General features: G+C 65.4%; 121 protein-coding genes and 1 tRNA gene (2 of these 122 cut by a window edge). 70 read left to right on the plus strand and 52 right to left on the minus strand.

All coding sequences use genetic code 11. The annotated features are described in order from the left end of the window. Positions 1-839: the 5' portion of a CoA transferase gene (locus tag GGC65_RS13630; RefSeq protein ID WP_192647669.1), read on the minus strand. Its footprint begins 370 nt before the window's first position; only the first 839 of its 1,209 coding nucleotides appear in the window; the start codon lies at positions 837-839; the stop codon falls past the left edge of the window. 51 nt (positions 840-890) lie between these two features. Continuing rightward, positions 891-967: transfer RNA gene (locus GGC65_RS13635), tRNA-Arg, on the minus strand. Positions 968-1,069: 102 nt separating this feature from the next. Here GGC65_RS13635 and GGC65_RS13640 point away from each other — a divergent pair. Next, on the plus strand, positions 1,070-2,131 hold the full coding sequence (locus tag GGC65_RS13640; protein WP_192647670.1) for a YeiH family protein: 1,062 nt from the start codon (positions 1,070-1,072) through the stop codon (positions 2,129-2,131). A 31-nt stretch (positions 2,132-2,162) separates the two neighbouring features. Here GGC65_RS13640 and GGC65_RS13645 read toward each other — a convergent pair whose 3' ends face one another. Further along, positions 2,163-2,930 carry a zinc-ribbon domain-containing protein gene (locus GGC65_RS13645; protein WP_192647671.1) on the minus strand — a complete coding sequence of 256 codons (768 nt, stop codon included), beginning with the start codon at positions 2,928-2,930 and terminating at the stop codon, positions 2,163-2,165. 194 nt (positions 2,931-3,124) lie between these two features. Here GGC65_RS13645 and ftsE point away from each other — a divergent pair, with 194 nt between their 5' ends. The 4 genes from ftsE to GGC65_RS13665 are packed head-to-tail and all read left to right on the plus strand — an operon-like array spanning position 3,125 to position 6,006. Continuing rightward, on the plus strand, positions 3,125-3,820 hold the full coding sequence (ftsE, locus tag GGC65_RS13650) for a cell division ATP-binding protein FtsE (RefSeq protein ID WP_225940814.1): 696 nt from the start codon (positions 3,125-3,127) through the stop codon (positions 3,818-3,820). Positions 3,821-3,830: 10 nt separating this feature from the next. Beyond that, positions 3,831-4,736: a cell division protein FtsX gene (locus GGC65_RS13655; RefSeq protein ID WP_192647673.1), complete on the plus strand. Its 906-nt coding sequence runs from the start codon at positions 3,831-3,833 to the stop codon at positions 4,734-4,736. Beyond that, the gene (locus tag GGC65_RS13660) at positions 4,733-5,263 is read left to right on the plus strand and encodes a YdcF family protein (protein ID WP_192647674.1); all 531 of its coding nucleotides are present in this window, start codon (positions 4,733-4,735) and stop codon (positions 5,261-5,263) included. The genes GGC65_RS13655 and GGC65_RS13660 overlap by 4 nt, the downstream gene beginning before the upstream one ends. Positions 5,264-5,274: 11 nt before the next feature. Then, positions 5,275-6,006: a lysophospholipid acyltransferase family protein gene (locus tag GGC65_RS13665; protein WP_192647675.1), complete on the plus strand. Its 732-nt coding sequence runs from the start codon at positions 5,275-5,277 to the stop codon at positions 6,004-6,006. A 98-nt stretch (positions 6,007-6,104) separates the two neighbouring features. Here GGC65_RS13665 and GGC65_RS13670 read toward each other — a convergent pair whose 3' ends face one another. Both GGC65_RS13670 and hisC read right to left on the minus strand, forming a co-directional pair. Continuing rightward, positions 6,105-7,010: a prephenate/arogenate dehydrogenase family protein gene (locus tag GGC65_RS13670; protein ID WP_192649535.1), complete on the minus strand. Its 906-nt coding sequence runs from the start codon at positions 7,008-7,010 to the stop codon at positions 6,105-6,107. After that, positions 7,007-8,122 carry a histidinol-phosphate transaminase gene (hisC, locus tag GGC65_RS13675; RefSeq protein WP_192647676.1) on the minus strand — a complete coding sequence of 372 codons (1,116 nt, stop codon included), beginning with the start codon at positions 8,120-8,122 and terminating at the stop codon, positions 7,007-7,009. Before hisC ends, GGC65_RS13670 begins: the two co-directional genes overlap by 4 nt. Before the next feature lie 91 nt (positions 8,123-8,213). On the opposite strand from hisC, the gene metX reads away from it, so the two are divergent. Genes metX through metW form a run of 3 tightly spaced genes read left to right on the plus strand, consistent with a single transcriptional unit; the run spans position 8,214 to position 10,353 of the window. Beyond that, the gene (gene metX / locus GGC65_RS13680; protein WP_192647677.1) at positions 8,214-9,338 is read left to right on the plus strand and encodes a homoserine O-acetyltransferase MetX; all 1,125 of its coding nucleotides are present in this window, start codon (positions 8,214-8,216) and stop codon (positions 9,336-9,338) included. After that, positions 9,335-9,766: a GNAT family N-acetyltransferase gene (locus GGC65_RS13685; protein ID WP_192647678.1), complete on the plus strand. Its 432-nt coding sequence runs from the start codon at positions 9,335-9,337 to the stop codon at positions 9,764-9,766. The genes metX and GGC65_RS13685 overlap by 4 nt, the downstream gene beginning before the upstream one ends. A gap of 2 nt (positions 9,767-9,768) precedes the next feature. Further along, complete coding sequence (gene metW, locus GGC65_RS13690; protein WP_192647679.1) at positions 9,769-10,353, plus strand: methionine biosynthesis protein MetW; 585 nt, start codon at positions 9,769-9,771, stop codon at positions 10,351-10,353. Here the strand turns inward: metW and GGC65_RS13695 are convergent. Then, entirely contained in the window at positions 10,350-10,985 is a 636-nt protein-coding gene (locus GGC65_RS13695) for a TetR/AcrR family transcriptional regulator (protein WP_192647680.1), read from the minus strand. The two genes, metW and GGC65_RS13695, sit on opposite strands and share 4 nt — an antisense overlap. 264 nt (positions 10,986-11,249) lie before the next feature. On the opposite strand from GGC65_RS13695, the gene GGC65_RS13700 reads away from it, so the two are divergent. Continuing rightward, entirely contained in the window at positions 11,250-13,583 is a 2,334-nt protein-coding gene (locus GGC65_RS13700; RefSeq protein WP_225941165.1) for a TonB-dependent receptor, read from the plus strand. 50 nt (positions 13,584-13,633) lie between these two features. Here the strand turns inward: GGC65_RS13700 and GGC65_RS13705 are convergent, their stop codons facing one another. Genes GGC65_RS13705 through hemC form a run of 5 tightly spaced genes read right to left on the minus strand, consistent with a single transcriptional unit; the run spans position 13,634 to position 18,548 of the window. Continuing rightward, a complete protein-coding gene (locus GGC65_RS13705; protein WP_192647682.1) occupies positions 13,634-14,755 on the minus strand; it encodes a CaiB/BaiF CoA transferase family protein in 1,122 nt (373 codons plus the stop codon). Next, positions 14,748-15,950, minus strand: coding sequence for an acyl-CoA dehydrogenase (locus GGC65_RS13710; RefSeq protein WP_192647683.1), 1,203 nt, complete (start codon positions 15,948-15,950; stop codon positions 14,748-14,750). Before GGC65_RS13710 ends, GGC65_RS13705 begins: the two co-directional genes overlap by 8 nt. Before the next feature lie 45 nt (positions 15,951-15,995). Further along, the gene (locus tag GGC65_RS13715) at positions 15,996-16,895 is read right to left on the minus strand and encodes a mitofilin family membrane protein (RefSeq protein WP_192647684.1); all 900 of its coding nucleotides are present in this window, start codon (positions 16,893-16,895) and stop codon (positions 15,996-15,998) included. 19 nt (positions 16,896-16,914) lie between these two features. Further along, positions 16,915-17,604, minus strand: a complete 690-nt coding sequence (locus GGC65_RS13720; RefSeq protein ID WP_192647685.1) for a uroporphyrinogen-III synthase — start codon at positions 17,602-17,604, stop codon at positions 16,915-16,917. Further along, complete coding sequence (hemC, locus tag GGC65_RS13725; RefSeq protein ID WP_192647686.1) at positions 17,601-18,548, minus strand: hydroxymethylbilane synthase; 948 nt, start codon at positions 18,546-18,548, stop codon at positions 17,601-17,603. Before hemC ends, GGC65_RS13720 begins: the two co-directional genes overlap by 4 nt. 62 nt (positions 18,549-18,610) lie before the next feature. Between hemC and tsaD the strand changes: the two genes are divergently transcribed. From tsaD to GGC65_RS13740, 3 genes are all read left to right on the plus strand, one after another. Further along, a complete protein-coding gene (gene tsaD, locus GGC65_RS13730) occupies positions 18,611-19,645 on the plus strand; it encodes a tRNA (adenosine(37)-N6)-threonylcarbamoyltransferase complex transferase subunit TsaD (protein WP_192647687.1) in 1,035 nt (344 codons plus the stop codon). Further along, positions 19,642-20,634 (plus strand): NAD(P)H-dependent glycerol-3-phosphate dehydrogenase, encoded by a 993-nt coding sequence (locus tag GGC65_RS13735; RefSeq protein ID WP_192647688.1) that lies wholly within the window; start codon positions 19,642-19,644, stop codon positions 20,632-20,634. The genes tsaD and GGC65_RS13735 overlap by 4 nt, the downstream gene beginning before the upstream one ends. 76 nt (positions 20,635-20,710) lie before the next feature. Then, positions 20,711-22,240 carry a lipopolysaccharide biosynthesis protein gene (locus GGC65_RS13740; RefSeq protein WP_192647689.1) on the plus strand — a complete coding sequence of 510 codons (1,530 nt, stop codon included), beginning with the start codon at positions 20,711-20,713 and terminating at the stop codon, positions 22,238-22,240. Between the two features lie 2 nt (positions 22,241-22,242). On the opposite strand, the gene GGC65_RS13745 is transcribed toward GGC65_RS13740, so the two are convergent. Together GGC65_RS13745 and GGC65_RS13750 are read right to left on the minus strand one after the other, a co-directional pair. Beyond that, positions 22,243-22,500 carry a hypothetical protein gene (locus GGC65_RS13745; protein WP_192647690.1) on the minus strand — a complete coding sequence of 86 codons (258 nt, stop codon included), beginning with the start codon at positions 22,498-22,500 and terminating at the stop codon, positions 22,243-22,245. Positions 22,501-22,557: 57 nt separating this feature from the next. Next, a complete protein-coding gene (locus GGC65_RS13750) occupies positions 22,558-23,556 on the minus strand; it encodes an adenosine kinase (protein WP_192647691.1) in 999 nt (332 codons plus the stop codon). A gap of 111 nt (positions 23,557-23,667) precedes the next feature. Here GGC65_RS13750 and GGC65_RS13755 point away from each other — a divergent pair, with 111 nt between their 5' ends. Both GGC65_RS13755 and GGC65_RS13760 read left to right on the plus strand, forming a co-directional pair. Beyond that, positions 23,668-24,351, plus strand: a complete 684-nt coding sequence (locus tag GGC65_RS13755; RefSeq protein WP_192647692.1) for an EI24 domain-containing protein — start codon at positions 23,668-23,670, stop codon at positions 24,349-24,351. Beyond that, a complete protein-coding gene (locus tag GGC65_RS13760; protein ID WP_192647693.1) occupies positions 24,348-24,725 on the plus strand; it encodes a hypothetical protein in 378 nt (125 codons plus the stop codon). The genes GGC65_RS13755 and GGC65_RS13760 overlap by 4 nt, the downstream gene beginning before the upstream one ends. A 2-nt stretch (positions 24,726-24,727) precedes the next feature. Here the strand turns inward: GGC65_RS13760 and queG are convergent, their stop codons facing one another. Next, positions 24,728-25,792 (minus strand): tRNA epoxyqueuosine(34) reductase QueG, encoded by a 1,065-nt coding sequence (queG, locus tag GGC65_RS13765; RefSeq protein ID WP_192647694.1) that lies wholly within the window; start codon positions 25,790-25,792, stop codon positions 24,728-24,730. A gap of 49 nt (positions 25,793-25,841) precedes the next feature. Between queG and GGC65_RS13770 the strand changes: the two genes are divergently transcribed. The 4 genes from GGC65_RS13770 (at position 25,842) to msrB (ending at position 29,954) form a co-directional block, all read left to right on the plus strand. Beyond that, entirely contained in the window at positions 25,842-26,816 is a 975-nt protein-coding gene (locus tag GGC65_RS13770; RefSeq protein ID WP_192647695.1) for an ABC transporter ATP-binding protein, read from the plus strand. After that, on the plus strand, positions 26,813-28,102 hold the full coding sequence (locus GGC65_RS13775) for an ABC transporter permease (RefSeq protein ID WP_192647696.1): 1,290 nt from the start codon (positions 26,813-26,815) through the stop codon (positions 28,100-28,102). Before GGC65_RS13770 ends, GGC65_RS13775 begins: the two co-directional genes overlap by 4 nt. Before the next feature lie 87 nt (positions 28,103-28,189). Further along, positions 28,190-29,425: a cytochrome P450 gene (locus GGC65_RS13780; protein ID WP_192647697.1), complete on the plus strand. Its 1,236-nt coding sequence runs from the start codon at positions 28,190-28,192 to the stop codon at positions 29,423-29,425. Positions 29,426-29,531: 106 nt separating this feature from the next. Then, positions 29,532-29,954: a peptide-methionine (R)-S-oxide reductase MsrB gene (gene msrB / locus GGC65_RS13785; protein WP_413052753.1), complete on the plus strand. Its 423-nt coding sequence runs from the start codon at positions 29,532-29,534 to the stop codon at positions 29,952-29,954. Between the two features lie 4 nt (positions 29,955-29,958). Here the strand turns inward: msrB and GGC65_RS13790 are convergent, their stop codons facing one another. Genes GGC65_RS13790 through GGC65_RS13800 form a run of 3 tightly spaced genes read right to left on the minus strand, consistent with a single transcriptional unit; the run spans position 29,959 to position 33,819 of the window. Continuing rightward, a complete protein-coding gene (locus tag GGC65_RS13790; RefSeq protein ID WP_192647699.1) occupies positions 29,959-31,830 on the minus strand; it encodes a hypothetical protein in 1,872 nt (623 codons plus the stop codon). Then, complete coding sequence (locus GGC65_RS13795) at positions 31,827-32,258, minus strand: GtrA family protein (protein ID WP_192647700.1); 432 nt, start codon at positions 32,256-32,258, stop codon at positions 31,827-31,829. The genes GGC65_RS13790 and GGC65_RS13795 overlap by 4 nt, the downstream gene beginning before the upstream one ends. 25 nt (positions 32,259-32,283) lie before the next feature. Beyond that, on the minus strand, positions 32,284-33,819 hold the full coding sequence (locus tag GGC65_RS13800) for an NAD(P)/FAD-dependent oxidoreductase (RefSeq protein WP_192647701.1): 1,536 nt from the start codon (positions 33,817-33,819) through the stop codon (positions 32,284-32,286). Positions 33,820-33,982: 163 nt separating this feature from the next. On the opposite strand from GGC65_RS13800, the gene GGC65_RS13805 reads away from it, so the two are divergent. Then, positions 33,983-34,945 (plus strand): patatin-like phospholipase family protein, encoded by a 963-nt coding sequence (locus GGC65_RS13805; RefSeq protein WP_192647702.1) that lies wholly within the window; start codon positions 33,983-33,985, stop codon positions 34,943-34,945. Positions 34,946-34,958: 13 nt separating this feature from the next. Here the strand turns inward: GGC65_RS13805 and GGC65_RS13810 are convergent, their stop codons facing one another. The 10 genes from GGC65_RS13810 to GGC65_RS13855 all read right to left on the minus strand — a co-directional run bounded on the left by GGC65_RS13810 (position 34,959) and on the right by GGC65_RS13855 (position 46,371). Further along, the gene (locus GGC65_RS13810; protein WP_192647703.1) at positions 34,959-35,582 is read right to left on the minus strand and encodes an HAD-IA family hydrolase; all 624 of its coding nucleotides are present in this window, start codon (positions 35,580-35,582) and stop codon (positions 34,959-34,961) included. Positions 35,583-35,709: 127 nt separating this feature from the next. Then, positions 35,710-38,496: a collagen binding domain-containing protein gene (locus GGC65_RS13815; protein WP_192647704.1), complete on the minus strand. Its 2,787-nt coding sequence runs from the start codon at positions 38,494-38,496 to the stop codon at positions 35,710-35,712. A 33-nt stretch (positions 38,497-38,529) separates the two neighbouring features. Next, a complete protein-coding gene (locus GGC65_RS13820) occupies positions 38,530-39,360 on the minus strand; it encodes a molecular chaperone (RefSeq protein WP_192647705.1) in 831 nt (276 codons plus the stop codon). A 187-nt stretch (positions 39,361-39,547) separates the two neighbouring features. Beyond that, the gene (locus GGC65_RS13825) at positions 39,548-40,030 is read right to left on the minus strand and encodes a DUF4402 domain-containing protein (RefSeq protein WP_225940815.1); all 483 of its coding nucleotides are present in this window, start codon (positions 40,028-40,030) and stop codon (positions 39,548-39,550) included. A 252-nt stretch (positions 40,031-40,282) separates the two neighbouring features. After that, on the minus strand, positions 40,283-41,245 hold the full coding sequence (locus GGC65_RS13830) for a ParB/RepB/Spo0J family partition protein (RefSeq protein ID WP_192647707.1): 963 nt from the start codon (positions 41,243-41,245) through the stop codon (positions 40,283-40,285). After that, the gene (locus GGC65_RS13835; protein ID WP_192647708.1) at positions 41,246-42,028 is read right to left on the minus strand and encodes a ParA family protein; all 783 of its coding nucleotides are present in this window, start codon (positions 42,026-42,028) and stop codon (positions 41,246-41,248) included. It abuts the gene before it with no gap. Further along, positions 42,025-42,684 carry a 16S rRNA (guanine(527)-N(7))-methyltransferase RsmG gene (rsmG, locus tag GGC65_RS13840; protein WP_192647709.1) on the minus strand — a complete coding sequence of 220 codons (660 nt, stop codon included), beginning with the start codon at positions 42,682-42,684 and terminating at the stop codon, positions 42,025-42,027. The genes GGC65_RS13835 and rsmG overlap by 4 nt, the downstream gene beginning before the upstream one ends. A gap of 129 nt (positions 42,685-42,813) precedes the next feature. After that, on the minus strand, positions 42,814-44,673 hold the full coding sequence (mnmG, locus tag GGC65_RS13845; RefSeq protein WP_192647710.1) for a tRNA uridine-5-carboxymethylaminomethyl(34) synthesis enzyme MnmG: 1,860 nt from the start codon (positions 44,671-44,673) through the stop codon (positions 42,814-42,816). A gap of 76 nt (positions 44,674-44,749) precedes the next feature. Then, a complete protein-coding gene (gene mnmE / locus GGC65_RS13850) occupies positions 44,750-46,069 on the minus strand; it encodes a tRNA uridine-5-carboxymethylaminomethyl(34) synthesis GTPase MnmE (protein ID WP_318780233.1) in 1,320 nt (439 codons plus the stop codon). A gap of 8 nt (positions 46,070-46,077) precedes the next feature. Then, positions 46,078-46,371: a DUF6489 family protein gene (locus GGC65_RS13855; RefSeq protein WP_192647712.1), complete on the minus strand. Its 294-nt coding sequence runs from the start codon at positions 46,369-46,371 to the stop codon at positions 46,078-46,080. Positions 46,372-46,475: 104 nt separating this feature from the next. On the opposite strand from GGC65_RS13855, the gene GGC65_RS13860 reads away from it, so the two are divergent. Together GGC65_RS13860 and GGC65_RS13865 are read left to right on the plus strand one after the other, a co-directional pair. Continuing rightward, positions 46,476-47,174 carry a dienelactone hydrolase family protein gene (locus tag GGC65_RS13860; RefSeq protein WP_192647713.1) on the plus strand — a complete coding sequence of 233 codons (699 nt, stop codon included), beginning with the start codon at positions 46,476-46,478 and terminating at the stop codon, positions 47,172-47,174. Next, positions 47,171-47,572 (plus strand): nuclear transport factor 2 family protein, encoded by a 402-nt coding sequence (locus GGC65_RS13865; RefSeq protein WP_192647714.1) that lies wholly within the window; start codon positions 47,171-47,173, stop codon positions 47,570-47,572. The genes GGC65_RS13860 and GGC65_RS13865 overlap by 4 nt, the downstream gene beginning before the upstream one ends. On the opposite strand, the gene GGC65_RS13870 is transcribed toward GGC65_RS13865, so the two are convergent. The 6 genes from GGC65_RS13870 to hemE all read right to left on the minus strand — a co-directional run bounded on the left by GGC65_RS13870 (position 47,569) and on the right by hemE (position 51,989). Further along, complete coding sequence (locus GGC65_RS13870; protein ID WP_225940816.1) at positions 47,569-47,955, minus strand: DUF1489 domain-containing protein; 387 nt, start codon at positions 47,953-47,955, stop codon at positions 47,569-47,571. The two genes, GGC65_RS13865 and GGC65_RS13870, sit on opposite strands and share 4 nt — an antisense overlap. 78 nt (positions 47,956-48,033) lie before the next feature. Further along, the gene (locus GGC65_RS13875) at positions 48,034-48,696 is read right to left on the minus strand and encodes a TerC family protein (protein ID WP_225941167.1); all 663 of its coding nucleotides are present in this window, start codon (positions 48,694-48,696) and stop codon (positions 48,034-48,036) included. Between the two features lie 59 nt (positions 48,697-48,755). Continuing rightward, complete coding sequence (locus tag GGC65_RS13880) at positions 48,756-49,049, minus strand: antibiotic biosynthesis monooxygenase family protein (protein WP_192647716.1); 294 nt, start codon at positions 49,047-49,049, stop codon at positions 48,756-48,758. Between the two features lie 9 nt (positions 49,050-49,058). Continuing rightward, positions 49,059-50,315 (minus strand): transcription termination factor Rho, encoded by a 1,257-nt coding sequence (gene rho, locus GGC65_RS13885; protein WP_192647717.1) that lies wholly within the window; start codon positions 50,313-50,315, stop codon positions 49,059-49,061. Between the two features lie 195 nt (positions 50,316-50,510). Further along, positions 50,511-50,957, minus strand: coding sequence for a CopD family protein (locus GGC65_RS13890; RefSeq protein ID WP_192647718.1), 447 nt, complete (start codon positions 50,955-50,957; stop codon positions 50,511-50,513). Positions 50,958-50,960: 3 nt separating this feature from the next. After that, positions 50,961-51,989 carry a uroporphyrinogen decarboxylase gene (gene hemE / locus GGC65_RS13895; RefSeq protein ID WP_192647719.1) on the minus strand — a complete coding sequence of 343 codons (1,029 nt, stop codon included), beginning with the start codon at positions 51,987-51,989 and terminating at the stop codon, positions 50,961-50,963. A gap of 337 nt (positions 51,990-52,326) precedes the next feature. Between hemE and GGC65_RS13900 the strand changes: the two genes are divergently transcribed. The 12 genes from GGC65_RS13900 to GGC65_RS13955 all read left to right on the plus strand — a co-directional run bounded on the left by GGC65_RS13900 (position 52,327) and on the right by GGC65_RS13955 (position 60,608). Continuing rightward, positions 52,327-53,139, plus strand: coding sequence for a pyruvate, water dikinase regulatory protein (locus tag GGC65_RS13900; protein WP_192647720.1), 813 nt, complete (start codon positions 52,327-52,329; stop codon positions 53,137-53,139). Continuing rightward, positions 53,136-53,732 carry a Maf family protein gene (locus tag GGC65_RS13905; protein WP_192647721.1) on the plus strand — a complete coding sequence of 199 codons (597 nt, stop codon included), beginning with the start codon at positions 53,136-53,138 and terminating at the stop codon, positions 53,730-53,732. Before GGC65_RS13900 ends, GGC65_RS13905 begins: the two co-directional genes overlap by 4 nt. After that, entirely contained in the window at positions 53,729-54,541 is an 813-nt protein-coding gene (aroE, locus tag GGC65_RS13910) for a shikimate dehydrogenase (protein ID WP_192647722.1), read from the plus strand. Before GGC65_RS13905 ends, aroE begins: the two co-directional genes overlap by 4 nt. Next, complete coding sequence (gene coaE / locus GGC65_RS13915) at positions 54,538-55,161, plus strand: dephospho-CoA kinase (RefSeq protein WP_192647723.1); 624 nt, start codon at positions 54,538-54,540, stop codon at positions 55,159-55,161. Before aroE ends, coaE begins: the two co-directional genes overlap by 4 nt. 19 nt (positions 55,162-55,180) lie before the next feature. After that, on the plus strand, positions 55,181-55,879 hold the full coding sequence (gene dnaQ / locus GGC65_RS13920; protein ID WP_192647724.1) for a DNA polymerase III subunit epsilon: 699 nt from the start codon (positions 55,181-55,183) through the stop codon (positions 55,877-55,879). Between the two features lie 46 nt (positions 55,880-55,925). Further along, entirely contained in the window at positions 55,926-56,501 is a 576-nt protein-coding gene (gene hpf, locus GGC65_RS13925; protein WP_192647725.1) for a ribosome hibernation-promoting factor, HPF/YfiA family, read from the plus strand. A 151-nt stretch (positions 56,502-56,652) separates the two neighbouring features. Next, a complete protein-coding gene (locus GGC65_RS13930) occupies positions 56,653-57,117 on the plus strand; it encodes a PTS sugar transporter subunit IIA (protein WP_192647726.1) in 465 nt (154 codons plus the stop codon). Between the two features lie 21 nt (positions 57,118-57,138). Continuing rightward, the gene (locus GGC65_RS13935; protein ID WP_192647727.1) at positions 57,139-57,477 is read left to right on the plus strand and encodes a DUF1491 family protein; all 339 of its coding nucleotides are present in this window, start codon (positions 57,139-57,141) and stop codon (positions 57,475-57,477) included. A 197-nt stretch (positions 57,478-57,674) separates the two neighbouring features. After that, positions 57,675-58,340 (plus strand): cell wall hydrolase, encoded by a 666-nt coding sequence (locus GGC65_RS13940; RefSeq protein ID WP_192647728.1) that lies wholly within the window; start codon positions 57,675-57,677, stop codon positions 58,338-58,340. A 68-nt stretch (positions 58,341-58,408) separates the two neighbouring features. Further along, on the plus strand, positions 58,409-59,029 hold the full coding sequence (locus GGC65_RS13945) for a DUF4136 domain-containing protein (protein WP_192647729.1): 621 nt from the start codon (positions 58,409-58,411) through the stop codon (positions 59,027-59,029). After that, positions 59,026-60,135, plus strand: a complete 1,110-nt coding sequence (locus tag GGC65_RS13950) for a M14-type cytosolic carboxypeptidase (RefSeq protein WP_192647730.1) — start codon at positions 59,026-59,028, stop codon at positions 60,133-60,135. Before GGC65_RS13945 ends, GGC65_RS13950 begins: the two co-directional genes overlap by 4 nt. Beyond that, positions 60,135-60,608: a GNAT family N-acetyltransferase gene (locus GGC65_RS13955; RefSeq protein WP_192647731.1), complete on the plus strand. Its 474-nt coding sequence runs from the start codon at positions 60,135-60,137 to the stop codon at positions 60,606-60,608. The genes GGC65_RS13950 and GGC65_RS13955 overlap by 1 nt, the downstream gene beginning before the upstream one ends. 64 nt (positions 60,609-60,672) lie before the next feature. Here GGC65_RS13955 and GGC65_RS13960 read toward each other — a convergent pair whose 3' ends face one another. Beyond that, entirely contained in the window at positions 60,673-61,134 is a 462-nt protein-coding gene (locus tag GGC65_RS13960; RefSeq protein WP_192647732.1) for an Hsp20 family protein, read from the minus strand. 188 nt (positions 61,135-61,322) lie between these two features. Between GGC65_RS13960 and gpmA the strand changes: the two genes are divergently transcribed. Further along, a complete protein-coding gene (gene gpmA, locus GGC65_RS13965; RefSeq protein ID WP_192647733.1) occupies positions 61,323-62,009 on the plus strand; it encodes a 2,3-diphosphoglycerate-dependent phosphoglycerate mutase in 687 nt (228 codons plus the stop codon). 45 nt (positions 62,010-62,054) lie between these two features. Here the strand turns inward: gpmA and GGC65_RS13970 are convergent, their stop codons facing one another. From GGC65_RS13970 to GGC65_RS13980, 3 genes are all read right to left on the minus strand, one after another. Further along, positions 62,055-64,145 (minus strand): TonB-dependent receptor, encoded by a 2,091-nt coding sequence (locus tag GGC65_RS13970; RefSeq protein ID WP_192647734.1) that lies wholly within the window; start codon positions 64,143-64,145, stop codon positions 62,055-62,057. 152 nt (positions 64,146-64,297) lie between these two features. Beyond that, complete coding sequence (gene dapD, locus GGC65_RS13975; RefSeq protein WP_192647735.1) at positions 64,298-65,140, minus strand: 2,3,4,5-tetrahydropyridine-2,6-dicarboxylate N-succinyltransferase; 843 nt, start codon at positions 65,138-65,140, stop codon at positions 64,298-64,300. Beyond that, positions 65,137-65,814, minus strand: coding sequence for a pyrimidine 5'-nucleotidase (locus GGC65_RS13980; protein WP_192647736.1), 678 nt, complete (start codon positions 65,812-65,814; stop codon positions 65,137-65,139). The genes dapD and GGC65_RS13980 overlap by 4 nt, the downstream gene beginning before the upstream one ends. A gap of 139 nt (positions 65,815-65,953) precedes the next feature. Here GGC65_RS13980 and GGC65_RS13985 point away from each other — a divergent pair, with 139 nt between their 5' ends. Next, the gene (locus GGC65_RS13985) at positions 65,954-68,338 is read left to right on the plus strand and encodes a S8 family peptidase (protein ID WP_192647737.1); all 2,385 of its coding nucleotides are present in this window, start codon (positions 65,954-65,956) and stop codon (positions 68,336-68,338) included. 40 nt (positions 68,339-68,378) lie between these two features. Next, on the plus strand, positions 68,379-69,680 hold the full coding sequence (locus GGC65_RS13990) for a metal-dependent hydrolase family protein (RefSeq protein WP_192647738.1): 1,302 nt from the start codon (positions 68,379-68,381) through the stop codon (positions 69,678-69,680). Here the strand turns inward: GGC65_RS13990 and GGC65_RS13995 are convergent, their stop codons facing one another. Continuing rightward, complete coding sequence (locus tag GGC65_RS13995; protein ID WP_192647739.1) at positions 69,681-70,175, minus strand: DNA-deoxyinosine glycosylase; 495 nt, start codon at positions 70,173-70,175, stop codon at positions 69,681-69,683. Between the two features lie 306 nt (positions 70,176-70,481). On the opposite strand from GGC65_RS13995, the gene rpsL reads away from it, so the two are divergent. The 28 genes from rpsL to GGC65_RS14135 all read left to right on the plus strand — a co-directional run bounded on the left by rpsL (position 70,482) and on the right by GGC65_RS14135 (position 88,009). Continuing rightward, positions 70,482-70,853 (plus strand): 30S ribosomal protein S12, encoded by a 372-nt coding sequence (rpsL, locus tag GGC65_RS14000; protein ID WP_037515637.1) that lies wholly within the window; start codon positions 70,482-70,484, stop codon positions 70,851-70,853. A gap of 73 nt (positions 70,854-70,926) precedes the next feature. Beyond that, entirely contained in the window at positions 70,927-71,397 is a 471-nt protein-coding gene (gene rpsG / locus GGC65_RS14005; protein ID WP_192647740.1) for a 30S ribosomal protein S7, read from the plus strand. A gap of 108 nt (positions 71,398-71,505) precedes the next feature. Beyond that, positions 71,506-73,599 (plus strand): elongation factor G, encoded by a 2,094-nt coding sequence (gene fusA, locus GGC65_RS14010; protein WP_192647741.1) that lies wholly within the window; start codon positions 71,506-71,508, stop codon positions 73,597-73,599. A 118-nt stretch (positions 73,600-73,717) separates the two neighbouring features. Continuing rightward, positions 73,718-74,911, plus strand: coding sequence for an elongation factor Tu (tuf, locus tag GGC65_RS14015; protein WP_039578268.1), 1,194 nt, complete (start codon positions 73,718-73,720; stop codon positions 74,909-74,911). 148 nt (positions 74,912-75,059) lie between these two features. Beyond that, entirely contained in the window at positions 75,060-75,371 is a 312-nt protein-coding gene (gene rpsJ, locus GGC65_RS14020) for a 30S ribosomal protein S10 (RefSeq protein ID WP_003042199.1), read from the plus strand. Positions 75,372-75,668: 297 nt separating this feature from the next. Next, the gene (gene rplC, locus GGC65_RS14025) at positions 75,669-76,445 is read left to right on the plus strand and encodes a 50S ribosomal protein L3 (RefSeq protein ID WP_192647742.1); all 777 of its coding nucleotides are present in this window, start codon (positions 75,669-75,671) and stop codon (positions 76,443-76,445) included. A 2-nt stretch (positions 76,446-76,447) separates the two neighbouring features. Next, positions 76,448-77,074, plus strand: a complete 627-nt coding sequence (gene rplD / locus GGC65_RS14030; RefSeq protein WP_192647743.1) for a 50S ribosomal protein L4 — start codon at positions 76,448-76,450, stop codon at positions 77,072-77,074. After that, positions 77,067-77,375, plus strand: a complete 309-nt coding sequence (locus GGC65_RS14035; RefSeq protein WP_192647744.1) for a 50S ribosomal protein L23 — start codon at positions 77,067-77,069, stop codon at positions 77,373-77,375. Before rplD ends, GGC65_RS14035 begins: the two co-directional genes overlap by 8 nt. A 21-nt stretch (positions 77,376-77,396) precedes the next feature. After that, positions 77,397-78,233 (plus strand): 50S ribosomal protein L2, encoded by an 837-nt coding sequence (gene rplB / locus GGC65_RS14040; protein WP_192647745.1) that lies wholly within the window; start codon positions 77,397-77,399, stop codon positions 78,231-78,233. A gap of 3 nt (positions 78,234-78,236) precedes the next feature. Continuing rightward, positions 78,237-78,512 (plus strand): 30S ribosomal protein S19, encoded by a 276-nt coding sequence (gene rpsS, locus GGC65_RS14045; protein ID WP_037515648.1) that lies wholly within the window; start codon positions 78,237-78,239, stop codon positions 78,510-78,512. Continuing rightward, on the plus strand, positions 78,512-78,892 hold the full coding sequence (rplV, locus tag GGC65_RS14050) for a 50S ribosomal protein L22 (RefSeq protein ID WP_037515650.1): 381 nt from the start codon (positions 78,512-78,514) through the stop codon (positions 78,890-78,892). Before rpsS ends, rplV begins: the two co-directional genes overlap by 1 nt. A gap of 1 nt (position 78,893) precedes the next feature. Then, on the plus strand, positions 78,894-79,601 hold the full coding sequence (rpsC, locus tag GGC65_RS14055) for a 30S ribosomal protein S3 (RefSeq protein WP_192647746.1): 708 nt from the start codon (positions 78,894-78,896) through the stop codon (positions 79,599-79,601). Between the two features lie 11 nt (positions 79,602-79,612). Further along, positions 79,613-80,044: a 50S ribosomal protein L16 gene (gene rplP / locus GGC65_RS14060; RefSeq protein WP_011543081.1), complete on the plus strand. Its 432-nt coding sequence runs from the start codon at positions 79,613-79,615 to the stop codon at positions 80,042-80,044. A gap of 4 nt (positions 80,045-80,048) precedes the next feature. Continuing rightward, positions 80,049-80,252, plus strand: coding sequence for a 50S ribosomal protein L29 (rpmC, locus tag GGC65_RS14065; protein WP_037515654.1), 204 nt, complete (start codon positions 80,049-80,051; stop codon positions 80,250-80,252). An 11-nt stretch (positions 80,253-80,263) separates the two neighbouring features. Beyond that, complete coding sequence (gene rpsQ / locus GGC65_RS14070; protein WP_039578283.1) at positions 80,264-80,533, plus strand: 30S ribosomal protein S17; 270 nt, start codon at positions 80,264-80,266, stop codon at positions 80,531-80,533. A gap of 60 nt (positions 80,534-80,593) precedes the next feature. Further along, entirely contained in the window at positions 80,594-80,962 is a 369-nt protein-coding gene (gene rplN, locus GGC65_RS14075; RefSeq protein ID WP_011543078.1) for a 50S ribosomal protein L14, read from the plus strand. Positions 80,963-80,964: 2 nt separating this feature from the next. Continuing rightward, on the plus strand, positions 80,965-81,282 hold the full coding sequence (gene rplX, locus GGC65_RS14080) for a 50S ribosomal protein L24 (RefSeq protein ID WP_058805189.1): 318 nt from the start codon (positions 80,965-80,967) through the stop codon (positions 81,280-81,282). Beyond that, entirely contained in the window at positions 81,275-81,853 is a 579-nt protein-coding gene (gene rplE, locus GGC65_RS14085) for a 50S ribosomal protein L5 (RefSeq protein ID WP_192647747.1), read from the plus strand. The genes rplX and rplE overlap by 8 nt, the downstream gene beginning before the upstream one ends. Positions 81,854-81,903: 50 nt before the next feature. Next, the gene (rpsN, locus tag GGC65_RS14090; protein ID WP_120217702.1) at positions 81,904-82,209 is read left to right on the plus strand and encodes a 30S ribosomal protein S14; all 306 of its coding nucleotides are present in this window, start codon (positions 81,904-81,906) and stop codon (positions 82,207-82,209) included. Positions 82,210-82,221: 12 nt separating this feature from the next. Further along, entirely contained in the window at positions 82,222-82,626 is a 405-nt protein-coding gene (rpsH, locus tag GGC65_RS14095; protein WP_039578294.1) for a 30S ribosomal protein S8, read from the plus strand. After that, positions 82,626-83,159 carry a 50S ribosomal protein L6 gene (gene rplF / locus GGC65_RS14100; protein ID WP_137892235.1) on the plus strand — a complete coding sequence of 178 codons (534 nt, stop codon included), beginning with the start codon at positions 82,626-82,628 and terminating at the stop codon, positions 83,157-83,159. The genes rpsH and rplF overlap by 1 nt, the downstream gene beginning before the upstream one ends. Positions 83,160-83,162: 3 nt before the next feature. Beyond that, positions 83,163-83,516, plus strand: coding sequence for a 50S ribosomal protein L18 (gene rplR, locus GGC65_RS14105; RefSeq protein ID WP_037515664.1), 354 nt, complete (start codon positions 83,163-83,165; stop codon positions 83,514-83,516). Between the two features lie 2 nt (positions 83,517-83,518). Beyond that, positions 83,519-84,211, plus strand: a complete 693-nt coding sequence (gene rpsE, locus GGC65_RS14110; RefSeq protein WP_093509975.1) for a 30S ribosomal protein S5 — start codon at positions 83,519-83,521, stop codon at positions 84,209-84,211. Between the two features lie 4 nt (positions 84,212-84,215). Further along, positions 84,216-84,401 carry a 50S ribosomal protein L30 gene (gene rpmD / locus GGC65_RS14115; protein WP_192647748.1) on the plus strand — a complete coding sequence of 62 codons (186 nt, stop codon included), beginning with the start codon at positions 84,216-84,218 and terminating at the stop codon, positions 84,399-84,401. Between the two features lie 55 nt (positions 84,402-84,456). Then, positions 84,457-84,981, plus strand: a complete 525-nt coding sequence (gene rplO, locus GGC65_RS14120; RefSeq protein ID WP_192647749.1) for a 50S ribosomal protein L15 — start codon at positions 84,457-84,459, stop codon at positions 84,979-84,981. Between the two features lie 206 nt (positions 84,982-85,187). Further along, positions 85,188-86,561 (plus strand): preprotein translocase subunit SecY, encoded by a 1,374-nt coding sequence (gene secY / locus GGC65_RS14125; protein WP_192647750.1) that lies wholly within the window; start codon positions 85,188-85,190, stop codon positions 86,559-86,561. A gap of 48 nt (positions 86,562-86,609) precedes the next feature. Beyond that, complete coding sequence (locus GGC65_RS14130) at positions 86,610-87,263, plus strand: adenylate kinase (protein ID WP_192647751.1); 654 nt, start codon at positions 86,610-86,612, stop codon at positions 87,261-87,263. A 53-nt stretch (positions 87,264-87,316) separates the two neighbouring features. Next, positions 87,317-88,009 (plus strand): hypothetical protein, encoded by a 693-nt coding sequence (locus tag GGC65_RS14135; protein WP_192647752.1) that lies wholly within the window; start codon positions 87,317-87,319, stop codon positions 88,007-88,009. Here GGC65_RS14135 and GGC65_RS14140 read toward each other — a convergent pair. Beyond that, positions 88,006-88,533, minus strand: coding sequence for a YceD family protein (locus tag GGC65_RS14140; RefSeq protein ID WP_192647753.1), 528 nt, complete (start codon positions 88,531-88,533; stop codon positions 88,006-88,008). The genes GGC65_RS14135 and GGC65_RS14140 overlap by 4 nt on opposite strands. Continuing rightward, positions 88,530-89,063: a ubiquinol-cytochrome C chaperone family protein gene (locus GGC65_RS14145; RefSeq protein WP_192647754.1), complete on the minus strand. Its 534-nt coding sequence runs from the start codon at positions 89,061-89,063 to the stop codon at positions 88,530-88,532. The genes GGC65_RS14140 and GGC65_RS14145 overlap by 4 nt, the downstream gene beginning before the upstream one ends. 261 nt (positions 89,064-89,324) lie before the next feature. Between GGC65_RS14145 and GGC65_RS14150 the strand changes: the two genes are divergently transcribed. Beyond that, positions 89,325-89,807: an outer membrane protein assembly factor BamE gene (locus GGC65_RS14150; RefSeq protein WP_192649537.1), complete on the plus strand. Its 483-nt coding sequence runs from the start codon at positions 89,325-89,327 to the stop codon at positions 89,805-89,807. Between the two features lie 60 nt (positions 89,808-89,867). Here the strand turns inward: GGC65_RS14150 and GGC65_RS14155 are convergent, their stop codons facing one another. Continuing rightward, a complete protein-coding gene (locus tag GGC65_RS14155; protein ID WP_192647755.1) occupies positions 89,868-92,132 on the minus strand; it encodes an NADP-dependent malic enzyme in 2,265 nt (754 codons plus the stop codon). Between the two features lie 130 nt (positions 92,133-92,262). Between GGC65_RS14155 and mutS the strand changes: the two genes are divergently transcribed. After that, the gene (gene mutS, locus GGC65_RS14160) at positions 92,263-94,926 is read left to right on the plus strand and encodes a DNA mismatch repair protein MutS (RefSeq protein WP_225940817.1); all 2,664 of its coding nucleotides are present in this window, start codon (positions 92,263-92,265) and stop codon (positions 94,924-94,926) included. Then, the gene (locus tag GGC65_RS14165) at positions 94,923-97,682 is read left to right on the plus strand and encodes a [protein-PII] uridylyltransferase (protein ID WP_192647756.1); all 2,760 of its coding nucleotides are present in this window, start codon (positions 94,923-94,925) and stop codon (positions 97,680-97,682) included. Before mutS ends, GGC65_RS14165 begins: the two co-directional genes overlap by 4 nt. On the opposite strand, the gene GGC65_RS14170 is transcribed toward GGC65_RS14165, so the two are convergent. From GGC65_RS14170 to hisN, 9 genes are all read right to left on the minus strand, one after another. Continuing rightward, positions 97,679-98,230, minus strand: a complete 552-nt coding sequence (locus tag GGC65_RS14170; protein ID WP_192647757.1) for a methylated-DNA--[protein]-cysteine S-methyltransferase — start codon at positions 98,228-98,230, stop codon at positions 97,679-97,681. The genes GGC65_RS14165 and GGC65_RS14170 overlap by 4 nt on opposite strands. 66 nt (positions 98,231-98,296) lie before the next feature. Continuing rightward, the gene (locus GGC65_RS14175; protein ID WP_192647758.1) at positions 98,297-99,256 is read right to left on the minus strand and encodes an alpha/beta hydrolase; all 960 of its coding nucleotides are present in this window, start codon (positions 99,254-99,256) and stop codon (positions 98,297-98,299) included. Between the two features lie 38 nt (positions 99,257-99,294). Then, on the minus strand, positions 99,295-101,682 hold the full coding sequence (gene pheT / locus GGC65_RS14180) for a phenylalanine--tRNA ligase subunit beta (protein WP_192647759.1): 2,388 nt from the start codon (positions 101,680-101,682) through the stop codon (positions 99,295-99,297). Next, on the minus strand, positions 101,679-102,773 hold the full coding sequence (pheS, locus tag GGC65_RS14185; RefSeq protein ID WP_192647760.1) for a phenylalanine--tRNA ligase subunit alpha: 1,095 nt from the start codon (positions 102,771-102,773) through the stop codon (positions 101,679-101,681). The genes pheT and pheS overlap by 4 nt, the downstream gene beginning before the upstream one ends. Before the next feature lie 155 nt (positions 102,774-102,928). After that, positions 102,929-103,831: a helix-turn-helix domain-containing protein gene (locus GGC65_RS14190; RefSeq protein WP_192647761.1), complete on the minus strand. Its 903-nt coding sequence runs from the start codon at positions 103,829-103,831 to the stop codon at positions 102,929-102,931. Between the two features lie 426 nt (positions 103,832-104,257). Then, on the minus strand, positions 104,258-104,623 hold the full coding sequence (rplT, locus tag GGC65_RS14195; protein WP_192647762.1) for a 50S ribosomal protein L20: 366 nt from the start codon (positions 104,621-104,623) through the stop codon (positions 104,258-104,260). A gap of 13 nt (positions 104,624-104,636) precedes the next feature. After that, complete coding sequence (rpmI, locus tag GGC65_RS14200; protein WP_037515684.1) at positions 104,637-104,840, minus strand: 50S ribosomal protein L35; 204 nt, start codon at positions 104,838-104,840, stop codon at positions 104,637-104,639. Between the two features lie 117 nt (positions 104,841-104,957). Beyond that, positions 104,958-105,308: a GFA family protein gene (locus GGC65_RS14205; protein ID WP_192647763.1), complete on the minus strand. Its 351-nt coding sequence runs from the start codon at positions 105,306-105,308 to the stop codon at positions 104,958-104,960. Positions 105,309-105,324: 16 nt separating this feature from the next. Continuing rightward, positions 105,325-106,107, minus strand: a complete 783-nt coding sequence (gene hisN, locus GGC65_RS14210; protein ID WP_192647764.1) for a histidinol-phosphatase — start codon at positions 106,105-106,107, stop codon at positions 105,325-105,327. Between the two features lie 144 nt (positions 106,108-106,251). Here hisN and GGC65_RS14215 point away from each other — a divergent pair, with 144 nt between their 5' ends. Then, entirely contained in the window at positions 106,252-106,764 is a 513-nt protein-coding gene (locus GGC65_RS14215; protein WP_225940818.1) for a TetR/AcrR family transcriptional regulator, read from the plus strand. A 13-nt stretch (positions 106,765-106,777) separates the two neighbouring features. Here GGC65_RS14215 and GGC65_RS14220 read toward each other — a convergent pair whose 3' ends face one another. Together GGC65_RS14220 and GGC65_RS14225 are read right to left on the minus strand one after the other, a co-directional pair. Then, the gene (locus tag GGC65_RS14220; RefSeq protein ID WP_037515690.1) at positions 106,778-107,713 is read right to left on the minus strand and encodes a ribose-phosphate pyrophosphokinase; all 936 of its coding nucleotides are present in this window, start codon (positions 107,711-107,713) and stop codon (positions 106,778-106,780) included. A gap of 72 nt (positions 107,714-107,785) precedes the next feature. Further along, complete coding sequence (locus GGC65_RS14225; protein ID WP_192647766.1) at positions 107,786-108,553, minus strand: LytTR family DNA-binding domain-containing protein; 768 nt, start codon at positions 108,551-108,553, stop codon at positions 107,786-107,788. A gap of 127 nt (positions 108,554-108,680) precedes the next feature. Between GGC65_RS14225 and GGC65_RS14230 the strand changes: the two genes are divergently transcribed. Next, positions 108,681-109,166 carry a DUF2306 domain-containing protein gene (locus tag GGC65_RS14230; RefSeq protein ID WP_192647767.1) on the plus strand — a complete coding sequence of 162 codons (486 nt, stop codon included), beginning with the start codon at positions 108,681-108,683 and terminating at the stop codon, positions 109,164-109,166. Positions 109,167-109,199: 33 nt separating this feature from the next. Continuing rightward, positions 109,200-109,636, plus strand: partial view of an NAD+ synthase gene (locus GGC65_RS14235; RefSeq protein ID WP_192647768.1) — the 5' portion only. It continues 1,252 nt past the right edge of the window; only the first 437 of its 1,689 coding nucleotides appear in the window; the start codon lies at positions 109,200-109,202; the stop codon falls past the right edge of the window.

Here is a 109,636-nt window from a genome sequence, read left to right on the forward strand (position 1 = left end):
TGTATGAAGCGGAGCCCATCGTCAGTCGCGAAGGACACGTCGCGTTCCATCTCGATCGCCGCGATGGCATCGCCAAGGTCCAGTGCGGCCACGAGATTGGCCCATTGGCGCGGGGTGACGACGACAATCATCGTCCGCTGGCCATCGGCGGTGACGAAATCGCGCCCGAACAGGCCGTAGACCGCGTTGCCGAGGCGCGGGCGGTTCGCGCCGGTATAGAGCATTTCGGCAACGCCACCTAGGTTGGCGACCGTGCCGATCGCGACATCGGACAGCGGCAGGCGAACCTCGCCGCCTTCCCCGGTCGCCGCGCGGCGCTGCATCGCCGCGAGCAATGCAAATGCCGCATAGGCGCCGGTGAGCAGATCCCACGCGGGCAGCACATGATTGACGGGCTCGGCGCCGGCGCCGGTGAGCATCGGATAACCGACGCTGTTATTGACCGTATAGTCGAGCGCGGGCGACCCGTCGGCCCAGCCCATCACCCGCACGGTAATCAGGTCGGTCCGCCCTCCCGCCAGCACATCATGCGACAGGAAGCCGCCCACGGGAAAGTTGGTGATGAACTGCCCCGTCGCGCGCACCAACGCCTGTAGTAGCTCGCGCCCCTCGGGCCGGCCAAGGTCGAGCGCGACCGACTTTTTCGCGCGGTTCAGATTTTCCCAATAGAGCGAATCATTGGCCTCGGTCACCGGCCAGCGGCGAAAGTCGGGGCCGCCGCCGATCTGATCGACGCGGACCACCTCGGCGCCCATTTGCGCGCAGTAAAGTCCGGCGGTCGGGGAGGCGACAAAGGACGACGCTTCGATCACCGACAGGCCGGCCAGCAGGTCGTACATCCGGCGCCTGTCTCCCGAAGTCTCCGGCTGAAACCGCCGGTTGAGGCTATCTGGCGCACCCGAAGGGATTCGAACCCCTGGCCTCTGCCTTCGGAGGGCAGCGCTCTATCCAGCTGAGCTACGGGTGCGCAGAGCGCGGCTCCTAGCAAGCCCGCGCCGCGCCAGCAATGGCCTATCGACCAAGGCGCGGCGATGTGCGAAGCGCGGCGTATGGGCAGAGGGCATATGGCGTGAAATCAACCGAACAGGGCTGGCCGATGGCTGCCGATCTTTATGGCGAGATGCAGCTAGAGGCGCATCCGCCCGCAAAACGGCGCTGGCGCGACTATTTGCCGGGTATTCTCGTCACCGGCATCGCCGCGCTCGCGGCGGCGTGGCTTGCCGACCATTATGCCGCGCCGCTGGTGCTGATGGGGCTGCTGATCGGCCTCGCGATGAGCTTCCTTTCGCAGGACAAGCGCACCCATGCGGGGCTCGACCTTATGTCGCAGACCGCGCTGCGTATCGGCATTGTGCTCGTCGGCGCGCGCATCACCGCCGAACAGCTTGTCGAACTCGGGCCTTTGCCCTTCGCGCTGCTCGTCGTCATCATGCTCGCGGTCATCCTGGTGACCGTGGCCAGCGCGCGGTTTTTCGCGCAGGACCGCCACGCCGCGCTGCTCGCAGGCGGCGCGACCGCGATCTGCGGCGCGTCGGCGGCGCTCGCGCTCTATTCGCTGATCGGCGACAAACGCGTCGATCAGGCGCGTTTCACCCTGACCCTCGTCGGGATCACCGTCGCGAGCGCGCTCGCGATGACGCTCTATCCGGTGCTCGCGGCGGAACTCGGGCTGACCGACGCACAGGCGGGATTCCTGATCGGCGCGTCGATCCACGACGTCGCGCAGGCGATCGGGGGCGGCTTTTCCTTCTCGCAGCCGGCGGGCGAAGTCGCGACGATCGTCAAGCTGACGCGCGTCGCGCTGCTGGCGCCGATGCTGATGCTCGTCGCGCTCTGGCTCGGCCGCAGCGGCGAAGGCGATGGTAAAAAACGCATTCCGCTGCGCCTGCCCTGGTTTATCCTCGGATTCCTTGGCGTCGCGGCGCTCAATTCGCTGATCGCGATCCCCAAGATAGCTCAAGATGGCGCCGCGACCGGCGCGCAGGCGCTGTTGCTGCTCGCGATCGTTGCCACTGCAATGAAAGCGCGCCTCCATCTGCTGCTCGATCAGGGATGGCGCAGTTTTGCGCCGATCATCGTCGCAACACTGACGAGTTTCCTGCTCTCGCTCGCCGCCGCGCTCAGCCTGTGACGCCCCGACGTCACCGCAACGTCTTTGAGTTTCAGCCTTTCGGCAGCGCCCAACTGACGGTCAGCTGGGTCGCACGGCGCGGGATGTCGAGCTTCGCTTCGCTGAAATTGACCTTTTCATTGGGCGGCAACATCCGCACCGGCGGCTTGATCGTCCAGCTATAGACGATCGTCCCCTGCGCATCGCGCAGTTCGGCGAGGATCGGCGGCACGCGCTGTTCGCGGTCGGTCGGGTTGATGATCACCCCCGACGCAGCGAAATAGATCGTCCCGTCGGCGAGTTCGCGATGATCCTGGTTCGGCGGCAGTTCGATCACGAGGTCGGGCTCGTCGACTCCGCCCGGCAAGCCCAGCCCCTGCGCCCAACTCGGCAGGCCGAAATACATCAGGCCCCCGGTCGCCGCGAGCATCAGCGCCGCAGCGCTCGCCGCGATGATCGTCCAGCGCTTCGCCGGATTGCGCCGTGGACGGCGGAACGGCAATGGCGCATCGTCGATGGGCGGCGCGGCGCGGCGTGCCGGTTCAGCAGCAAAACTCGACGGAACCGGCGCAGGCGCCGGGTCGGGTTCGGGATAGTCGGAATAAGTCGCGGCCGGTCTTGGCGGCGCTTCAGGCGCAGGTGCAGCGACCGGTTCCGGCGCAGTCGGAGCGGGCGCGGCTACCGCCGTCGTGGCCGCGGCGTTCGGCTCCTGGAACCAGCTATGGCGGCAATTGGCGCAGCGCACGGTGCGGCCCGTGGGTCCGATCGCCGTATCGGGAACGACATAGCGCGTGTGACAGGACGGGCATGCAAGGATCATGGGCTTCCTCTAAACACGCCGATTCGCGCGTTGCAAGCCTTGCGTCACACTCGCGCCTTGTCCTCTGTGGATAGCCGTGCGAGATGCTGCCTGATGAGCCGACCGGCGCCCCTGTTCCTTGACCCGACGCAGGCGCGACACAGCGTGCCGGTGACGCCATGACGGATAGCGCACCCGCGCGGCCCGGGGGGGCTATGGTCGAATTCGACGGCGTTGGCCTGCGCTATGGCCCCGATGCCGAGATTTTGAGCGATGTGAGCTTCAATCTCCAGCCCGGCAGCTTCTATTTTCTCACCGGCGCATCGGGCGCCGGCAAGACCTCGCTGCTCAAGATGCTGTACCTCGCGCAGCGGCCGAGCCGCGGCATCGTGCGCCTGTTCGGCGAGGATCTGGTGGCGATGCCGCGCCACCGCCTGCCCGGCTTCCGCCGCCGGATCGGCGTTGTCTTCCAGGACTTCCGCCTGATCCCGCACCTGTCGGCGCGCGACAATATCGCGCTGCCGCTGCGCATCGCGGGGGTCAGCGAAGAGGATCTGTCGGGTCCTGTGGGTGAAATGCTGAGCTGGATCGGCCTCGGCGACCGTGCCGAAGCGCGTCCCGCAACGCTGTCGGGCGGCGAGCAACAGCGCGTCGCGATCGCGCGCGCGGTGATCGCACGCCCGCAATTGCTCGTCGCCGACGAACCGACGGGCAACGTCGATCCCGAGATGGCGATGCGTCTGCTCGGACTGTTCGAGGCTTTGAACCGCCTCGGCACCACCGTTGTCGTCGCGACGCACGATATCCACCTGATCAGCCGCATCGAAAATGCGCAGATGATGCGGCTCGAAAAGGGGCGGCTTGCCGACCCCACCGGCGCGCTGCGCTATCCGCCGGCGAACCGGACGTGATGGGCCGCCCATGATCATCCCGCGCGTTCCCGTCCAGCATCGCCGCCTGCTTCCCGACCGCCGCCTGTCGGGGCCGACGCCGTGGGTGATCGCCATCCTGATGATGCTGACCTTGCTCGCCGCCGCCGCCGGCGTGGGGCTCGCGCGGTCAGCGAATGCGATCGGCGCTGCAATTGCCGGGCGCGTGACGGTGCAGATCGTCACCGCGAACCCGGTGACGCGCGCCGAGCAAGCCGCCGCACTCCGCCGCGCCGCTGCCGCCCAGCCGTTCGTCCGCTCGGCGCGTGCGGTCGAACAGGAGGAGCTGCAGGCGACACTCGGCCAATGGTTCGGTAGCGCCGAGGGCGACGATCCGGTTTTAAAATCGCTTCCGCTCCCTGCGCTCGTCGACATCGACTTCGTCGGCGAGGACCGCACCGGTCCTTTGCGCCAGTTGCGGGCGCTGGTCGCGCGCGAGGCGCCCGGTGCGCGGATCATCCCGCACGCCGAATGGCTCGGCCCGGTCGCGCGGCTGATCCGCTCGCTCGCGTGGATTGCCGGCGGCATGGTGCTGCTGATGACGCTTGCCAGCGCGGCGGTGGTGATCATGACCGCGCGCGCCGCGCTCGCGACGCATTTTCCGACGATCGAGATGCTCCACATGATCGGCGCGACCGATCGCCAGATCACGCGGCTGTTCCAGCGCCGCATCGCGATCGACACCGCTTATGGCATCGCGCTCGGCACCGCCGTCGCCGCCGCGATCCTGCTGCTCATCGGCTGGCAATGGTCGGGTGTCACATCGGGCCTCGCCGCCACCGCCTCGCTCGGGCCCGCGGGCTGGGCGCTCTTGCTGGCGCTGCCGCTATTGGCTATCGCGCTAGCCGCTCTCACGGCGCGGCAGACCCTGCTCGCCGCGCTCAAGAAGATTCTATGATCAAGCGCCTGATTTCCCTGTTGTTTCTGGCCTGGGTGCTCGGCTTTGCATGGTTCGCGCTGCTGCTGCCGCTGCCCGCGCCCGCGCAGAAGACCGACGCGATCGTCGTGCTTACCGGCGGGCCCGGACGCATCGACCGCGCACTCGAACGGCTCGAGGCCGGCGACGCCAAACGTCTGCTGATCAGCGGCGTCGCGCGCGAGGTGAAGCCGCGCGAACTCGCCGTTACCTACAAGCGCCCGATGAAGCTGTTCGACTGCTGCATCGCACTGGGGTTCGAGGCCGAGGACACGCGCTCGAACGCAACCGAGGTCGCGACCTGGGCCGAGCGCCGCAAATATAAGAGCATCCGGCTGATCACCACCGACTGGCACATGCGCCGCGCCGAATATGAAATCGGCCGCGCGGTCGGCGACAAGGTGACGATCCTGCCCGACGCGGTGCGCAGCCAGCCCAATTTCGCAACGCTGTTTCGCGAATATCATAAATATCTCGCGGGGCTGGCGGGCGGCCTCCTCGGCCTTTAAGAACCGCGCCGATGCGCTACACCATCGCCCTCGTCCGTTCGATCCTGTTCTGGCTGTTGTTCGTCTTGATGAGCAGCTTCAGTTCGATCGGCGCGGTGATCTCATTGCCGATCTCGCACAAGGCGACGATCTGGTTCGTCCGCATCTGGGCGCAATTCCACCGGCTGATCTGCCGCTTCGTGCTGGGCCAGACAATTGTCGTCGAGGGCGACATGCCCGACATTCCGGTGCTCTATGTCTTCAAGCATGAAGGCGCGTTCGAGACGATCGAACAGCCGGGATTGTTCAAGCATCCGGCCGTCTTTGCAAAGGAACAGCTGTTCAACATCCCCGTCTGGGGACAGGCGGCGCATTTCTATGGCCTGATCCCTGTCGATCGCGACGGCGGCGGCAAGGCGATGCGCGCGATGCTGATTGCCGCCAAGGCTGCACTCGCCAAGGACCGTCCGCTGGTGCTGTTCGCCGAAGGAACGCGCATTCCGCATGGCGAGGCGCCGCCGCTGCGTTCGGGTTTCGCCGGCATCTATCGCCTGCTCGGCGTACCCGTGATCCCCGTCGCGGTGAACAGCGGCATCGCCTATCCGCCGCGCCGCTGGGTCAAATGGTCGGGCACGATCACCTACAAGGTCGGCGAGACGATCCCCGCGGGTCTGCCGCGCGAGGAAGCCGAAGAACGCGTATGGCGCGCGATCAACGCGCTGAACCCGCCCGAAGCGTTGCTGAAGGCTACCCAAACCGACTAAGCCCGCTCGCATCGAGCGAAGTCGAGATGCCTGTCAGTCTTGCGCTATCCAGATGGGTGTCTCGACTTCGCTCGACACGAACGGAAATTGAGGTTCGACTAGTGTTTGCGCCCGAAGTCGGGCGCGGCATCATCCTGTCCCTGTTCGATAATCGACCGCCGGATCGCGCGCGTGCGCGTGAACCAGTCCTCGAGCTTGTCGGCGTCGCCGCGGCGGATCGCCTGCTGCAGCACGGTCAGATCCTCGTTGAAGCGCTGGAGCGTCGCGAGCACCGCATCCTTGTTGGCGAGAAACACGTCGCGCCACATCACCGGATCGCTTGCCGCAATGCGCGTGAAATCGCGGAAACCGCCTGCCGAATATTTGATCACCTCGCTCTCGGTGACCTCTTCGAGCTCGCTCGCGGTGCCGACGATCGTATAGGCGATGAGGTGCGGCAAATGGCTGGTCACCGCGAGCACCATGTCGTGGTGCGCGGCGTCCATCGTCTCGACCTTGGCGCCCAGCGCCTGCCAGAAGCCGATGAGTGCCGTCACGGCGTCTTCGGACGCGTCCGCGCCCGGGGTGACGATGCACCAGCGCCCTTCGAAAAGCGTCGAAAAGCCGGCCGCAGGGCCGCTGTTCTCGGTACCCGCGACCGGATGCGCCGGAATGACGGCATGACCGGGCAGCGCCTTCGCTAGCGCCTCGGCAACACCGGCCTTCGACGAGCCAACATCAGAAATGATCGCATCGGGCTTTAGCCCCGGCGCGATCGCGACGGCCGCATCCGCCATCCGGCCGACCGGCACCGCCAGAATCACAAGGTCTGCGTCGACTACCGCGACCGCCGGATCATCGACGACCGTATCGCAAAGCCCGAGTTCGCGGGCGATCTTGCGTACCTCGGCGCTGGCGTCATGGCCGGTCACCGCCACCTGCGGCAAGCGCTCCTTGATCGCGCGCGCGATCGACGAGCCGATCAGGCCCAATCCGATTATTGCGACGCGATCTATCGCCATCAGCCGTTGAGCGCCGCGCGGATCGCCGCCGCCAGCCCGCGCGTCTCGTCCTCGGTGCCGATCGTCATGCGCAGCGCATTGGGCAATCCCTGCCCGGGCAGCCAGCGGACGATATAGCCCGCCTCCATCAGCCGGTTGTAGACAGTCTCGGCGCTCACATCGCCCTCGAACAACACAAGCAGGAAATTGCACGCCGACGGCACGATGCGCAGACCGTGGTTGCCGAGGCTTTCAAGTTCGCCAGCCAGCCAGGCGCGCCATTTCGCATTATGCTCGCGGCTGTGGCGCACAAATTCCTCGTCGCCGAGTGCCGCGACCGCCGCCGCCTGCCCGGCGCGCGTGACGTTGAACGGCAGGCGGATGCGGTGCAGCGCCGAAATCACATCGGCGGCTGCATAGCCCCAGCCGATGCGTTCGGCGGCCAGCCCGTGGATCTTCGAGAAGGTGCGTGTGATGAAAACGTTCGGCTGCGTCTTCGCGAGTTCGAGCCCGCCGTCATCTTCGGCGTCCGACAGATATTCGCTATAGGCCTGATCAATCACGAACAGGACATTCTTCGGCAGCCCGGCGTATAACCGCGCCACCTCTTCGCGCGTCGCGAGCGTTCCCGTGGGATTGTTCGGATTGGCGAGATAGACGACGCGCGTCTTGTCGGTCACCGCCGCGAGCAGCGCATCGACGTCGGTCGCATAATCTTTGTCGTCGGCCTCGACCGGCACCGCGCCGACGCGCCGCGCCGCGATTTCGTACACCGCGAAACCGTAGCGCACGTATAATATCTCGTCGCCGGCGCCGGCATAGGTGCCCGCCGCGAGGTGAAGCAGCTCGTCCGATCCGTTACCGCAAATCACGCGCGCCGGATCGAGCCCGAACTTGGCGGCGATCGTCTCGCGCAATTCGACCGAGCCCGGATCGGGATAGCGCGACAGCGCATCGGGCGCGGCCTGCGCCGCAGCGAAGGCCGCGCGGGCCTTTTCACCGGTCCCGAGCGGGTTTTCGTTCGCGGAGAGCTTGATCAACGGACGCCCATCGGCGCCGGCCGACTTGCCGGGAACATAGGGAGCGATGCCGCTGATCCACGGCTTCGGGGTGAGAGTGGCGCTGTGATCGGTCATGCCGCGCCGTTTAACGGCTGCGCGGCCCAAGTCCAGCGTCGAGTCCAGTACGTTGACAGGGTGCGTCCGCCCGCTTAGCCCCGCGCGCACCATGGCGAGCCTTCTCCACGATATCCGTCATCACAGCGTGACCATCGCGGCGCCGCTGCCGCTCGACAGCGGCCAGGTGCTGCCTTCGGTGACGATCGCCTACCAAAGCTATGGCGCGCTCAACGCCGACAAATCGAACGCGGTGCTGATCTGCCATGCGCTCACCGGCGACCAATATGTCGCGAGCGACCATCCGGCGACGGGAAAGCCCGGCTGGTGGGCGCGCATGGTCGGCCCGGGCAAGCCGATCGACACCGACCGGTTCCACGTCATCTGCGCCAATGTGCTCGGCAGCTGCATGGGAACGAGCGGTCCCGCCTCGCCCGATGCGACAAGCGGCGCGCCGCTCGGCATGGCGTTTCCCGTCATCACGATCACCGACATGGTGCGCGCGCAGGCCATGCTGCTCGATCATCTCGGTATTTCGCGACTTCATGCCGTCGTCGGCGGGTCGATGGGCGGGATGCAGACGCTCGCCTGGGCCGCGACCTATCCCGATCGCCTCGCCTCGGCGCTCGTCATCGCGAGCGCGGCGCGGCATTCGGCACAGAATATCGCGTTCCACGAGGTCGGGCGGCAGGCGATCATGGCCGACCCCGACTGGCAGGACGGCCAATATTACGGCAGCGCGCGCGCGCCGACCAAAGGGCTCGCGGTTGCGCGCATGGCGGCGCACATCACCTATTTGTCCGAGGAAGGGCTGACCGAGAAATTCGGCCGCCGGCTGCAGGCGCGCGATATCAAGAGCTTCGGCTTCGACGCCGATTTCCAGGTCGAATCCTACCTCCGCCATCAGGGGCTCGCCTTCACCGACCGCTTCGACGCGAACGCCTATCTCTATATCACGCGCGCGATGGACTATTTCGATCTCGCCGACCCGCACGACGGACGGCTGGCAGGCGCCTTCGCCAATGCGAAGGATGTCCGCTTCACGCTCGTCAGCTTCGACACCGACTGGCTCTATCCGACCTCCGAATCGCGCCGCGTCGTGCAGGCGTTACAAAGCGTCGGCGCCGCCGCAAGTTTCGTCGAGCTGTCGGCGCCCTTCGGTCACGACAGCTTCCTCCTCGACGTCCCCGCGCTCGACCGCCTCGTCGCCGGCGCCTTGCAGGCTGACCTTCGATGACGGGCACCTATCGCCTGTCCTTCGACCCTGCGGACATGCAGGTCGACGCGATCCATGCGTTTCTGACCCGGTCCTATTGGTCCGAAAATATTGCGCGTACCGTCGTCGAACGCGCGATTGCAGGCTCGCTGTGTGTCGGCATCCTGACGCCAGGCGGCGAGCAGGTCGGCTTTGCCCGCGTCGTTACCGATCGCGCGACCTTCGCCTATCTGGCCGACGTCTATGTGCTTGAAGCGCATCGCGGGCACGGCCTCGCTGCCCGCATGGTGACGGCATTGCACGATCATCCCGAACTGCAGGGCCTGCGACGCTGGATGCTCGCGACCAGCGACGCCCACGGCCTTTATTCCGGGCTTGGCTGGACCGCGATCGACGATGGCACGCCGTTCATGCAGCGGCATTTCCCCGACGTTTACCGGCAGGCCTGACGATGAAGCTTCGCCCCGACCTCGCCATCATCGCCGACGCGGTTCCCGCGACGTCACGCGTGCTCGACGTCGGCTGCGGCGACGGCGAGCTGATGGTTGCGCTGCGGGGCAAGGGCGTCGACGCGCGGGGGCTGGAGATCGATCCCGACAATGTCACCGCCGCAATTGCGCGGGGCCAGTCGGTCGTGCAGGGCGACGCCAACCATGACCTCGCCGACTATCCCGACGATGCCTTCGACTATGCGATCCTGTCGCAGACGCTCCAGACGACCGAGCGGCCGGACAGGGTCGTCGACGAACTCCTGCGCATCGCGCCGCGCGCCTTCGTCAGCTTCCCCAATTTCGCGCACTGGCGCGTGCGGCTCGCGCTGCTGTGGGGCGGCCGCATGCCGGTCACGCGCTCGATCCCGGTCGCCTGGTACGAGACCCCGAACATCCACCATGTCACGGTCAGCGATTTCCGCGACCTCGTCCGCGCGAAGGGCATCAAGGTCGAGCGCGTCTGGCATCTCTCGGGCGACAAGCCGACCGGCGACGCCGCCGCGAGCTGGCGCGCCGAGCATGCGATCTTCCTGATTTCGCGTTAATCCTGCTTTTTCAGCCCGTTCGCGAGCAAGTCATTCGCGACGCGCGCAATCTCCGAAATATCGCTCTCGGTATCCCAGAGCCCGTAGCGCATGCCGAGAAAGACATTCATTCCGCCGATTGCCCACGCGTGGATTTCACTGACGTCATCGCGGATTTCGCCTCGCGCCGCTCCTCCTTCGAGCCGTTGCCGCACGCGCGCGACGGTCGTTTCATAATGGCGGCGATAGCTCGCATAATCGACAAATTCGGCTTCATCGATGATGCGGTAAATCTCCTTATGCTCGCGCACGAAGCCCAGATAGGATTCGAGCCCGATACGCTCGGCGCTGATCCCGTCGGGCGCCGACTGTACGAGCGGCGTGACATGATCGCGTAATTGTTCGCTCATATAGCGGACGAGCGCCCGGAAGATTTCCTCTTTCGAATCGAAATAGGTGTAGAAACTGCCGAGCGCAGTCCCCGCGCGGCGCGTGATCGCGCTGATCGATGCTTCGTGAAAGCCCCGTTCGCCGAATTCGATCGCCGCCGCGTCGAGCAGCTTGCGCAGCGTCCGGCGCCCGCGCTCGGTACGCGGCGTCTTGTCGCGCGCATCGCTCCCGGCATTGTCTGTCGCGGCTGGCGGCTGATCCATAATGATCCTCGTCTCCCCTCCGTCGCTGCCCCATTCGCTGCATCGTGGCTTTTCCGCACCACTGGCAAGCAAAAAACGACGGCCCAACATTCCAAGTTGAAACTTGGTTCATGTTTCATTATTGGATGCGGCGCGGCTTGGCAAGCACCGGCCCAAGAAAACCAGAACAAGGGTGGCGAGGGGTCACCCGCCACATGGGAGAGTATCATGCGTCCTTTCGCCCGCCCGCTGCGCCGTGCCATCCTTGCTACCAGCGCGCTTTCGATGATTGCTTTCGCCCCGCCCGCCTTCGCGCAGGAAGCGGGCACGACGGACGCCGACGATAACGAGATCATCGTGACGGCACGCCGTCGCGACGAACGCCTCATCGATGTGCCCGTAGCGATCACCGCCTATTCGGGCGAGGCGCTCGAAAAGGCCGGCGCGATCGACATTACCGAAATCGGCCAGACGACGCCGAACACGACGCTCGAAGTCTCGCGCGGCTCGAACTCGACACTCAGCGCCTTCATCCGCGGCGTCGGCCAGCAGGATCCGGTGTCGGGCTTCGAACAGGGCGTCGGCATCTATCTCGACGACGTCTACCTCAACCGCCCGCAGGCCGCGGTGCTCGATATCTACGACGTCGAACGCATCGAAATCCTGCGCGGGCCGCAGGGCACGCTCTATGGCCGCAACACGATCGGCGGCGCGGTCAAATATGTGACAAAGCCGCTGCCGCAGGATTTCTCGTTCAAGATCAAGGGCACGCTCGGCACTTATGACCAGGCCGATCTCGTCGTCACCGCCAGCGCGCCGATTGGCGACCTGCTGCGCGTCGGCGGGTCGGTCGCGCGCCTGTCGCGCGGCGGCTTCGGCGACAATCTCACCACCGGCCTCGAAAACTACAACAAGGACATCTGGGCCGGCCGCGGCACCGTCGAACTCGGCGGTTATGACGCCCCCGTCCTCATCCGCATCACCGGCGACTACAGCAAGGACAAGAGCAATCCGCGCGGCGGTCACCGCCTAATCGCCGGGCTGAAATCGGGCGCGCCGGTCCTCGACGATGTCTACGACACCCGCGGCGGGCTCAACGACCCGAAGCAGGATATCGAGGCCTATGGTCTCGCGATGAATGTCACTGCCGAGCTCAGCGACACCGTCACACTCCGTTCGATCAGCGCATGGCGCAAGGATAATTCGGCGACCCCGATCGATTTCGACGCGCTGCCCGCGGTCGACGTCGACGTCCCCGGCTATTATTTCAACGAACAGCTGAGCCAAGAATTCCAGCTCCTCTACGAAGGCGACAAGCTCAAGGGTCTGCTCGGCTTCTATTATCTCGATGCCAGTGCCGACACATTGTTCGACGTACGCATCTTCAACAATGTCGCGGGGCTCACCGCCTTTACCGAGGCCGACGTCGACACGACGACCTTCGCGGTGTTCGGCGACTTCACCTATGATTTCACCGACCAGTTCAGCCTCTCGGTCGGCGGCCGCTACACATGGGACAAGCGCGAGGCGCATATCCTGCGCCAAAATTATCTCGGCGGCGGTTCGCCCGTGTTCGGCGGCGCAGGGGTCGCCCTCGGCGCGCCGGCGACCAATTTCAACGGCAGCCGCAGCTACAACAAATTCACCCCGCGCGTCTCGCTGTCGTACAAGCCGACCCCCGACCATAATTTCTACGCGAGCTATTCGCAGGGCTTCAAGGGCGGCGGCTTCGACCCGCGCGGCGTCGGCTCGAACGCCCCCGCGGCGATCCCCGGCCAACCCACGAGCGACGAGGTCGCTGATTTCCTCGGCTTCCGCCCCGAAAAGGTCGAAAGCTATGAACTCGGCTACAAGGGCAGCCTGCTCGACGGCGCGCTCAACGTCGCGCTCGCGGGCTTCTATGCCGACTATACCGACGTCCAGATCCCCGGCTCGGTGGCCTGCGTCTCGCAAGGCCTGCCGACCTTCTGCGGCGTGGTGTCGAACGCGGGCAAGGCCAAGTTCAAGGGCCTTGAGTTTGAGGGCCGCGCACGACTGGGTCAGGATATGGCCACCCCGGGCGACCGCCTGACCTTCTCGACCGCGCTCGGCTTTATCGACGCCGACTACAAGGAATATATCGCCAATATCGCAAGCGTTCCGACCGATGTCGCCGATTTCCGCGAAGTGCAGAATACGCCGAAATGGACCGCGAGCGGCACGCTTGCCTACTCGGCCCCGGTCGGTGACGGCGACATCAGCTTCGCGACGACGGTCTCGTATCGCAGCAAGACCTATCAGTTCGAAATCCCGAACCCCTATATCGACCAGAAGGGCTTCGCCTTGTGGGACGCGAGCCTCGTCTACACCGCGCCCGACGACCGCTGGAGCATCGGCGTGTTCGGCAAGAACCTGCTCGACAAGCAGTATAAGACCTCGGGCTATACCTTCATGGTCGCCAATGCGACGACCGGCGCGCTGACGCAGACCGTCGCCCCGACACCGATCGCGGCGAGCTGCCCCGGCATGGCCCCGCTCCCGGCGGGCAGCCTGATCCCGGCACTCGGCTGCGAAGGCGTACTCACCGCCTTCTACGGCAATCCGCGGCAGGTCTTCGTCACCGGCACGGTCAAATTCTGATTTTCGGATAATAAGGGGGGAGAGGGGCGTCCACTGCGGCGCCCCTTTTTCTATGCGCCGAGCGGCGGCGCCCCCGTTCGCGCGGCCATACGCTCGCCGTCGATGACGATCGGGCTGGCGAGCCCGTCGACGCTGGCGCCTTCGGGGCGAAAACGCATCCCGCGCGCCTGAACCTGCGGATCGGCGAAGACGCTCGCAATATCGTTGATCGGCCCCGCGGGAACGCCCTCGGCCTCGAGCGCGAGCGACAGCGGCTGCGCTTCCCACGCCGCGATCTTCCCCGCGAGCAGCGGGATCAATTCGCCGCGGTTCGCCAGTCGCGCAGCGTTGCTCGCGAATCGCGCATCGTCGGCCCAGCCCGGCTCGCCCAGAATCACACATAATTTACGAAACTGGCCGTCGTTGCCGACCGCGATCACCAGCTGCCCGTCGGCGGTCGCGAACGCCTGATAGGGCACGACATTGGCATGGCCATTGCCCATCCGCCGCGGCGATACGCCGCTCGCGAGATAATTGGCGGCCTGATTGGCGAGTACCCCGACCTGGCAATCGAGCAAAGCCATATCGACATGCGCGCCCTTCCCGGTGACGTCACGCCGCCGCAGTGCCGCGAGGATCGCGACGGTCGAATACATGCCGGTGAAGATATCGGCGTAAGCTATTCCGGCCTTTTGCGGCGCGCCATCGGGCTCGCCGGTCAGCGACATCGCGCCGCCCATCGCCTGGATGATGAAATCATAGCCCGCGCGGTGCGCATAGGGCCCGGTCTGCCCGAATCCCGTGATCGAGCAAACAATGAGGCGCGGAAAGTCGGCGCGGAGTGTCGCGGGATCGAGGCCATATTTGGCGAGCCCGCCAACCTTGTAATTCTCGATCACCACATCGGCCTCGGCGATCAGCGCGCGCGCCGCCGCCTGCCCTTCCGCGCTCGCGATATCGATCGCCACACCCGTCTTGCCGCGGTTGGTGCTATGATAATAAGCGGCGCCGAGATTTGCGCCGCTCTCATCCGTGACGAACGGTGGTCCCCAGCTGCGCGTATCGTCGCCCGCCCCCGGCCGCTCGACCTTGACGACCTCGGCGCCAAGATCGGCGAGCAATTGCCCGCACCAGGGGCCCGCGAGCACCCGCGCCAGTTCGACGACGCGGATGCCTTCCAGCGGTTTATGCAAAGGCCGAAATGCCCGTGATCGCGCGCCCCAGGATCAGCGCATGGACGTCGTGCGTGCCCTCATAGGTGTTCACCGTTTCGAGATTCACCGCATGGCGAATCACATGATAATCGGCCGAAATCCCATTGCCGCCGTGCATATCGCGCGCGACGCGCGCGATATCGAGCGCCTTGCCGCAATTGTTGCGCTTCAGGAGGCTGATCGCATCGGGAATGAGCCGGCCCTCGTCGATCAACCGACCGACGCGCAGTGCGGTGTGCAGGCCCAGCGTGATTTCGGTGAGCATATTGGCGAGCTTCAGCTGGACGATCTGGTTCGCCGCGAGCGGCCGCCCGAACTGCTTGCGCTCGCCGGTATAATTGCGTGCGGCTTCATAGCAGAATTCGGCGGCGCCCATCGCGCCCCAGCCGATGCCGTAACGCGCACGGTTGAGGCAGCCGAACGGGCCCTTGAGCCCCGACACATGCGGCAACAGCGCATCCTCGCCGACCTCGACCGAATCCATCACGATTTCGCCGGTGACGGAAGCGCGCAAGGACACCTTGCCCTCGATCTTCGGCGCCGACAGGCCCTTCATGCCCTTTTCGAGCACGAAACCGCGAATCGCGCCATCGTGCGCGTCGGACTTCGCCCACACGACGAAGACGTCGGCGATCGGCGAGTTGGTGATCCACATCTTCGCGCCCTTGAGGCGATATCCGCCCTCGATCTTTTCGGCGCGGGTGCGCATCCCGCCCGGGTCGCTGCCCGCGTCGGGTTCGGTCAGGCCGAAACAGCCGACGAGTTCGCCCGAGGTCAGCCCGGGCAGATATTTCCGCTTCTGCTCCTCGCTGCCATAGGCGTTGATCGGGTGGATCACGAGCGAGCTTTGCACCGAACAGGCCGACCGATAGCCCGAATCGACGCGTTCGACTTCGCGCGCGATCAGCCCATAGCTGACGTAGTTCAGCCCCGCGCCGCCATATTCTGGGTCGATCGTCGCGCCGAGCAGCCCGAGTGCGCCCATTTCCGACATGATCTCGCGGTCGAAGCGTTCATCGAGGAACGCCGAGGTCACGCGCGGCAACAGCGCGTCGGTCGCATAGGACCGCGCGGTATCGCGGACCATCCGCTCCTCTTCGCTGAGCTCGGCGTCGAGCTGGAGGGGATCGAGCGGGTCGAGCGCTTCGATGCGCTGCGGATCGGCGAGGGCCATGGAACGGGCTTTCTCTAAAGAGCGGCAGCCCTTCCGGAATGCTCGCTATGGGGTCGGTTCGGCCGTTTTGCGGGCCATTGCGGCAGCGGGGCTGTCGCGCGGCTCCAATATCGCCGCGGTCTCGATCAGGTCAAGCGCACGCCGCGCTTCATGATAGCGCCGCGCGGCGATCAGCCAGTCGCTCGCCACATCCGATCCCGGCATCGCTTCGACTTCGGCAATCGCGAGGTCGGCCTGTCCGGCGGCGAGATAGCGCCGTGCGCGGTCGAGCCGTTCGGAAGCGCGCGGCGACTGCGTCCCCGCGGCGCGCACGACGAACAATTCGCCGAGCTCGCGGCGAAGGCCGGTCCACAGGCTGCCATTGTCGTCGCCGCCGCGTCCGACGAGCTGCGGCGCCATCGCGTCGAGTTCGGCGCGCAGCTGCTCGAGCGTCACCGGTTCGCGCGACGTATCGATGATCGTCTTCACCGCATTCGGCTGGTCGTCGCCGAAACGCAGGCGCAGCTGCGCGTCGAGATAGCCGAGCGATAACCCGCGATCGAGCGCGCGGCGCACCGCAAAGGCGACAAGCAAGCCCTCCGCGCGCGACGCGTTCCCCGACGCCGATTCGGCCTCGAGCGTGATGCGCGACAGACGCTGTTCGAGTTCGGCGACGCGCGCGGCAAGCGCGTTGGCGCCGTCGACCGGTGTCACCGCAAGCGGCTGACCCGCAGTGCCCTTGGCCGTACCGCCCGCAACCAGCGTGGGCGCCGCAGGGGCCCCGATCATCCTGGCTGGCGGCACATTTTGACCCGTCAGCCAGCGGTTCACCGCCCATCCGCCGCCGGCCACGCCGATCAGGAGCAGGAGGAAGGCACCAATGGCGATGGCGCGGAACGATAGCCCCCTCGCCGGGACCACCTCGTCCGCTGGGGGCGAGGCGGTGTCGATGCTGTCGATTGCCATGTTTCTCTTTCGAACGACCCTATTTTGCATCCTTGTGCCACAAAGCACCGGCCTCTGCCAACATTGCCGCGTCGTTTGGTTGTCCCGCGATGGCGAGATCGCGCCATCCCTCGCCCGCCGCCGCGGCGACCGACGAACTGATCGCGACGAGCGCCAGATGGCCACGCTCGTCGCCGACCAGATCCGAAATACGCCGGGCCGCCCGCGCCGAATGCGCGAGCAAGATCGCAGGCGCGGCGATCAGCGCCGACCATTCCGCCGGGGGCTGCGCCGGTTCGACCTTATAGCATGGCAGCGGGGTGATCGACGCGTCGCGCGCGTCGAATTCCGACCGATCCCGACCGCAAAGCCATAATATCGTTCGGATATTTCGTGACGCCATATCGTCAAGAAGCCGCCGGGCGTCGGCAGCCCCCGTCATCGCAACCGTCAATCCTGCGCCCTCGGCGGCGCGAGCCGTTGCAGCGCCAACAGCGTAAACCGGCAGCGACGACAGCTTGGCAAGATCCGCGCCCGCGAGCTTTGCGGCGAAGGCGCTGGTCAGCAGCAGCGCGTTGAAATTTTCGGCCGCCGGCGCGCGCCACTCTATCGGTCGCGCGGCAAAAAGCGGCATCGCGTGGGCGTCGAGTCCCAGTTTTTTTGCTTGCTCGACTGTCGCGGCATTGCCCGGTTCAGGGCGCGTGACGATCAGCGGCAAGCCAGTCGTCATGCCGCGAACAGGTGCCGGACGCTTTCGGGCGCCTCGGCGAGCAGGCGCTGCGCCAGCGCCGACGCCGCGCCCGAATCGGCGACAAGGATGTGGCCGGCGGCATGTTCCGCGCCATCGTCGGAGAAAATTTCGGCATCGAGGCGCAGCATCCCGTCGTCACGCCAATGGGCGTGCGCTGCGACGGGCGAACGGCAATCGCCGCCGAGGGCCGCAAGGAAATCGCGCTCTGCCGCGACGGCGCGATGCGTCGGTTCATGGTCGATTGCCGCAAGCAGCGCGCGCGTGGCGGCATCGTCGGCGCGACATTCGATCCCGATCGCGCCCTGCGACGCCGCCGGAAGCAACAGGCTTGTGTCCTGCACAACGCCCACATCGTGCATCCCCAGCCGGTCGAGCCCCGCCGCCGCGAGCAGGGTCGCATCGGCATCGCCGCCCGCAATTTTCGCCAGCCGCGTCGCGACATTGCCGCGTAGCAGCACGGTTTCGAGATCGGGGCGGATCCGCTTCACCTGCGCCGCCCGGCGTGGGCTGCTCGTTCCGAGCCGGGCGCCATGGGGCAGGTCGGCGATCGTCGCGGCGGCAATCCCCTCGTGCACCACCAGCCGATCGCGCGGATCGGCGCGTTCGAGCATCGCAGCGAGGAAAAAGCGCGCGTCGCGGATCGTTTCGACGTCCTTCAGCGAATGGACCGCGATGTCGATCGTCCCCGCATCAAGCGCCGCGTCAAGTTCGCGCGTCCACAGCGCCTTGCCGCCGACCTCGGCCAGCGCGCGGTCCTGGATCTTGTCGCCGGTCGCGGTCATCGGCGCGATTTCGAGCGCCGCCATATCGATGCCATGGCTGGCAATCAGCGCCGCAGCCGCCATATGCGCCTGAGCCATCGCCAGCGGTGACGCGCGCGTGCCGATACGCAGCGGGTTTTCGGGGGTCGGAAATGAACTCATCGCCCGCTGCTAGCGCGGGTTGCCCTGTCGATAAAGGGGCGGGTAAAGGAACGCGCAACAATATGACCCTGATCCTCGGCCTTGAATCGAGCTGCGACGAAACCGCGGCGGCGCTAGTCGACAGCGAACGGCGCATATTTGCGCACCGCGTCGCCGGACAGGAAGCCGAGCACAGCCCCTACGGCGGCGTCGTCCCTGAAATCGCGGCGCGCGCGCATGTCGACCGGCTCGCGCCCATCGTCGAAGGCGTGCTCGCCGACGCCGGCGTCTCGCTTGCCGACGTCGATGCGATCGCCGCAACCGCCGGCCCCGGCCTGATTGGCGGCGTGATGGTCGGGCTCGTCACCGGCAAGGCGCTCGCGCATGCCGCGAACAAGCCACTGATCGCGGTCAATCATCTCGAAGGCCATGCGCTCAGCCCGCGCCTTGCCGACCCCGACCTTGAGTTTCCCTATTTGCTGCTGCTCGTCTCGGGCGGCCATTGCCAGCTGCTGTTGGTGAAGGGCGTCGGCGACTACCGCCGCCTTGCAACGACGATCGACGACGCTGCGGGCGAGGCATTCGACAAGACGGCAAAGCTGCTCGGGCTCGGCTATCCCGGCGGCCCGGCGGTCGAGCGCATCGCGAAGGACGGCAATCCCCATGCGGTGCCGCTTCCGCGCCCGCTCGTCGGCAGCGCCGAACCGCATTTCTCCTTCGCCGGGCTCAAAAGCGCGGTCGCGCGCGCCGCCGCGAGCGGCCAGCACAGCGTCCCCGACCTCGCCGCCTCCTTCCAGCAGGCGGTCGTCGACTGCCTCATCGACCGCAGCCGCATCGCGCTGGCGGCCTGCCCCGATGCCACCGCCTTCGTCGTCGCGGGCGGCGTCGCCGCCAATGGCGCGATACGCGGCGCGCTCACCGATCTCGCGGCACGCTTCGACAAGGCTTTCGTCGCCCCGCCTTTGTGGCTGTGCACCGACAATGGCGCGATGATTGCCTGGGCTGGCGCCGAACGCTTCGCGGCGGGGCTGACCGACGATCTCGGCGTCGCGGCGCGTCCGCGCTGGCCGCTCGATCCCGAAGCCGAAACGGTGCGCGGGGCGGGAGTGAAAGCATGACGTCATATTCCAAATTCGGCGTGATCGGCGGCGGCGCGTGGGGCACCGCGCTCGCGCAGCTCCTTGCCGCCGACGGTGCACCTGTCCGCCTCTGGGCGCGCGAGAACGATGTCGTCGCCGCGATCAACACCGAACGTCGCAACCCCGTCTTCCTGCCGGGCGCGACGCTGTCGCCCTCGCTGACCGCGACCGCCAACCTCGCCGACATGGCCGACCTCGACGCGTTGCTGGTCGTCGTCCCGGTGCCCTTCCTGCGTGCCGTGCTTGCCGAACTCCCGGCGGGCGATGCGCCATTGATCTTCTGCAGCAAGGGCATGGAGGCGGGCAGCTTCGCCTTTCCGATCGACATGGCGCGCGACCTCGCGCCGTCGCGCCCGCACGCCGTGCTCTCCGGCCCGACCTTCGCGCACGAGGTCGCCGCCGGCCTGCCGACCGCGATCACCCTCGCCGCCGCCGATGCCGGGCTCGCAACCGACCTCGCGCAAGCGCTCGCGCGGCCGCATTTCCGGCCTTATGTGTCGACCGACGTTGTGGGTGCCGAGATTGGCGGCGCGGTCAAGAATATCCTCGCGATCGCCTGCGGCATCGTCGACGGGGCCGGGCTCGGCCTCAATGCGCGCGCGGCGCTAATCAGCCGCGGCTTTGCCGAAATGACGCGCTTCGGCCTCGCGCGTGGCGCACAGGCCGAAACGCTCGCCGGGCTTGCAGGGCTTGGAGACCTTGTCCTCACCTGCACCTCGTCCAACTCGCGCAACTTCGCGCTCGGTCAGGGGCTCGGCCGCGGCGAAAGCGCCGAAGTGCTGATGGCCGACCGTCGCACCGTGGCCGAAGGCGCATTCAGCGCGCCGGTGGTCGCCGCCGCGGCGCGCGCCGACGGTATCGACATGCCGATCACCGACACCGTCGCGCGGCTCGTTGCCGGCGAAACGCGCGTCGGCGACGCCATTCAGGCTTTGCTCAGCCGCCCGTTGCGACCCGAAGGACGATGAACTGCTTCGACCAATTGCCTGCCTCCCTCGACCACGCTAGACTGCGCATCAGGGCAAAGCAGAAGGGGCGCCAGGCTTGAGCCACACCGATAGCGCAGCCGCGCCCGCGGCGCCCGAAGCTCCGTCGCGCGATGCCGACACCGCCGCGCTCGCCAAGGGCGGACGTACCAATTTCTTCGGATTCATCCTCCGCCTCGTCGCCCGCCTGCCCTTCCTCTATGTCGCAGGCCGCTGGTACGGACCCGAAGCGGTCGGGCGCTTCGCCTTTGCTGTGCTCGTCATCGAACTTGTCGCGCAGCTCGCGACGCTGGGGCTCAAGCGCGGCCTCGCCGAACAGCTCAGCGCGCCCGGCGCCGACCAGCGCACCGTCGTGTGGGACGGCATGTTCGTCGCCTTCCTCGCGTCGGCCGCCGGATCGCTGCTGCTCGCCCTCTTCCCTCAGCTCATGTTCCCTTCGGGCGGCATCGACAGCGCCGATCGCTGGATGGCCTTTCTCGTCTTCGCGATCGCGGGGACCGATATCGCGCTCGCCGCCTGCGCCTATAAATTCGATGTCGGCGCCACCGTGCGCGCCCGCGCGGTCGTCGAACCGTGGGTTATCAGCGCGGCCGCCGCCGGATTCTGGTTCGTATCGGCGCGCGACGGGCTGATGCTCTCCTATGCCGCCGCGATGCTCGGCGCGTTCCTCACCGCGCTGATCCCGATGCTGCGTCACTATGGCGGCCCGCACGGCTGGCAGCCGCACCCTGCGCATCTCGTCAAAGTTGCGCGGCGCAACGCACCGCTCGCGGCCGCCGATGCAATCGAATGGGGGACGCGCCGCCTCGACCTTTTCATCCTCGGCCAGTTCACCTCGCCGACGATCTACGGCATTTATTATATGGCGCAGCAGGTCGCCTCGCTGCCGCAGAAGCTCAAGACCAGCTTCGAGCCGATCCTCGGCCCCGTGATCACGCGCAACCTCGCCGAAAAGCGGCTTGCCGCCGTGGCAGCGCAAGTGAGTCAGGTCGGTTTCTGGATCATCGCCGCGCAGGCCGGCGTAGCGCTCGCGCTGGGCATCCCGGGCGAGGCAGTGATGGGCCTTGTCGGTCCCGAATTCGTCAGCGGCACCGCCGCGCTCGCCTTCCTGCTCGCTGCCGAGGTTGTCGCCGCGACCGCGGTCGTCAGCGAGGCGGCGCTCGTCTATGTCGCGCGCCATCGCAACCTCTTGATCAGCATCGCCACGCTCGCGTTACAGGCGGGGCTCAGCGTCGCGCTGATCCTGATCGCGAAATCGATGGGTCTGCCGCCGATCTACTACGCGGGCGCGGTCGCGCTGGCATTGATGCTCGCGCTCGGATTCGCGTCGCTGGTCAAGGCACGCCTGCTCGCGCGCATCCTCGATGCGCCGGTGAACAGCCTGCGCTGGGCGCTCGTCTGGGCAACCGCCGGCGCGACGGTGCTCGGCTATGGCGCGACGCAGCTTCCCGAATGGGCCGAACTGCTCATCGGCGTGCCCTTCATCCTCGGGGTCTATGGCTGGCTGATCTGGACACGCGGTTTCGGCCCGGCCGACCGCGAGTTGTTCCGGAAACATCCCGAACCTGCCGCAGCCCCCGCCAGCTGATTCTACTCGACGGCTTTCTGCGCCGCGTCGCCGACATCTTCGGCAGCATCCCCGACCTTTTGCGCCGCCTCGGCAATCGCACCGCTTTGCGCCTTGTTGTTGGCTAGGAACTGGAAGGCGAAAAAGGCCGCAATCAGGATCGCGACAAGGAAGATCAGGCCAAAGCCGATCCCCCCGCCGCGACGCGGCTCGCGGTCGATAACCGTGGTGGTATGAGTCGTCCCGTCGGGGTCGCGCGTGGTGTGGATTTCATCGGCCATAAAGAAAACTCCCATGCCTGTGATGCGGCATAGGACGCCCGGTGCCGATGAAAGTTCCTATCCCAGCCGTTCGGCGACCTTCGCCTTGAGGTCGGTCTGCGCGCGCGGGCCAACCTGCGCGATGATCTCGCGTGCACAAACCGCGCCCATCGTCAGGCAATCCTTGATCGGACGCCCTTCGGCGAGACCCGACAGGAATCCGGCCGCGAACAGGTCGCCCGCGCCGGTCGTGTCGACCACCGTTTCGATTGGTTCGGCGCCGACTTCGGTGCGCTCGCCACCCGTCAGCGCGATCGCACCATGCGAGCCGCGCGTGACGATCAGCAGCGGTACCTGCGGCGCGATCTTCGCGACGGCCGCTTCGAAATCCTCGGTTTCGGCGAGCGCGCAAATCTCGACCTCGTTCGCGAAGAGAATGTCGAACAGCCCCTCGCCGATCAGCTTACGGAAATCCTCGCCGTGGCGGTCGATGATGAACGCGTCGGACAGGGTGAAAGCGACCTTGCGCCCGGCACTCCGCGAGACGTCGATCGCGCGGCGCATCGCAGCGCGCGACAGTTCCGGATCCCACAGATAGCCTTCGAGATAGAGGATTTCCGAATCGGCGATCCACGCCTCGTCGATCATGCGTTGCTCGAGCAGGTGGCTCGCGCCGAGAAAAGTGTTCATCGTGCGCTGGCCGTCGGGGGTGACGAGGATCAGGCAGCGCGCGGTCGGCGCGCCCTCCTTGAGCGCCGGGGTTTCATAAGCAACACCGAGCGCGCGCAGGTCGTGCGTGAAGACATGGCCGAGCTGATCGTCGGCGACCTGGCCAATAAAGGCACAGCGTTCACCGAGCGCCGCCATGCCCGCGAGCGTATTGGCGGCCGAACCACCCGACACTTCGACCGCAGGCCCCATCGCCGCGTACAGCCGTTCGGCCTCCTCGGCGTCGATCAGCCGCATCGACCCCTTGGTCAGGCCTTCGGCAGTGATCAGCGCATCGTCGGCGCGGGCGAGAACATCGACGATGGCGTTGCCGATGGCTACAACGTCGAAACGGGCGGTGGAGGCCATGAAATATCCTGTGATGCGTGGAAAAAGCTGCCGCGCGCCTTAGGCGGCGGCGCACGCCAAGGCAAGCATAACGCTTGACCCGCGCCCGCCGGCCTACCATCCCTTGGCCCCATGGCCCGCGCCGTTCACGCTTTCCTCCTCGCGCTCAGGGACTTGCCGAACCCCCGCGTGCTGCGCGTGCTCGCGCAAAGCCTTGCGCTCACGCTGCTGCTCCTCGCCGTCTCGGGCGCCGCGATCTTCTTCGCGGCGCGCTGGGGGCTCGCGCACTGGCAATGGCTCGACGAAGCGCAGCTCGACATGGCGGGCCTCGTGATCGTCCTCGCGATCGTCGCCGGCAGCTGGTTGCTGTTTCGCGCCGTCGCGATCGTCGTCGTCGGCCTGTTCGCCGACGGAATCGTCGCCGATGTCGAGGGACGCCATTATCCCGCCGCGGCGGCGCGGGCGGTCGATGTCGGCTGGCGCCAGAATATCCGCCTCGCGCTCGCGTCGCTGGTGCGGCTGATCGGCGGCAACCTGCTCGCGCTGCCCATTTATATCCTGCTGCTCGTCACGGGGATCGGCACGCCGATCTTCGCGCTGCTCGTCAACGCGCTGCTGCTCGGCCGCGACCTCGAGGCAATGGTTCTCGCGCGCCATCCGGACCGGCAGCGGCTCGACCGCCCCGCGCGCTGGTCGATGGGGCTGCTGTCTGCCGCAAGCTTTGTGGTGCCCATCGCCAATTTGTTGGCGCCGATATTGAGCGCGGCTATGGCCGTGCACATGCTGCATCTCAGCAATGGGGACCAGAAAAGATGATCGAAAACCGCCGCCTGGCCGCTATCGCCGGTCTCGCCTTGACGCTCGGCGCGTGCGCCGGCCCCGCGATCCCGCGCCCCTCGACACCCCCGCCCGCCGCCCAGCAACCGACGACGGTCGTCAAGCCCGTCCAGAATAATGCCCTGATCGGCAACAGCGCCGACGCCGTCGGCCGCATGTTCGGCAAGCCGCGACTCGACGTCACCGAGGGTGCCGGGCGCAAGTTGCAATTCGCCGGGTCGAACTGCACCCTCGATGTCTATTTCTACGCCCCGCGCGCGGGCGCCAACCCCGTGGCAACGCATGTCGACGCGCGCACGCCCGACGGCCGCAATGCCGACGTGAACAGCTGCGCCCAGTCGCTCCAGCGTTGACGTCAGGACGTCAGTTCGGCGAGCGCCCATAAGGCGGCATCGGCGACCATCGGCGACTCATCGCTCGCCAGTCGTTCGAGCACCGGCACGAACCGTACATCGCCGCTGTTTCCCGCAGCGATCGCGGCGTTGCGCACCATGCGCCCGCGCCCGATCCGTTTGATCGGCGAGCCCGCGAAGACCTGCCGGAAATCGGCATCGTCGAGCGCCAGCAGGTCGGACAGCGACGGCGCCGCGAGTTCGGCGCGCGGCAGGAACGCGCGGTGCGCCCGCGCGGTTTCGGCGAATTTGTTCCACGGACACGCCGCAAGGCAATCGTCGCAGCCATAGATTCGGTTGCCGATCCCGCGCCTCAGCGCGACGGGGATCGGGCCATTATGCTCGATCGTCAGGTAGGAGATGCAGCGCCGCGCATCGAGCCGGTACGGCGCAGGAAAAGCCTGTGTCGGGCACGCATCCTGGCACGCCGAACAACTGCCGCACGTATCGCGCCCCGGCGTCGACGGCGCGAGATCGAGCGTCGTGTAGATCGCGCCAAGGAACAGCCAGCTGCCATGGTCGCGGCTGACGAGATTGGTGTGCTTGCCCTGCCAGCCGAGCCCCGCCGCCGCCGAGAGCGGCTTTTCCATCACCGGCGCGGTGTCGACGAACACCTTGACCTCGGCGTCCTTCACCTCGGCGACGAGCCAGCGCGCGACCGCCTTCAGCGCCCTTTTGACGATGTCGTGATAGTCGCCGCCCTGCGCATAGACCGAAATCCGTCCGCGGTCGGGGTGCTCCGCCAGCGCGAGCGGATCGAGCGCGGGGGCGTAACTCATGCCGAGCGCGACTACCGATCGGACCTCCGGCCACAGTCCCTTGGGCGAACCGCGTTGCTCGGCGCGGCTTTCCATCCAGATCATGTCGCCGTGGCGCCCCTCGGCGAGCCATTGGTTCAGCCGCGCTGCGGTCTCAGGCGCCGCATCGGCGCGCGCTATGCCGAACGCCGCGAATCCATGCTCACGCGCGACCGCTTCGAGACGCTCTTCCAGAGGAGGCGTTCCAACAGGCAAGGCTTCTGCAACCATTGGCGCTCTATACGCGAGCGACCTCGCCGTGCCATAGCTTGCATGGCGGATGATTGGGGACCCGGGTTTGAGCGATTTCAGCGTCGAGGCGAATGGCCTCACCAAATATTTCGGCGATTACAAGGCGGTCGACGATGTCAGCCTCGCGGTGCCGACCGGCAGCATCTATGGCGTGCTCGGCCCGAATGGTGCGGGCAAGACGACCAGCCTGCGCATGACGCTCGGCATCATCGACCCCGATGAAGGGTCGAGCCGGCTCTTCGGCGGACAGCGGCCGCAGGCGGTGCGGCACCGCATCGGCTATCTTCCCGAGGAACGCGGCCTCTATCCGGGGATGAAGGCACGCGAGGCGATCGCCTTCATGGGCGCGCTGCGCGGGCTCGACTGGTCGGAGGGGCGCCGGCGTGCCGCAGCGTTTATGACCGAACTCGGGCTCGAACGCGTCATCGACACCAAGATCCGCAAGATGTCGAAGGGCATGGCGCAGATGATCCAGCTGATCGGCTCGATCGTCCATGCCCCCGACCTCATTGTCCTAGACGAACCCTTTTCGGGGCTCGACCCGGTCAATCAGGAGCGGCTCGAAATGCTGGTGCGGCGCGAACGCGACCGCGGCGCGACGATCCTTTTTTCGACGCATGTCATGGCGCATGCCGAGCGCCTCTGCGACCGCATCGCGATCATCGCGCGCTCGGCACGCCGCTTCGAGGGCACCGTCGATGAGGCGCGCGCGCTGCTGCCGATGCAGGTGCGTTACACGCCGCGGACCGCCGGCGATCCCGCCACCGTCGCCGCCAACCTCCCGGCGGGCGCGGAACTGCGCGGCGACGCGTGGCACTTCGCGATTCAGGACGCCGACGTCGAACCTTTGCTCGCGCGCATCACCGCGAGCGGTCATGGCGTCACCGGCCTGTCGATCAGCCGCCCGGCGCTGCACGACGCCTTTGTCCATATCGTCCGCCAGGTCGATGCGGGGTTCGACGCCGATGCCACCGAAGATGCCGTAGAGGAGGCCAGCGCATGACCCCGTTCATTCGCAGCATGTTCGTTGTTGCGCGGCGCGACTTTCTCGCAATCGTCGCGACCCCGACCTTCCTTCTCTTTCTGCTCGCCCCGCTGTTCATGGTCGCGATGGGACTCGCCGGCGGCATGGGCGCGTCACAGCTTGCCGACAGTGCGCGCGGTGCCGGCCGCATCGTCGTGATCGCCGACGCGTCGGACATCGAGGCGCTGCAGGCGGCCGATCTCCGGCTTCGCGATGCCTTCAAGCGCGGCGAAGCGCCGCCGCCGCTCTTATTCCGGATCGCCGGACCCGACGCGCCCGACCCGCTCGCGATCACGCGCGAGAAGGGCACCGACACCTATGCGGTGATGAGCGGCGCGCTCGAAAGCCCGCGCATTGTCGAGCGTAACGCCGAGGGCAGCTCGGGGCGCTATCTTGCACTGCTCGCGAACCAAGTGCTGCGCGACCGCGCCGCCGGCGATGTCGCCCCGGTAAAGCCCCGCTTCGAAAGCATCCGGCGCGGCGGTACCAGCATCGCGGTGCAGCAGTCGCTCGGCTTCGGCGCGGTTTTTATCATCTTTCTCCTGACCCTGCTCCTCGCGGGCCAGACGGTGAGTTCGCTCGCCGAGGAAAAGGGCAACAAAGTCATCGAAATCCTTGCCGCCGCCGTCCCGCTCGAAAGCGTCTTCCTTGGCAAGCTCTTGGGATTTCTCGGGGTCGCCATTCTCTTCATCGCCTTCTGGATCGCGATGGCGATGGGCGGCGGATTGATCACCGCGATGCTGTCGGACCCGGCGACGCTTACCGCCGCGGGAGGGGCGAGCAAGGCCGCCGCTGCGCTGGCGTCCTCCCCCGCGACGGGCTGGCCCTTCTTCCTCGGCATCGGCTTTATCTATTTCATCCTCTCCTTCCTGCTGCTCGGCGCCGTGTTCCTCGGCGTCGGCGCGCAGGCGGGCACGGTCCGCGAGATCCAGATGCTCAGCCTGCCGATCACGATCTTCCAGGTCGGCATGTTCAGCCTCTCGACCGCCGCCGCGACCGCGCCCGACAGCGGTCTTGCGACCTTTGCACAGATATTCCCCTTCTCTTCGCCGCTGGCGATGGCGGCACGCGCCGCGACCGACGATGCGAAGGCGGTCCATCTACTCGCGCTCAGCTGGCAGGCGATCTGGGTCGCGCTCGTCATCTTCCTGTCGGTGCGACTGTTCCGCGCGGGCGTGCTCAGCGGTGGCGGCAACTGGAAATTCTGGCGCCGCGGTGCGGCCGCTGCTGCGAACGCCGCGACGGCCGCCGCCGACCGTCATTGACAAAGCTGTTAGCAGTGGCATTCTGCAACTGATTTCGCCGACGGCGGCAAGCGTCGCGGCGAGTCTCCTGCGAAGAGAGGATGCCCGATGGCGACTGCAGCCCAGCCCCAGACTGTTTCATACGCTCATGATATGAGCCCCGCCGCCATCTATTCAGACGATCGCTGGCAGGAGCCCTTTGCCGAGATCCGCAGGCTCGGCGGCATCGTCAAATGCGAGGACAGCGTCCACGGCCCTTATTGGAATATCGCGAGCCACCAGGCGATCCAGCATGTCGAGGCGTTGCCCGACATCTACAGTTCATCGTGGGAATATGGCGGGATCACGATCCTCGAACGCGACGAGGATGAGGATTTCCGCCTGCCGATGTTCATCGCGATGGACCGGCCGCAGCACACCGACCAGCGCCGTACCGTCGCCCCCGCCTTTACGCCTGCCGAAATGACGCGCCTGTCGGAGGATATTCGCAACCGCACCGGCGAGGTGCTCGACGGCCTGCCGTGGAACAGTGAATTCGACTGGGTCGACCGCGTGTCGATGGAACTGACGACGCAGATGCTCGCGCTGCTCTTCGATTTCCCGTGGGAAGACCGCCGCAAGCTCACCGAATGGTCCGACTGGATGGGCGACGTCGAGCTCGCGCAAAAGCCGGAGCTCAAGGAACAGCGTCGCGCGGTACTCGAAGAGGCTTTCGTCTATTTCCAGAAATTGTGGATGGAAAAGCTCGACCAGCCGCCGACGCCCGATCTGCTCTCGATGATGCTGCACAGCGAAGCGATGCGGAACATGGACAAATATGAGTTCATCGGAAACCTCGTCCTGCTGATCGTCGGTGGCAACGACACGACGCGCAATACCATGTCGGGGCTCGCCTATGGCCTCGACAAATTCCCCGAGCAGCGCGCGAAGCTGGAGGCCGATCCGTCGCTGATCCCCAATGCGGTCAGCGAGATCATCCGCTGGCAGACCCCGCTCGCGCATATGCGCCGCACCGCGCTCGAAGACGCCGAACTGTTCGGGCATCAGATCAAAAAGGGCGACAAGCTCATCCTTTGGTATCTGTCGGCCAACCGCGATGAGAGCGTGTTCGACGACGGCGACGCATTGAAGCTCGACCGCGAGAACGCGCGGCGGCACCTCTCCTTCGGCTATGGCGTCCACCGCTGCGTCGGCGCGCGGCTTGCCGAATTGCAGCTGCGCATCCTTCTCGAGGAAATGGCGGCGCGGCGGATGCGCGTCACGGTCACCGGCACGCCCGAACGTGTCCACGCCTGCTTCGTCCACGGCTTCCGCGCGCTGCCCGTGACGATCGAGAAATATTGACACACCCTTGTAACTCGCTGGGTGCGGCACACGTATTGGTGATATGATCGAACGTCGTCACATCCTCGGCGGACTTGCGCTCGGCGGCGCCATCATCGGCGCACCGATGCTCTTCGCCAAATCGTCGCGTCCGAAGGCGCAGCCCGGCTGGCAACTGTCCGACGCCCAATGGAAGTCGCGCCTGTCGCCGCTGCAATATCGTGTATTGCGCGAAGCCGCGACCGAACGCCCCTTCACCAGCCCGCTCGACAAGGAAAAGCGCGCGGGCATCTTCGACTGCGCCGGCTGCGCGCTGCCGCTCTATTCGAGCAAGACCAAGTTCGATAGCGGCACCGGCTGGCCCAGCTTCTGGGCCCCTCTGAAGGGCGGCATCGGCACCTCGACCGACCATGAGCTCGGCTATGCACGCACCGAAGTGCATTGCAAACGCTGCGGCGGCCATCTCGGCCATGTCTTCAACGACGGGCCGAAACCGACGGGCAAGCGTTACTGCATGAATGGCGCGGCGCTGACCTTCCGCCCCGCCTGACGGCTTACTCGGGCTTCACCCGCCACACCGACAGCCCGGCGCGCGACGCGATCGGCATCGCTTCGAGCCAGTCGGGCGGCGTTCCGGCATAAAGCTCTGCCGCAAGCCCATCCTTTCGCGCCTGGCGATATTTGGAAAAGTCGTTGGCGGTGCGGCAAAAGACGATCAGCGTCGCCTTCTGCTTGCGAACCAGCGCCTCGGCCTGACCGGGATCGCCCGCAAAGACGCGGATCGTATCGGCCATCGCCTCCTTGTTGCGGTGATGCGGGGTCGCGACTAGGCTGTGGCGCGTCCAGAAAAGAACCGGCGCACCCAAGTCGATCGGAGTGAGAATCGTCGTCGGCGGCAATTGGCCAAGCCCCGCGATGGCAGCGGGGTCGAGGCAATTCGCCGTATAGGGATTGGCGGCTTCCGCCATTTCTGTCTTATCCGCCTCGCCTTTCAACGAAGGAACGGCCACCTCGAGCGCCCCTACGACCGCCAAACTGCCGAGTAGCGGCAGGGTCAGCGCGGCCATCACCGATGCGAGGATGCGCGGAACCGTCGAGGCGATCGTCCGTGCCCGCGCCCAGGCGCGAAGGCCAAGCCAGGCGCAACCGGGCAGAGCGAAGAGATGCGCGGTCGACGCGCTGCGCAGGACGAATAGCGACAAGACGGCCGCTCCGATCAAAGCGACGATGATCGTAGCCCAGTTGCGGCGGTCCTCGACCGCGGCGCAGCCCCGCCACGCGAGCAATGCTCCCGCGAGACCGACAAGCGACGGCAGGATGACATGGATCGCATCCTGGGGCTTCGACACCCACACCGGCTGGCCTTCGAGAACGTGGAGGTACCAATATTTCACGACGATCGGATCGAGCGTGGCAAAGGGGCCGTTCGCACATTGTGGTTCGGTCCACACCAGCGCGCCCGCCGCCGACACGCCGGCCAGTCCGAGCAGAAGGAAACGGATCCACAGCTGGCCGGAGTTCGCCCGCGCCGCCGCAAAAACGACGGCGGCGGCGGCGGCGAACGCCGCCATATAGGGCGCCGAAAGCGCATCGCACCAATTGCCGAGCAGCCCCGCAGGGCCGCGCGTCGCAAACTGGAGCAGCAAGGCCCCGCCCGCGAGCGCGCCCATATAACCGCAGAGCCGCGCGCGATCCTCCGCACGCCCGTGGAGCGCCCAGCGCAGCGCGGCAAGCCCGGCGAAGAGCGCGACGATCGGCAATCCTTCGATCGATATCGCGAGCAGCGCCGCGCCGAAAAATCCGCCGAGCAGACCCGCCCGCCACGTTGCCGGGCGAAGCGCCTGCATCATGATCAGCATCGCGAAAAATATCTGCCAGCCATGATGATCGACCCGAAGCGGGCGGAACTGCACGAGGATATATCCGGACATGATCAGGAAGAGCGGCACGACATAGGCGATCCGCCGGTCCGACAGGCCGCGATAGCCGACCACGCACGCGACGCTGAGCGCGGCGCCGAGCAGCGGCGGCCACAGCGCCATCACGATCCGTTCGGCCATCACTTGCCCGAACAACGGTTTCAGCAACAGGATGCCGACCGCCAGCGGCGCATCGACGATGCGCGACCAGTGCATCAGCACCCCGCCACCCGCCGCATTGACGCGATATTGCGAAAGGTCCCACCAGCCCTGCCCGGCGAGAAGGTCGCGCACCTGCGCCATGCGCATCGCGTCGTCGGTATCCGGCAGATCGAGCATGCCGATCGCGTGCCATTTGGCGATGATCGCAATCAGGCTCATCGCGCCCCAGATGATCAGCGCGATCCGCACCGGCGTGAACCACGCGCCGAGGACGATGCCGCCCGGCGCGGATGCCGTATCAGGAGGCGCCGCGCCGCCCGCGGGAAGCGCGGACGCGTCGATCATGCCGCCGCGGCCCGGAAGACGATATGGCGGCGCAGCAAATAGGTGGTCTGGAAACTCACGACGATCGCCGCAAGCTTGGCGAGCCGCGGGTCGAGCCCCAGCGCGCTGCCCCCGCCGACGATCGCGGTCGTCACCGCCAACCCGACGAGCGCCGATCCGACGAAGAGCAATTTCTGGCGATGGCGCTCACCCGTGCCGCGCGCCGCCGCGCCGTCGGCAAAGACGAGCCGGCTCGACACCATCCAGTGCACGAGGATTCCGGCGCAATAGCCGGTCGCAGAGGCCATGACCGGTGACATGCCGGCGTCGAGCAGCAACAGGAACAGTCCCGCATCGCTGCCCAGCGCGAGCCCGCTCGCGAGCAAATAGTTGATCCAGCGTATCTCGCCGCGCCGTACCGACGCGATCAATTTGGTGACTGGAAGCATGGCGCCGATCCCCCCGGCCAGATCCTCAGGCAGCCTTTGCCACGCGCGTGGGCACCTCGCGAACCGACGCCAGCGCGGCCTGCTCGCCCTCGGTCCCGCTCTCATGATATTCGGCATCTTCGTTGACGCCCCAGATATCATAGAGTTTTTCGCCCGCGACGATGTTCCGCACCGTCAGCATCGCGGTCATCATCGCATGATCCTGGTTGTTATAGCGATGCATCCCGTTGCGCCCGACCATGTGCAGCGTCGGATAACGCGCCTCGAGTTCGCTGCGCATCGTCTCGACATGCTTGGCATAATCGTCGTCGTATACCGGATAGGCCTTTTCCTGCCGCACCACGGCGCCGCCGACGACATCTTCGGGATCGCACAGGCCGAGGATTTCCATTTCCGTGGTCGCGAGCGCGACGAGTTGCTCGTCACTCGCCGACCATAGCCCGTCGCCCTCGAAACAGAAATATTCGAGCCCGACGCACGCGAGTTCGGGATCGGGCACCATTTCGGGCGACCAGCTGCGGAAATTCTGCACCCGCCCGACCTTCACCTTGCTGTCGTGGATATAGATCCAGTTGTCGGGGAACAGGTCTTCCGAGCGAATCTTGAGCGCGACGGTCAGAAAGTCGCGATATTTGAGGTTCGGCGCGGCGTTCAGCGCGCACGCCGGCAGCGGATGGATGCGTGCCGCGAGCTCGCGCATCGGCGCCGAGCTGATGACATGGCCGGCGTCAATCACGATATCGCCGTCGGGGCCGGTCGCGGTCATCCGCCAGCGGCCCGTCCTCTGATCCTGCGTCAGCTGTTTGAAGCTGTGGCCCATCAGCACATGGTTGCCGCCCGCGACGACCTTGTCGCGCGCCGCTTCCCACATCATGCCGGGACCAAGCCGCGGATAGCGGAAGGTTTCGAGCAGGGTCTTGGTCGCCATGCCGTCGTTCGGGCGCTTGTTGAGCCCAAGGCTGCGCTTCAGCCCGTCGATCACCGCGCCGCCGAGCGAAAGCCCCTTGATGCGCTGCGCCGCCCAGTCGGCCGACATTTCGTCGCACGGCATGCCCCACACCTTCTCGGTATAGGTCTTGAAAAAGATCGAATAGAGCTTCCGTCCGAACTGGTTGATCGTCCAGTCTTCGAAACTGCGGACCGTCTTGTTCGGAAACAGCTTCGCCTGCGCATAGCTCACCATGCACAACGTCGAACGAAAGATGCCGAGGTTCCACAGCGCCTCGAAGGCGCGCAGCGGATAGGAATAGAATTTGCCCTCATAATAGATGCGGCTCATCCGCGGGCGTTCGATGAAATCGTCGGGAAGGATCTCGTTCCACAGGTCGACGACCTCGCGGCTCTTCGAGAAAAAGCGATGCCCGCCGATATCGAAGCGAAAGCCCTCATGCTCGACCGTCCGGCTGATCCCGCCGACATAGGTCGGATCCTTTTCGATCACCGTTACGCTGTAACCCTGCTGGGTCAGCTGATAGGCGGCGGTCAATCCCGCCGGGCCCGCGCCGATGATGGCGACGTCGGCACTCGTCGGGCGGCTTTTCGAACCAAAAGCTTCGGACATTATGATGTTTCCCCACAGGCAAATTCTTGCTCGCTACCCCTGTGGCCAATCATGGATAAAAAGTGGTTAATGCGGCTTCGTGATTCTGCTGAAAACGCGGCTTCGCGCCTTGGGAAGCGGCCCATTTTGCTGTAAAACCAGCGTGGCCAAGGAGGCGCACGGCATGGCAGGCGGTCTGGCAATCGTATTGAGCGGCGGCGGCGCGAAGGGCGCGTTTCAGGTCGGCGTCGTCCACGAACTCGTCGTCAATCGCGGCGTCCGGCTCGACATCGTCGCGGGCGTATCAACCGGCGCGATCCAGGCGCTGGGGGTGGCGCAGGATGATATTCCTGCGCTGCTCGACACTTGGCTAGCCATCCGCGGCAACAGCTCCATTTATAAATCGCGCCCGCTAGGCGTCGTCGGCGGGCTGCTCGGCGAGGATGCACTCTACGACACCGCGCCGCTCAAACGGCTGCTGAAAGGCTTCGCGAACGACGCGAAACTGCGCGCGAGCGGGCGCAAGCTGCTGCTCGGCGTCGTCAATCTCGGCACCGGCAGTTTTCGCACGATCGACGAGAGCGTGCCGGGCATTCACAATTGGGTCTACGCCAGCTGCGCGATGCCACTCTTCTTCGATCCACTCAAAACGCGCGCAAGCGACGGGACCGAGGAACAATGGGTCGACGGCGGGGTACGCGACGTGACCCCGCTCAGCGCCGCGCTCGAAATGAACCCACGCGGCGTGATCGCAGTGCGCGCCTCGCCCGCGCCACATCCGGGCCCGGTGCGCACCTTCCCCAACCTCATAAAGATCGGGCTGCGCGCCGTCGATATATTGCAATCCGAGGTTTCGGCGAACGATCTGGCCGGTGCGGCGCTCATCAACGACCTGATCGCCGCACGCGAGGGCCAGCTTCGCGCGCTGCAAAGCGAAGGCATCGGCGGCGCGCAGGCCGCGCGCATCCTCCGCCCGCTCGACGTCCAGATCGCGCGCTACCGCTTCGCGCCGATCCGCATTATCGAACCCGAAGAGGAGGTCGCCGAAACGCTCGAATTCGATCCGGCGAAGATCCGCGCGGCAATCGACGCCGGCCGCCGCGCGGTCGACCGCGAATGGGATGCGCTGGAGCCACTGCTGAGCTGATCTTACGCGCTGCTCAACGGTAATCCGCGATCGCCGCGACGCAGCCATCGGCGTCGACCTGGCCGCCGACTACCACGACATCGGCACCCGCCGCCTGCGCCGCCGCGATACCCGCGGGCGCATCCTCGAACACGAGGCATTCGCCAATGGCGACGCCCAGCAAAGCGGCGGCCTTAAGATAACCTTCGGGATCGGGCTTGCCGTGCCGCACATCCTCGGCGGCGACCATCGTTTCGGGCACCGGCAGCCCGGCGGCGCGAAACCGCGCCTCGGCCAACGCGCGCGGCGCCGAAGTCACCACGGCCCACCGTTCGGCGGGCAGCGCCGCAACAAACGCTTCGATTCCGGGAACAGGCAAGATTCCATCGACCGCGGCGATTTCGGCCTCGGTCAGACGAACGGCCTCCGCTTCGATATCGGTTCCCTCGCGCGCGAAACGGCGGATCGTATCGACGGCGCGCACGCCGTGTACCGCGGCGAGCAAGGCGGCGGCATCGGCGCCGTTGCGCTCCGCCCAGTCGCCCCAGATCCGTTCGGCGACGCGCGTCGAGTCGATCATCGTACCGTCCATGTCGAACAGGAAGGCGGCATAGTCCCGGCCACCGAACCGCAACGGCGGGGTTGTCTTGCTTGTCATTTCCCGGGTCATCCTTGATGGGTACGGAATCCGGCGAGCGCTTCGTCGCCGGGTTCGGCGCCCTCCTAACCCCTCTCGGGCTTTTTCCAAGGCGCGACCGACATGGAAAGCGGACGATTGTCGACCCTTAGTCGCCCTGTCGATCCCCACCAGGCGGCCCGCGCGCATTGCCGCTGCCGGTCGGCGTATCCTCCCGTATCGCAACGTCGCGCATCAGCGGCTTCAAGATGACCGTCCCCAGCCGGACGCGCGGGGTCGCCTTCCCCGGCACCGCCCCAACCGCAAAGCCGCCATCGAGCCGGAATGCGGCCGCCGACGCCTTGCCCAGCCGCACCGTGTAGCGTCCGTATGCGACCCCCTCGAACAGGAAATATCCGTCGAATTCAGTGATCGTCGTCGCGCGAACGCGGCCCTCGGCGTCGACGAGCTCGACGCTCAGCCCCTCGATAGGATTGCCCCCGTCACGCCGCAGAACGCCCTCGATCTCGCCCGCCACCGCCATCGGCAGCGCGACGCGCGTCGCGACCCCCGGCCGCGGCAACACAACGACGCCTGGCAGCGCCGGCTGGACATAAGGATCCGGCAGGCTGCCGGCGTCGATACCGATAAGCACCGGGCGGAACGGTTCGAGCCCGTCGATCGTCCCTCGCCCATCCTTGTCGGTCGCGGCCTCTACATGCGCGTTGCCTGCGGTCAGCGGCACGTCGGCGAGCGCCGCCTCTTCCGGCTGGCGGATGCCGTCGCCATTGTCGTCCATCCACACATCGGCGATCACCTGGCCGCGGCTCGCGAGCTTCTCGCTCGACACGCGCCAGCCGCCATTCGATTTCGGGCCAAAGCTGAAGGCGAGCGCCAGCGACGCCGCGACCGACCCGTCGCTCGCGATTTCGCCGAACCCCGTCAGCTGCAGCTTGTTGAAACGGCGTGTATATCCCATTCCGGCGCGTGCGCGGTGGAGCCCGCGATCATAGCCGAGTTCGGCGCGCCATTCGGCGTCGCCCTTCCCGGCCCATTCGCCGATGACCGCCATGCGCGTATCGCCATTGTCGCCTGACAGCGCAAAACGCGCCTCTCCCCGGACGCGAACCCGCCCGATCCGGGCGTTGGCAAGCAGGCTGGCGGCCAGATTGTCGGGCGGATCGGGCCCAATCGGTACCTTCGTCCGGCTCCAGTCAAGCTGTCCGGTAAAAGTCATCGCGCGAAAGCCCGCCGACACGCGCGCACTGGCTTCAAGGCTGTCGATCCCCGATCGCCGTTCGACCTGCCGGACATCGAAGTGGAACGGCAGCACAGTCCGTCCCAGCGTGACCGACTGGTCGACCGAGATCGAGTAAATACCGTTGATATTGTTGATAAAACGGTCGGATACAAAGCCGCCCCAGCCGCGCATCGCATCGGCGCGGATATAGGTTTCGCCGAACGCCGCCAGCCAGCTCGCGCGCGCCGCGGTGCCGCCCCCACCGCCTCGCGAATTGTCGGCGTAACTGCCACCAACCTCGAGTAGGGTCGGCCCGATCGACCGGCGCAGCGCAAGCTCGCCATAATTATACCGCACATTTTCGATCAACAGGCTGTGCAAATAGGCTGCGGCGGACGTGCGCGCATCGAGCCCGCGCTCGATCCCCAACGTCCCGCGCCACCCGCGCCGGAACGCCCCGCGCCGCTGCTTCCCGAATTCGATCAGGTCGGCATTTTCCTGCGCGAACCCCGCCCAATACCAGGTCTGCTGCGGCGGGATCGAATCCATCCCCACCTGCACCTGCTTGATTTCACGCCGGATTTGCCCTTGCGGCCCATATAGGACGATCTCGAAGCGGTTCGCGCCATATTGCAGCGGCACGTCGATAAATTCGTAGCGGCCGTCGCCATTTGGGCTGGTAAAGGCGAGCAATTGGCCGTTGCGATACAGCTCGGCATCCCAGCCCGCGGGCAGATCGCCGCGGAAGGTCGTCTTGTCGAAGGCATCGGGCCGCTCGATCGGCCGATTGGTGAGCACCGCCCCCCGCCCGGGCGCCGACGCCGCGACGATCCCGGTCGAGAGCAGGCTGACATCGCCCAGCCCGTAATGCGTCGCCCCCAGCGGCCCGAGCAGGCGCCCTTCGGGATCGGTGCGATAGAGCCGCATGCGCAAGCTGTCGGGCACACCCTCATTGTCCGACGACAGCCGCGCGTCGAAACTCTGCCCGACCACCTCGCCCGCAGCGAAAATCTCGTAGCGGCCCTGCACATAGGATCCGCCGCGCTTGTCCGATACGACTCCCGCCGAGGCGACGATGTCGACCGACGGCGTTGCCCACGCCTGATAGGGCCGCGCGGCTTGCGGCAGGCTCTTGAGATCGAACGCGGCCTGCGGACGGATCCCTGCTGCCCGCGCGCGGCGTTCGGCGGCGAGCTGGAACGGCAGCTTGTCCTTGGTGTCGATCCGCAGCACCGCGTTCGACAGGTCGGCGGCCAGCGGCACCCCAAGCCATTGATTGAGGCTATCCAGATCGACGCACCATCCCGCCGGCGTGTCGCGGATCGTCGTCGCAGCCAGCCGGAAACTCTGGCTTCCGGCGCGCACTTCGCCCGCGTCGCGGTCGATCGTCAGGCTGCGGCGCTCGTCAAACACCCAGCCGGTTGCGCGGCGCAACTTCTTGTCGACGCGCACCGCGAGATCGAGCGCGAGCACGACATCGGCAAGATCGACGCACACACCCTGCGGCGTCTGATAACCGCGCACCCCGTCGCCGAGCCGGTACTGCCCCGATCGCACATCGAACAGCCAGCTGTCGTCCTCGTTCGGCGCCCAGCCGTCAGCGGCAAGTGAAACGGGCTTTTTCTCAACAGCCTCAGCGCCGGCGGGGACGAGCCCCACCAGCGCCAGCCCGGCCAATATCGCCGGTTTCCATCGAGACAGCGCCGCGCGGATCATCACCCCCGCCCGCTTTGCTCCGGGTTTACGCCGTCACTTCACCACCCGCTCGGCCTCGTCGATCGTGCCGCCGCCGATTTCGCGGTCTTCGCTGTAACGGATGCGCACCGGGCCCTTGAGCTTCGCCGCGAGCTCGCCGGGTACGCGCAGCGACACCTTGCGCGCGCCGACCTCGGGATAGACCGCGATGCCGCGGGCGACGAGCAAGGGCTCAGCAACCCCGGGCCGGGTCACTTCGATGTCGCCGTAGACCGACCGGCTGCCCGTCCGCGTCAGGTCGAAATTGAACGCGGGGCCATCCTGCGTTTCGCTGACCCACGCCTCGCCGATCGACGCCTCCGCGCCGAGATCGCCGACGCGGACGATCACCGGGATGGTGATTCCGTAAATCGGCGTGAGCGCGATCGACACGCCTTCGCTCACGGGCTTGACAGGATCGGCAGGCACCGCCGCTGCCGCATCGGGAACTGCGCGGAACAGCATATGCGCGCGATATTCGCCCGGCGGCGTTCCCTCGGGGACGCGCACCCCGACGCGCACGACCTGCGGCTGGTTGGGCGGCAACGTGACGCGGCGCGGGCTGAAGGCGATCATATCGAGCGCGGTCCGCTCGGCGGCCGTCACATTTTCTTCGGCGATCTCGTCGAGCCCGCCCTCGCCGGTCATCCTCTTGATCTCGAGGCTGATCCGATAGGTCGCAGGCTCGGCGCCGATATTGTTCAGCACCACCTCGGTCCCGCGCGATCCATCGAGGACGACGCGTGTCGGCGCGACGAGCAGGTCGCCGGCAGCCAAAGCCGGCGACGTCGCGGCGCCAAGCGCAGCCGCGGTAAACAGGCCGAAGCCCTTCAAAAAACGCAACATGGATACGATCCCCACAATCGTTTCGGGAAACGGCCCCACACCGTCCCGATGGTCGCATCCTGCCTGCGCCAACATGGTTGATATTTCGCTAACCAAGGGCGCCGCTTGCATAAAGAGAGGCCGCCGGACCTGCGCCCGGCGACCCCATTTTACCGCTGGCGGGTCTCAGCCCGCCAGGCCCCCCAACCTATTGATAATTGGCGGTGACGTTGAACGTCCCCGTATAGTCGCCCGACGCCTGGTTGGCGCCGACGCTCAGCGTACCGCCGACCTGGAAGCTGCCGCCGGTGGCGCCCAGCGTGATAGTCGGCGCCGAATAGGTCAGCGTCGATGCCATCGTACCGCCAAGCGAGCCCGTCAGCGTCACGCTCGAATCGCCGCCGACAACGACCACGGCGCCCTCGGTGCCGGCCACGTTGAAGTTGGCGGCGGTCGCCGTGCCGGTGCAGGTCAGCGCCGCAGCGCATGTCCGCGTGCCGCCCGTCGACACCGCAACGGTCGCCGCGGTCGCACCGCTGATGATCGTCGCATATTGCAGGTCGCTGGTGTTGGTGAGCGTGATCTGGCGCAGGATCTTGGCTTTCGCCGTACCCGTGGCCGAAGCCGCCTGCGCCGCCGAAGCGTTCATCGCGAGGGCAGCAATCGCGGCACCCAGAAGGGCGCGCTTCATTCCAAATTTGCGCATATGTTTGGTCCCTTGAATCAGTCGAATTTCGAATGGATTTCCCACCCCATTCGCCGACCTCTTTAGGGGACGACCTGTTCAGTCTTTGCCAGCAAGCTTGGTTAACAGGCCAACAAGAATTGGCCCGCGTTACACAGAATAATCAAACAATATCAGTGATTTACTACGGCGTAGCTGTAGCCGTGGCGGCCGCCTGTCCTCCTTTAACGGCCCGGACTGGCACAAATTGAGCGGCGATCATATCGATTCGCCGCTCAGCCGCTGGCAGATCATGTCGAGCTGGTCGAGCGACGCGAATTTAAGCGTCAACGCGCCCTTGCCGTCGCCAACATATTGGATCGCGACACCGATCCCGAGCAGCTCGGACAAATGGCGTTCGACCGCGACGATATCGGGATCGCGCCCGCCATCCATGCTCTTATATTCGAGCGGCGGGACCTTGCGGCCGCCGCCCTTGTCGGTACGGACCAGCGCTTCGACCGCGCGGACCGACAGGCCCTCCTTGACGACGCGGCGCGCGATCGATTCGGCGTCGTCGGCACCGATCAGCGCGCGCGCATGCCCCATTGCGAGCGATCCGTCGCCCACCAGCTCTTGCACCGCGGCGGGCAGGTCGAGCAGGCGCATCAGATTCGCGACATGACTGCGCGATTTGCCGACGAGCTTCGCCAGCGCCTCCTGGTTGTGGCCGAAATCGTCGATCAGGCGGCGATAGGCGCCCGCCTCTTCGATCGCGTTCAGGTCCTGGCGCTGGATGTTCTCGACGAGCGCGATCTCATAGGTCGCCGCGTCGTCGAGCTCACGCACGAGCGCGGGGATATGATGCAGCCCCGCGCGTTGCGCCGCACGCCAGCGCCGTTCGCCGGCAACAAGCTGGTAGCCGTCGCCGTCGGGTGAGCGACGGACGATGATCGGCTGCAAAAGTCCGCGCAAGCCGATCGAATCGGCGAGCTCTGCGATGGCATTTTCGTCGAAATGGCGGCGCGGCTGGCCAGGGAGCGGGCGAATCGACCCGACCCCGACATGCTGCACCGAATCGCCCGACGCCGGCGCGACCTTCGCCGCCCCACCCGGGGTCGCCAGCACCGGCGCCTCGACCGCGACATCGCCGAACAGCGCATTGAGCCCCCGCCCCAGCCCCGAGGGCCGCTTGCGTGCCGGGCTCGAATCCGGTCCAGTTTCGTCTTTATTATCAGCCATTTATGCAGCCTTGCGGACGTTGGGAAGCCGGTCGATCAGCTCGCGCGCAAGCGCGATATAGGCGGCCGACCCGGCGCAGCGGTGGTCGTAGATCAGCGCGGGAAGCCCATGGCTTGGCGCTTCCGACAGCCGGACATTGCGCGGGATCACCGTGTCGAACACGACGGGGCCGAGGACTTCGCGCACATCGTCGGACACTTGATCAGTGAGCCGGTTGCGGCGGTCGAACATCGTCAGCGCAACGCCAAGGATCGACAATTTCTGGTTGAAGCGCTCGCGCACGCGCTCGACCGTGGTGAGCAGCTGGCTCAGCCCCTCGAGCGCGAAAAATTCGCATTGCAGCGGTACGATCAACGATTCGGCGGCGATCAACGCGTTGAGCGTCAGCATGCCGAGCGACGGCGGGCAATCGATCAGACAGATATCCCACTGTCCCGCTTCGGCGGTCGACAATGCCTGTTGTAGCCGGTGCAGCCGGTCCTGAAATTCGATCAGCTCGATTTCCGCTCCCGACAGGTCGACTGTCGCGGTGACAATGTCGAGCCGCGGCACCGCGGTCGCGATCGCGCATTCGGCAAGCGTCGCATCCCCTCGCAGCAGCTCATAGCTCGAACATTCGCGCTGCGATTGCTTTATCCCGAGCCCGGTCGAGGCATTGCCCTGCGGATCGAGGTCGATGATCAGCGTCCGCCAGCCGGTCGCCGCGAGCGCTGTCGCGAGGTTGATCGCCGTCGTTGTCTTGCCGACCCCACCCTTCTGGTTCGCCACGGCAATGCGGATCATCGCTTTCCTCGCTGTTTTGCCGCAATTTTTCCGATTCCCACCAAAATCTGGCTCTCTGGATCGGTGCGGCTCTGTTCCACGTGGAACATTCTCTGCCATGGCTGGGGCAGCAAAGCCAGTTCCTTAACCGCGTTTCGCCCTTTTGGGAGCAGCCAATGCGTCGATTCGGTGGAAAAACGCGCGGATAAGTCGAGCAGCTTGTCGAGCGGTGCAAAGGCACGCGCGCTGATCGTCGCGGCAGCGCGCGTTTCGACCCGCTCGAGCGGCGCCTCAGCCACCTCGACATGGCCCAGATCGAGTTCGGCTGCGACCGCGCGCAGAAAGTCGCAGCGCCGCTTGCGCGATTCGACGAGCAGAACCGGCCGCGCGCTCAGGATCGCAACGACGAGCCCAGGGAGCCCCGGCCCACTACCGAGGTCGATCCAGAGCCCATCGCCCTCCATGGTGTCGAAAGAGAGAAGCTGCGCACTGTCGGCGATATGCCGGACCCAGATGGTCGGAATCGTCGATGCCGCGATCAGATTCTGCTGTGCATTTTCGGCGACGAGCATTTCGACGAAACGGTCGAGCTTCGCCCATAGATCGGTCGTCGGTGCGAATAGCTCACCGATCCAGGAGCGCGCCGCGGCTTCACTGTCAAGAATCTGTGTCGTCAAGCTGAAGCTGTCCTCTTAATTCGCTCGTGCTGAGCTTGTCGAAGCACCGTCCTTCGTTCTTTCGCGCTAAAAGAAAGAACCGCCCTTCGACAAGCTCAGGGCCAACGGATTTTAGTCAGCGATGGCGGATCACGCCGCGCGCCGCTTGCTATGCACCATGATTGCCGTCAGCGCGGCGGGAGTGACCCCATCGATCCGGGCCGCCTGCCCCAGCGTCTCGGGCTGCGCCTTCGTCAGCCGCTCGACCATCTCGCGCGACAGGCCGCCGATCGCTCCATAATCCAGCGCGAGATCGAGGATGATCGCCTCATTCGCGGCGAGCGCGCGCAGTTCGGCATCCTGCCGTGCGATATAGGGCGCATAATGGGCGTCCTCGGCGATCTCCGACAGAATCGCGGGATCGACCGATTCGAGGTCGGGCGCCAGAACGGCAAGCCGCGCGATCGACATGTCCGGATAGCGCAACAGGTCGATCCGCTTGCGCGCGATGCCGTCGCCCGGAAGCGCAAGCCCGACGGCGGCATAATCGGCGGTCGCGACCGGCGCATCGAGCAGGGCTTCGGCCCGTGCCCGTTCGGCCTGCCGCACCCTGAACAACGCCGCGGTCGCCGGTCGCACCAGCCCGAGTTCGATGCCTTTGGGCGTGAGCCGCGTCGCGGCATTGTCGGCGCGCAGCCGCAAGCGATATTCGGCGCGCGCGGTGAGCATGCGATAGGGTTCGGTGACACCCTGCAACACCAGATCGTCGACCATCACGCCGATATAGGATTCGCTGCGATCAAGGATCAGCGGATCGCGCCCCTGGGCGGCGAGCGCGGCGTTCGCGCCGGCCACCAGCCCCTGCGCCGCGGCCTCTTCATATCCCGTCGTGCCGTTGATCTGCCCGGCGCAATAGAGGCCGGGCATCGCGCGCACCTGCAACGTCCGGTCGAGCGCGCGCGGGTCGATATGATCATATTCGACCGCATAGCCGGGCACGACCATTTCGACGACTTCCAGCCCCTCCATCGTGCGCAGCATCGCGAGCTGGACATCGGCGGGGAGCGAGGTCGAGATTCCGTTCGGATAGACGAGGACCGAATCGAGCCCCTCGGGCTCCAGAAAGACCTGATGCCCGTCGCGATCGGCGAAGCGGTGGATCTTGTCCTCGATCGACGGGCAATAACGCGGCCCCGCTGCTCCGATGGCGCCGGTGAACAGCGGCGAGCGATCGAGGTTCGCCGCGATAATCGCGTGGCTTTCGCTATTGGTGCGCGTGATCGCACAGAAAATCTGCGGCACCGTGCGTTCACTGTTCCACGTGGAACAGGTCCAGCGCTCGCCGTCCGAGGGCTGCTCCTCCAGCCGTGCCCAATCAATCGACCGTCCATCAAGCCGCGGCGGCGTCCCCGTCTTGAGCCGTGCCATCGGGAGTTTTGCCGCGCGCAATTGCTCGGCGAGCCGATGCGCGCCCGCCTCGCCGATGCGCCCACCCTCCATCCGCTCTTCACCGCGGAACAACCGGCCGCCGAGGAATGTCCCGGTGGCGAGCACGACCGCGCTCGCCTTCAAGGTCGAGCCATCGGCGAGTTCGAGTCCCTCGACGCGTCCGTCCTCCGACAGGCGCAGCGCGGCAGCTTCGCCGGCAACGACCATGATGCCATCCTCTGCACGGAGCAAATTTTGGATCGCGTCGCGATAAAGTTTGCGGTCGGCCTGGATGCGAGGCCCCTGCACCGCCGCACCCTTCGACGCGTTGAGCATCCGGTAATGGATCGCAGCCTTATCGGCGGCGCGCGCCATCCAGCCGTCGAGCGCGTCGACCTCGCGCATCAAATGACCCTTGCCGAGCCCGCCGATCGCCGGATTGCACGACATCGTGCCGATCAGCGCCGGATCGAAACTGACGAGCGCGACGCGCGCGCCAAGCCGCGCCGCAGCCGCGGCGGCCTCGGTTCCGGCGTGACCACCGCCGACGACGATGACATCAAAAATTTCGTTGCAGTGCATGATTGCTGCGGCCCTTACCGCAAAGACGGGTGCGAATCCACTATGGCGCGATGGAAGCGATGTTTCACGTGGAACATCATTTGCCGATGCAGAAACGCCCGAACAAAGCGTCGAGCATATCTTCGACGCCCGCGCGCCCGGTAATACGGTCGAGCGCCGCTGCGGCCAACCTAAGCCTTTCGGCGAGAAGGATTAAATCCCTCGCCTCGCGCGATCCGGCCTCGATGGTCAACCAGTCGCGTGCTTCGCCAAGCGCCGCGCGCTGACGCTGACGCAGCGCCGCCTCGCCCTCACGCGGCAACAGCGTCCGCGCCATCTCGACGACATAGCGATGAAGCTTGTCCATTCCCTCGCCCGTCGCCGCCGAAAGAATCAGGTCGCAACGCGCAGCTTCGGCCTCCGCCGCCGCGTCGCCCGACCAGCGATCGGCCTGCGCCGCGATCAGGATCGCCCGCGGATGCTCGGGCGCATCCTTCGGCGACCCAAGCCAGAGCAAGATATCAGCTCCCTCGACCGCGGCCTTCGCGCGATCGATTCCGATCGTCTCGATAACATCGGCACCCTCGCCGCGAATGCCCGCCGTATCCGAAAAGCGCATCGCGATCCCGTCGAGCGCGAGCGGCGTTTCGATCACATCGCGCGTCGTCCCCGCCACCGGCGACACGATCGCAAGCTCTCGCTGCGCCAAAGCATTGATCAAAGTCGATTTTCCGGCATTCGGCGGCCCCGCGATCACCACCGACAGCCCTTCGGCGATCACCTCCGCCGCCGGCCGCGCCAGCCACCCGCCCAATTCCGCCGCCAGATCGCCCATCCCCACAATCAAACGCTGCGCAACAGCTTCGCCAACTTCGACATCATCCTCATCGGCAAAATTGAGCTCGGCCTCGGCGCCCGCCATCAAGCCGAGCAGTCGGTCCTGCCACCCCGCGACCGCGCGCGACACATGCCCGCTCGCCATACCGAGCGCCTGCACCCGCTGGTTTTCGGTCTCGGCAGCAAGCAGATCCGCAAGCCCCTCGGCCTCGGCCAAGTCGATCCGTCCATTCTCGAACGCCCGGCGCGTAAATTCTCCTGGCTCGGCCCGGCGCAGGCCGTCGATTGCGGCCAACGCCGTTTCGACTGCCGCCACCACCGCGCGCCCGCCGTGCAGATGCAATTCGGCGAGATCCTCTCCGGTTGCCGTTGCGGGCCCCGGAAACCACAGGACCAGCGCCTGATCGAGCGGTGCTCCTTTCGCGTCGCTGAGCGCCGCAAGCGAGGCATGGCGCGGTGCGGGCAGCCGCCCTGTCAGCGCCTGTAGCGCCGATCCCGCCGCCGGCCCGCTTACGCGCACGACGCCGATCGCCGCCGGCGGCATTCCGCTCGACAGTGCAAAAATCGTATCTCTTACAATAAGTTGGTTCAGCTCTTGCGCCCCTTGGCGGGCTTGTCGTCATCGCCCGCATCGGCCGATTTCGACCCGCCCATCAACCCGCCGCCAAACTGGCCGAGCAATGACTGGACAAGCTCAAGACCGCTGCCGCCCATCGGCACCCATGTCTTGACCATCGACTGCACCATGTCCGGCGTGATCCCCTTCGCCATCAATTCCTTGACGCGGCTGAGATAGATATCGTGCAGCGGCTCGAGGTCGGGAAGCCCGAACAGGCGGCGGGCCTCTTCGGGGGTACAATCGATCTCGATATTGAATTTCATCGTCCGTCTCCGCCCCGAAATGCCGGTAAGCCGCTTGAGCCGTGCCCGCAGCCCCGCTAGCTTCGCGCTTTCACCGCAAAGAAGCAAGAGTCAGGAGCCCTTCCATGTCCGCGACGAACATCACTATTCCCACGCTCGACGGCGAAGCGACGATTCCCGCCTATGTCGCGCGTCCCGACGCCGATTCGTCGCGCGCGATCATCGTCATCCCCGAAATCTTCGGCGTGAACGCGGGCATCGTGCAGAAATGCGAAGATTGGGCGGCGCAGGGCTATCTCGCGATCGCGCCCGACCTCTTCTGGCGCTTCGCCCCCGGGGTCGACCTCAACCCCGATGTCGAGGCCGAATTGAATGAGGCGCTCCGGCTTCTCGGCCAATATAATGTCGACGACGGGGTGAAGGATATCGAGGCGGCAATCCGCTGGCTCCACGGCCAGGGCGCGGCCAAGGTCGGCTGCGTCGGCTACTGCCTCGGCGGCAAGCTCGCCTATATGGCCGCCGCACGCACCGATATCGACGTGTCGGTCGGCTATTATGGCGTCATGATCGACCAGATGCTGAACGAAAGCCATGCAATCGCGAACCCGCTGATGCTCCATATCCCGACCGCCGATCACTTCGTCAGCCCCGAGGCGCAGGCGAAGATGCACGAGGGGCTCGACCCGCATCCCAAGGTGACGCTCCACGATTATGAAGGGCTCGATCACGGCTTTGCCGCAACCGACGGCGATCGCCGCGACGACGCGGCGGCAGAGCTCGCCGACAGCCGCACGCGCGCCTTCCTCGCCGAGCATCTCGCATGAGCGCGCACCCCGGTCTCGCCGCTTGGCATACCTATATGGCCGGCGGCGGCGACCCGCAGGCGCTCAAGGATCTACTCGCCGAAGATGCGGTGTTCCACTCGCCCGTCGTTCACACCCCGCAGGAAGGGCGCGACAAGGTCTTCGCCTATCTCCATGCGGCGAGCCATGTGCTGGGCGGCGACGATTTCCGCTATCTGCGCGAGATCGTCGACGGCGAGCAAGCGATGCTCGAATTCCAGAGCAGCCTCGACGGCATCCAGATCAACGGCGTCGACATCATCACCTGGAACGCAGACAGAAAAATCAGCGATTTCAAAGTGATGGTTCGCCCGCTCAAGGCGATCAACAAGGTCTGGGAGAAGATGGGCGAGATGCTCGCGGCGCAAGCCGCGGGCTAGATCAGGCTCAGCTCGGCAAGCTCGCGATAAAGCTCCGGCGGCAAATCCGCGAGCCCGTCGCCCTCATCGACCCCCTTTGGCGCGTCGGCGTCGGCCAGATAGCGCCATCCCTGATGCGCGCGTTTCGGCTGCGGATGGATCCGCTCGAGCGCCGCCACACAGACGATGTCGATCCGCCCGTCACTGCGATCCTCGAAGCGCAGAATTTCGACACGCGCGACGAGCGTGTGCTTGACGATGAAATGCAGCTTGCCGCCGATCAGTTCGTCGGCACGCTTCGGCTTGAACCGCGTCGTGAAACGAATCTCGCCGCCTTGCGCATAGTTGGCGATCCGCGCCTGCAGGGCCGGATAGTCGGCGCAGCCGACGGCAACGCGGGTCATGTGAAGCGGGGGCATGTCCGCCAAATGGGGAGCCGGTAAGAAAAAAGCCAGCCCCGCGAAGGACTGGCTTTTCCTTTTTTAGCCGAACAGCGTCCCGATCCCGACGCCGGGGTCGACCCAGCCTTCGTAGATCATCTTGACCGCGACATAGACGATCACGGCGAGGCCGAGATAGGCGATCCAGCGGTAGCGTTCGATATATTTGGCGATGATGTTCGCCGCGACACCCATCAAGGCGACGGCAAAGATCAGGCCGACGATCAGGATGCCCGGATGCTCGCGCGCTGCACCAGCGACTGCGAGCACATTGTCGAGGCTCATGCTGACGTCGGCGACGGCAACCGCCCAGGCGGCCCCGGCAAAGCTCTTGGCGGGCTTCAGCCCCGAGTGCTCGTCCCCTGCAATCTCGGGCGAACCGTGCGACTGGCCGGTGTGACGCAGTTCGCGCCACATTTTCCACGCGACCCAGATCAGCAACAGGCCGCCGACAAAGATCAATCCGACAATCTGCATCAGCTGGGTGACGACGAGGGCGAAGGCGATGCGCAGCACCAATGCCGCGAGCACACCGATCAGGATGACCTTCTTGCGCTGGTCGGCAGGAAGGCCGGCGGCAAGCGCGCCGACAACGATCGCATTGTCACCCGCAAGCACGAGGTCGATCATCAGCACCTGCAGGAAGGCCGCGAAGGCCGCGGGCTCGGTGATGTTCGAGAAATCCTTGACGATCGCGTCCCACATTCCGGCGGGACCGCCGAAACCGCCGGCGTGCGCCGCGGCCTGAGTCAGAAATTCCAAAATCACAGCGGCTCTCCGAAATAGCTGACCTCTGGCATAGGGTCATAAAAGTGATGCAGCAACGCCCGCCATTGCTGATAGCGGTCCGATTGCCGGAAGCCGTCCCGATGATCCGCGACCGACCTCCACTTCACCAAAAGCAGATAAGCCTGTCCGGTTGCTGTCGGGCGGCAGATTTCGAGCGAAATAAAGCCCGGCGACGCGGCGATCAGCGGCCGCGCCTCGGCGACGGCCGCCTCGAAATCGGCTTCGCTGCCCGCACGGACGTGAAGCAGCGCATGTTCGAGAACGGCCAAGATGCCGGCTTACTGGTTCATGCTGTCGAAGAAATCCTCGTTGGTCTTCGAATCCTTGATCTTGTCGAGCAGGAATTCCATCGCGTCGATCGTGCCCATCTGCATGAGGATGCGGCGCAGCACCCACATTTTGCTGAGCTTGTCCTTCTCGACGAGCAGTTCTTCCTTGCGGGTACCCGACTTGCCGACGTCGAGCGACGGGAAGATGCGCTTGTCGGCGACCTTGCGGTCGAGCACGATTTCCGAGTTACCCGTGCCCTTGAATTCTTCGAAGATCACTTCGTCCATGCGGCTGCCGGTGTCGATCAGCGCGGTCGCGATAATCGACAGCGAACCACCTTCCTCGATGTTACGCGCGGCACCGAAGAAACGCTTCGGGCGCTGGAGCGCATTGGCATCGACACCGCCGGTCAGCACCTTGCCCGAGCTCGGGACGACGGTGTTGTAGGCGCGGCCGAGACGCGTGATCGAGTCGAGGAGGATGACGACATCCTTCTTGTGCTCGACAAGGCGCTTCGCCTTTTCGATCACCATTTCGGCGACCTGGACGTGGCGCGTCGCGGGTTCGTCGAAGGTCGAGGAAACGACTTCGCCGTTCACGCTGCGCTGCATGTCGGTGACTTCCTCGGGACGTTCGTCGACGAGGAGGACGATCAGGTAAACCTCGGGATGGTTGTCGGTGATCGCCTTGGCGATGTTCTGCAGCAGCACCGTCTTACCCGTGCGCGGCGGCGCGACGATCAGCGCGCGCTGGCCCTTGCCCTGCGGGCTGACAAGATCGATCACGCGCGCCGACTTGTCCTTGACGGTCGGGTCGACGGTGTCGAGCGACAGCTTCTGGTTCGGATAGAGCGGGGTGAGGTTGTCGAAATTGACGCGGTGGCGCACCGCCTCGGGATCGTCAAAATTGACCTTGATCAGCTTGGTCAGCGCAAAATAGCGTTCGCCATCGCGCGGCGCGCGGATCTCGCCCTCGACGGTGTCGCCCGTCCGCAGGCCATATTTGCGGACCTGGTTCGGCGAGACATAAATGTCGTCGGGGCCGGCAAGATAATTGGCGTCCGACGAGCGCAGGAAACCGAACGAGTCCGGGAGGACCTCGATCGTGCCCGACCCGATGATTTCCTCGCCCTCTTCGGCGAGTTCTTTCAGGATCGAGAACATCAGGTCCTGCTTGCGCAGCGTCGAGGCGCCCTCGACCCCCAGTTCTTCCGCCATTTCGACGAGCTGGGCGGGGGCTTTGGTTTTGAGTTCTTTAAGATGCATTGGATGGATTCCGGGTAGAAAATCAGGGAGAAATGAAACGAATTCGTTGCACCGTCAGGGTGCCTATCCGGCCGTGGGACGACCGTTACAGATAGCGTCGGCGCAAGGACGCGCCGCCCGCACGGAGCGGGGTTGACCGGCCCCTATAACCGGGCCGGGTTCAAGTCAATCGGGCAGCGCCGGAAGACGCGGATTCTAGGGACGGACGACGACGAGGATGACGATAATCGCTGCGGCGATGCCGGGTACCTCGTTGAGCATGCGAAGCTGTTTTTCGGTGAGCGGGCGCTCGCCTTTCTTCAGCTTCTTGAAATAGCCGATCATCCAGCCGTGATAACCCGACAACGCGATCACGAGCAGGAATTTGGCGATGAACCAGCCTTCGCGCCAATAATCGCCGTTGAATGCGAGCATCAAGCCGAAGATCCAGACGATGATCAGCGACGGACCCAGAATGATCCGCCGCAGCCGATCTTCGCGCTCGATCCACTTTTTGTCTTCGTCGGAACCGACGGGCACCTGATGGTGATAGACGAAAAAGCGCGGCATCATGAACAGGCCGGCCATCAGGAAAATCACGAAAATGATATGCGCTGCTTTGACCCAAAGCATCGTCACCCCCAGAAAACCAGCCAGTTCCATAGATTACCCGCCGCGAACGCGTCTGATCAGATGTTCGACATGGGCGATCGGCGTGTCGGGCACGATCCCATGGCCGAGATTGAAGATATGGGGACGCGACGGGAAAGCCGCAAGGATGCGGTCGATCGCGGCATCGAGCGCTTCGCCGCCCGCGACGAGCGCGAGCGGGTCGAGATTGCCCTGTACGGGAAGACGCGCCGGCAAGGCGGCGTCGGCCCACACCGGATCGACCGTCTCGTCGAGCCCGATCGCGTCGACCCCGGTTTCGTCGGCATAAGCGCGAAGCTTGCCACCCGCTCCCTTTGGAAAGCCGATGACCGGCGTATCGGGATGCAGCCCCTTCAACCGGCGGACGATCTCGGCGTTGGGCACGATCACCCATTGCTCATATTGCGCCGGCGACAGGCTGCCCGCCCAGCTGTCGAACAATTGGACGGCGTCGACGCCATTTTCGATCTGCCCCGACAGATAGGTGACGGTCAGGTCAACGATCGCATCGATGATATTCTGAAATGCCGCTGGATCGCCGAACGCGAGCCGCCTCGCGGCGGCCTGATCCTTCGACCCCTGCCCCGCCACCATATAGGTCGCGACCGTCCACGGGCTTCCTGCAAAGCCGAGGAAGGTCGTTTCAGGCGGCAGGGATGTAGCAACCCGCGCGACGGTTTCATAGACGGGGTCGAGGCGCTGCGGCGCGGCTTCGAGCGACGCTAGGGCGCTGTCGACGAGCGGCGGCGCGAGCCGCGGCCCCTCGCCCGCCTCGAACCACAGATGCTGGCCGAGTGCGTGCGGGATGACGAGAATGTCGGAGAAGAGGATCGATCCGTCGAAACCGAAGCGCCGGATCGGCTGTAACGTGACTTCGGCCGCGGCCTCGGGATCGTAGCAAAGCTCGAGGAAGCCGCCCTTGGTTTCGCGAAGGGCGCGATATTCGGGAAGATAGCGTCCGGCCTGGCGCATTAGCCAGAGGGGTGGGCGCTCCTGACGCACCCCGCGCAACGTTGCGAGCAGACTCTTCGGTGACGCCTTCACGCGGGCCCTCTTTCTCTTCTCAATATAATATAGAATATGATTGTGGTGGTTTGTTGGTCGGCGGACAACGCGGCTGTAGGCCGGGTCGTCGTTTTTGCCAACAGCTTGACTCCATCGCCATCGCCGCCCGCTACAGAGTCGCTCGGTCCTTTTCCCGCTATTCACAGCCTGTGGATAAGATTCATCCTTTGTGGACAAGTGGTGGAGCGGAATCGACACGGACGGGGATGAATCGATCGTCCCGATTTGCTCCCCGCGCTTCTCCAAAACTTATCCACAGATAGGCTAATCGCTTCGCAGCTTGCCTTTTTCGGGAGTTTCCCGCCATGGTGCCGCGATGGGCCGGCTTCACCTTCATCTCATATCCGACTCCACGGGCGAGACACTCGAAAATATCGCCAAGGCGGCGATCGCGCAGTTCGACGATGTCGAGGTCGTGCGCCACTTCTGGCCGATGGTCCGATCGGAATCGCATCTCGACCGCATCATGGCCGAGGTGCAGGCGAGCCCCGGCATGATCCTCTTCACGCTCGTGAACGGCGAGTTGCGCGTCAGCCTCGAACGCCGCGCGACCGCGCTCAATCTGCCCACCGTTGCTGCGCTCGACGCGGTAACCGACGCTTTGTCGCGAATGCTCGGGCAGGAAGCCAAGGCGCGTCCCGGCCGGCAACATGCGCTTGACGCCGCTTATTTCGCGCGCGTCGACGCGATCCAGTTCACCGTCGCGCACGACGACGGCATCGGATGGGAAAATTGGGAACAGGCCGACATCGTCTTGGCGGGCGTGTCGCGCACCTCGAAGACCCCGACAAGTATCTATCTCGCGAACCGCGGCTTCAAGACCGCGAATATCCCGATCGTCCCCGAATCGCCGCCGCCGAACGCGCTGTTCAACCTGAAGCGCCCGATGGTCGTCGGGCTGACGACGGGGCTCGACCGGCTGGTTCAGGTGCGCCGCAACCGCCTGCTGTCGCTGAATCAAGCACCCGAGACGAGCTATGTCGACGACGAGCGGGTGAAGGCCGAACTCGCTTATGCGCGGCGGATGTTCGCCGACAATGGCTGGCCGGTGATCGATGTTACGCGCCGATCGATCGAGGAAACCGCCGCCGCGGTGATCAAGCTCGTCGAGGATCGCAGCCCGGCATGACCTTGCTTCTCGCCTCGCAAAGCAGCGGTCGTGCCGCGATGCTTCGCGCCGCCGGACTGACCTTCGAAACCAGCGCCGCGCACGTCGACGAGGAAGCACTGACCGCCTCATTGCTCGCCGCCGGCCAGACGCCGCGCAACATCGCCGACGCGCTTGCCGAGGCGAAGGCGGTCAAAATCTCGTCGCGCCTTCCCGGTGTCACCGTGATCGGCGCTGACTCTACCCTCGCGCTCGACGACGGCACGATGCTCGCAAAGCCTGAAAGCCCCGAAGACGCTGCTGACCATCTCCGCCGCATGGCAGGTGCGCGCCATCGCCTGTTCAGCGCCGCGGTCGCCGCACGCGACGGCGCACCCGTGTGGCGCGCGATCGGCGAGGCAAAGCTCTGGATGCGCCCCTTGTCGGACGCCTTCATCGCCGACTATGTCGCGCGCGAATGGGACAGCATCCGCTGGACCGTCGGCTGTTACGAAATCGAAGGAGCGGGCGTGCAATTGTTCGAACGGGTCGAGGGCGACCCCTGGACCATCATCGGCATGCCGATGCTTCCCCTGCTCGCGTGGCTGCGCACCACCGGATTGGCGCCGCAATGAGCACGCCATACGCAGAAGTGATCGGCGATCCGATCGCGCAATCGAAATCGCCGCTGATCCATGGCTTCTGGCTCGAAGCGCTCGGGCTCGCCGGCGATTACCGCCGCGCGCATGTGAAGCCCGACGACCTTGCCGCCTATATCGCCGAACGCCGCGGCGATCCCGACTGGCGCGGATGCAACGTCACCATGCCGCACAAGGCGGCGGTGATGGATCTTGTCGAAGATCCCGGCGACATCCGCGGCACGATCGGCGCAATGAACACGGTCGTCCGGCAGCAGGACGGATCGCTGATCGGCACCAATACCGACGCCGCGGGCTTCTACTCGCCGCTCGCCGAACTCGATCTCGAGGGTGCGCCGGTTGCGGTCGTCGGCGCCGGCGGTGCCGCGCGCGCGGTGCTGTTCGCGCTCGCCCGCGCCCATGTCGGCCCTGTCACGATCCTCAACCGCAGCCCGCTGAAGGCGATGGGACTGCTCGCGACCTTCGGGCTCAAGGGCGATGTCGTGGCGCTCGACGCCCAGCTCCCGCCGGTATCGCTGCTCGTCAATTCGAGCAGCCTCGGCATGAAGAGCCAACCGCCGCTCGATCTCGACCTGTCGCCGCTCCCGGGCGATGCGATCGTCTACGACCTCGTCTATTCGCCGCTGCAGACGGGCCTCCTCAAGGCGGCCGAAGCACGCGGGCTCGACACCGTCGACGGGCTCGACATGCTGATCGGCCAGGCCGCGCTGGCTTTCGAACTCTTCTTCGGCAAATCCCCGCCTGAAGGCCGCGACGAGGAGCTGCGCGCGCTGCTGACGGCATGACGCATCACAAGCGCCTTGGTTCGCGGCTCCGCCGCCCCTTCATCCTCGGACTCACCGGATCGATCGGCATGGGGAAATCGACCGCCGCGGCGATGTTTGTCCGCGAAGGCGTCCCCGTGTTCGACGCCGATGCCGAGGTGCACCGGCTGCAGGGCCCCGGCGGCGCGCTCGTCGCGGCGATCGAGGCGCGCTTTCCCGGCACGACCGGCGCGAAGGGGGTCGACCGCAAGAAACTCGGGGCGCTCGTGCTCGGCAACACGCACGAACTCGCCGCGCTCGAGGCGATCGTCCATCCCGCGGTCGGCAAGGCGCAGAAACGTTTTCTCGCGCGCCACCGCGCCCGCGACGTCGTCGTGCTCGATATCCCCTTGCTCTTCGAAAAGGGCGGTTGGCGAAAGGTCGGCGCGATCGCCGTCGTCTCGGCGCCGGCCTGGATGCAGCGCAAGCGGGTGATGCGCCGTCCAGGCATGACCGCAGCGAAATTGAAAGCGATCCGCCGCCTGCAGGTTCCCGATCGCGTCAAGCGGTCGCGCGCTAACTTCATCATCGAAACGGGGCGCCCCAAAAGCGAGACGCACCGCCAGATTCGATTCATCGCCTCTTGTTTCCGCGCCCGATAGGGTCCAGATTAAGGCCTCGATGCGCGAGATTATTTTCGATACCGAAACCACGGGTTTCGATCCCAAGAGCGGGGACAGGCTGGTCGAAATCGGGTGTGTCGAGCTGGTCGACCGCCGCGAGACCGGCGTCACCTTTCACGCCTATTTCAACCCCGAACGCGACATGCCTGCCGCTGCGGAAGCCGTGCATGGGCTGTCGATCCAGTTCCTGTCGGACAAGCCGCTCTTTGCGACTCGCGTCGACGAACTCATCGAATTTCTGGGCGACGCACCGCTCGTCGCGCACAATGCCGCCTTCGACTTCGGTTTCGTCAATGCCGAGCTCGCGCGTGCCGGCCGGCCGGCGCTCGACATGGCGCGCATGTGCTGCACCGTGCAAATGGCGCGCAAGCTGCATCCCGGCGCGAAACACAGCCTCGACGCGCTCTGCACGCGCTACGGAATCGACCGCAGCCACCGCGTCAAGCATGGCGCGCTGCTCGACGCCGAACTGCTCGCGCATCTCTATATCGAAATGACGGGCGGCCGGCAGATCGGCCTTGGGCTTGCAGCATCTGCCGGCGCATCGGAAACGATGGTCGTCTCGGCCCCCGCCGCCCGCGGCCCCGACCGTCCCTTTCGCGAACCCCGTCCCCATATGGCGTCGGCTGCCGAACTCGCGCGCCACGCCGAATTTGTCGCAGGGCTGAACCAGCCGCTGTGGCTCGATACGGTGTGATGACACTCCCTTAAAGTCATCGCGCCGGCCAAGAAGGAGAAGAAAAATGGAAATCCGCGTCTCTGGCCACCAGATCGAAACCGGCGAAGCGCTGCAGTCGCACGTATCGGATCGGATGAACGCGATTGCCGACAAATATTTCTCCCGCGCGATCGGGGCGCACGCGACCTTTGGCAAAGGGCCGCACGACAGCTTCCAATGCGACATCGTCGCGCATGTGATGCAAGGGCTGGTGCTGAAGGGGCACGGCCAGGCGCAGGACGCGCATGTCGCGTTCGAAGGCGCCGCCGAGCGGATCGAAAAACAGCTCAGGCGCTACATGCGGCGATTGAAGGATCGTAACAACGGCCCCGCCGAACCTTCGCCGACGGTCGACGAGATCGAGGATAACGCCAGCTATATCGTTTTCGACGGCGGCGGCGACGATGAGGATGCGGGCGATGCGCCTGCGATCATTGCCGAAACGCGTGTCGATATCCCGAGCAGCAGCGTGTCCGACGCGGTGATGATGCTCGACCTTCGCAACACCAACGCGCTGCTTTTCGTCAACAGCAAGACCGGCACGCACAACATGGTCTATCGCCGCGACGACGGGACGATCGGATGGGTCGAACCACGATAGGGCTGGATTTTCTCCGCCATCCGGCTTAAGGGCCGCGCCCAACGATGCCCACAGCTGGGATGGCGGGGGGCCTGCCACGACAGATCCGCGATCGCCTGCCAGCAGCTAAGTGTCTGGCGGCGGCCGGCGTTTAACAAGATTTGACCGAGCAATGAATCTTTCTTCTCTTCTTTATCCGGCGACCGTGCGCGCGCATGTGCAGCTCGATTCGAAAAAGGCGCTCTTCCCTTTCGTGGGCGATCTCGCCAGCCGTTCGCTCGGCCTCGATGCCGGCGAAGTCAGCGAAGCCCTGCTCGAACGCGAACGCCTCGGCTCGACCGGGTTCGGTCGTGGTATCGCGCTGCCGCATGCCAAGATGGCCGATCTCGGCGGCGTCCGCGGGCTGTTCCTGCAACTCGCCAAGCCGATCGACTTCAACGCGGTCGACGGCCTGCCGGTCGACCTGCTTTTCATCCTGCTGTCGCCGCTCGACGCGGGTGCCGATCATCTGAAGGCGCTCGCGGGCGTGTCGCGCATGCTGCGCAACGACGCGATTGCCGAGCGGCTGCGCGGCGCGAAGAGCGACGAAGCGCTGTATGCGATGCTCGCCGACACCGAAACGCGTGACGCGGCATAACGCGGCGCCGCGAGTCGCCCTGTGGCGCGGCTGAAGAGCCGCTTCCTCGTCGATCTGCTGCTTCGACGCACCGAGGCGGCGGGCGGATTCGCCACCGTGCTCGCCAAAGGCGATGACACTTCGGGAATCATCCTCGTCCAATGTAGCGAGCGCGGTGAAGCGGGGCCGCTGCTCGAACGCCGTTTTTCCATGGATGGCCACTATATCTGGGAAGCGGTTGGTCCAACCGACGCAAAAGATAGTGAATCGCGCACCAACTATCAGGAGCGGCGGCGAAAGGCCGATCCCGATCTGTGGCTGATTGAACTGGATATCGCAGATGCGCCACAACTCGTCGCGGAGTGGGCTGCGTTAACTTGACTCTGTTGCGGCGCACAATAACTGGCGCCCATTCGATAACGCGTAGGTCGATCCGCGGGTTGCACTGCCCATGCAACGCACCCGACAAAACGGTTTGGACACGCAGTCGGACGATGACCGCAGGCGGCGATACAGGACCATAGTCCCCCGCCTGGTTTGAGAGGTTCGGTTCATCGGCCGCACTTTTGACGGACACTATGAGTCGCATTTTGAACGTAGCCGGCATGGCTGCCGTCGGCATGACTGCCGCCTCCATGCTGCTTCTGGCGGAACCGGGCTTTGCAAGCGATCTTGCGGCCGACGCCAATCTCCCTGCGATCATCCTGCCGGGCGCCGACGCGCCGGCCGCGGATGAAGCGGCGGACCCGCCGACCGATGCCGAACTGCCGGTCGAAGATGACAAGAAAATTGAAAGCGAATCCGCTCCCGAGCCGAAACCGGCCCCGGTGACCGCCGATTCGCTCGCCGAACTCGTCGCCGCGACGCCCAAGCCCGCCGACATCGATCCCGAACTGCGCTGCCTCGCCGGCGCGGTCTATTTCGAATCGCGCGGCGAATCGCTTCCGGGTCAGCTCGCGGTCGCGCATGTCGTGATCAACCGCGCCCAGTCGGGCCGATTCCCCAAGAGCCTGTGCGGCGTCGTCCACCAGAAGAGCCAGTTCAGCTTTGTCCGCGGTGGCAAGATGCCTGCCGTCCGCAACGCCGCGCAGTGGAACAACGCCGTCGCGATCGCGCAGATCGCCCGCGACGGCAGCTGGAAGAACCACGCCCCCGGCGCGCTCTTCTTCCACGCCCGCTATGTCTCGCCGGGTTGGCGCAAGACGCGCATCGCGCAGATCGACAACCACATCTTCTATCGGTGATCCGATGAACGGGATGCAGAGGCATCCCGTTCATTGCCAAGCCATATTTGCTGGCGCATGATGGCGGGATGACGCGTCAAATTTCCGTCGCCCTGCTCTCGGCAGCGGCGCTCGCCCTCGGTGGCTGCGCCACTGCGGTTCCCCCGGTTGAAGTCACGCGCTTCCACGCCAGCGCGCCCGCGGGCTGGGCGCCGGGCACGCGCTACACCGTCGACACCGCCCCGCTCGGTAACGCTGGGGCGATGATCGACGCGCCCTCGCTCGAATGGAACAGCTACCGCACCGCGGTCGAACAGCAATTGCAGCGGCAGGGACTCGTCGCGGCGTCCGACGGCGTGCGCGCGCCCTTGAAGGTGCGCATCGGTTTCGAACGCATGAACCGCGAAGATGTTGGTCGGCGCTCGCCCGTCTCGGTCGGGGTCGGCGGTTCGACCGGCAGCTACGGATCGGGAGTCGGGCTCGGTATCGGCGTCAATCTTGGCGGCGGTCCGAAACGGATGGCCGATCTTCAGCTCGCGGTGCGCATCGACGATGCGGCGAGCGGCCAAGCCCTGTGGGAAGGCCGCGCCGTGACCGTGGTCCCGGTGAAGGCACCCGCCAGCCAGCCCAGCCTCGCGGCGGCGAAATTGGCAGACGCGCTATTCAAGGACTTCCCCGGGGAATCGGGACGCACTATCAGCGTCAAATGACCATCACCATCAACGCCGCTTTCGACAGCGGCAATATCGTCGTGGATGCCGTCGACGGCACGTCCGCCCGCCTGTCGATCCGCAAGGACCGCGACTCGGACTTTTTCCAGTGGTTCCATTTTCGCGTGTCGTGCAGCGTCGGCGATGCGCTCGACCTCGCGATCACGGGGCTCGCCGACTCGGCCTATCCCGACGGCTGGCCGGGCTATGCCGCTTGCGCGAGCACCGATCGCGAAACCTGGTTCCGCCTCGATACAAATTATGATGCCGGCACGCTGACGATCCAGCACACCGCCGAAAGCCCGATCCTCTACATCGCCTATTTCGCGCCTTACTCGATGGAGCGTCATCACGACCTCGTCGCTCAGATCGCCGAATGTGAAGGCGTCACTTATCGCTGCCTCGGCACCAGCCTCGAAGGCCAGTCGATCGATTGCCTCGAACTCGGCACGGGCGAGACGCAGGTCTGGCTCTATGCGCGCCAGCACCCCGGCGAGAGCATGGCCGAATGGTGGATGGAAGGCGCGCTCGAAAAGCTCGTCGATCCGGCCGACCCGCACGCGCGTTCGTTGCGCCAGAAATGCCGCTTCCATATCGTCCCGAACATGAATCCCGACGGTTCGTGCCGCGGCCACCTGCGCACCAATTTCGCGGGCGTGAACCTCAACCGCGAGTGGGACAATCCGACCGCTGAACGCAGCCCCGAAGTGCTCGCTGTGCGCAATGCGATGGACGCGACCGGCGTCGACTGGGCGATGGACGTCCACGGTGACGAAGCGATCCCCGCGGTCTTCCTCGCGGGCTTCGAGGGAATCCCGTCGCTGAAGGCGGAGCAGACCGAAAAATATAAGGCGTTCGAAGCTGCGCTTGCCGCGAACACGCCCGATTTCCAGGTCGACCTTGGTTACGCCGAATCGGCGCCGGGGCAAGCAAATCTGTCGATGTCGACGACGCAGCTTGCCGAGCGTTTCGGCGCGGTGTCGATGACGCTCGAAATGCCCTTCAAGGACAATCGCGACCTGCCCGATCCCGTTGCCGGCTGGTCGCCCGAACGCTCGAAGCTGCTCGCGCACGCGTGCCTCGCGACGCTGGACCAGCTGCTCTGATGCGAAAGGTGGACGCCTGGCGGATCGTCGAGGATGATTTGTCGGGCGTCGCCATCCGCGCGCTGCTCGAAGTGCATTTCGCGGGCATGCTGGCGAACTCGCCGGCCGAAAGCTGTCACTTCCTAGATTTCGACGGGCTGCGCGCCGACGGCGTGACCTTCTGGTCGATTCACCGCGGCGACGAGCTTGCGGGGTGCGGCGCGCTCAAGATGCTGGGTAGCGCGCACGGCGAGATCAAATCGATGCGCACCGCGGAGGGCTTCCTGCGGCAGGGTGTCGCCGCGCATATGCTCGACCATATCATCGACGTCGCGCGCGAACGGGGGCTCGAACGCCTCAGCCTCGAAACCGGTTCGAGCGGGGCGTTCGAACCCGCGATCGCATTATACCAGCGCTACGGTTTCACCGAGTGCGAGCCTTTCGCCGACTATAAACCCGACCCATTCAGCCGCTTCATGACGCGCGCGCTCTAGAAACGAAAACGGGGCCCGGAAGGGACTCCGGACCCCGCAAATTCGTTCAATCTTTAAGCTCGCTTTACGCGGCCTTCTTGTCCGCATCGAACAAGGTCGGCTGCGTGCCGCCGATCGCAATCTTGTGCGGCTTCATCGCCTCGGGCACCTCGCGCACGAGGTCGATCGCGAGCAGGCCGTCCGACAGGTCGGCCTTTTCCACCCGCACGAAGTCGGCGAGCTGGAAACGGCGCTCGAACGCGCGCGTCGCGATGCCGCTATAGAGGAGCTGGCGCCCCTCGCCTTCGGCGACCGGGGCCTTGCGGCCGCTGACGGTCAGCATATTCTGCTGCGCGGTGATGTCGATCTCGTCGGACTTGAAGCCGGCGACCGCGACGGTGATGCGGAAATGGTCGTCGGCGACCTTTTCGATGTCGAAGGGCGGATAATTTTCGGCCCCCGAACCGCCGGTTTCGAGGAAATCGAACAGGCGGTCGAAACCGACGGTCGAACGGCGATAGGGGGTCCAGTCGAAACTGTTACGCATGGATCTTTCTTCCTTTTACAAAGCGAAGTCAGGGACCGCGGCGGCCGCCGCGATCGCCACCCGGCCCCGTGTCGGCGGCCGGATGAAAACAATCTGGTAGCCCTCGAAACCATTTCAAGAGGGCGGTTGGCGTTCGGCGAAAAGCCGCGCTAAAGGGCGGCGACTCTCTTCCAGCGCAAGGATCCGAAATGCCCCAGCTCATCCTCATCCGTCACGGCCAGTCGCAGTGGAATCTCGAAAACCGCTTCACCGGCTGGTGGGATGTCGATGTCACCCAAAAGGGCGTCGCCGAAGCGGTCGCCGCGGGCGAATTGATGAAGGCGAAGGGCATCGCGCCCGACACCTGCTTCACTTCGGTCCAGTCGCGCGCGATCAAGACGCTGAACCTCGCGCTCGAGGCGATGGGCCGCCTCTGGCTCCCCGTCACGAAGGACTGGCGCCTCAACGAGCGTCATTATGGCGGGCTCACCGGGCTCGACAAGGCCGAGACCGCGGCCAAGCATGGCGATGATCAGGTCAAGATCTGGCGTCGCAGCTTCGACATCCCGCCGCCGCCGCTCGAAGCGGGCTCGCCGTGGGACCTGTCGACCGATCCGCGCTACGCCGGCATCGCCATCCCGTCGGCCGAAAGCCTGAAGGATACGATCGAGCGCGTGCTGCCCTATTATGAAACCGCAATCGTCCCCGAACTCGCGGCGGGCAAGACGGTGCTGATCTCGGCGCATGGCAACAGCCTGCGCGCTCTCGTCAAGCATCTCTCGGGCATTTCGGACGCCGACATTACCGGGCTCGAAATCCCGACCGGCCAGCCGATCGTCTATGAGCTGAACGACGATCTGACGGCGCGCGAGCGCTATTATCTGAGCGAGAAGTAAGACCGTGTACCCCGGCGAAAGCCGGGGCCCATGGCTACGCGATACCTAAAGCGTCCCCGTCACCGTCAGCTGGAAAAACCGCCCGAACTTGCGCAGCCTCCGCTCGCTGAACGCCAGCGGCCCGTCGCGCCGGTCGACGAACACCGTCCGGTCGAACCCGTCCTTCATCCCGGCAAGGTTGCGGTACGACAGCTTCACGGTGAAGCCCGCGACATCCTTATGCTCGATGAACGCGGTGACGAAGGGGCCGCCGGTATATTCCTTCTCGATCGCGCCGAGCCGGACATTCGGGCTGTAGCGTTCATCGAAATAGCCAGCGCCCCATGCGAGGTCGGTCTTGGGAATATCGTGGCGAAGGCTGAGGTCGACGACATATTCCTGCCCCTCGCTCTGGTCGCGCCACGCGCCGGTCAGCGGATCGCGCACGCGGTTGCGGCGCCAGGTAATGTCGCTGTTGATCCGCGCGCCCTTCCACCCCAGCCGGTCGAGCAGCAAGGTCGCCTTCGAACTGATGCGATAGAGATGCGACGGCGGCAAATTGCCGCGCCCTTCGGTCGTCGGGGACAGCGGCACCTGATCGACCAGATCCTCGGCATAGGCGTAAGCGAAGGCGACCGACGCATTGCCCCACGCGCCCATGTCCTGCACGAATTCCAGTTCGCTACGATTGACGATCGGCGGCACCAGCTTACCGTTGCCGCCATTGCCCTGCCCGTTCGCGACGTCGACCGAGCTCGCGAAATCGAAAAAGTCGAGCTGGTCGACGCGGCGCTGGAGGAACCAGTTGATCGTCGTCCTGCCGCGAACCTTCCACGCCAGCGCGACCTTGCCCTTCGGCCGGACGAAGCGGCGCGTCAGCCCGTCCGGACCCGACGAGGTCAGCTCGCTATATTCGGCCCCCAGATTGACCTGTGCGGTCAGATTGGACGCGAGCGCACGGCCCCAGGTCAGCGACGCCTCGCCACGCTTTTCCTCGACCCTGGTCCGCTCGCCGCCGAAGGTGACGGGCAGGAAACTGCCATCGGCCTGCAAGGTCGCGAACTCGGAATCGACGTCGAGCGTGTTGTACGCGCCCTCGAGTGCGACCTGCCAGTCGGTACCGCCGCCGGTGCGCCAGCTATATTCGCCGCGCAGGATCGACTCGCCCTCGTCGGCACTCTGCTTGAATCGCTCGCCGGTGCGCCCGCCGATCTCGCGGTCGACGATGAAGCTGTCGACGAAGGGGCTGTGCTCGAACCGGTACAGGGTGATCAGCTTCAGCCGGCCCTTGCCCAGCCCCAGCTCATAATCGCCGCCGATGTCGAAATTATACTCGTCCTCGGTGAAGCGGAACGCCTCGCGCACCGTGCCGGCGCCGGGCTGAACCGAGGTTCCGTCCACCCGCTCGTCGAGCTTGACCAGCTGACCGCCCAGATTGAAATTCCATTTGTTGCCGTTCGCGGTGGTGCGCGCGAGCGCCGCCGACAGGCGCGGCTGGTCGGCGTTGTAGCGGCCGAACTCGTCGCGGACGAACAACAGCTCGCCATTGCTGTCGAACCGCTGTTCGGGACCCCAATGTCCCTGACGCCGCGCCTCATTCTTCAGGCTCAGTGTCACAGTCGTGCCGCCAAGCTTGCCCGTCGCCGAAATCTCGCCGTTCAGCCAGTTCTTGTCGAGCCGCGGGCGCCATTCGGGTTGCCAGCGGATCGTCGTCTTATACCCGCCGCTCCCCGCGCCCGCGACGAGCACAACGTTGGCGACCTGCCCGGTCAGCCCCGGCACATTCAGCCCCGCGCCGTCGACGATGTCGATATAGGCGACCTCGGCGGCGGTGATCCGAGCCAGCGCGGTGCGCGCGTCGGTCGACTTGTTCGCGATGCGCTCGCCGTTGATCAGCACATTCTCGGTCGCCGCGCCCAGCCCGCGCTCGCCGCCATTGGTGCCCGTGACGATCAGGAAGCCGGGGACCTTCTCGACCATGTCGAGCGCGGTGCGCGGCGCGAAGCGCGTGAAATCGGCGGGCGTGTAACGCTCGGCGCCATTCACCGGGACCGGGATCGCGGGCGGTGCGTCGCCGGTGGGCTCCTGCGCGGCAGCAGGCGCGACCGACAGCAAAGCCAATATGGCCAGCGATGACCCGTGAAAAACGGCCGACATATTTCCCCCTCGCGGCCGCTATCGAAACAGAAGCCCTCCCCAATCGCGAATAATTCGCAACAATTATATTGTCATTACATGTCTACCAACGGACAGCAGCCGTCGACGAGCGTCGGTTCCGACGCCTCCGTTCCGCCCCTGCGGCTTTGCGATCAGTCGCGGAGCAACTCGTTGATTCCGGTCTTCGCGCGCGTCTGTGCGTCGACGCGCTTGACGATCACGGCGCAATAGAGCGACGGTCCCGGCGTCCCATCGGGCAGCGGCTTGCCCGGCAGCGCCCCAGGCACGACGACCGAGTAAGCTGGCACTTCGCCGACGAAGACCTCGCCCGTCGCGCGGTCGACAATCTTGGTCGACGCGCCGAGATAGACGCCCATCGACAGCACCGCGCCCTCGCGCACGATCACGCCCTCGGCAACCTCGGCGCGCGCGCCGATGAAGGCGCCGTCCTCGATCACGACCGGGCCGGCCTGCAACGGTTCGAGCACGCCGCCGATCCCCGCGCCGCCCGACAGATGGACGTTCGCGCCGATCTGCGCGCAGCTGCCGACCGTCGCCCAAGCGTCGACCATCGAACCCTCGCCGACATAGGCGCCGATATTGACGAAGCTCGGCAGCAACACCGCGCCCTTGCTGATGAAGGCGCCGCGGCGGACGATCGATCCGGGGACGGCGCGGAAGCCCGCATCGCGAAACCGGTTTTCGCCCCATCCGGCGAATTTCGACGGCACCTTGTCCCACCAGCGCGCGCCGCCGGGGCCGCCCTCGATGAGTTCCATGTCGTTGAGACGGAACGACAGCAGCACGGCTTTCTTCAGCCACTGGTTGACCTGCCACGTCCCGCCGGCGTCCCGCTCGGCGACGCGATAGCTGCCGTCGTCGAGCCCGGCGATCGCGGTCTCGACCGCATCGCGCACCGCGCCTGTCGTCGTCAGCCCCAGCGTCTCGCGCGCGTCCCATGCGGCTTCGATCGTGCTCTGCAGGTCGGTGGTCATGAAATTCCCCTAGGTAAAGGCAATGAATCGAGCCAGTCGGCGATGTCGGTCGCGTGGAAATCGACATGCTCCGGCAGGTGGTCGCGATGGCCGCTTTCGCTGCCATTGTCCAGCCAGACAGTCGTCATCCCCAGCGCTTTGGCGGGGGTCAGGTTGCGCGCCATATCCTCGACGAAGACGCTCTTCGCCGGGTCGACGCCAAGGTGCGCAATCATCATGTCATAGGCGGCTGCGTCGGGCTTCGGCGTATAGCGCGTGATCCGTATGTCGCAGATGCCGTCGAACAGATCGGCGATCCCGCGCGCCTCCAGCACGCGCGCCGCATAATCGGCATCAGCGTTGGTAAAAATCAGCCTGCGTCCGGGCAGCCGCTCGAGCCCGGCGCGCAGCCGCGCATCGACGCTCAGCCGGTCGAGCGCGATGTCATGCACATCGACCAGAAAATCCTCGGGCTCGACGCCATGGTGGCGCATCAGCCCCGCCATCGTCGTGCCATGATCATGGAAATATTGCTTTTGCACCCGCCGCGCCTCGACCGCGTCGACGTCCAGCAACCGCATGATGAAGGCGCCCATGCGTTCATCGATCAGGTCGAACAGCTTCGCCGACGGCGCGTAAAGCGTGTTGTCGAGATCGAAGATCCAGCTGTCGATATGGTGGAGCGGGGCGGGCATGCCGGGCCGCATAAAGGCTGCGGTGCGTGGGGGCAAGGTGGGCGACAGATGTTCGGCGAGGATCAATTAACCGCATGATGCTACCCGTCTTCTCTCCGCCACGCTAATAGTCGGGCATCAGGGCAAAAGGGGTACGGCGATGGCCGACGCGAACCGACGCAGCAGCATCCGGCGGGTGGCCGCGCGGCCTTTGCCGCTTCTGCTCTCGCTTGCTGCGCTCTCGCTCGCCGCATGCGGCGGCGGTGGCGGTACCCCCCGCCCCTCGCCGACTCCCGCACCGCCGTCCGCGCCAACCCCGACCCCGACTCCCACGCCGACCCCTACCCCTACCCCGCCGCCAACGGGCAATTTCAACACCGCCGAAACGCGCATGTCCGACGGGGTCAATTTCCACGGTGCGATCACGGCCTATCAGGCGGGCGCGACGGGACAGAATATCCTCGCGGGTGTCATCGATGACGGGATCGATCAGGACAGCCCCGAATTCGCCGGCCGCATCTCGTCGCAATCGACCGACCTTGCGGGATCGCGCGGCATCAACGGCGAAGGCACGCACGGCACCAACGTCGCGCAGCTGCTGCTCGGCGGCAAGAATGACGTGGGCACCTTCGGCATCGCGTTCAACGCGAACCTGCTCGTGCTGCGCGCCGACCGGCCGGGCAGTTGCGCGACCGAAGACCCGTCGAACGACGAAAGCGGCTGCCGCTTTCCCGAAACCGCGATCGCGGCGGGGCTCGACCGCGCGGTCAGCGCGGGTGCGCGCGTCGTCAACATCTCGCTCGGCGGCGAAGATCCGCCCGGCGCGACTTTGCGCGCCGCGGTCTCGCGCGCGACCGCGGCGGGGATCATCGTCATCGTGTCGGCGGGGAACGAGGGCGACACGACCGCGAACGGTAATGATCCGAACAATCCCGACCGCTTTGCGCAGGGACTTCGCGACGCCGGCGGCGGTCTCGTCGTCATCGCGGGGTCAGTGAACGACAGCGGCGCGATCTCGGGGTTCAGCAACCGCGCGGGCGGCTATGCCGGTTCCTATCTGACCGCGCTCGGCGAGGGTGTGTGCTGCGCCTATGAAAATGGCACGATCCAGACGCAGGGCAATTTCGTCTTCGTTTTGAACGGGACCAGCTTCGCGGCCCCGCAGGTCGCGGGCGCCGTCGCACTGATCGCGCAGGCCTTCCCGAACCTGTCGAGCCAGCAGATCGTCTCGCTTCTCTATCAGTCGGCGCGCGACGCCGGCGCGGCGGGCGACGATGCCGTCTACGGGCAAGGCATCCTCGACATTGCGCGCGCCTTCCAGCCGATGGGCGCGACATCGCTCGCCGGCACGTCGACCGCGGTCGCGCTGAACGCGCCGCTGGGTATCCTCGGCGGCCCGATGGGCGATGCCGGCGGGGCTGGAACGCGGGGCCTTGTCACCGATAGTTTCGGCCGCGCCTTCAACGTCGATTTCGGCGGGTCGCTCGCGTCGCGGCGGCCTGACTTCAAATTGTCGGGCGCGATCGGCGGGCTCGTTCGCCAGCAGAGCGCCGCCAGTCGCTCGCTCGCGCTGTCGCTCGTCACCGCGCCGGGTACAGGCGGCACCGATGCGCTCGCGGGCCTGTCCTTCCACGACGCGCAGCGCGCGCGCACCCTCGCCGCCTCGGTCATGACGCGCCTCGACGCGCGCACCCTTGTCGGTTTCGCCGCCGGGCGCGGTACCGGCGGCCTGCTCGCGGGCGAGCGCGGCGACAGCGGCCACGCGATGCTGATCGGCGACGCCGCGCACGAGGGGCTCGGTTTCGCCGCCAGCCCCGGAATTGGCACGATAATTCGCCACAATATCATTAATAATCAATATGTTAATCTGATACTGGAAAATGGCTCTGTCTCGGGCGCGCGCTGGCAGGACGACCCGCTGCTCCGCTACCGTTCGCGCCACGACAGCCGCTACCAGCGCATCGGTGCCGCTTGGGACGGCCGCTTCGGCGCCGTCCGCACCGCGCTCGGCGCCAGCTGGCTGCGCGAATCGGACAGCCTCCTCGGCGCCCGCCTCGGCCCGATGTTCGGCGCCGGCGGCGCGACCAGCCTCGTCGGCGACGCCGGCGTCGTGCTCGATATGCGCGACAATTGGCAAATTGCGGCCAACTGGCGCCAGATGTGGACGCGCGCCGACCAACGCGGATTGGTCGCAGGCGGCGCGCTCTGGTCGACCGCCTTCTCCTTCGACATCGCCAAGGGCAACTTGGTTCGCGCCGGCGACCGCGCGGCGCTCCGTTTCGCACAGCCCTTGCGCGTCGCGCGCGGCGGCATCGATCTGATGCTTCCCGTCACGCACGACTATGCAACCGGTCGCGCCGACTTCGGCCGCCGCACCTATAATCTCGCACCCACAGGCCGCGAACTTGTCGTCGAGGCAAGCTATGCGATGGCCCTGTTCGGCGGCGAATTCATTGCCAATGCATGGTGGCGGAAGGATCCTGGCCACATTGCAGCGATGCCCGACGATCAGGGTGCGGCGCTCCGCTTTACGATAGGCTTCTGATCGGCTTTAACCCCTCAATTCAAAAACAGGGGATGCCAGAATGAAGCCGATTCATATTCTTCCGCTCGCGCTGATCGGCGCGGCGCTCGCCTCGCCGCTCGCGGCACAAGCGCCGACGCGCACGGTGATCCATGCCGGCCAATTGCTCGCCGAACCCGGCAAGCCCGCGCGCGGCGCCTCGACGATCATTGTCGAGGGCGGCAAGATTGTCAGCATCGCCGACGGCTATCAGCCCGCCGACCCCGGCGCGACCTTGATCGACCTCAAGGACAAATATGTCCTCCCCGGCCTGATCGACAGCCACGTCCACCTCACCAGCGACGCGGGCGGTATCGCCGGCCAGCTCGAAGAGGTGGCGCTGAGCCCTGCGGCGCAGGCGTTCAATGCCGAGGCGAACGGGATGAAGACGCTACGCGCCGGCTTCACCACCGTCCGCAATCTCGGCGACGGCGACGGCGCGACCTTGGCGCTGCGCGACGCGATCCTTGCGGGCAAGGTGCAGGGGCCGCGCATCGTCGACGCCGGCAACAGCATCTCGGGGAGCGCGGGGCATATGGATGGTTCGCTCGGCTATCGCGACGAGCTGCGTCCCTTCTTCGCGGGCGCGGGCAATACGTGCAACGGCGCCGACGACTGCCGCCGCGCGGTGCGGCTGCAGATCGGGCGCGGGGCCGACGTCATCAAATTCGCCTCGACCGGCGGGGTCAACAGCCGCATCGGCGCCGGTCTTGGCAAACAGATGTTCGACGACGAGGCGAAGGCGATCGTCGATACCGCGCACCTGTTCGGCAAGAAGGTCGCAGTCCATGCGCACGGCGCCGACGGCATCCGCCTCGCGATCGACGCGGGTGCCGACTCGATCGAACATGGCACGATCCTCGACGAAGCGACGATCGCCGCCTGGGCGAAATCGAAGACCTATTATGTCCCGACACTGTCGACGGTGAACGGCTACAAGGAACGCATCGCCGCGAACGCCAACGCCTATGAGCCTGACGTGCTCGCCAAGATCCAGTGGCGCATTTCGATCACGGGCAAGAGTCTCGAACAGCTCGTACCCAGAGGTGTGCGCATCGGCTTCGGCACCGACGCCGGCGTGTCGAAGCATGGGCGTAACGGCGATGAGTTCGAGCTCATGGTCCAGCATGGGATGAAGCCGGTCGAGGCGCTGAAGGCCGCGACCGTCAACGCCGCCGACCTGCTCGGCCTGTCGAACGAGATCGGCACGATCGCGCCGGGCAAGAGCGCCGACATCATAGCGGTGGCGAGCGATCCCGTCGCCGATGTGCGCGTGCTGAAGAAGGTCGACTTCGTGATGGCGCGCGGGACAGTCGTCGACTGATCAGAGCGCGTCGCGCAGCGTCCGCCACCGGTCGAGTTTCGACGCGAAGCCGATCGTGTGCGCGGCGCTGCTCGACGGCAGGTCGACGACCGCGACTCCATCGAGAGGCGACAATTGCTTTCGCCCGATCGCTGCAGCTTTCCCGCCGTTGAAGGCGATCATGCGGAGGTTGGGCAGGTCGGCAACCAGCGCCGCAAGGTCGTGCGCTTCGGCTTCGCGGATTTGGCTGTCGCTGCTCGTATGCCGTTCGGCGCTGCGGATCACGTCCCACAGTCCGACCTTTGCTTCGCGCAGCGCGGCCAGCCTGTCGTCGTAGTCCATAGTCGCCAGCGGCTTGTCGACGACTTCGCCGAGCAGGCGCCAGAACTGGTTCGTGGGGTGCGCATAATATTGCTGTTCGGCGAGCGAGCGGACGCCGGGCAGACTTCCCAGAATCAACAACCGCGTATCGGGGGCGACATGCGGCGCGAAGCTGGCGTGGCGAATAGCGGTCATGGGCGACCGATACCCCGCGCCGACCGGCGCAACAATATTGCCCGCCCCTTGACCGCGAAGGGAATCGGGTCTAGGGGCCCGCTCGACCGAAAAGGGCAGTTTGCTGCCTCTTTCAGTTGCAACAGCGCTTGAACATTGCTGGCGCGGATGGAGCCTCCGGAAGATCATCATGATCCGCCGGGGTCTTTTGCTGTTATCAGGTCGGCCGTTTTTCGCCATTTTTGGCGGGTTATCGGCCGGAGCTTCATCCACCGCGGTACAGTAACCGTTCGCTTTGATGGGCGGACATTTAAAGGTGAAGCATTCATGCCCACGATCAACCAGCTGGTCCGCAAGGGCCGGACTCCCCAGAAGGTGAAGTCCAAGGTCCCGGCGATGGACGCAAACCCGCAAAAGCGCGGCGTTTGCACCCGTGTCTATACGACGACCCCGAAAAAGCCGAACTCGGCGCTCCGCAAGGTTGCGAAGGTCCGCCTGACCAACCAGCGCGAAGTCATCACCTACATCCCCGGTGAAGGCCACAACCTCCAGGAACACAGCGTTGTGCTGATCCGCGGCGGTCGTGTCCGCGACCTTCCCGGTGTGCGTTACCACGTCCTGCGCGGCGTGCTCGATACGCAGGGCGTGAAGGACCGCAAGCAGAGCCGTTCGAAGTACGGCGCGAAGCGTCCGAAGTAAGGACCGCTTTTTCGGCTATTTGATCATCCCAGGCTGCCTTGGCGCCGGGATGCTGTTGTAAAAGGAATTACCTATGGCTCGTCGTCGTCGTCCTGAACGCCGCGAAATCCTGCCCGATCCCCGTTTCGGTGATACGGTGCTGTCGAAATTCATGAACAGCGTCATGCTGGACGGGAAGAAGTCGGTCGCCGAAAGCATCGTTTATGGTGCGCTCGAATCGGTCGAAGCCCGTGCCAAGAAGGAACCGCTCGGCGTGTTCCACGAAGCGCTGGCGAACATCCGCCCGAACATCGAAGTCCGCAGCCGCCGCGTCGGCGGTGCGACCTATCAGGTTCCGGTCGAAGTCCGTCCGGAACGTGCGCAGGCGCTCGCGATCCGCTGGCTGATCACCGCTGCGCGCAACCGCAGCGAAACCACGATGGCCGCACGCCTGTCGGGCGAACTGCTCGACGCGTCGAACAACCGTGGCAATGCCGTGAAGAAGCGTGAAGACACGCATCGCATGGCGGAAGCCAACCGCGCCTTCAGCCACTACCGCTGGTAAGCGCTCGCGGGACGCGTGCCCATCGGGCGGCGCGTCTCGCAATCGTAACAATCGTTCCTATATCGGGGGTGGCTCCAAAGGCCTCCCCCCAAATCCAAGGAAAAGACCATGGCACGCAGCCATCCGCTCGAACACTATCGCAACTTTGGGATCATGGCGCACATCGACGCCGGCAAGACCACGACGACCGAGCGTATCCTTTACTACACCGGCAAGTCCTACAAGATCGGCGAAGTCCATGACGGCGCCGCAACGATGGACTGGATGGAGCAGGAACAGGAACGCGGCATCACGATCACGTCGGCTGCGACGACCTGTCTCTGGAAGGCCGAAGAAGGCCAGGGTCCCGAGCATCGCCTGAACATCATCGACACCCCCGGACACGTCGACTTCACGATCGAAGTCGAGCGTTCGCTGCGCGTGCTCGACGGCGCGATCACCGCGTTCGACGGCGTTGCCGGCGTTGAGCCGCAGTCGGAAACCGTGTGGCGCCAGGCGGACAAGTACCGCGTGCCGCGCATGTGCTTCATCAACAAGCTCGACCGCACCGGCGCCGATTTCTATTATTGCGTCCAGACGATCATCGATCGCCTCGGCGCGACCCCGGCGGTTCTGTACCTGCCGATCGGTTCGGAAGGCGGCTTCAAGGGCCTCGTCGACCTCGTCAACGAGCGTGCGATCATCTGGAAGGACGAAAGCCTCGGCGCCGAATTCTTCTATGAAGAAATCCCTGCCGACCTCGCCGACAAGGCGGCCGAATATCGCGAAAAGCTCGTCGAACTCGCCGTCGAACAGGACGACGATGCGATGGAAGCATATCTCGAAGGCACCGTCCCCGACGTCGCGACGCTCAAGAAGCTGATCCGCAAGGGTACGCTGGCGCAGGCGTTCGTTCCGGTCCTCTGCGGTTCGGCGTTCAAGAACAAGGGCGTCCAGACCTTGCTCGACGCGGTTGTCGACTATCTGCCTTCGCCGCTCGACATCCCTGACGTTCAGGGCATCAACCCGGCGAACGATCAGCCCGACTCGCGCGAGACGTCGGACTCGGCGCCGCTGTCGCTGCTCGCCTTCAAGATCATGAACGACCCGTTCGTCGGTTCGCTCACCTTCGCTCGCATCTATTCGGGTACGCTGAACAAGGGCACCTACCTGAACTCGGTGAAGGACAAGAAGGAAAAGGTCGGTCGTATGCTGCTGATGCATGCGAACAGCCGCGAAGACATCGAAGAAGCCTATGCGGGCGACATCGTTGCGCTTGCCGGCCTCAAGGAAACCACCACCGGGGACACGCTTTGCGCGACCAACGCGCCGATCATCCTCGAGCGGATGGAATTCCCCGAGCCGGTCATCGAGCTGTCGGTGGAACCGAAGACCAAGGCCGACCAGGAACGTATGGGCATCGCGCTCAACCGCCTGGCCGCCGAGGATCCCTCGTTCCGCGTGTCGACCGACCATGAATCGGGTCAGACGATCATCAAGGGCATGGGCGAGCTTCACCTCGACATCCTCGTCGATCGCATGAAGCGCGAGTTCAAGGTCGAAGCGAACGTCGGCGCGCCGCAGGTGGCGTACCGCGAATCGCTCGCGAAGGCCGTCGACGTCGACTATACCCACAAGAAGCAGTCGGGCGGCTCGGGCCAGTTCGGCCGCGTCAAGGTCACCGTTTCTCCGGGCGAACGCGGCGCGGGCATCACCTTCATCGACGAGATCAAGGGCGGTAACATTCCGCGCGAATATATCCCGTCGGTCGAAAAGGGCATGCGCGAGTCGGCCGAAAACGGTCACATGATCGGCTTCCCGATCATCGACTTCGAAATCCGGCTCACGGACGGCGCGTACCACGACGTCGACTCGTCGGCGCTGGCGTTCGAAATCGCGGGCCGTGCGGCGATGCGCGAAGTGGCGGCAAAGGCCGGCATCAAGCTGCTCGAACCGGTGATGAAGGTCGAAGTCGTTACCCCTGAGGAATTCATGGGCGACGTGATCGGCGACCTTAACAGCCGTCGCGGGCAGATCCAGGGCACCGACAGCCGGGGCATCGCCCAGGTCGTCGAGGCGATCGTTCCGCTGGCGAACATGTTCGGTTATGTGAACCAGCTGCGCAGCTTCAGCCAGGGTCGCGCAAGCTACTCGATGCAATTCTCGCATTATGAAGAAGTGCCGACCAACGTCGCCGAAGAAGTGAAGGCCAGAATGGCCTGATGGGTCAAAGCCGCGCGGGCTTGCACCGCGCGGCAAGACCCTCTAAGGGCGGCGCCTGATTCAGCAGGCTCGTCCAGGACTGATCAACGCAAACATTGAACAAGAAGGTTTTACCATCATGGCCAAGGCTAAATTTGAGCGGACGAAGCCGCACTGCAACATCGGCACCATCGGTCACGTCGACCATGGCAAGACCTCGCTGACCGCAGCGATCACCAAGGTGCTCGCCGAAAACGTCGCCGGCAACGCCGCCGTCGACTTCGCGAACATCGACAAGGCTCCCGAAGAGCGCGAGCGCGGCATCACCATTTCGACCGCACACGTCGAATATGAAACCGACGGCCGCCACTATGCGCACGTCGACTGCCCGGGCCACGCCGACTATGTGAAGAACATGATCACCGGTGCTGCCCAGATGGACGGCGCGATCCTCGTTGTGTCGGCCGCTGACGGCCCGATGCCGCAGACCAAGGAGCACATCCTGCTCGCGAAGCAGGTTGGCGTTCCCACCATGGTCGTCTTCCTCAACAAGGTCGACCAGCTGGACGATCCCGAACTGCTCGAACTCGTTGAGCTCGAAATCCGCGAAGAACTGTCGAAGCGCGACTTCGACGGCGACAATATTCCGATCATCCCGGGTTCGGCTCTCGCCGCTCTCGAAGGTCGCGACGACGCCATCGGCAAGGACGCGATCCTGAAGCTGATGGCTGCCGTCGACGCGTGGATCCCGCAGCCGGAACGTCCGCTCGACAAGCCCTTCCTGATGCCGATCGAAGACGTGTTCTCGATCTCGGGTCGCGGTACCGTCGTCACCGGCCGTATCGAAACCGGCGTCGTCAAGGTTGGTGAAGAAGTCGAAATCGTCGGTATCAAGGACACCAAGAAGACCGTCGTGACCGGCGTCGAAATGTTCCGCAAGCTGCTCGACCAGGGCCAGGCTGGCGACAACGTCGGTGCGCTGATCCGCGGCGTCGGCCGTGAAGAAGTCGAGCGTGGCCAGGTTCTGGCGAAGCCCGGCTCGATCACGCCGCACACCGAGTTCACCTCGGAAGTGTACGTCCTGTCGAAGGACGAAGGCGGCCGTCACACGCCGTTCTTTGCGAACTACCGTCCGCAGTTCTACTTCCGCACCACCGACGTCACCGGTGAGGTCATCCTCCCCGAGGGCACCGAGATGGTCATGCCGGGCGACAACGTCCAGCTGTCGGTCAAGCTGATCGCTCCGATCGCCATGGACCCGGGTCTCCGCTTCGCAATTCGCGAAGGTGGCCGCACGGTCGGCGCAGGGGTTGTGGCAACCGTCACAAAGTAATATAGGGCCGCGAGCCGCGCGATTCGGAACTGATTCGCGCGGCTCGTAGCTTAAAGAATTTTGATGGCCGGTCCGGTTTCCATGCGGAAATCGGAGCAGGCCATTTCGGCTCTTTCGCATCGTTAGACGGGATTCGACTGGAACAGTCATGGAAACGCAGAATATTCGCATTCGCCTGAAGGCCTTTGATCACCGCGTGCTCGATCAGGCCACCACCGACATTGCCGACACGGCACGTCGTACCGGAGCGCTTATTCGCGGCCCGATCCCGCTTCCGACGCGTATTGAAAAATTCACCGTGAACCGCGGCCCGCATGTCGACAAAAAGTCGCGCGAGCAGTTCGAGGTGCGCACCCACAAGCGGCTGCTCGACATCGTGCAGCCCACCCCGCAGACGGTCGACGCGCTGATGAAGCTCGACCTCGCCGCGGGCGTGAACGTTGAGATCAAGCTGGCCTAAGCCAGCGAAGCCCCGGCTAAAGCCGGGGTCTCTATCGGCAGGACACTTCGGTGACTGCATTGTCCGGCGCGATCCGGACCGACGATAGGGTGGATACCGCCGGTCGTTTCTTCGGAAACATCCAGACCGGGCTGCGTCCCCCGTCTCGCCGCCCTCCTTCGGGAAGGTGGCACCTCAGCCCGGACGGGGCGATGCATCGAAATTTTGGGCTGGGAGGGTTCTCGTCGAGGTTCGCCTTGATGGGGTCCCACACGCCGTGCGGAATGGTCCGCCCGGCCTCTGTTGAGGAGTATGATCATGCGTACTGGCGTGATCGCGAAAAAAATGGGGATGACCCGCCTGTTTCAGGACGACGGCCGCCACGTGCCCGTCACCGTCCTGAGCCTCGAAGGCTGCCAGGTTATCTCCGTGCGCGAACAAGAACGCGACGGCTATGTGGCCGTTCAACTCGGTGCCGGCTCGGCGAAGGCGAAGAATGTTGCGAAGCCGCAGCGTGGCGCTTTCGGCAAGGCCGAAGTCGAGCCCAAGGCAAAGGTCGTCGAATTCCGCGTCGCTGACGACGCGACGCTCGATGTCGGCGCCGAACTGTCGGCCGACCATTTCGTCGCTGGCCAGATTGTCGACATCCAGGGCGTGACCCAGGGTAAGGGCTTTGCCGGTGCGATGAAGCGCTGGGGTTTCGGCGGTATGCGCGCGACCCATGGTGTTTCGATCAGCCACCGTGCGCATGGTTCGACCGGTAACCGCCAGGATCCGGGCCGCGTCTTCAAGAACAAGAAGATGGCCGGCCACATGGGCGCGCGCAACCGCACCCAGCAGAATCTCGAAATCGTTCGCACCGACGTCGAGCGCGGCCTCATCTTCGTCAAGGGCTCGGTCCCTGGCTCGAAGGGCGGCTGGCTGATGGTCCGCGATGCGGTCAAGCTGCCGCGCCATCCCGAAGCTCCCTATCCGGCGGGCATCAAGAGCGCAGCGAACGCCAATCAAGAAGCCCCGGCTGATGCGCCTGTGGAAACCCCGGTTGAAGAAACCGTGGTCGACACTGCCACCACCGACGGCGCACAGGAGTCCTGATCATGAAGGTCAAGGTTCACACCATCGACGGCAAGGCCGGCGCAGACATCGATCTTAACGACGATGTGTTCGGCGTCGATCCGCGTGCCGACATTCTCCATCGCGTCGTCAGCTGGCAGCTTGAAAAGCGCCGCGGTCCGGCTCGCGCCGCCCGCGAACGCAGCGATGTGTCGCGCACGGGCAAGAAGTTCGGTCGCCAGAAGGGCGGCGGTACCGCTCGTCACGGCGATCGCGCAGCTCCGATCTTCATCGGCGGCGGCAAGGCGCATGGCCCGCGTGCCCGCACCTTCGGCCACTCGCTGAACAAGAAGATTCGCACGCTCGGCCTGAAAATGGCGCTGAGCGACAAGGCGAAGGGCGGCAAGCTCCTCGTTCTCGACACGCTCGAGCTCAAGGACGCCAAGACCAAGGCACTCGCCGGCCAGCTCGGCAAGCTCGAACTCGGCAATCGCGCACTCTTCATCGATGGTGATGCAGTGCACGAAAGCTTCGCCATGGCGTCGGCCAACCTCATCGGTATCGACTCGATGCCGGCGATGGGTGCCAACGTCTATGACATTTTGCGCGCCGATACGCTGGTTCTGACCCGCGCCGGCCTCGAAAAGCTGGAGGCACGCTTCAATGGCTAAGGCAAAAACAGTCGACGCGCGTCACTATGACGTGATCCTCGCTCCGGTGATCACCGAAAAGTCGACGCTGCTCAGCGAAAATGACGCAGTGGTGTTCAAGGTTGCGAACGACGCAACCAAGCCCGCGATCAAGGCCGCCGTCGAGGCGCTGTTCGATGTCAAGGTGCTCAGCGTCAACACGCTCGTCACCAAGGGCAAGACCAAGCGCTGGAAGGGCAAGCCCTACACCCGCAGCGACGTGAAGAAGGCGATCGTTCGCCTGGCCGCAGGCCAGACGATCGACGTCACCACCGGCGTCTGATTGTAGGAAGAGGCAGAGAAAATGGCACTTAAATCCTATAATCCGACCAGCCCCGCGCAGCGCGGCCTGATCCTCGTCGACAAGTCGTCGCTGTGGAAGGGCAAGCCCGTCAAGGCTTTGACCGAAGGCAAGCGCAAGACCGGTGGCCGCAACAACAAGGGTCATGTGACCTCGCGCGGTATCGCTGGTGGCCACAAGCAGAAGTACCGCTTCATCGACTTCAAGCGTCGCAAGTGGGACATGCCGGCTACCGTCGAGCGTCTGGAATATGACCCCAACCGCACGGCGTTCATCGCACTCGTCAAGTACGAAGACGGTGAGCAGACCTACATCCTGGCGCCGCAGCGTCTGGCCGTCGGCGACACCGTCGTTGCCGGCAAGAAGACCGACGTGAAGCCGGGCAATGCGATGGAATTGTCGCAGATGCCCGTCGGCACGATCGTCCACAACATCGAGATGAAGCCGGGCAAGGGTGGCCAGATCGCCCGTTCGGCTGGCACTTATGCACAGGTCGTCGGTCGTGACCGCGGTCTCGTCATCGTGCGTCTCGGTTCGGGCGAGCAGCGTTACATTCGCGGCGAGTGCATGGGCACGGTCGGTGCGGTGTCGAACCCCGACAACCAGAACACCAACCTCGGCAAGGCCGGTCGTGGTCGCTGGCTGGGCAAGCGCCCGCTGACCCGCGGTGTCGCGAAGAACCCGGTCGATCACCCGCATGGCGGCGGCGAAGGCCGTACCTCGGGCGGCCGTCACCCGGTTACCCCGTGGGGCAAGCCGACGAAGGGTGCGCGTACGCGCCACAACAAGTCGACCGACAAGATGATCATCCGGTCGCGTCACGCGAAGAAGAAGAGGTAAGCCATGGCTCGCTCGGTCTGGAAGGGTCCTTTCGTGGACCTCCATCTGCTCAAGAAAGCCGAAACGGCCCAGGACGGCGGCAGCAATGCCCCGATCAAGACCTGGTCGCGTCGGTCCACCATCCTGCCGCAGTTCGTGGGGCTGACCTTCAACGTCTACAACGGCCGCAAGTTCGTGCCGGTGTCGGTGAACGAAGACATGGTCGGCATGAAGCTGGGTGAATTTGCGCCGACGCGCTTCTTCCCCGGTCACGCTGCCGACAAGAAGGGCAAACGCTAATGGGCAAGGAAAAGTCCCCCCGCCGCGTTGCGGATAACGAGGCACTCTCGGTCGGCACGCAGATCCGCGGTTCGGCGCAGAAGCTGAATCTCGTTGCCGCGCTGATCCGCGGCCGCAAGGTTGAAGACGCGATGAACATCCTCACCTTCTCGAAGAAGGCGATGGCTGTCGACGTGCGCAAGGTTCTCGCCAGCGCCGTCGCCAACGCGGAAAACAACCACAACCTCGACGTTGATGCGCTCGTCATCAAGGAAGCGAGCGTTGGCAAGTCGATCTCGATGAAGCGCTGGCACGCACGCGGCCGCGGCAAGTCGACCCGGATCGTCAAGCCGTTCAGCCGCATCCGCATTGTCGTGCGCGAACAGGAAGAAGAGGCGTAAGATGGGCCAGAAGAGCAATCCGATCGGCCTGCGCCTGCAGGTCAACCGCACCTGGGACAGCCGCTGGTTCGCCGAAGGCCAGGACTATGGCCGCATGCTGGTCGAGGATCTGAAGATCCGCCAGTATGTGTTCAAGAACCTGCCGCAGGCCGCGATCTCGAAGGTCGTGATCGAACGTCCGGCCAAGCTGTGCCGCGTTTCGATCTATGCCGCCCGTCCGGGCGTCATCATCGGCAAGAAGGGCGCGGACATCGAAAAGCTGCGCAAGAAGCTCGGTGAACTCACCGGTGCCGACGTGTCGCTGAACATCGTCGAAATCCGCAAGCCCGAAGTCGACGCCAAGCTCGTCGGCCAGGGCATTGCCGATCAGCTCGAACGCCGCGTCGCGTTCCGTCGCGCCATGAAGCGCGCGGTTCAGTCGGCGATGCGTCTGGGCGCCGAAGGCATCCGCATCAACTGCGCCGGCCGTCTGGGCGGCGCGGAAATCGCGCGCACCGAATGGTACCGCGAAGGCCGGGTGCCGCTTCACACGCTGCGCGCCAACGTCGACTACGCCGAATCGACCGCGCACACCGCCTATGGCGTGTGCGGGATCAAGGTGTGGATCTTCAAGGGCGAGATTCTCGGCCACGACCCGATGGCGACCGACCGTCTGATGCTCGACGCACAGACGACCGGCGTCCGTCCGGCTCGTGAAGATCGCCGCTAAGGACTGCTGACATGCTGCAACCGAAAAAAACCAAGTTCCGCAAGGCTTTCAAGGGCCGCATCCATGGCAATGCCAAGGGCGGAACCAGCCTGAACTTCGGCTCCTACGGGCTGAAGGCGATGGAACCCGAGCGCATCACCGCGCGCCAGATCGAAGCGGCTCGCCGTGCGATCAGCCGCGCGATCAAGCGTCAGGGCCGTTTGTGGATCCGCATCTTCCCCGACGTCCCCGTGTCGTCGAAGCCTGCCGAAGTCCGTATGGGTAAGGGCAAGGGTTCGCCGGAATATTGGGCCGCGCGTGTGAAGCCAGGCCGCATCCTGTTCGAACTCGACGGCGTTCCCGGCCCCGTGGCCGCGCTGGCGTTCGAACGCGCCGCGATGAAGCTGCCGATCAAGACGAAGGTGATCGCCCGTCTCGGCGACACCTCGCACCTGGAGGGCTAAGGACATGGCCAAGACCGAAGATTTCAAGGCCAAGACCGACGACCAGCTCGCCGAACAGCTTGGCGAACTGAAGCGCGAGGCCTTCAACCTCCGTTTCCAGGCGGCCACCGGCCAGCTTGAAAAAGCATCGCGCGTCAAGGAAGTGCGGCGCTCGATCGCCCGCATCAAGACGCAGCAGACCGAGCGCACGCGCTCGGCCGCGAAGTAAGGAGACTATCGATGCCGAAGCGCATTCTGACCGGTACGGTGGTGTCCGACAAGGGCGACAAGACCGTCGTGGTGAAGGTCGAACGGAAGGTGAAGCACCCTCTGTACGGCAAGATCATCCGCCGCTCGAAAAAGTATCACGCCCACGATGAGGACAACGCCATCAAGGCTGGCGAAACCGTCCGCATCGAGGAAACGAAGCCGATTTCGAAGCTGAAGACGTGGAAGGTGCTCGACAAGGTCGACACCCACAGCAAGCCCAAAACGGCTGCTGACGCCTAAGCTGAGTTTCACGGAACCGCCGGGGCATCCCGGTAGGCCAAACAAGAAGGAAATGCATCGATGATCCAGATGCAGTCACAATTGGAAGTCGCTGACAACAGCGGTGCCAAGCGCGTCCAGTGCATCAAGGTGCTCGGCGGGTCGAAGCGTCGTACCGCCGGCGTGGGCGACGTGATCGTCGTGTCGATCAAGGAAGCACAGCCGCGCGGCAAGGTGAAGAAGGGTGACGTGCATCGCGCCGTTATCGTTCGCACCGCCAAGGACGTGCGCCGCGCCGATGGCTCGGTTATCCGTTTCGACAGCAACGCCGCCGTGCTCGTCAACAAGAACGAAGAGCCCATCGGCACCCGTATCTTCGGCCCCGTCGTCCGCGAACTGCGCGGCCGCGGCTATATGAAGATCATCAGCCTGGCGCCGGAGGTCCTCTAACCATGGCGAACAAGATCAAGAAGGGCGACACGGTTGTCATCCTGTCCGGCAAGGACAAGGGCAAGACCGGTGAAGTGACGCAGAGCCTGCCGAAAGATGGCAAGGTCGTCGTCGCTGGCGTCAACATCATCACGCGCCACCGCAAGCCGAGCCAGACCAACCCGCAGGGCGGTCTGGAGCGCAAGGAAGCGCCGCTGTTCGCAAGCAAGGTTGCGCTCGCCGATCCCAAGACCGGCAAGCCGACGCGCGTTCGTTTTGAAACCAAGGACGGCAAGAAGGTCCGCGTGGCCGTGAAGTCCGGGGAGACGATCAATGGCTGACAACTACACCCCGCGCATGCGCAAGCTCTATGACGACAAGATCGTCAAGGCGATGACCGACAAGTTCGGTTACAAGAATGCGATGGAAGTGCCGAAGATCGAAAAGATCACGCTCAACATGGGCGTCGGCGAAGCCACGCAGGACAAGAAGAAGGTCGAATCGGCCGCTGCCGAGATGGAACTCATCGCCGGCCAGAAGCCCGTCGTGACCAAGGCGAAGAAGTCGATCGCACAGTTCAAGCTGCGCGAAGGCATGCCGATCGGCTGCAAGGTGACCCTGCGCCGCGAACGCATGTATGAATTCCTCGATCGCCTGATCACGATCGCGATGCCGCGCATCCGCGACTTTCGCGGCGTGTCGGCGACGAGCTTCGACGGCCGTGGCAACTATGCCATGGGCCTGAAAGAGCAGATCATCTTCCCCGAGATCAACTATGACCGCATCGACCAGGTGCGCGGCATGGACGTGATCGTCACCACCACCGCCCGTACGGACGAAGAAGCCCGCGAACTGCTCAAGCTGTTCGGCTTCCCCTTCCCGATCGAAGCGCAGGAAAAGGAAGCCGCCTGATCCCTTTGGGACCAGGCAGGCTCTTTCAAGAAGGAAAGAGAACTTAAGTCATGGCGAAACTGAGTTCGACGAACAAGAATGAGCGTCGCAAGCAGCTGGTGAAGAAGTACGCCGGCCGCTATGCGAAGCTGAAGGCGATTGCAGCGGACACCTCGCTCGACGATGGCGAGCGTCTGATCGCGCGCCTCAAGATGGCGGAAATCCCGCGCAACGGTAACCCGACCCGCATCCGCAACCGCTGCGAGATGACCGGTCGTCCGCGCGCATATTATCGCAAGTTCCGGCTTTGCCGCATCCAGCTCCGCGATCTGGCCAACAAGGGCCTGATCCCCGGCGTTGTGAAGTCGAGCTGGTAAGGAAGACGCAAGATGGCAATGACCGATCCTCTGGGTGATATGCTCACCCGCATCCGCAACGGCCAGACGGCGAAGAAGGACAGCGTCCTGACGCCGGCTTCGACCCTGCGCGTCCGTGTTCTCGATGTTCTCCAGCGCGAAGGCTACATCCGCGGCTACAGCGAAGAAGCGCTGGGTGCCAAGGGCCAGCACAAGGGCATCCGCATCGAACTGAAATATTTCGAAGGGCAGCCGGCGATCCGCCATGTGGCGCGCGTTTCGAAGCCCGGCCGCCGCGTCTATTCGGGTTCGAAAGAACTTCCGATCGTGCGCAACGGCCTGGGTATCACCATCGTGTCGACCCCGCGCGGCGTTCTCTCGGACGCTGAAGCACGCGAACATAATGTCGGCGGCGAAGTGCTGGCGGAGGTGTTCTGATGTCGCGCATTGGTAAAAAGGCAGTGGCAATCCCGGGCGGCGTCACCGCCGCGATCGACGGCGGCCAGCTGTCGGTCAAGGGCCCGAAGGGCACGCTCGCGATGCCGCTTTCCGACCTCATCAACTATGAAGTCGCCGAAGGCAGCATCTCGGTCCAGCCCGCGAACGCCACCCGCGAAGCTCGCGCTTTCTGGGGCATGCAGCGCACGCTGGTGCAGAACCTGATCACGGGTGTGACCGAAGGCTTCACCAAGGTCCTCGAGATCACCGGTGTCGGCTATCGCGCCAACTCGCAGGGCAAGACTCTGAAGCTGCAGCTCGGCTACAGCCACGATGTCGATTTCGCGGTGCCCGAAGGCATCGAGATCAAGACGCCGGACAACACGACGATCGAGATCAGCGGCATCGACAAGCAGAAGGTCGGCCAGGTCGCGGCGGAAATCCGCCGTTGGCGTAAGCCCGAACCCTATAAGGGCAAGGGCATCAAATATCGCGGCGAGTACATCTTCCGCAAAGAAGGCAAGAAGAAGTAAGCCATGGCACATCTTACCCCTTTCCAAAAACGCCGCCAGCGCGTCCGTACCGCCCTCCGTCAGCGCGCGGGTGGCCGCGCTCGCCTGTCGGTGCATCGTTCGGGCCGCCACATCTACGCACAGCTCATCGATGACGCTGCCGGGCAGACGCTCGCTTCGGCCTCGACGCTGGACAAGGATGTCCGCGGCAAGACCGGCGCAACCACGGCAGCTGCGGCTGACGTTGGCAAGCGCCTCGCCGCTGCCGCGAAGAAGGCCGGCGTGACGCAGGTCGTCTTCGACCGCGGCGGCTTCCTGTTCCACGGGCGCATCAAGGCGCTGGCCGACGCGGCTCGCGAAGGCGGATTGGAGTTCTGATTATGGCTGACGAAGTACAGAACGTCGAAGGCGCTGTCGAAGCGACCGAAAACACCGGCGCTCCCCGCCGTGGCCGTGGCGGCCGCGACGGCGGCCGTGGCGGTCGTGAAGGTGGCCGTGGCCGCCGCGACGACCGTCGCCCGCGCGACGAAGAGGGCGGCGAAGAGCTGATCGAAAAGCTCGTTCACATCAACCGCGTCTCGAAGACCGTGAAGGGCGGCAAGCGCTTCGGTTTCGCTGCGCTCGTCGTTGTCGGCGATGGCAAGGGCCGCGCCGGTTTCGGTCATGGCAAGGCGCGCGAAGTGCCCGAAGCCATTTCGAAGGCGACTGCTGCCGCGAAGAAGGCGATGATCCGCGTTCCGCTGCGCGACGGCCGCACGCTGCACCATGACGGTCGCGGTGTGTTCGGTGCGGGCAATGTGACGCTGCGTTCGGCACCCGCCGGTACCGGCATCATCGCCGGTGGCCCGATGCGCGCCGTGTTCGAATCGCTGGGCGTTGCCGATGTGGTGACCAAGTCGGTCGGCACCTCGAACCCCTATAACATGATCCGTGCGACCTTCGAGGCGCTCGGCGAACAGACCAGCCCGAAGTCGGTCGCGCAGCGCCGCGGCAAGAAGGTTTCGGACCTGATCAAGCGTGGCGGTGCATCCGACCGCGCAGCCGAGGCGGAAGCCGCGGCGGTGACGGAGTAAGACGATGGCTGACAAGAAGATCAAGATCCGCCAGATCGGTTCGCCGATCCGTCGTCCCAAGGGCCAGCGCGCCATCCTGGCAGGCCTCGGCCTGGGCAAGATGCACCGCGAGGTCGAACTGGTCGACACGCCGGAAGTGCGCGGCATGATCCGCAAGCTGCCGCACATGGTCGAAGTCGTCGAGGGCTGAGCCCCTCGCGACCCGACCTCAACCTATCAGCGCGACAAAAGCGAAAGCGAGTGCAATGACTATCAAGCTTAACGAACTTCGTGACAACAATGGCGCCCGCAAGGGCCGTATGCGCGTTGGACGCGGCATCGGTTCGGGCAAGGGCAAGACCGCCGGCCGCGGCCAGAAGGGCCAGAAGGCCCGTAGCGGCGTCGCGATCAATGGCTTCGAAGGCGGCCAGATGCCGCTCCACATGCGTATCCCGAAGCGCGGCTTCAACAACATCTTCGCGAAGGATTTCGCGATCGTGAACCTGGGCATGGTCCAGAAGCTGATCGACGCGAAGAAGCTCGACACGAAGGCGACCATCGATCACGCCGCGCTCAAGGCCGTTGGCCTCGCTCGTGGTGGCAAGGACGGCGTCCGCCTCCTCGCCAAGGGTGAACTCACCTCGAAGGTGACCTTTGCCGTTGCCGGCGCGTCGAAGGGCGCGATCGAAGCGGTCGAAAAGGCCGGCGGCAAGGTCGAACTTCCCGAAGTCAAGGAAGCGGCACTTGAGGGTAAGAAGGCCCAGCGTCGCGCCAAGGCCAAGGCGGAATAATCACGCGAAAGGGCGGTTCCGGATACGGGCCGCCCTTTTGTCGTTTGACGATCTATACTTTCCCGTTCGATGCGGACGGATGATGCAGCCGGTATCGACGAGCTGCGTTGCAAAATAGGCCTTTCCCCTTGCGCTTCGTGACCGTCGAACGCACATAGGCGCCGGGTCGCGGGGGGCGCGGTCCGGAATATCCGAGGAAAACACCCATGGCCTCTCGCGCCGACCAGCTTGCTTCCAACCTGAACTTTTCGAAGTTCGGCCAGGCGACCGAACTCAAGAACCGCATCTGGTTCACGATCGGCGCGCTGATCGTCTTCCGTTTCCTGTCGTTCGTGCCGCTGCCGGGGGTCGACCCCGTTGCGCTGGCGTCGCTCTACAGCCAGGCCGCTTCGGGCGGCGTCCTCGACATCTTCAATACTTTCTCGGGCGGCAGCCTAGAGCGCATGAGCATCATCGCGCTCGGCGTCATGCCCTATATCACGGCGTCGATTGTCGTGCAGCTGGCGGCCGCGCTGTCGCCGAGCCTCGCCGCACTCAAGAAAGAGGGCGAAAGCGGGCGCAAGAAGCTTAACCAATACACCCGCTATGGCACGGTCGCGCTGACCGCGATCCAGGGCTATTTCATCGCCGTCGGGCTCGAATCGCTCGGCGCGGCGCAGGGCATTGCGGCGGTTGTCGACCCCGGCATGATGTTCCGCATCGGCGCCGTCATCTCGATCGTCGGCGGTACGCTTTTCCTGATGTGGCTCGGCGAACAGATCACCAGCCGTGGTATCGGCAACGGCGTGTCGCTGATCATCATGGCGGGCATTCTCGCCCAGCTGCCGCGGAGCTTCGCACAGATGTTCACGCAGGTGCGCGAAGGCTCGATGGGCGGCGGCACGATCCTCGCGGTCGTCGGCGGCGCGATCGTCGTCATCGCTTTCATCAGCTTCATGGAACGCGCGCAGCGCCGCGTCCTCGTCCAATATCCGAAGCGCGCGACGCAGCGCGGCGTGATGCAGGCCGATCGCAGCCACCTCCCCTTGAAGGTCAACACCGCGGGCGTGATCCCGCCGATCTTCGCCTCGTCGCTGCTGCTGATGCCGCTGACCGTCACGCAGATGATGGGCCAGAATGTCCAGGGCGACACCGCGACGGGCGACTTCCTGATCACGCTCAACCAGTATCTCGCGCACGGCCAGCCGCTCTATATGGTGCTCTATGCCGCGGGCATCATCTTCTTCTGCTTCTTCTACGTCGCGGTCGTCTTCAATCCCGAGGAAACCGCCGATAATCTGAAGCGTCAGAACGGGTTCATCCCCGGCATCCGTCCGGGCAAGAACACCGCCGCCTATCTCGATTTTGTGCTGACGCGCATCACCGTGCTCGGTGCGGCCTATCTGGCGGCGATATGTCTGATCCCCGAATATTTCATCGCGGGGTCGGGCCTGCCGTTCCAGCTTGGCGGCACCAGCCTGCTGATCATCGTGAACGTGACGATCGATACGATCAGCCAGATCCAGAGCCACATGCTCGCGCATCAATATGGCGACCTCATCAAGAAGGCCAAATTGAAAGGGGGCGTTGCGCGGCGCTAAAGCGCCCGCTACGCCAACTGCGACACGGTAGGGCAAACAGGGGTCCCCATGACGCTGAATATCATTTTGCTGGGTCCGCCGGGTGCGGGCAAGGGTACGCAGGCAGTGCGCCTGGAAGAGGAGCATGGCATGGTCCAGCTCTCGACCGGCGACATGCTCCGCGCGGCGGTCAAGGCGGGAACGCCGATCGGCGTGCAGGCGAAAGCCGTGATGGACGCCGGTGAACTCGTCTCCGACGAAATCGTCTCGGGCCTGATCGGCGAGCGGCTCGACCAGCTCGGTGCTGACGTTTCGGTGATCTTCGACGGCTATCCGCGTACCGCGGCACAGGCCGAAGCGCTCGATGGCATCCTGTCGGCTCGTGGTCGCAAGCTCGACCATGTGATCGAGCTGCAGGTCGAGGAAGACGCGCTTGTCGACCGTATCACCGGCCGCTTCAGCTGCGCCAAATGCGGTGCGGGTTATCATGACCGCTACAAGCTGCCCAAGGTCGAAAACACCTGCGACGTCTGCGGCAATCACGAGTTCAAGCGCCGTCCCGACGATAATGAGGAAACCGTGCGCACTCGCATGGCCGAATATCGCGCCAAGACCGCGCCGATCCTGCCGATCTATGAAGCGCGCGGCATCGTGACGCACGTCGACGGCATGGCGCCGATCGACGAGGTCAACGACGCGATCGAAACCATCCTCGCGGGCTGAGGCTAGCCAGTCCTCTTGGCGCCGGTTATTGAGGCGCCAAGGGGGACAGGCTGATGGCAATTTCCAGTTATTTCGCAGGCGCGGTGATGATCAGCGCGCTGGCTTTTGTGCCGGTCGCGAACGCCAAGGTCGTCGATCAGAGCGACGCCGGTTTCACCGTCGCGCACACCGCGCAGGTCGCCGCAACGCCCGCCGATGCGTGGAAGATGCTTCGTATGCCCGAAAGCTGGTGGTCGAAAGATCATAGCTGGTCGGGCGACGCCGCGAACTTCTGGCTCGATTCGCAGGCGGGCGGCTGTTTCTGCGAGAAACTGCCCGACACGGGTTCCGGCGTTGGCAGCGTCCAGCATGCGCGCGTCCTTTTTTCGAAACCGGGCCAGATGCTTCGCCTGTCGGGTGCGTTCGGACCGCTGCAGGGCGAGGCGCTGACGGGCACGCTGACGATCCAGATCAAGGAAACGCCGACGGGCAGCGCGCTGCGCTTCGACTATGTCGTCGGCGGCTATATGCGCTTCAAGGTCGCCGACATCGCGCCTGCCGTCGACAAGGTGATCGGCGAGCAATTGCTTGGTCTCGCCAATGCGCTCGGCGGCGCGCTGCCGCCGACGCGCGACGAAAGGGCGGCGGGTGAGGGCGCGGGCAAACCGAAGGCCGATACACCGCCTGCGAAGGACGAGCCCGGCCTCGACGCCGCCGTGGCCGATCTTGTCGAGGAAGAGGCGAAGCCTGCCCCCGAAGGCCGTTAAGCGTCGGGCTTGCCGCGCAGCTTTGCGAGCGCGGCGAACGGCCCTGCTGCCTCTTCGCTGAGCACGCCTTTTTCGGCGAGAATACGATCGGCATCGGGATGACGCGGGAAGGGGTCGAGCGCGAGCGAGAGCGTCTGCACCGCCGCTTCGCCAAGGTCGACGCGATCGCCCTCGAGCGGCAGCAGGTCGAGATCGTCGCTGCCAATCTCGATTTCTTCATCCTCGGTGACCGGTGCATCGACATCGCGCAGGAAGCGCAGGTCGAAAGGCTCGGCAATCGTCGCGGGGACGGGCAGGTCGGTCGCGGCGCAGGCTTGGACGACATCGGCCTGTACCTCGCCCTTCGCGCCGATGCCGCCGGCGATCGCGCGCACTTCGGCGGTCACGGCGAAGCGGTCGAGCGAGACCAGCGCCAGTCGCTTGGCGATCTGCGCGCGCGCGTCGGCATTGGCCTCGACCGAAAGGGTGCGGCCGTGTGCGGCATCGGCTAGCGTCACGATCAGCGAGAATTCGGGGGCGCTCATCGGCCTGCTCCGTCCAGCCGGTCGGCGACGACGAGGTCGGATACCGGCGTCGCCGCCAGCGCCGAGCGCAGCGCCGCAACCTCGGTCATCACATGCGCGAGCCCGGCTTCGGCGGGCTCCTGGCCGCGCCACAGGTTGCGGACGAGCGCAGCGCGCAGTTCATCCGATCCGTCGGCGGCGCGATAGGCGCCAAGCCGTCCGCCGAGCGCGCTCATCATTCGCCCGACCTGCTTGCCGACGACCATGTCGCCGAAACCGATCTGGCGCATCTGTCCGTCCATGTCGTTCACGAATAATTCGGTGAGCTGGACGCCCGCGAGCCCGTGCGCCGGCTCGTCATCGATGCGGTGGAGGACCAACGCCATTACCAGGCTGATCATGTCGAACCGACCGTCGAGCGTGTCGGGAACATTGCCCTCGGCATACCAGTGCGGCGCGCGCGCGGCGGCGACGACGGCGTTCCACAGCGGGCGGCGCGCCTCACGCGGGTCGGGCTCGGATGCGAAGAATTTGCGGAGCGAAGAAAACATGCGATTCGCTTAGGCCGAATCGGCTGGGCGGAAAAGGGGTCGCTGAGACGCACGGCACCGGCCCGCTCCCCCACCCGGCCTCCCATAGGCTACTATCGTTGGGGAGGCCGGGTGGGGGAGCGGGCCGGTGCCGGACCCTCAGTCCAGTCAGCTTGGCGCAAGCTTTGCCGCGGCATAAGCCGCTTGTGCGCGCCGACCGCTTGCGGTTAAGAGGCGCGATTGCCAGCGCCCGCTGAAAAAGGGCGCAACGGAGATATGTTGATGCCGACCCATGAGCCCAAACTTCCCGTCCGCCCCGTGCGTGTGATCGTCGCCGGGCTGGCGCTCGCGCTGACCGTCAGCGGCTGCGCGCAGCTGAAGGGCCGGCAGGGCTATGTCGTCGACCCGCTGCTGACCGAGGCGATCACGCCCGGCGTCGACAACCGCGAATCGGTCGAAAAGACGCTCGGCCGCCCGACTTTCGTCGGCCAGTTCAGCAACAATGAATATTATTATGTGTCGCGCGAAACGCGCCAGCTTGCCTTCGCGAAGCCGCGCCCGGTCGATCAGCAAGTGCTGCGCGTCCGCTTCGATCCCGCGGGCAACGTCGCCGCGGTCGACCGCACCGGGCTCGAACTGGTGAGCAAACTCAGCCCTGAAGGCGACAAGACGCCGACGCTCGGGCGTCACCGCAGCTTCTTCGAGGATATCTTCGGCAACATCGGCGCCGTCGGCGCGCCGGGTGCGGGTGCTCCGGGGCAATAAGCCCGAAGGCACCGGTAAAGACAGCAAAGCGGCGGCGCCCCGGGGCGCCGCCGCTTTTTCTTATTGTGCGATCCCGCCTGCCGCGAGCACGGCGAGGGTGACGAGGTCCGATGCGGTCGACGCCATCGTCGCGACCTGCACCGGGTTTTCCATGCCGACGAGCATCGGACCGATCACCGCGCCGCCGCCGAGTTCACGGAGCAGCTTCGCCGACAGGTTTGCCGATTGCAGCCCCGGCATGATCAGCACGTTCGCGGGTCCCGACAGGCGGCAGAAGGGATAGTTTTTCATCACCTTCTCATTGAGCGCGACGTCGGGGGCCATTTCGCCTTCATATTCGAAAGCGGGTTTGCGCTGGTCGAGGATTGCTACCGCCTCGCGGATGCTTTCGAGCCAGCTCCCCTCGGGATTGCCGAAGGTCGAATAGGACAGGAAAGCGACGCGCGGTTCGTGCCCCATGCGGCGCGCGACCTGCGCGGTGCGTTCGGCGATATCGGCAAGCATCTCGGCGGTCGGGCGCTCGTTGACCGTCGTGTCGGCCATGAAGATTGTGTGATGCTGGTCGACGAGGACATGGATGCCGAACGGCGTCTTGCCCTCGGCATGGTCGATGACGCGGCGAATTTCGCGCATCGACTGCGAGTAGGTGCGCGTCGTCCCGGTGATCATCGCATCGCCGAGCCCCATTTTCAGGAGCAGTGAGCCGAAGATATTGCGGTCGCGGTTGACCATGCGCTCGACGTCGCGGCGGAGATAGCCGCGGCGCTGCAGCCGCTCGTAGAGCATCTCGACCATCTGTGGCACATGCGGCGAATTGACGCTGTTATGCACTTCATAGCTCTCGGGATCGGCGACGCCCATCGCGCGGAGCTTGTCGTGCAGTCCTTCGCGGCCGACGAGCACCGGCGTGCCATATCCACCGTCGCGGAACTGGATCGCCGCGCGCAGCACGACCTCTTCCTCGCCCTCGGCAAAGACGACACGCTTCGGATTGTTGCGCGCGGCTTCATAGGCGAGCGTGAGCACCGATGTCGTCGGGTTGAGCCGGGCGCGGAGCTGGGTGCGATATTCGTCGAGATTCTCGATCGGCCGCTGCGCGACGCCGGTCTTCATCGCCGCCTCGGCCACCGCCGCGGGCACGATTTCCATCAGGCGCGGGTCGAAAGGCGAGGGGATGATATATTCGGGGCCGAAGCTCGACGCGCGCCCGCCATAAGCGGCGGCGACTTCCTCGGGCACCTGCTGGCGTGCGAGATCGGCGATTGCATAGGCCGCCGCGATCTTCATTTCCTCGTTGATCGCGGTCGCATGGACGTCGAGCGCGCCGCGGAAGATGAAGGGGAAGCAGAGGACATTGTTGACCTGGTTCGGATAGTCCGAACGTCCGGTCGCGATGATCGCGTCGGGGCGCGCCGCGCGGGCGTCGGGCGGGGAGATTTCGGGATCGGGGTTCGCCATCGCGAAGATGATCGGCGCTGGCGCCATATCCTTCACCATCTCGGGTTTCAGCGCGCCCGCGGCCGACAGGCCGAGGAATACGTCGGCGCCGACAAGCGCTTCGGTCAGGTCGCGCGCTTCGGTCGGCACCGCATGCGCCGACTTCCACTGGTCCATGCCATCGGTGCGGCCCTGATAGATGGTGCCTTTGCGGTCGCACATGATGACATTTTCATGTTTCACGCCCATCGCCTTGATCAGCGCGGTGCAGGCGATCGCAGCAGCGCCCGCGCCGTTGACGACAACCTTCACCGTCGAAAGGTCGCGGCCCGTCAGGTAGCAGGCGTTGATCAGCCCCGCGGCCGTGATGATTGCAGTGCCATGCTGATCGTCGTGGAACACCGGAATGTTCATACGTTCTTTCAGCGCCGCCTCGATGATGAAGCAATTGGGCGCGGCAATATCCTCAAGGTTGATGCCGCCAAAGCTCGGCGCGAGCAGTTCGACCGCCTCGATGAAGCGCTGGGGATCTTCGGTATCGACCTCGAGATCGATCGAATCGACGTCGGCGAAGCGCTTGAACAGCACCGCCTTGCCTTCCATCACCGGCTTCGATGCGAGCGCGCCGAGGTTGCCGAGCCCGAGGATCGCGGTGCCGTTCGAGATCACCGCGACCAGATTGCCCTTGATCGTATAATCATAGGCCTTTGCCGGATCCTCGGCGATCGCGTTCACGGGAACCGCGACGCCGGGCGAATAGGCTAGGCTCAGGTCGCGCTGCGTCGCCATCGGTTTCGATGCGACGATCTCGATTTTCCCGGGCCGGCCATAGGCGTGGTAAAGCAGGGCCTCGCGGTCCGAAAACTGTACCTTGCTGCCGCTGTCCATCATTTATCCTCTCAACTGATCCACAAGGCGCGCGCCCGAGCCCATTCCCTAGCGTCGCCAAGCGGAAATGGAACCCGCGAATCGCGCGCGCATCTTGCCACGGGCCCATATCCATCCCTAAGCATGTCCTATGCCTGTCACCGCCCGCTCCGCTGCCAATTCGAATAGTCCCGCGCCCGCCGCAACGCCGATGATGGCGCAATATTGGTCGCTGAAGGAGAAGGCGGGCGATTGCCTGCTCTTCTATCGCATGGGCGATTTTTTCGAGCTGTTCTTCGACGACGCGAAGGCGGCGGCCTCGACGCTCGACATCGCGCTGACGTCGCGCGGCGAGCATGACGGGCAGCCGGTGGCAATGTGCGGCGTTCCCGTCCACGCCGCCGAATCCTATCTCGCGCGGCTGATCCGCGCCGGGCACCGCGTCGCGATCGCCGAACAGATCGAAACGCCGGCCGAGGCCAAGGCGCGTGGCGGGTCGAAGGCGCTCGTCGCGCGCGACATCGTGCGCTTCGTCACCGCCGGGACGCTCACCGAGGAGAGCCTGCTCGAAGGGCGCAGCGCGAACCGTCTCGCGGCGCTCGCGCAGATCGGCAGCGATGGTGAGGTCGCGATTGCCGCCGCCGATATTTCTACGGGGCGCTTCGAGGTCGTTGCGGTGCGCAGCGAGCAGGTCGATGCCGAACTCGCGCGGCTCGCTCCATCCGAATTGCTGCTCAGTGAGAGCGCCGACGAGTTGCCGATCTCGTCGGCACGGCAGATCGTGCGTCGGCCGTCCGCGGATTTTTCCAGTACGAGCGCGCAAAAACGTCTCGAAACTTTCTTCGGCGTCCAGACGCTCGACGGTTTCGGCCAGTTCGGCCGCAGCGAGATTGCGGCGATGGGCGCGCTCGTCGCCTATCTCGACCATGTTGGCACCGGCGGGCCGACCTTCCTCCAGCCGCCGCTGCGCCACCTCGCTTCGGGCCGTATGGCGATCGACGCCGCGACGCGTGAGAGCCTCGAGCTTGTCTGCACGATGGCCGGCACGCGCGACGGCAGCCTGCTCGGCACGATCGACCGCACCGTCACCGCGGCGGGCGCGCGGCTGCTCGCCGACGATCTGGCGAGCCCGCTGACCGACAAGGACGCAATCCTCGACCGGCTCGATCTCGTCGACAGCCTCGCGCGCGATGCTTTGTGGCGCGGCGAACTGCGCGCGGCGCTGCGGGCGCTTCCCGATGCTGGCCGCGCGCTCGGCCGCCTCGTCGCGGGGCGCGGCGGGCCGCGCGATCTGGCACAGCTCCGCGATGCGCTCGGCGGCGCACGGCTCCTGCGCGAGCGGCTCGCGCGCCGGTCCGATCTGCCGCCCCTGCTCGCGCGCCTGCTTCCGGGCCTCGACGGGCATGGCACGCTCGTTGACGAACTCAGCCGCGCGCTGATCGAAACCCCACCGGTCGACGCCGCGCAGGGCGGCTATGTCGCCGAAGGCTATGACCATGCGCTCGACGCGTTGCGTGAAACCGCGCGCGACGGGCGTAAGGCGATTGCCGCGCTCGAAGCCGACTATCGCGACCGTACGGGCATTGCCTCGCTCAAGATCCGCCACAATGGCGTGCTCGGCTATCATGTCGAGGTACCCGCAAAGCACGCCGACGCGCTGATGGCACCCGAATCGGGCTTTACCCATCGCCAGACGCTCGCGGGCGTCGTGCGTTTCAACTCGTCCGACCTCCACGAGGCCGCGAGCCGAGTGACGCAGGCGGGGGTTCATGCCGTCGCCGCTGAGGCGGCGCATCTCGAATCGCTGACCGACGCCGCAATCGCGCGGCGCGAGGCGATCGCCGCATCCTGCGACGTACTCGCGCGCATCGACGTCGCCGCCGCGCTCGCCGATCATGCGATGAGCCATAATTGGTGCCGTCCCGACCTCGCCGATACCCCGTGCCTCGACGTCAGCGGCGGGCGGCATCCGGTGGTCGAAGCGGCGCTCGCGAAATCGGGTGAGCGCTTCGTCCCGAACGATGTCTCGCTCTCGACAAGCGACCGGCTCTGGCTCGTCACCGGGCCGAACATGGGTGGTAAATCGACCTTCCTCCGCCAGAATGCGCTGATCGTGGTGCTCGCGCAGGCGGGCGGTTTCGTCCCCGCCGCGTCGGCAAAGCTCGGGCTCGTCGACCGCCTGTTCAGCCGCGTTGGCGCCAGCGACAATCTCGCGCGTGGGCGCTCGACCTTCATGGTCGAGATGGTCGAAACCGCGGCGATCCTTGCGCAGGCGACCCCGCAAAGCTTCGTCATCCTCGATGAGGTCGGGCGCGGCACCTCGACCTATGACGGGCTTGCGCTCGCTTGGTCGGTGGTCGAGGCGGTGCATGAGGTCAACAAATGCCGCTGCCTCTTCGCCACCCACTATCACGAACTGACGCGGCTCGCCGAAACGCTGAACGCGCTGTCGCTCCATCATGTTCGCGCGCGCGAATGGCAGGGCGATCTGGTGCTGCTCCACGAACTCGCCGATGGTCCAGCCGACCGCAGCTATGGCCTCGCCGTCGCACGCCTCGCGGGCGTTCCGGCGGGCGTCGTCAAGCGCGCCGAGGCGGTGCTCGCCAAGCTCGAGGCCGGGCGCGAGAAAACCGGCGGCCTCGCCGCGGGGCTCGACGATCTGCCGCTCTTCGCCGCGACGCTCGCCGAGGCGCCGGCCGCGGTGAAGGATGCTTTGCGCGACGCGCTCGCGGACATCGATCCCGACGCGCTTGCGCCGCGTGAGGCGCTCGATGCGCTCTACACGCTCAAGCGACTGATGGCCGACGAACCATGAGCGAGCTGTTTGACAATCTCGATCAGCGCCGTGCCATCATCGACCGGCGCGACCTCGCGGCGCAGCTCGATGCGATCGCCGCCGAAAGCGGCGATACGGGAACACGCCGCCGCGCGATGGTCGCGCTGCTCAAGGCGGCGCTCGATGACGGACGCGCCGAGATCGAGCGGCGACTGCTCGAACGCCCTTCGGCGGGACGCGTCGCGGCGAATGCGATGGCCTTTCTGATCGACCAGATCATCCGTCTCAGCCATGATTTCACGATCGGCTATCTCTATCCGTCGGCCAACCGCTCGGCGGGCGAACGCATCACGCTGATCGCGGTTGGCGGATACGGCCGCGGCGAAATGGCGCCGCACAGCGATATCGACATCGGCTTCCTCACCCCGTTCAAGCAGACGAGCTGGACCGAACAGGTGATCGAGGCGCAGCTTTATACTTTGTGGGACCTCGGGTTGAAGGTCGGTCATTCGTCACGCTCGCTCGACGAAATGGTGCGCGCGGCGAAGGAGGATCTGACGATTCGCACCGCGCTGCTCGAAGGGCGCTTCATCTGGGGCGACCGCGACCTCTACGATCAGGCGTCGGCGCGCTTCGATGCCGAGGTCGTCGCGGGCAATGCGCGGGCGTTCGTTGCCGAGAAGCTCGCCGAACGCGACGAGCGCCACAAGCGCATGGGCGATTCGCGCTATGTCGTCGAACCCAATGTGAAGGAAGGGAAGGGCGGACTACGCGATCTCCACACGCTCTTCTGGATCGGCAAGTTCATCCACCGCGTGCGCACCGTTCCCGAACTGGTCGATGCGGGATTGATGTCGGCGCGTGAGCTGCGCCAGTTCGAGCGCGCCGAGAATTTCCTTCTCGCCGTCCGCTGCCACCTGCATATACTCGCCGGCCGCGCCGAGGATCGGCTGACCTTCGACTTTCAGCGCGAGATTGCCGCCCGGATGAAGTTTGCGGACCGCCCGGGCAAGAGCGCGGTCGAGCGCTTCATGCAGCTCTATTTCATCCATGCGAAGGCGGTCGGCGACGTCACCGGCACCTTCCTCGCGCATCTCGACGACCAGATGGCGGCGCGCGGGCGGCGCTTCCTGCCGACGATCCGGCGGCGTCCGGGCAAGCTTCACGGCTTCGTGCTCGACCGCGGCCGGTTGGCGTTGCCGAGCGACGATTTTTTCCAGCAGGATCCGGTGCGGCTGGTCGAGATTTTCGCGCTCGCCGACAAGCATGGGCTCGAAATCCATCCGCAGGCGATGCGGCAGGCGCGCCACGATGCGAAGCTGATCGAGACGCAGGGCGTGCGCCGTATCGCGCGCGCGAACGAACTGTTCCTCGATGTGCTGACCTCGCCGCGCGATCCCGAAACGGTGCTGCGCTGGATGAACGAGGCGGGGGTGTTCGGCCGTTTCGTTCCCGATTTCGGACGCGTCGTCGCGCAGATGCAGTTCGATATGTATCACCACTATACCGTCGACGAACATACGATCCGCGCGATCGGGCTGCTCGCCGATATCGAGCAAAGCCGGCTCAAGGAGGATCATCCGCTGTCGACCGCGATCATGGACCAGATCCATTCGCGGCGCGTAATCTATGTTGCGGTGCTGCTCCACGATATCGCCAAGGGGCGCGGCGGCGATCATAGCGTTCTCGGCGCCGAGCTGGCTTTGCGCGTGTGCCCGCGGCTCGGGCTGAACGAGGCCGAGACCGAGACGGTGTCGTGGCTCGTGCGCTATCACCTGCTGATGTCGGCGACCGCTTTCAAGCGCGACCTCGCCGATTTCAAGACGATCCTCGATTTCGCGCAGGTGGTGCAAAGCCCCGAGCGCCTCCGCTTGCTGCTCGTGCTCACCGTCGTCGATATCCGCGCGGTCGGTCCCGGGGTGTGGAACGGATGGAAACGCCAGCTGCTGACCGAGCTTTACGATGCCGCCGAGGAAGTGCTGCGTCTCGGCCACAAGCAGCGCGGCCGGGAAGCGCGGATCGAGAGCAAGAAGGAGGCCGTCGCCGCGCAATTCGGTTTCGACCGCAAAACCTTCGACAAGGTCGCGAAGCGCCTTCCCGAAAGTTATTGGATTGCCGAACCGGTTGAGGTCATCGCCGCGAACCTCGTCCATATCCGGCAGGCGGGCGATGCGCCGTTGCATATCGCCGCGGTTCCCGACGACGATCGCGGCGCGACACTGGTGATGGTCCTTGCCGCCGACCACCCCGGGCTCTTCTATCGCATCGCGGGGGGCATCCACCTTGCCGGCGGCAACATCATCGACGCGCGCATCCACACGACGCGCGACGGGCTCGCGCTCGATAATTTCCTCGTCCAGGATCCGCTGGGGCGGCCATTCGCCGAGGCGGGCCAGATCGGCCGGCTGACCCGCGCGATCGAAGATGCGCTCGCCAACCGCCACAAATTATTGCCCAAACTCGAAGCGCGCGCGCTGCCGCGCACTCGCGCCGAGGCGTTCCGCGTCGCGCCGAACGTCTTCGTCGACAATAAGGCGTCCAATCGTTTCACGGTGATCGAGGTAAATGCGCAGGACCGCCCGGCGCTGCTCAACCAGCTCGCCTATGCGCTCTTCCAGTCGAAGGTCACCGTGCACAGCGCGCATGTCGCGACCTATGGCGAGCGCGCGGTCGACACCTTTTACGTGACCGACCTGATCGGCGACAAGATCGACAGCGCCGCGCGCGTGAAGAGCCTCGAGAAACGCCTGCTCGAAGCGGCGACGAGCCACAGCGAGGACGCCGTCGCGGCCTAGAAGTCGAAGCCCTGCTGAACCGGCGCGACTGGTACACCTTCGAGTTCAAGCATCCGGGTCTTGGACGTCGATCCGCCCGGGGCCGAGAACCCGCCAATCTTTCCGCCTGCGGCCATGACGCGGTGGCAGGGAATGATCAGCGGGACGGGGTTCGTCGCCATCGCCTGTCCGACCGCGCGGGCATGCTCGGGCCCTGCGTCCAGCGCCCGCGCTACGGCGCCATAGGTGGTCGTTTCGCCCCAGCCGAGCTGACGTACCAGCGCATAGACTTTGGCGAAAAAGGCGGGCTGCTCGCCCAGATCGATGGGAACGTCGGAAAACTCGATCCGTTCTCCTTTGAAATAACGGATCGCCGCGTCGATCACCGTCGCTGTTTCGGCAGGAGGCTCGCTGCGTATCGCGTCGGGCAGGCGACGTAAGACCGCGCGCTCGGCTTCATTTGCGGTCGGCGCGGGCAGGCGGAAACTCACTATGCCGCTGTTCGTCCAGCCGATTGCCGCGACGCCGGCGGCGGTTTCGAAAAGCTGATACTGGTTCTGGCTGGCCATGCGCTGTCCTTCACCTTGATAGGATATAGGGTTGTATCGGGCCGAAACCATATCGCCCGCCGTGGCTCAGCCCGCCGCCGGTCCCGTCATCATCGCCGCCGCCGCGAGCAGCCCGTCGTTGAACCGCTGCGACAGCGCGGCGTCGGGGATCGCGTTGAAGGCGTGGATCGCGCCGGCATAGCTGTGCAGGTCGACCGGCACCCCCGCGGCGACGAGCCGGCGCGCATAGTCGAGATTTTCGTCGAAGAAGAGATCGAGGCTGCCCGTCGCGATATAGGCGGGAGGGAGATTCGACAGATCGTCGGCGAGGCTCGGCGAAAACCAGCCGCGCCGGTCGTCGTCGATCCGGTAATCGCCCTGCAGCGCGCGCCAGCCGAAGCGGTTGCTCGCGCGCGTCCAGATGAACTCGCCCGTCGTGGGATTGTTGTACGGACAGGCATCGCTGCCGGTGCGGTGATCGAGCATCGGGTAGGTCAGAAGCTGGCCCGCGATCGCCGGGCCGCCGAGATCGCGCGCCATGATCGCGAGCGCCGCCGCCAGCCCACCGCCCGCGCTTTCTCCCGCGACGATCATCCGGCTAGCGTCGAAGCCGAGCGCATCGGCTTGCCCCGCGAGCCACACCAGCGCCGAATGGCAATCTTCCTGCGGCACGGGGAAAGGGTTTTCGGGGGCGAGACGATATTCGACCGACGCGACGGGCACTCCCGTTGTGGCAGCGAGCATCGCGGGCCCCGCCTGCATCTGCTCGACCGATCCCATCACCATGCCGCCGCCATGAATGTGCAGGATTGCGCCGCCGCCCTCGCGCGTTTCCGCCGGACGGTACAGGAAAACCGGGATGTCGGGCCCGCCATGGGCCGACGGCACCAGCAGTCGTTCGGGCGCGATCACCGGCGGCGGCAGGATCGAATAAGTCTCCGCCGCCTTCGCCCGGATCTGGGCGATCGGTGCCGAATCGAGATCGACGCGCGGGAACAGGTCGATGATCGGGGCGATCTCGCGGTCGACGAGGTGGCGGGTGTCCATATCAAACTCTCCCTTTCATGCCCTCGCCGTCGCGAGGATCAGCCGCGCAGCGTCGCTCCGACTTTCGCCGCGGCGGCGACCACCTTGTCGGCAATCGCTTTCAGCTCGGCGTCGGTGAAGCTCTTCTCGAGCGGTTGCAGCTCGACCTCGACCGCAAGGCTCACCTGACCTTCGGGCACGCCCTGGCCGGCGAAGCGGTCGAACAGCCGCGCGTCGACGATGGCCGCCTTGTCGGCGCTGCGGACCGCGCGCATCAGATCGGCCGCGGTCAGGCTCGTCGGCGCGAGGAAGGCGAAGTCGCGGCGCACCGATTGCAGCGCGGGCGGCGTGAACGCCGCGCGGGCGGGGCCGCTCGCGCGCTTGGCCGGGATCGCATCGAGGAAAATCTGCACCGCCATCACCGGTCCGTCGACGTCGAAGGCGCGGGTGAGCAGCGGGTGGAGCGCGCCGAATTCGGCGAGCACTGCCTTGGGGCCGAGGCGCAGCGTCGCCGACTGGCCGGGATGCCAGATTGCGCCCTCGGTCACGGCGTCCATCACCTGCAACCGGTCGGCGGGCGCGCCCGCGGCTTCGAGCAAGGCGAGTGCGGCAGCTTTGGCGTCGAACGCGTCGAAGGGCGCGGCCTTGCCCGCCTGCCAGCCGCGCGCGCGCTTGTCGCCCGCCATCAGCACGGCGAGCGTCGGATGCTCGGCGTCGGCCAGATAGCGCCGCCCGATCTCGAACAGGCGAATGCTGTCGGCGCCGCGGTTCTGGTTGCGCTGCGCCGCGGCGAGCAGGCCGGGGAGCAGCGACGGGCGCATGACCTTGAGGTCCTCGCTGATCGGGTTGGCGAGCGACCAGGTGCCGCCGCCGAAGGGCGTGGCGTCGGCCTCGCTGATGAACGACCAGGTCACCGCTTCGTCGAACCCCGCGGCGGCCGCGGCGCGGCGCAGGCGGCGTTCGGTAAGCTGTTCGGCGGTCGCGGTCGGTTTCGCCACGCCGTCAACGCGCGGCAAGGCCACCGACGCGATCGCGTCGAAGCCGGTGATGCGCGTGACTTCCTCGACGATGTCGGGGGCGGCATCGACGTCGCGGCGCCAGCTCGGCACCGCGACCTGCCAGCGGCCGGCCTGTTCGATCACCGAAAAACCGAGCGCGGCCAGAATTTCCTGCTGCCGTTCGGGGGCGATCGCGATGCCGCCGAGCGTTGCCGATAGCGCCGGGTCGTAATCGACCGTCTTCACCTCGGCGGGCGGGGTGCCCGCGCGCGTGACGAGCGACGGCGAGCCGCCGCAGATTGCGAGCACATGCGCGGTGACGATCGCGGTCGCGTCGTCGAGGAAGGCCGGGTCGACCCCGCGTTCGAAGCGGCTGCGCGCGTCGCTGGTCAGCGCGAGCGCCTGCCCGGTGAGCGCGATGCGTTCGGGGGTGAAATAGGCGACTTCGATCAGCACGTCGGTCGTCGTCTCGCTGCACCCGCTATGCTCGCCGCCCATGATGCCCGCGATGTCATGGACGCCGCTGTCGTCGGCGATCACCGTCATCGTGTCGGTGAGGACATAGTCCTTGCCGTTGAGCGCGGTGACGGTTTCGCCGGCGTTTGCGCGGCGCGCAACGAGCGCGCCGGTCAGCTTGGCGCGGTCATAGATATGGCTCGGGCGACCGAGGTCGAACATCACATAGTTGCTGATGTCGACGAGCGCCGAGATCGAGCGCTGCCCGACGGCTTCGAGGCGGCGGCGCATCCATTCGGGCGCGGTGCCGTTGGTGACGCCGCTGATCGTGCGGCCGAAGAAGGCGGGGCAGCCCTCGACGTCGTCGGTCCGGATTTCGGTCGCGGGCGCGCCCTCGCCGATGATGGTCGGGACGTCGAGCGGCTTCAGCGTGCCGAGTCCGGCGGCGGCGAGGTCGCGCGCGATCCCGCGCACGCCCATGCAATCCTGCCGGTTCGGGGTGATCGAAATGTCGACCACCGGATCGCCTGCTCCGCTATAGTCGGCGAAGGGCGTGCCGATCGGCGCGTCGACGGGCAGTTCGATGATCCCGTCATGATCGTCGCCCAGTTCGAGCTCGCGCGTCGAGCACATCATGCCGTTCGATTCGACCCCGCGCACCGCCGCGACCTTCAGCTCCATGCCGTTCGCGGGCACAACCGCGCCGGGCAGGCCGAGCACGCCGACGAGGCCCGCGCGCGCATTGGGCGCGCCGCAGACGACGGTGAGCGGCGCGCCGCCGTCGCCGGTGTCGACGGTCAGCACTTGCAGCTTGTCGGCCTGCGGATGTTTCTCGGCGGTCAGTACCCTGGCGACGCGGAAGCCGGCGAGTTTCTCGGCCGGATTCTCGACGCCTTCGACCTCATGGCCGATGCGGTTCAATGTCGCGACGACATCGGCGACCGCATAGTCGCCATCCAGATGTTCGCGGAGCCAGTCGAGGGTGATCTTCATGCCGAAATCCCCCCGCTGAGTGTCGGGACCGACAGCGCGTTGAATCCATAATGCGCCAGCCAGCGCAGGTCGCCGTCGAAGAAGGCGCGGAGGTCATCCATGCCATATTTCAGCATCGCGAGCCGGTCGACGCCGACCCCGAAGGCAAAGCCCTGCCACTCGTCGGGGTCGAGCCCGCAGTTGGCGATCACGCGGCGATTGACCATGCCGCTGCCGAGCAATTCCATCCACGCATGGCCTTCGTCGTCGCCATTGCCACCGACGATGCGCCGGCCTTTCTCTTGCTTGTAACCGACATCGACCTCGGCCGAGGGCTCGGTGAAGGGGAAATAGCTCGGGCGCAGGCGCAGCACGATGTCGTCGCGCTCGAAATAGGCCTTGAGGAAGGTTTCGAGCGTCCATTTGAGGTGGCCCATATGGATGCCGCGATCGATCACGAGCCCTTCGACCTGATGGAACATCGGCGTATGCGTCGCGTCGCTGTCGCTGCGATAGACGCGGCCGGGCGCGATGATGCGGATCGGCGGTTCTTGGCTCATCATCGTGCGGATCTGCACCGGCGAGGTGTGCGTGCGCAACAGCATCGCGCGCCCTTCGGCGTCGGTGTCGGCGAAATAGAAAGTGTCGTGCATCGCGCGCGCGGGATGCGTTTCGGGAATGTTGAGCGCGGTGAAGTTGCGCCAGTCGTCCTCGATCTCGGGGCCCGTTGCGACGGCGAAGCCCATGTCGGCGAAGATTTCGGCGAGCTCGTCCATCACCTGGCTGACCGGATGGACGCTGCCGCGCGGCGTTGCGTCGGCGGGCAGCGACATGTCGATCGCCTCGGCGGCGAGCTTCACGTCGAGCGCCGCGGCATCGAGCGCGGCCTTGCGCGCGGCGAGCGCGGCGGTGATTGTTTCGCGCAGCGCATGGATCGCCGGACCCTGCGCCTGGCGCTCGTCGGGGGTCATGCCGCCCAGCGTCTTGAGCAGTGCAGTGATGGTGCCCGCCTTGCCCAGCGCCGACACGCGCAGCGCCTCGACCGCGTTCGCGTCGGCCGCCGCTTCGATGTCGCCCAACAATTGGCTCTGGATGGCCTCGATATCGCTCATCGTCATTCGTCCTGTTCCGGCGGCGCTGGCGCTGCCGGCCTACATTTTTGTTTGTTATGGATACGGCGGCTTCCCGCGCGTGCGTCGCTTGCCGCTTGCACCGAACACGCGGCGTGGGTCAAGTCCGGCGACGCCCCGCGCGGCCGAAAACGGGCCTATCCGGCAGGCTTGTGCAGGCCTTGAACGGGCGCGCCTGCCGCGGCGGCGCGTGCGAAGGCTGCGGCACCGAGGATCGGCTTGGGCCTAGCCGCATAATCGCGCGGGCTCATCCCCATGAAACGCTGGAAGTCGCGCGTAAACTGCGCCTGATCGTAATAATGGTGATCCATCGTATCGATCCACGCCATCGACGGGTCGAGCATGAAGCGTGCGAGGCTGCGCAGGAAGCGTTGCCGCAGCAAAAGCAGTTTCGGTGAAAAGCCGAAGGCGCGGTGGCTGAGGCGCTCGATCGAGCGTTCGGAGAGCGCGAGTTTCGCCGACAGGTCGGCGACGCTCGTCACCTCGTCGTCGACCAGCGCCTGATGCGCGGCGAGGATGGCCGGATCGTCGGGCGGCGCATCGGCGAGGAGCGCGCAGACATGCGCGTCGATCAGCGCCGCGGCGGCGTCGACGTCGTTCACTTGGCGCAAGGCGTCGAGCAGGGGCGCGAAGGGGGCGAAGGCCGGATGGGCGTTGCCGTCGGTCATCCGGTCGGCCAGTTCCTCGGCGGGCAGCGGAATGAATTTGGCCCAGCCCATCGGCAGGATGCCGATCCCCCAGGTGCGCATATTGCCCGCCGCAAAATAGGTTGCGGTGCTCGTCGGGCCGGTGGCGATGAAGCGCGGCGTTTCGGCCACCGGGCTGGCGCCGATCGCCGCGTGCGGCGGGTCGCCCTCGACAAATCGCAGGTTCGCCCATTCGGGGTGCAGATAATCCTCGACCCGGGCGCCGCCGGGAACCGTGACTTCGCTGAGGTAGATCGTGCTGACATAGGGGCGGAGAGGCGGAGACAAGGGAAAGAAGCGCGTGGCGACCCGCGCGCCCGCCGGAAGGTCATGAGATGCGTCGCGTTGCGCCATGCTGTCCCATTTTGAGCTAAAAGAGCATGAATAACAATGCCCCGACACCGGCGGGTGTCGGGTTCTTACAATTTTATACGCCGCGACTGCGTCATAGTTGCGTGGCCCGCTCCGAAAGGGGGTGTGCGGAAGATCGGGACGAGACGCCAACAGGGTGGGGCCTGGCGGGGACCTGAAATAACGAACCGATTTTCCGAGCTTCGTCCCGGCCGGCAGCTTTCTGCGACCCACGGCTATTCGGAACGGGCGGGGGGGCGATGGTTTCCACTGGAACCATTGTCGAGGCGGTGCGGAGCGGGAGCTTCGCGCCGCCTCTTCCGTTTGGGGGCGGCGGTGGCCGTCTGCCGTCGTTCCGGCGCGCAAACCCAAAGAAAAAGGGCGGCCCCGTCGGGACCGCCCTTGTTCGTTTCGCCTGGCTGGAAAGCGTCAGGCTGCCTTGGGCAGCGCCGCCTTCGCCTGGGCGATGATCGCGGTGAAGACCGTGCCTTCGTTCATCGCGAGGTCGGCCATGACCTTGCGGTCGAGTTCGATCCCGGCCAGCTTCACGCCGTGCATGAACTGCGAATAGGTCAGACCTTCGGCGCGGACCGCGGCGTTGATGCGCTGGATCCACAGACCGCGGAAATTCCGCTTCTTAACCTTGCGGTCGCGATAGGCGTATTGGCCGGCCTTTTCGACGGCCTGCTTGGCGACGCGGATGGTGTTCTTGCGACGACCGTAATAGCCCTTCGCCTGTTCCAAAATCCGCTTGTGCTTGGCGCGCGTGGTGACGCCGCGTTTGATGCGTGACATGCCTTAGCGCTCCTTACTTCAGGCCGTAGGGCGCCCAGAGGCGCACATGGGCCACATCCGAATCGCTCAGCACGCTGGTGCCGCGGTTGGTGCGGATATATTTTGCATTGTGGCTGCTCAGGCGGTGACGCTTGCCGACGACGCCGTGCTTCACCTTGCCCGAGGCGGTGAATTTGAAGCGTTTCTTCACACCGCTCTTGGTCTTCATTTTGGGCATTTTGGTCTCCTTTGGAAGTCCGTTTGCGTATCGGCCTGGCAGCCCTTTCAGCCAGCCGACACAATCGGAAGCGGGGCGCTTAGGAGGATTCGCGCCGAAATGCAAGCGTTGCGGGGATTAGAAGCTCGCGCCGTCAACCTTGTGGATCGTGAGCGTATCGAGATCGGCGTCGGGCACACAGCGCAGATTGACCGCGGCCATCTTCGATCCGTCGGGACCGGTCCCCACCGAGAAGCCCTGACATCCGCAATCGGTGCAGAATTGATGGTCGATATTATGCTTGTTGAACTGGTAGGATTCGAGCTTGTCGCTCCCGCCGGTCAGCCTGAATTGATCGAGCGGCACGAAGGCAAGCAGAAAGCCCTTGCGCCGGCAATGCGAGCAGTTGCAGCTCATCGCCGTGTCGGGAATATCGCCCTCGACCGAATAGGTCACCGCGCCGCAGTGGCAGCTGCCTTCGAATGCCATGTCCGTTACGCTCCTCTCAATGGTGGCAGGCGAGCCCTTCGATCACATCCTCGAGCCGCGCCGGATCGCCGAGCGCGATGACATGGCCCGTGCTGTCGGCATTGAGCGGGTCGCCGTTCCAGTCGCACATCGTCCCGCCCGCGCCCTCGACGATCGGCGCCAGAGCTGCGAAGTCGTGGAGCTTCAGTCCTGCCTCGACGACAAGGTCGATATGGCCGCTCGCGAGCAGGCCGTAATTATAACAGTCGCCGCCGAAGACCATGCGCTTGTGTGAGGTTTTGGCCGCCAGCGCCATGAAATGCTCGCCGTCATGATCGCTGAAATATTGTGGGCCCGTCGTCGCGAGTACTGCGTCGGCGAGATCGCGACAGGTCCGCGTTCGTGCGGGGGCGCCGTTGAACAAGGTCGGCTGCCCCAACGCGCCGACCCAGCGCTCGCCATTGATGGGCTGGTCGATGATCCCGAGGACGGGCCAGCCGTCCTGAAGCAGTGCGATCAGCGTCCCGAAGATCGGACGGCCCGCCATGAAACTGACGGTGCCGTCGATCGGGTCGAGCACCCATTGGCGCGACGCGTCGGTGCGCTCGGCGCCATATTCCTCGCCGATGATTCCGTCGCGCGGCGCCTCGGCATCGAGCAAGCGGCGCATCGCGGCTTCGGCGGCGCGGTCAGCGTCGGTGACAGGCGAAGCATCGGCCTTCGCTTCATGCGAAAACGCGGCCCGGAAGAGCGGACGGATTGCTTCGCCGGCCGCGTCGGCGAGGCGATTGGCGAGGGCGAGGTCGGAGGTGAGGGTCATAGGGGTAGCGCTAGCCGAGAGATGGGCTCGCCGCCACCCCGGCATCGGTAAAGCTGTCATATTCGTCCGATATATAAATTGTACAAATCAAGTATAATTTGTACAATTGCGTTCATGGATGATCGGATATCCGCCGATTCCTTCATGGGTATTTTTGCCCGTGTCGGATTTCGCAAGGCATCGATGGATGATCTGGCGCGCGCCACGGGCGTGTCGCGTCAGGCGCTCTACAATCGCTTCGGGTCGAAGGCAGCGCTGATCGAATGGACGATGACCGCGATGATCGAGCGATCGCTCGCCGAGGCGCTGCGTTGCCTCGACAGCCCAGGCGCGACGCTGGTGGTACGCCTCCTCGCCGCGCTTGATGCCTGGGCGGGACAGCATATGGCGATGCTGCGCGCGTCGCCGCACGGGATCGAGGTCGCGGTGACGGTGGCGCCCGATCCGGCCGAGGCGGTGCGCGCCGCCGAACGCAAGCTGATCGCCGCGATGGCCAACACGATCCGGCTCAGCGGCCCCGGTTCGGCGGTGCCGCGCGCGGGCAGTATGGCGCAGGCGCTATGCTGGACCGCAAAGGGCCTCGTCCACGCCGCGCCCGACCATGCGAGTTTTCACCGCGAGCTGGAACTGATCGTCGGCACGCTGCTCGCGCGCTGACGCGTTTAAAGCCTCAGTCGAAGAGCGAGGAAACGCTCGATTCGTCGGCGATGCGCTTGATCGCTTCGCCGAGCAGCGGCGCGACGGTGAGCGCGCGGACCTTGCTGCTGTCGTTGACGGCATCGGTCGGCTGGATCGAATCGGTGATCACCAGTTCGGTCAGCTCGCTCGCATCGACGCGCGCGACCGCGCCGCCCGACAAGACGCCGTGCGTACAATAAGCGACGACGCCCTCGGCACCCGCGGCCTTCAGCGCCGCGGCGGCGTTGCACAGCGTGCCCGCCGAATCGACGATGTCGTCGATCAGGATGCAGAAGCGGCCCTTCACGTCGCCGATGATGTTCATGACTTCGGATTCGCCGGCGCGTTCGCGGCGCTTGTCGACGATCGCGAGCGGCGCGTTGTCGAGGCGCTTGGCGAGCGCGCGCGCGCGGACCACGCCGCCGACGTCGGGCGACACGACCATCAGATTCTTGCCCGCGAAGCGCGCCTGGATGTCGGCGCTCATCACTGGCGCGGCGTAGAGGTTATCGGTCGGGATATCGAAGAAGCCCTGGATCTGCCCGGCGTGCAGGTCGATGGCGAGGACGCGGTCGGCGCCCGAGGTGGTGATCAGGTTCGCGACGAGCTTCGCCGAGATCGGCGTGCGCGGGCCGGGTTTCCGGTCCTGACGGGCATAGCCGAAATAGGGGACGACCGCAGTGATGCGCTTGGCCGAGGCACGGCGCAGCGCGTCGTTGATGATGAGCAGTTCCATCAGATTGTCGTTCGCGGGGAAGTTTGTCGGCTGCACGACGAAGACGTCCTGACCGCGGACATTCTCATGGATCTCGACGAAGACCTCTTCGTCGGCGAAGCGGCGCACGCTGGTGTCGGTCAGCGGCAGTTCCAGATAGTCCGCGATCGCACGGGCCAGCGGCAGGTTGCTGTTGCCGGAGATGAGTTTCATGGGGTGCAAGGCCCTTTCGCGCGGGTGGGATTGCGCGCCCCCTTAGCCAGCGCGGGCCGATAGGGGAAGGGGTTAAAGCCATCCCGCCGCGCGTAACTGCGGCATCATGTCGCGCGCGACGGGCGCTTCGTGATTTCCGGTCAGCGTGATGATCGCGGTACGGCCGTCGCGGCGCACCGCGACGACCGCGTCGCGTGCGACCCACCAGCTCCGATGGATACGCAGCCCGTCGGCTTCGCCAAGGCGTTCGATCGCGTCGCGCATCCGCATCAGGACCAGTTCCTCGCGGACCGCGCCGATGACGCGGACATAATGATCCTCGCCCTTCAGCGCGAGCACCGGCCCAAAGCCCGGAGGTAGCGGAAGCGTGGGCGGCGCGGGTGCGGGTAGAGGGGAAGGCGCGCGTTCCGACATGGCGGCGGCCGGAACGGTGCGGCCGAAAACCGAGGCCATCACCACCGATGCGACGACCGCGATGACGACGATATAGAGGTACATCGTCCAGAAGCCGCGCCAGCGCAGCACCTCGGCAAAGGGCAGGCGCGTCACCATCATCGTCACGATCAGCGTGAGCGGCACGCTGGCGACGACGAGCGCCAGCAGCTTGCCGGCAAAATGCGGCAGCCCGGTCGCCTCGCACAGCCAGCCCGCCACGATGTTGGTCGGGCGGAAAAGCGCATAACCCGCGAGCAGCCAGATCACCCAGCTCAGCATGCGCTGCGCAGGTGGCGCGGCGAAAGTGCCGAATGGGCCGAGCAGCCCGACGAGCAGGCCGAGCGCGACCATCACCAATATTTCGATCGTCAGCCGCTTTGCCATGCCGCGTCTTGTGCGTGCCATTTCACGAAGCGTCAATTGGCGAAGCGGCCTGTTTCGCGAAGAAATCCGCCGTTTTTGCGAAGGGGCGATTGCGCGTGAACGGCCGGCGGGCAGGGGAGGCGCATCGATAGCCACAACAGGATTTCCCATGACTGCCGCCCCCGCCAACTCCCTTCGCCGCATCGGCCTGATGGCCCTGCTCGTCCTCGGCGCGATCATCCTTGCGATCCTTGCCCGCTCCGTCACCGGCCCGTCGGACTATCGAACCCCGGCGTGGGCGATATGGGTCCACCTCGCGACGGTCGTCCCGGCACTGCCGCTCGGTGCCTGGCTGCTCTGGCGTCCGCGCAAGGGCGATAGCGCACACCGGATCGGCGGGCGCATCTGGGTGCTGCTGATGATCGTCACCGCGATCGACAGTTTCTGGATCCGCACGATCACCGGCGGCATCGGCCCGATCCATATCTTTTCGGTGGTGACGATCGTCCAGCTGCCGCGCGCGATCTGGTTCGCGAAAACGGGGCAGATCGAGCGCCACCAGCGGATCATGCGCGGCGTCTTTTTCGGGCTGATCGCGGCGGGCTTTTTCGCGATGGCCCCCGGCCGCACGCTGTGGGCGCTTCTCTTCGGTTGAATGGACGGGGCGGTTGGGCCTAAACCCGCGCGCATGACACAAGAGCTGACCATCGTCCTTTCGCAAATGACCCAGTCGGTCGGCGACCTTGCCGCCAATGCGCAGGCGATGCGCGACGTGCGCGCGCGGCACCCCGATGCCGACCTGATCCTCTACCCCGAGTTCCAGCTGATCGGCTATCCACCCGAGGATCTGGTGCTGAAACCCGCCCTCGCCGAACGTGCCGCGAAGCTGCTTGAAGAGCTGGCGGCCGATACCGCCGACGGCGGCCCGGCGATGCTCGTCGGTTCGGTCCAGCGCACGAAGGATGAGAATGGCGGCGACGCGCTCTATAATATCGTCGCCTTGCTCGACGGCGGCAAAATCGTCGCGACGCGGCGCAAGCATGAGCTGCCAAATTACGGCACCTTCGACGAGAAGCGTGTGTTCGTGCCCGGCCCGCTTCCCGATGTCGTCGAATGGCGCGGGGT

The sequence above is a fragment of the Sphingopyxis sp. OAS728 genome, assembly GCF_014873485.1.
GTDB lineage: Bacteria > Pseudomonadota > Alphaproteobacteria > Sphingomonadales > Sphingomonadaceae > Sphingopyxis.

Bases quoted from the DNA above. Each gene is read 5' to 3' on its own strand.
- GGC65_RS13645 (WP_192647671.1), bottom strand. From the start codon at position 2,930: ATGATCCTTGCATGCCCGTCCTGTCACACGCGCTATGTCGTTCCCGAT.
- ftsE (WP_225940814.1), top strand. From the start codon at position 3,125: ATGGTCGAATTCGACGGCGTTGGCCTGCGCTATGGCCCCGATGCCGAG.
- GGC65_RS13655 (WP_192647673.1), top strand. From the start codon at position 3,831: ATGATCATCCCGCGCGTTCCCGTCCAGCATCGCCGCCTGCTTCCCGAC.
- GGC65_RS13660 (WP_192647674.1), top strand. From the start codon at position 4,733: ATGATCAAGCGCCTGATTTCCCTGTTGTTTCTGGCCTGGGTGCTCGGC.
- GGC65_RS13665 (WP_192647675.1), top strand. From the start codon at position 5,275: ATGCGCTACACCATCGCCCTCGTCCGTTCGATCCTGTTCTGGCTGTTG.
- hisC (WP_192647676.1), bottom strand. From the start codon at position 8,122: ATGACCGATCACAGCGCCACTCTCACCCCGAAGCCGTGGATCAGCGGC.
- metX (WP_192647677.1), top strand. From the start codon at position 8,214: ATGGCGAGCCTTCTCCACGATATCCGTCATCACAGCGTGACCATCGCG.
- GGC65_RS13685 (WP_192647678.1), top strand. From the start codon at position 9,335: ATGACGGGCACCTATCGCCTGTCCTTCGACCCTGCGGACATGCAGGTC.
- metW (WP_192647679.1), top strand. From the start codon at position 9,769: ATGAAGCTTCGCCCCGACCTCGCCATCATCGCCGACGCGGTTCCCGCG.
- GGC65_RS13695 (WP_192647680.1), bottom strand. From the start codon at position 10,985: ATGGATCAGCCGCCAGCCGCGACAGACAATGCCGGGAGCGATGCGCGC.
- GGC65_RS13700 (WP_225941165.1), top strand. From the start codon at position 11,250: ATGATTGCTTTCGCCCCGCCCGCCTTCGCGCAGGAAGCGGGCACGACG.
- GGC65_RS13710 (WP_192647683.1), bottom strand. From the start codon at position 15,950: ATGGCCCTCGCCGATCCGCAGCGCATCGAAGCGCTCGACCCGCTCGAT.
- GGC65_RS13715 (WP_192647684.1), bottom strand. From the start codon at position 16,895: ATGGCAATCGACAGCATCGACACCGCCTCGCCCCCAGCGGACGAGGTG.
- GGC65_RS13720 (WP_192647685.1), bottom strand. From the start codon at position 17,604: ATGACGACTGGCTTGCCGCTGATCGTCACGCGCCCTGAACCGGGCAAT.
- hemC (WP_192647686.1), bottom strand. From the start codon at position 18,548: ATGAGTTCATTTCCGACCCCCGAAAACCCGCTGCGTATCGGCACGCGC.
- tsaD (WP_192647687.1), top strand. From the start codon at position 18,611: ATGACCCTGATCCTCGGCCTTGAATCGAGCTGCGACGAAACCGCGGCG.
- GGC65_RS13735 (WP_192647688.1), top strand. From the start codon at position 19,642: ATGACGTCATATTCCAAATTCGGCGTGATCGGCGGCGGCGCGTGGGGC.
- GGC65_RS13745 (WP_192647690.1), bottom strand. From the start codon at position 22,500: ATGGCCGATGAAATCCACACCACGCGCGACCCCGACGGGACGACTCAT.
- GGC65_RS13750 (WP_192647691.1), bottom strand. From the start codon at position 23,556: ATGGCCTCCACCGCCCGTTTCGACGTTGTAGCCATCGGCAACGCCATC.
- GGC65_RS13755 (WP_192647692.1), top strand. From the start codon at position 23,668: ATGGCCCGCGCCGTTCACGCTTTCCTCCTCGCGCTCAGGGACTTGCCG.
- GGC65_RS13760 (WP_192647693.1), top strand. From the start codon at position 24,348: ATGATCGAAAACCGCCGCCTGGCCGCTATCGCCGGTCTCGCCTTGACG.
- queG (WP_192647694.1), bottom strand. From the start codon at position 25,792: ATGGTTGCAGAAGCCTTGCCTGTTGGAACGCCTCCTCTGGAAGAGCGT.
- GGC65_RS13770 (WP_192647695.1), top strand. From the start codon at position 25,842: ATGATTGGGGACCCGGGTTTGAGCGATTTCAGCGTCGAGGCGAATGGC.
- GGC65_RS13775 (WP_192647696.1), top strand. From the start codon at position 26,813: ATGACCCCGTTCATTCGCAGCATGTTCGTTGTTGCGCGGCGCGACTTT.
- GGC65_RS13780 (WP_192647697.1), top strand. From the start codon at position 28,190: ATGGCGACTGCAGCCCAGCCCCAGACTGTTTCATACGCTCATGATATG.
- msrB (WP_413052753.1), top strand. From the start codon at position 29,532: ATGCTCTTCGCCAAATCGTCGCGTCCGAAGGCGCAGCCCGGCTGGCAA.
- GGC65_RS13790 (WP_192647699.1), bottom strand. From the start codon at position 31,830: ATGATCGACGCGTCCGCGCTTCCCGCGGGCGGCGCGGCGCCTCCTGAT.
- GGC65_RS13795 (WP_192647700.1), bottom strand. From the start codon at position 32,258: ATGCTTCCAGTCACCAAATTGATCGCGTCGGTACGGCGCGGCGAGATA.
- GGC65_RS13800 (WP_192647701.1), bottom strand. From the start codon at position 33,819: ATGTCCGAAGCTTTTGGTTCGAAAAGCCGCCCGACGAGTGCCGACGTC.
- GGC65_RS13805 (WP_192647702.1), top strand. From the start codon at position 33,983: ATGGCAGGCGGTCTGGCAATCGTATTGAGCGGCGGCGGCGCGAAGGGC.
- GGC65_RS13810 (WP_192647703.1), bottom strand. From the start codon at position 35,582: ATGACAAGCAAGACAACCCCGCCGTTGCGGTTCGGTGGCCGGGACTAT.
- GGC65_RS13815 (WP_192647704.1), bottom strand. From the start codon at position 38,496: ATGATCCGCGCGGCGCTGTCTCGATGGAAACCGGCGATATTGGCCGGG.
- GGC65_RS13820 (WP_192647705.1), bottom strand. From the start codon at position 39,360: ATGTTGCGTTTTTTGAAGGGCTTCGGCCTGTTTACCGCGGCTGCGCTT.
- GGC65_RS13825 (WP_225940815.1), bottom strand. From the start codon at position 40,030: ATGAAGCGCGCCCTTCTGGGTGCCGCGATTGCTGCCCTCGCGATGAAC.
- GGC65_RS13830 (WP_192647707.1), bottom strand. From the start codon at position 41,245: ATGGCTGATAATAAAGACGAAACTGGACCGGATTCGAGCCCGGCACGC.
- GGC65_RS13835 (WP_192647708.1), bottom strand. From the start codon at position 42,028: ATGATCCGCATTGCCGTGGCGAACCAGAAGGGTGGGGTCGGCAAGACA.
- mnmG (WP_192647710.1), bottom strand. From the start codon at position 44,673: ATGCACTGCAACGAAATTTTTGATGTCATCGTCGTCGGCGGTGGTCAC.
- GGC65_RS13855 (WP_192647712.1), bottom strand. From the start codon at position 46,371: ATGAAATTCAATATCGAGATCGATTGTACCCCCGAAGAGGCCCGCCGC.
- GGC65_RS13860 (WP_192647713.1), top strand. From the start codon at position 46,476: ATGTCCGCGACGAACATCACTATTCCCACGCTCGACGGCGAAGCGACG.
- GGC65_RS13865 (WP_192647714.1), top strand. From the start codon at position 47,171: ATGAGCGCGCACCCCGGTCTCGCCGCTTGGCATACCTATATGGCCGGC.
- GGC65_RS13870 (WP_225940816.1), bottom strand. From the start codon at position 47,955: ATGACCCGCGTTGCCGTCGGCTGCGCCGACTATCCGGCCCTGCAGGCG.
- GGC65_RS13875 (WP_225941167.1), bottom strand. From the start codon at position 48,696: ATGTGGGACGCGATCGTCAAGGATTTCTCGAACATCACCGAGCCCGCG.
- rho (WP_192647717.1), bottom strand. From the start codon at position 50,315: ATGCATCTTAAAGAACTCAAAACCAAAGCCCCCGCCCAGCTCGTCGAA.
- GGC65_RS13890 (WP_192647718.1), bottom strand. From the start codon at position 50,957: ATGGAACTGGCTGGTTTTCTGGGGGTGACGATGCTTTGGGTCAAAGCA.
- GGC65_RS13900 (WP_192647720.1), top strand. From the start codon at position 52,327: ATGGGCCGGCTTCACCTTCATCTCATATCCGACTCCACGGGCGAGACA.
- GGC65_RS13905 (WP_192647721.1), top strand. From the start codon at position 53,136: ATGACCTTGCTTCTCGCCTCGCAAAGCAGCGGTCGTGCCGCGATGCTT.
- aroE (WP_192647722.1), top strand. From the start codon at position 53,729: ATGAGCACGCCATACGCAGAAGTGATCGGCGATCCGATCGCGCAATCG.
- coaE (WP_192647723.1), top strand. From the start codon at position 54,538: ATGACGCATCACAAGCGCCTTGGTTCGCGGCTCCGCCGCCCCTTCATC.
- dnaQ (WP_192647724.1), top strand. From the start codon at position 55,181: ATGCGCGAGATTATTTTCGATACCGAAACCACGGGTTTCGATCCCAAG.
- hpf (WP_192647725.1), top strand. From the start codon at position 55,926: ATGGAAATCCGCGTCTCTGGCCACCAGATCGAAACCGGCGAAGCGCTG.
- GGC65_RS13930 (WP_192647726.1), top strand. From the start codon at position 56,653: ATGAATCTTTCTTCTCTTCTTTATCCGGCGACCGTGCGCGCGCATGTG.
- GGC65_RS13940 (WP_192647728.1), top strand. From the start codon at position 57,675: ATGAGTCGCATTTTGAACGTAGCCGGCATGGCTGCCGTCGGCATGACT.
- GGC65_RS13945 (WP_192647729.1), top strand. From the start codon at position 58,409: ATGACGCGTCAAATTTCCGTCGCCCTGCTCTCGGCAGCGGCGCTCGCC.
- GGC65_RS13950 (WP_192647730.1), top strand. From the start codon at position 59,026: ATGACCATCACCATCAACGCCGCTTTCGACAGCGGCAATATCGTCGTG.
- GGC65_RS13955 (WP_192647731.1), top strand. From the start codon at position 60,135: ATGCGAAAGGTGGACGCCTGGCGGATCGTCGAGGATGATTTGTCGGGC.
- GGC65_RS13960 (WP_192647732.1), bottom strand. From the start codon at position 61,134: ATGCGTAACAGTTTCGACTGGACCCCCTATCGCCGTTCGACCGTCGGT.
- gpmA (WP_192647733.1), top strand. From the start codon at position 61,323: ATGCCCCAGCTCATCCTCATCCGTCACGGCCAGTCGCAGTGGAATCTC.
- GGC65_RS13970 (WP_192647734.1), bottom strand. From the start codon at position 64,145: ATGTCGGCCGTTTTTCACGGGTCATCGCTGGCCATATTGGCTTTGCTG.
- dapD (WP_192647735.1), bottom strand. From the start codon at position 65,140: ATGACCACCGACCTGCAGAGCACGATCGAAGCCGCATGGGACGCGCGC.
- GGC65_RS13980 (WP_192647736.1), bottom strand. From the start codon at position 65,814: ATGCCCGCCCCGCTCCACCATATCGACAGCTGGATCTTCGATCTCGAC.
- GGC65_RS13985 (WP_192647737.1), top strand. From the start codon at position 65,954: ATGGCCGACGCGAACCGACGCAGCAGCATCCGGCGGGTGGCCGCGCGG.
- GGC65_RS13990 (WP_192647738.1), top strand. From the start codon at position 68,379: ATGAAGCCGATTCATATTCTTCCGCTCGCGCTGATCGGCGCGGCGCTC.
- GGC65_RS13995 (WP_192647739.1), bottom strand. From the start codon at position 70,175: ATGACCGCTATTCGCCACGCCAGCTTCGCGCCGCATGTCGCCCCCGAT.
- rpsL (WP_037515637.1), top strand. From the start codon at position 70,482: ATGCCCACGATCAACCAGCTGGTCCGCAAGGGCCGGACTCCCCAGAAG.
- rpsG (WP_192647740.1), top strand. From the start codon at position 70,927: ATGGCTCGTCGTCGTCGTCCTGAACGCCGCGAAATCCTGCCCGATCCC.
- fusA (WP_192647741.1), top strand. From the start codon at position 71,506: ATGGCACGCAGCCATCCGCTCGAACACTATCGCAACTTTGGGATCATG.
- tuf (WP_039578268.1), top strand. From the start codon at position 73,718: ATGGCCAAGGCTAAATTTGAGCGGACGAAGCCGCACTGCAACATCGGC.
- rpsJ (WP_003042199.1), top strand. From the start codon at position 75,060: ATGGAAACGCAGAATATTCGCATTCGCCTGAAGGCCTTTGATCACCGC.
- rplC (WP_192647742.1), top strand. From the start codon at position 75,669: ATGCGTACTGGCGTGATCGCGAAAAAAATGGGGATGACCCGCCTGTTT.
- rplD (WP_192647743.1), top strand. From the start codon at position 76,448: ATGAAGGTCAAGGTTCACACCATCGACGGCAAGGCCGGCGCAGACATC.
- GGC65_RS14035 (WP_192647744.1), top strand. From the start codon at position 77,067: ATGGCTAAGGCAAAAACAGTCGACGCGCGTCACTATGACGTGATCCTC.
- rplB (WP_192647745.1), top strand. From the start codon at position 77,397: ATGGCACTTAAATCCTATAATCCGACCAGCCCCGCGCAGCGCGGCCTG.
- rpsS (WP_037515648.1), top strand. From the start codon at position 78,237: ATGGCTCGCTCGGTCTGGAAGGGTCCTTTCGTGGACCTCCATCTGCTC.
- rplV (WP_037515650.1), top strand. From the start codon at position 78,512: ATGGGCAAGGAAAAGTCCCCCCGCCGCGTTGCGGATAACGAGGCACTC.
- rpsC (WP_192647746.1), top strand. From the start codon at position 78,894: ATGGGCCAGAAGAGCAATCCGATCGGCCTGCGCCTGCAGGTCAACCGC.
- rplP (WP_011543081.1), top strand. From the start codon at position 79,613: ATGCTGCAACCGAAAAAAACCAAGTTCCGCAAGGCTTTCAAGGGCCGC.
- rpmC (WP_037515654.1), top strand. From the start codon at position 80,049: ATGGCCAAGACCGAAGATTTCAAGGCCAAGACCGACGACCAGCTCGCC.
- rpsQ (WP_039578283.1), top strand. From the start codon at position 80,264: ATGCCGAAGCGCATTCTGACCGGTACGGTGGTGTCCGACAAGGGCGAC.
- rplN (WP_011543078.1), top strand. From the start codon at position 80,594: ATGATCCAGATGCAGTCACAATTGGAAGTCGCTGACAACAGCGGTGCC.
- rplX (WP_058805189.1), top strand. From the start codon at position 80,965: ATGGCGAACAAGATCAAGAAGGGCGACACGGTTGTCATCCTGTCCGGC.
- rplE (WP_192647747.1), top strand. From the start codon at position 81,275: ATGGCTGACAACTACACCCCGCGCATGCGCAAGCTCTATGACGACAAG.
- rpsN (WP_120217702.1), top strand. From the start codon at position 81,904: ATGGCGAAACTGAGTTCGACGAACAAGAATGAGCGTCGCAAGCAGCTG.
- rpsH (WP_039578294.1), top strand. From the start codon at position 82,222: ATGGCAATGACCGATCCTCTGGGTGATATGCTCACCCGCATCCGCAAC.
- rplF (WP_137892235.1), top strand. From the start codon at position 82,626: ATGTCGCGCATTGGTAAAAAGGCAGTGGCAATCCCGGGCGGCGTCACC.
- rplR (WP_037515664.1), top strand. From the start codon at position 83,163: ATGGCACATCTTACCCCTTTCCAAAAACGCCGCCAGCGCGTCCGTACC.
- rpsE (WP_093509975.1), top strand. From the start codon at position 83,519: ATGGCTGACGAAGTACAGAACGTCGAAGGCGCTGTCGAAGCGACCGAA.
- rpmD (WP_192647748.1), top strand. From the start codon at position 84,216: ATGGCTGACAAGAAGATCAAGATCCGCCAGATCGGTTCGCCGATCCGT.
- rplO (WP_192647749.1), top strand. From the start codon at position 84,457: ATGACTATCAAGCTTAACGAACTTCGTGACAACAATGGCGCCCGCAAG.
- secY (WP_192647750.1), top strand. From the start codon at position 85,188: ATGGCCTCTCGCGCCGACCAGCTTGCTTCCAACCTGAACTTTTCGAAG.
- GGC65_RS14130 (WP_192647751.1), top strand. From the start codon at position 86,610: ATGACGCTGAATATCATTTTGCTGGGTCCGCCGGGTGCGGGCAAGGGT.
- GGC65_RS14135 (WP_192647752.1), top strand. From the start codon at position 87,317: ATGGCAATTTCCAGTTATTTCGCAGGCGCGGTGATGATCAGCGCGCTG.
- GGC65_RS14140 (WP_192647753.1), bottom strand. From the start codon at position 88,533: ATGAGCGCCCCCGAATTCTCGCTGATCGTGACGCTAGCCGATGCCGCA.
- GGC65_RS14145 (WP_192647754.1), bottom strand. From the start codon at position 89,063: ATGTTTTCTTCGCTCCGCAAATTCTTCGCATCCGAGCCCGACCCGCGT.
- GGC65_RS14150 (WP_192649537.1), top strand. From the start codon at position 89,325: ATGCCGACCCATGAGCCCAAACTTCCCGTCCGCCCCGTGCGTGTGATC.
- GGC65_RS14155 (WP_192647755.1), bottom strand. From the start codon at position 92,132: ATGGACAGCGGCAGCAAGGTACAGTTTTCGGACCGCGAGGCCCTGCTT.
- mutS (WP_225940817.1), top strand. From the start codon at position 92,263: ATGCCTGTCACCGCCCGCTCCGCTGCCAATTCGAATAGTCCCGCGCCC.
- GGC65_RS14165 (WP_192647756.1), top strand. From the start codon at position 94,923: ATGAGCGAGCTGTTTGACAATCTCGATCAGCGCCGTGCCATCATCGAC.
- GGC65_RS14170 (WP_192647757.1), bottom strand. From the start codon at position 98,230: ATGGCCAGCCAGAACCAGTATCAGCTTTTCGAAACCGCCGCCGGCGTC.
- GGC65_RS14175 (WP_192647758.1), bottom strand. From the start codon at position 99,256: ATGGACACCCGCCACCTCGTCGACCGCGAGATCGCCCCGATCATCGAC.
- pheT (WP_192647759.1), bottom strand. From the start codon at position 101,682: ATGAAGATCACCCTCGACTGGCTCCGCGAACATCTGGATGGCGACTAT.
- pheS (WP_192647760.1), bottom strand. From the start codon at position 102,773: ATGAGCGATATCGAGGCCATCCAGAGCCAATTGTTGGGCGACATCGAA.
- GGC65_RS14190 (WP_192647761.1), bottom strand. From the start codon at position 103,831: ATGGCGCAACGCGACGCATCTCATGACCTTCCGGCGGGCGCGCGGGTC.
- rplT (WP_192647762.1), bottom strand. From the start codon at position 104,623: ATGTCACGCATCAAACGCGGCGTCACCACGCGCGCCAAGCACAAGCGG.
- rpmI (WP_037515684.1), bottom strand. From the start codon at position 104,840: ATGCCCAAAATGAAGACCAAGAGCGGTGTGAAGAAACGCTTCAAATTC.
- GGC65_RS14205 (WP_192647763.1), bottom strand. From the start codon at position 105,308: ATGGCATTCGAAGGCAGCTGCCACTGCGGCGCGGTGACCTATTCGGTC.
- hisN (WP_192647764.1), bottom strand. From the start codon at position 106,107: ATGACCCTCACCTCCGACCTCGCCCTCGCCAATCGCCTCGCCGACGCG.
- GGC65_RS14215 (WP_225940818.1), top strand. From the start codon at position 106,252: ATGGGTATTTTTGCCCGTGTCGGATTTCGCAAGGCATCGATGGATGAT.
- GGC65_RS14220 (WP_037515690.1), bottom strand. From the start codon at position 107,713: ATGAAACTCATCTCCGGCAACAGCAACCTGCCGCTGGCCCGTGCGATC.
- GGC65_RS14225 (WP_192647766.1), bottom strand. From the start codon at position 108,553: ATGGCACGCACAAGACGCGGCATGGCAAAGCGGCTGACGATCGAAATA.
- GGC65_RS14230 (WP_192647767.1), top strand. From the start codon at position 108,681: ATGACTGCCGCCCCCGCCAACTCCCTTCGCCGCATCGGCCTGATGGCC.